We start from the raw sequence: 113,776 nt of genomic DNA, 5'->3' as shown, positions 1-113,776 counted from the left end.
AAAACTGATGCACGACTGGGGCTGGACCAGCTTCAAGTTCGATTGGCTGACCGATCCCGACATGGTGATCTACACCATCGTGATTGCCGCCGTGTGGCAGGCCTCCGGCTTCGTGATGGCGCTGTTCCTGGCGGGACTGCGGGGCATCGACGGCTCCATCATCAACGCCGCCCGGGTGGACGGCGCGAGCCTGCCGCGCATTTATCTGCGCATCGTGCTGCCGGCCATGCGCCCGGTTTTCTTCAGCTCGGTGATGGTGCTGGCGCACATCGCCATCAAGAGCTTCGACCTGGTTACGGCCATGACCGCAGGCGGCCCGGGCTATTCGTCCGACCTGCCGGCCCTGTTCATGTATGCCTTCACTTTCACCCGCGGTCAGATGGGCCTGGGTGCGGCCAGTGCGATGATGATGCTGGCTATGCTGCTCGCCATCCTGGTGCCGTACCTGTATTCGGAACTGAGGGGGCAGCGCAATGGCTAATTCAGTACGCAATTCCCTGAGCACCGGGCGTCTGTTGGTTTACGGTACGCTGTTGCTGGCCTGTATCGCCTACCTGATCCCGGTTTTCATCATGCTGGTGACCAGTTTCAAGACCACCGGCGACATCCGCACCGGCAATCTGATGAGCCTGCCGGAAACCTGGACGCTGGATGCCTGGGCCAAGGCCTGGTCCAGTGCCTGTACCGGCGTCGAGTGTAACGGCGTCCACGGTTTCTTCTGGAACTCCCTGAAGATGGCCGTTCCGGCCGTGATGATCTCCACCTTCCTGGGGGCGATCAACGGCTATGTGTTTTCCAAGTGGCGTTTTCGGGGCTCCGACATCTTCTTCAGCTTGCTGCTTTTCGGCTGCTTTCTGCCGTTCCAGGTGATCCTGCTGCCGATGGCCGGCGTTCTGGGCAAACTGGGACTGGCCAACACCACCCCGGGGCTGGTGCTGGTCCATGTGGTCTACGGCATTGCCTTTACCACACTGTTCTTCCGCAATTTCTATGTGGCCGTCCCGGACGCTCTGATCAAAGCCGCGCGACTGGATGGCGCCGGATTCGTGACCATTTTCGTCAAGATCCTGCTGCCCATGTCCGTACCGACGTTCATGGTGTGTTTCATCTGGCAGTTCACCCAGATCTGGAACGACTTCCTGTTCGGCGTGGTGTTCGCCAGCGGTGACAGCCAGCCGATTACGGTCGGCCTGAACAATCTGGTCAACACCAGCACTGGCGTGAAGGAGTACAACGTGGACATGGCCGCCGCCATGATCGCCGCGCTGCCCACGCTCGTCGTCTACGTGCTGGCCGGCAAGTATTTCATTCGCGGACTGACGTCCGGCGCTGTAAAAGGTTAGAGGTCCACAATGGCACAATTACAACTCAAGGGTATCCGCAAGACCTACGGCAACGCCGCCCAGGAAACCCTGAAAGGTATTGATATCGACATCGATTCCGGTGAATTCCTGATCCTGGTGGGGCCGTCCGGCTGCGGTAAGTCCACGCTGATGAACAGCATTGCCGGTCTGGAAACCGTCACCCAGGGCCACATCATGATCGATGGCAAGGACGTCACCCACGCCGAGCCCAAGGACCGGGACATCGCCATGGTGTTCCAGTCCTACGCGCTGTATCCCACCATGTCGGTGCGTGAGAACATTGCTTTCGGTCTGAAAATCCGTCGCATGCCCAAGGACGAGATCGACGCGGAAGTCCAGCGGGTCGCTACGCTGTTGCAGATCGAGAACCTGCTGGATCGCAAACCGTCGCAACTGTCCGGCGGCCAGCAGCAGCGGGTCGCGATGGGGCGGGCTCTGGCGCGTCGGCCCAAGATCTATCTGTTCGACGAACCCCTGTCGAACCTGGATGCCAAGCTGCGGGTGGAAATGCGCACCGAAATCAAGCGACTGCACCAGCGTCTGGGCACCACCATCGTCTACGTGACCCACGACCAGATCGAGGCCATGACCCTGGCCGACCGCATCGCGGTGATCAAGGACGGCGAACTGCTGCAGCTGGGCACGCCCAAGGAAATCTACGAGCAGCCCTCCTGCCGCTACGTGGCGAGCTTCATCGGCTCTCCGGCGATGAGCTTCATCCCGTTGCTGGTAGAGACCGAAAACGGCCGTCCGGTGGCCAGCCTGCGCAGTGTCGACGGCGATGAAACCCGGGTGCCACTGCCCGAGAAGCTGGCTGAGTACACCGGTCGTGAGATCCATCTGGGGATTCGCCCGGAGCACATCACCCAGCCGCTGGCGCACAAGGCGGACCAGGCGGCGACCACCTCCGGCCGTTTCCGGATCGAGGTTACCGAGCCGACCGGGCCCGATGTGATGGCGTTGATCCGCATGAACGACACCGAGGTGCACTGCCGGCTGGACCCGGATCACACCATCGAAACGGGCGAGCCCGCGGAACTGATGGTGGACCTGAGCCGGGCCATCTATTTCGAGGCCGGCGAGGAGACCCGCATCGACGTCTGAGCCCCGCCTTTTCCGGACCGAAGGCCCGCAGGCGCTCTTCGGTCCGGCTTTCCCTTTCTCGCATGTTTAACCGCTGGTCGATTTTTATCCTCTCGCTCATGGTCTAGGGTTATAGGACGACGATCCGAAAAGGAGGACGAGGTATGTCAGCTGATGCGAATACTTCCTATGATCCGGACAAGGGCTATGTCGCCTTGCTCGGTTGGAGTCTGAATGCGGTCGAGGCTGCGGATCAGTTTGACCGGCGCTATGTCGTGGTGGCGCCGGAATGGGCGGAGAGTTATTGCCAGGAGCACAACATTCCCTATGTGCCCTGGAATTTTGAGCGCCTGAACGATCGCTCCATGGAAATCGCCCAGACCCTCAAGGACATGGGAGTGAATGTGGCCATTCCGCTGTTCGAGGAAACCGTGGAGTGGGCCGGGGCCATCAACGCCGTCCTGTTGGACAAACCGAAACTGTTCGGTCAGGCCATGCTCCTGCGGGACAAGGCCCTGATGAAGCGTCGCGCCCAGCTGGGCGGGATTCGCGTGGGTATCTTCGAGGAAGCCCACGACCGGGACGACGTCATCCGCTTCCTGAAGCGCGTAAACCAGACGCTACTCAAGCTCGACGGCGACCCCAACGACCCGATCCACCTCAAAGCCTTCGACAAGGCCGGCTGCCTGGGGCACCGGGTGATCCGCACGCCGGACGAAGTGGATACCATTCCCGAAGAGGAATTCCCGGTCCTGATGGAATCCCACCTGGATGGCTGGGAATTTGCGGTGGAAGCCTGGATTCACAACGGCAAGATCCGCTTTCTGAATATTTCCGAGTACGTGACCCTGGGCTATTCGGTGTTCGTTCCGGCTTCGCCGGAGCTGGAAAAATACCGGCCCCAGATCCGGGAGCAGATCGAGAAGCTGATCAAAGCCTTCGATATCGAGTTCGGCTTTCTCCACCCGGAGTATTTCGTCACCAACGACAGCGAAATGTACTTTGGCGAGGTGGCCTATCGCCCGCCGGGCTTCAAGGTATTCGAGCTGCTGGAGCGGGTCTATGGCTTCAACGCCTACCAGGGCATGATCCTGGCCTTCGACCCCAAGACCACGGAAGAGGAAATCACCCGTTTCTTCCCCCGCGAAGTGGTCGATGCCTCGGGCTATGCGGGCTGTTTCGGCGTCTATCCGCGCCTGCGCGTAGTGAGCCGGCTGGAGATCCCGGAAGAAACCGAGGACCATCCGTATTACGAGTCCAACGACCTGGCACCGCCGATGCAGGATACCGTGACCAAACGGACCGCATTCGGAACCCACTGGGGGCTGCTCTACTTCAAGGGCGACGATCCCCACAAGCTGCGCGATTTGCTGAAACACCAGGAAGAGCTCGACTTTTACGTGTAGCCTATCGGCATTGCACGATCATGAGGATGTCGCGTGGACTATTCCAACGCCCAACAGGCCGCCCCCGGGAAGCTTGAGGGGCTGCTGGTCAAACTGGATGATGCAGTTGCCCAACTGGCCCGGGCCAAACCCTTTGCCAAGGTGGGTAAGGCGCATCTCGTTTTTGACCTGGCCCGTCGGGTCCTGATGCAGACGGGCGGGTGTGAGGCGATTGAAGAGCGAGCGCAGGAACTGGAGGAGAGCGGCGTTTTCCAGGGAACGGACTGGGCTCACCCCCAGATCCTGATCCCGACGCTGACCTCCCAGTCCCTGCGTAGCCCGTCGGCGGATACGGTCGCGCTCGAAGCGCTCAGTGAATTGCGGTTGCTGGCGGTTGCCACCGGCCGCTACTGCCATCCCTATGTCTCTTCGGAGCAGGCTCACCACTTTCTGGCCCAGGTGCTGGCGATCAACCTGGCGTTGCTGTTTGGCAGCGCCGGGGAGGCTGAGCGTGAAACCCAAGGGCGTCTGGCCGGGGTCTCGCGGGCGCTGGTCCAGCATCTGGCGGACCGGATCGGCTACGAGCATGTCATCGACCAGCTTATCGCCGAGATATGGCGCCTGCTCAATCAACGCCCCATCCAGACCGGGCCCGTCAAACAGATGATCACCCAGATCGCCATCTGCAGCAGCGACCCCGATATCGAACTGGGCGCCAGCGGGCAGGGCGCCTATCGGTTGATCAGCAGTCTGTTCGGGCCGACCGAGGCCAGTCGCGAGGACCCGGGGCTCAACGTCTATCACGAGCGGCTGGCGGCCATGGACCAGCGCGGCTTGCAGGCGGAAGCCATGGGCTGTGCCCGCGCCATGCACGATACCGGGCTGGTGTCCGCCTACCACGCCGAGCTGCTGCGTTTTCTCGTGGATCAGGGCGAGCAGCTGCTGTCGGAGGCTTTGGGGCTGTCGAGCACCGGCCGGGACTGCCTGCTGTGTTACACCGACCTGGTGCACGCGTTGATCCGGGAGGCAGTCACCCCCGAGACGCCGCAGTCGGTCTACGGACTGGCGCTGATGCTGGAACGGGGCATTCTTTACAACCCCGCCATGGGTCCGGCGCTCTGGCGTCAGGTCAACCTGCCTCTGTCTCGGCCGACTCGCGAGCAGCTGGCGCTGGTTTTCGGGGACTCGGCCTCACCGCGTACGCGGCTGCTGGAAGGCGTACTCTGTGTGATGGGAGCCCCGCTGGGCGTGGGGCAGGGTAATAACCCGACCTGTCAGTCGGCGCGGGCTATTTCCATGTGGGCCTACACGGACCCGGATTTCCTGTTGCAGCTGCTGGTCTGGGCCGCCCGCGACGACGAGATCATCATGCATTTCGAGGGCAAACCCGTGTCCTCGGTGGCCAGTGCCGGTGGCGTTGCCCGCGAGCTGCACCTGGACTTGGATGCGGTGTCGCTGATTCTGGTGCCGCACCTCGACCGCCTCTACGGGGAAATGGGGCGCCTGTGCGCGGATCGCGATGGCGACCCGCATCGTTGGATCAACCCTGAATTTCACGGTTGGTGGTGCGGGCGCGGTTTCAGCATCAATGTGGACGTGGCCACCGGTCGGTTGGTCGACCTGGACAATTTCCTGCGACATTTCTACGCCAGCTACCATCCCTTCTACAACGGCAACCAGCCGCTGATCCATCCCCAGCCGGCGGGTATCGCGGTTACCGATAGTGCGTCTCGGTTCATTGGCTGGCACGCCATCACCATCCTGCGTGTGGGGCTCGACCCCGAGCAGACCATGCGGGTGTACTTCTTCAACCCCAACAACGACAGTGCCCAGGACTGGGGCGATGGCATCAAGGTCAGTACTTCCGGGCACGACGAGCGCCACGGCGAGTCGTCGCTGCCGTTCGGAGAGTTCGCGTCACGGCTCTATATCTTCCATTACGATCCACTGGAACACGGCGCGCTGGCGGATGTGCGGCCGGAAGAACTGCAGGCGGTGATGGACCAGGTCCATCGCACCTGGGGGCAGGATCGCCTGCCCGCCGCGGAGTTGCAGGCCGACGAGGGACAATCCTCGACCGGCGAGTGACGATACCCGCCGGACGGGGCGGTTCAGCGCAGCTTGGTTTCGCGTAATTTGCGGATGAATTCCGGCGGCTCGAAGCTGTCCGCCCGGGAGGCGTCCCAGTACTTGGCGAACACGGTGTGTTCGGAAGAGCCCTTGAGCAGTTCGCCGGGCTCCAGGAAGCGGAACAGCTCCATGTAGGTCCGCACTTCGTTCTCGTCCACGCGTCGGATGATGTGCTCCGGCCCCAGCTCCCGCGGGTGCTTGAGCCCGGAGGCGCCCAGCAGGTTGGTCAGTGCCTGCATGGTGTTGCGGTGGAAGTGATAGACCCGCTGGCTCTTGTCCGCCACGTCCAGCTTGCTGCCCCGGCGCGGGTCCTGCGTGGCGACGCCGGAAGGGCACTTGTCACTGTGGCAGCTTTGCGCCTGAATACAGCCCAGGGAAAACATGAAACCGCGGGCCGCGTTGCACCAATCGGCGCCCAGGGCAAGCGTGCGCGCAATGTTGAAGGCCGAGGTGATCTTGCCGGCGGCCCCGATGGCGATTTCCTCGCGCAGATTCGCTCCGACCAGCGCATTGTGGACCAGTTGCAGCGCTTCGGTCATCGGCATGCCCAGGCGGTTGGTGAACTCCAGCGGCGCGGCGCCGGTGCCGCCCTCGCCACCGTCCACGACGATGAAATCCGGACGCTTGCCGCTTTCCAGCATGGCCTTGACCAGGCCGAACCATTCCCACGGATGCCCCAGGGCCAGCTTGAAACCCACCGGTTTGCCGCCGGACAGCTCGCGCAGCCGCTCGATGAAATCCATCAACTCCAGCGGGGTGCTGAAGGCACTGTGCTGGGCCGGGGATTCCACGTCTTCCCAGGGCGTGACGCCCCGGGCCTCGGCGATTTCCGGGGTGACCTTGGGGCCGGGCAGGATGCCGCCATGGCCCGGCTTGGCGCCCTGGGACAGTTTGATCTCGATCATCCGTACCTGGTCACGGGTGGCGTTCCGCACGAACAGCTCTTCGTTGAAGGAGCCGTCCCTGTTGCGGCAGCCGAAGTAACCGGAACCGATCTCCCAGACCAGGTCGCCGCCGTGTTTGGTGTGGTAGCGGGAAATCGAGCCTTCCCCGGTGTCGTGATAGAAATTACCCAGCTTCGCCCCCTGGTTGAGGGACTCGATGGCGTTGGCCGACAGGGAGCCGAAGCTCATGGCGGATATATTGAAGATGCTGGCGCTGTAGGGCTGCTTGCAGTGTTTGCCGATCAGGATACGAAAATCGTTGTCCTTGTGGTCCACCGGCGCCATGGAGTGGCTCATCCATTCGTAGCCTTCGGCGTAGGTGTCGTGCTGGGTGCCGAACGGGCGCTTGTCGAGTACATTCTTGGCGCGCTGGTAGACGATAGCGCGCTGTTCCCGGGAGAAGGGTACCTCCTCGGTATCCCGCTGGATGAAGTACTGGCGGATTTCCGGACCGATCGACTCCAGGAAGTAGCGGAAGTGGGCCAGGATCGGGTAGTTGCGGCTGACCGTGTGGCGGTGCTGGAGCAGGTCGTAGGTGCCCAGGATGGCCAGCAGGCCGAAGATCAGGGGCAGGAAAAAGGTGGACGGATAGAGCCAGGCCAGCGGTAACGTCAGCACCAGTCCAAGCAGCGATATCACATAGGCTGTATAGCGGGCTGGTATGGGCGACGACTTGTGCATGTACGAAAGGCTCCCTGTATTCGCGAATAGACTGTGACGGGCCTGCCGGGGGCAGGGGCCCGTATTGGAGCATAGCTGGTTCAGGCTGTCAGGCGCAGTACGTCGTCCGCCAGGGTTTGCACATCGTCTGTGTCATGGCTGACCAGCAGCAGAGTGGTTCCGGCGGCCTTGTGACGGTCCAGCAGGGCCAGCAGGGTGGCGCGGGTGTCCGGGTCGAGGCCGGTCAGGGGCTCGTCCAGCAGCAAGAGGGGCGAGCGGCGCAGCAGGGCGCGGGCGATGGCGATTCGCTGGCGCTGGCCGCCGGAGAGCGCGGTGGGCAAGCGCTGTTCCATGCCCGCCAGGCCGACATCCGCCAGCATCGACGACAGCGCTGTCTCGTCGGCGTCGCTCAGCTTGAGCCCCGGGTGGATGCCGATGGCCAGATTGTCGCGGACGCTGAGGTGGTCGAACAGGTTGTCCTCCTGGAACACCGAGGTGACCGGCCGCTCCCAGGGCGGCAGAGCGTCGATTTCACGGTCCTGCCAGCGGACGTGGCCGGATGTCGGCTCCAGGAAGCCGGCTACCAGATTGAGCAGCGTGCTCTTGCCGCAGCCGCTTGGGCCGGTGATGGCGAGGCAGGTGCCGGTGTCGACGCGGACACTGAAGGTCAGCGCCCGCTCGGCGCCGGGGTAACGGAAAGTCAGGCGGTCGATGTCAAGCATGGATCGGATACCGGCGTGATCGGAATGAACGTTGTTGCGGCTTGCGATGTGCGGCCCGCGATAGGCGGTTGAGCGCATGAAACACCAGCAGCAATAGCAGCAGCATCACCAGCGCCGTGGCCGAGGCGTTGGCCATCTGGTAACCGGCCAGTTGCTGGTACAGCAGCAGCGGCAGTGTCGGGTTGGCCGGGCTGCCGAACAGGGCCACCACGCTGAAGTCCCCCAGCGACAGGCCGGCCGCGTAGGCCAGGGCCAGCAGAATCGGGCGCCGCAGCAGCGGCAGGACGATCCAGCGCAGGCGGTAAAGCCCCCGCACGTCGAGTTGGTCCGCCAGACGGGAGGTCGCGGGCGACAACGTGGCCAGTGGCCCGCGCAGGACCTGCAGGACGAAGGGCAGCGCCATCAGTGCGTTAATCAGCGCCACCAGCGTCAGCCCCTGCGGGCCCTGGCCCAATTGCGGCCGCAGCAGGATGAAAAGCCCCGTGCCCAGCACCAGGGCCGGCACCAGCAGGGTCAGGTGGCCGCAGGCTTCGGTCAGCCGGGCGCGACGACCATGGCCCGCCTGACGTTCGTGCCGGCTGCACCCCAGGATGGCCAGCCCGAACCCCAGGCTCATTCCGGCCGCGGCCGTGGCGACCAGCACGCTGCGCAACAGACTGGACCAGAGCAGGGTGTTGCCGGCGCTGGTCCAGAGTCCGGGCAGCCCTTTCCAGACCACCGCCGCCAGCGGCAGCAGCAGGAACAGCAGGAACAGCGCCAGCAACGTGCGGTCACGCCAGCCCGCCAAGCCCCGGGCATCGCGGCGCAGGCCCGGTGACGTTTCCAACTGTCCCGGAACCAGTCCGGATGGGCCCCGATAGCGGGTGGCCAGCCACCACAGGCTGCCGCAGATCAGCAGTTGCACCAGTGCCAGCACCGCGGCACGGGCGAAGTCGAAGTCATAGCGCAGGGACTGGTAGATGGCCACCTCGATGGTGGTGGAGCGCGGGCCGCCGCCCAGGGTCATGACGATGGCGAAGCTGGTGAAGCAGAGGATGAAGATGAACACCGCCAGCCCCGGCAGGACCTGTCTCAGCGCGGGCCACTCCAGGCTGCGCCACAATGCGCGGCTGCCCAGGCCGTACTGGGCGGCCAGGCGCCACTGATTGGCGGGGATGCGTTCCAGCCCCTGCAGCAGGATGCGCGCCGCCAGGGGGGCGTTGAAGAAGACGTGGGCCAGCAGGATGCCCTGCAGGCCGTACAGCGTCCAGCCACCGAGGGCGTCGAACACCGGGCTGAGCCAGCCGCTGCGGCCGTAGACCGCGACCAGCCCGAAGGCCGCGACGATGCTGGGCAGCACCAGGCTGAGCTCGCTCAGGCGCAGGATCAGTCCGCGGCCGAACAGTCGTGGTTGGCGGTGCAGGGCGCGGGCGACAGGAATGGCCAGCAGCAGGCTCAGCAGTGTGGACAGGGCGGCCTGGTAGACGCTGAACCAGATCACCTGGCGCAGGTAGGCGGACTGCCACAGCTCGGTCAGCGCCGCCCCGCGCCACTCGCGCATCAGCCCGAAAAAGCCGGCGGCGACGATGCCCAGCAGGAGTAGCGCCACCAGGCGACCCGGCCAGATCTGCCAACGGGGATGGCTCAGCGGCGGTGTCATTGTGCGGTCGCGTTGAGCCACTCGTCGATCCAGGTCCGGCGGTTGTCCGCCACGGTTTGCGGTTCGAAGTAGAGGGTCTGTTCCGGCCGGATCAGGCGTTCAAAGACGTCCGGCAGCTCATCCCCCAGGTCGGTGGCCGGGTACATCACGTTCTTCAGCGGAATCTCGCTCTGGAACGCCGGTGACAGCATGAACGCCAGGAACCGTTGCGCCAGCTCGGGCTGGTCGCTGGTACGCACCCGGGCGCCAACTTCCACCTGCAGGTAATGCCCCTCGTCGAACGCCACCGCCTGGTAGCGATCGGTGTTATCCACCGCCATGTGGTAGGCCGGCGAGGTGCTGTAGGACAGCACCATCGGCGCCTCGCCGTTCATGAACAGGGAAAAGTAGGCGTCGCTCCAGCCCTTGGTCATAGTCAGGATGTGCGGCTGCAGGGCCTGCCATTTCTCGGCCGCCCGGTCGCCGTAGACTTTCTTCATCCACAGCAGGAAGCCCAGCCCCGGGGTGCTGGTTCGCGGATCCTGCAGGATAATCTTGAGGTCATCGGGGGCGTTGATCAGGGCGTCGAGGCTGGTCGGGGGATGCTCCAGCTGCTCGGTGTCGTAGACGAAGGCGAAGTAGCCCCAGTCGTAGGGCACGAAGGTATCGTCGTTCCAGGTAATGGGCAGGTTCAGAGCTGACAGCGAGGTGCCGTGTGGTGCCAGCAGTCCGGTCCTGCGGGCGTCTGCCATGATGCTGGCGTCCAGGCCGAGCACCACGTCGGCGGGGGTGGATTCGCCCTCCAGGCGCAGCCGGTGCAGGATGGCGACGCTGCTGTCGAGGGCTACGAAATCGAGGGTGCAATCGCAGCGGGCTTCGAAGCGTTCCTTGATGGCGGGTCCCGGTCCCCACTCGGACACGAAGGACGGGTAGGTGTAGACGGTCAGTGTGGGCGCGGCGAGGGCGTACTGGCTGCAGAAAACCAGGGCCGCCAGCAGTGCCCGGAAAGGTAATGCCATGTCAGGGTCCCGTTATCGGTCGGTGGAAACGGGGGCCGCAGAATAGGCGCAATGCCACTCAATCCCTGCGCCGGCATGATCCGGATCAGGTTCTGCGGGTTTGATCTCAGCCTGCCATTTCCAGCAGACACCCCGTTGAGAGGGTCTCATTCTAACAGAGACCTTCGCCTTCATGGAGTCGCTGGACATAGAGCCGCTGGAAGCGTGGCGGGCTATTTGCGGACGGTGACAACCATCTTTAGACCTGTAAGTAAATAGCGGGTCGGGCGTCTCACGTGACGCTGCGCATGTCGGTGCTTGGGAATGTCACTCTTCAGACGCCGAAAAGTCTTTCGGGCCGGCTTTATCCGGCTGTTCCGGCATATTATTGGGATTTTCCGTATTTTCCGGGAAGCGGCGGCCAATCTGGTCTACGTTGAGTGTATGGAGGCAGGCCGTCATTCGATTTTGATATTTTGTACTCAAATCAATAAACTTACACGCCTGTAATTTGAGTCCAAAACTATTGGGCCAGTAAATCCGTTCGAGGAGACTTGACGTGAGCGAAGTCCTTAAAGACGAGTACTCCACCGACTATCAAGCGGGTCAGGACAATGTAACCCCCCTGGGGCTCGACCTGCACAAGACGGTGTTCTTCATTACCGCTGCGTTGATTATCGTATTCGTGGTGGGAACCCTGCTGTTCCCGGACGTTTCGAAATCAATGCTTAACGGCGCCAAGACCGGGGCCATCAATAACTTTGACTGGCTGTTCCTGATCAGCGGTAATATCTTCGTGATTTTCTGCCTGGCACTGATCTTCATGCCGGTGGGCAAGATCCGCATCGGCGGCAAGGATGCGGTGCCGGAGTTCTCCACCCTGTCGTGGTTCGCAATGCTGTTCGCAGCCGGCATGGGTATCGGCCTGATGTTCTGGGGCGTGGCTGAGCCGGTGGCCTACTACACCGACTGGTATGGCACGCCGCTGAATGCAGCGCCCAATACGCCGGAAGGTGCCAGCATGGCACTGGGCGCCACCATGTACCACTGGGGCCTGCACCCGTGGGCGATCTACGCGGTGGTCGCGCTGTCCCTGTCGTTCTTCGCCTTCAACAAGGGCATGCCGCTGACCCTGCGTTCCGCGTTCTTCCCGATCTTCGGTGATCGCGTCTGGGGCTGGATCGGTGACATCATCGACATCCTGGCGGTGCTGGCCACCATCTTCGGTCTGGCAACATCTCTGGGTCTGGGGGCACAACAGGCGGCTTCCGGTCTGCAGTACCTGTTCGGCGTCGACGGCGGCATGGCAACCCAGATCGCCATCATCGTCGGTGTCACCTGCGTGGCGCTGGTATCCGTGGTGCGCGGCCTGGACGGTGGCGTCAAGATTCTCAGTAACATCAACATGGTCCTCGCAGCCCTGCTGTTGGCGTTCGTGATCTTCGCCGGCCACACGCTGGGCGTGTTCCAGGCCATGTGGACCACCGCCTCCTCCTACGTCGCCAACATCGTGCCGCTGAGCAACCCGTTCGGTCGCGAAGACGAGACCTGGTTCCACGGCTGGACCGTGTTCTACTGGGCCTGGTGGATCTCCTGGTCACCGTTCGTCGGCATGTTCATCGCCCGTGTTTCCAAAGGCCGCACCGTACGTGAGTTCGTCACCGCGGTACTGATTATCCCGACCGTGATCACGGTTGTCTGGATGAGTGCCTTCGGTGGCAGCGCGCTGGAGCAGATTCAGGCGGGCGTGGGCACCCTGGCGACCGATGGCCTGAGCGACGTTTCCCTGGCCATGTTCCAGATGTTCGAGAATATCCCGCTGACCGCGGTGATCTCCTTCATCGGTATCATCCTGGTGCTGGTGTTCTTCGTGACGTCTTCGGACTCCGGTTCGCTGGTCATCGACTCCATCACCGCCGGCGGTAAGCTGGATGCGCCGACCCAGCAGCGTGTTTTCTGGGCGGTTATGGAAGGCGCCATTGCAGCGGCCCTGATCTTCGGTGGCGGCTCTGAGGCCCTGACCACGCTCCAGGCGGGTGCAGTCAGTGTCGGCTTGCCGTTCACGCTGGTCTTGCTGGTCATGTGTTATGGCCTGTTCAAGGGGCTGAACAACGAGCGGGCGCTCATTGACGCCGGCATGAAGTAAGCCGAACCCCGGCTGAAATAAAAAACCCGCCTCGAATGAGGCGGGTTTTTTTATGTTCGCATTCCGGCTCGTAGTGATCCGGCCAGGGTAGGCGGCGCGCTCAGGCGCTGGCGTAGGCTCCGGGGCGAACGTCTCGCTTGGCCGGCGTCGACAGATTGCCGGCGTGGCTGAAGACCGACATCGCGTACTCCACCCGTGCTTCCGGTGTCAGGTGGGTGCGCTTGAGGCCCTCGATGTAGTGCAGGCGGGGCAGCAGCCCCTTGCCGTTGGCCATCTGGATGGCCAGGCCGGGGCGTGCGTTGAGTTCCAGCAGAGTGGGGCCGGTTTTCTGGTCCAGCACCAGGTCGGCGCCCATGTAGCCCAGGCCGGTGGCCTCGTAGCAGCGGGAGGCCATCACCAGCATGGTGTGCCACTCCTCGATGTGGATCTTGTCCAGCGCGTGACCGGTATCCGGATGGGTCTTGACCGGGCGGTTGAACTGCACCGCGTTGAGGCTTTGCCCCGTGGCGATGTCGATCCCCACGCCGATGGCGCCCTGGTGCAGGTTGGCTTTACCGTCCGATGCCTTGGTGGCCAGGCGCAGCATAGCCATCACCGGATAACCCCGGAACACGATGATGCGGATGTCCGGCACGCCCTGGAACGAAAAGTCGGTCAGCGACGTGCGGCACTGGATCAGGTCCTCGACAATCGCCACGTCAGGGGAGCCGCCCAGGGAGTAGAGCCCGGCCAGGACGTTGGACAGATGCCGCTCCAGGTGTGGCAGGGACACTTTGGCGCCGGACGCTTTGACGAACTGATCGTCCTCGCGCCCGGTGATCACCAGGATGCCCTTGCCGCCGGAGCCTTTGGCCGGTTTGATGGCGAAACCGTCCAGGTTGGGGATCATCTCGCGGAAGTGGGAGATCTCGTGCTGCTGGCTGACCACCTGACGCAGCTCCGGCGTCGCCACGTCGTACTCGGCGGCAATCAGCTTGGTCTTGAGCTTGTTGTCCACCAGCGGGTACGCGCTACGGTCGTTGTAGCGTGCAATGTAGTCCACGTTGCGGCGGTTCATGTTAAGCATGCCGCGGCGCGCCAGAGCGCCAGGGGAGATCCAGCGCATCAGTCGTATTCCTTCATCGGGTGGAAGCGCCGCAGTTCACTCAGCTTGTAGCCGGTGTACTGTCCCATCAGCAGGATCACCGCCAGCACCACCAGGTGCAGTTCCGGGAAGTTGAACGTCAGGTGTCCGGCCAGCGGCAGGCTCATCACCAGGTACGCCAGTATGGCCACCAGCAGGCTGCCGCCGCCCTGGACGAAGACCTCGTGGGGGCCTTCCTCTTCCCACAGGATCGACATCCGTTCGATGGTCCAGGCCAGGATCACCATGGGGAAGAAGGTGACCGTCATGCCTGTGTTAAAGCCCATCTGGTAGCCGACAATACTGATCGCCGTACTCATGAATATGACCAGTATGATCAGCGTGGCAATTCTCGATACCAGTAACAGGTTGAGATTGGACAGGTAGCCCCTGAGCAGCAGCCCCATGGCCACCACGCTGACGAAGGTCACCAGGCCGGGGCCGAGGGATGTCTGCAGGAAGGCCACGGCGATCAACACGGGCATGAAGGTACCGGACGTCCGGATGCCGACGATCACGCGCATGAACGCCACGACCATGGCCCCCAGCGGCAGCAGCAGGAGCATGCGGAACATGCTCTGCTCCTCGATGGGGAGCTGATAAAGGCTGAGGAAGCCCAGGCCGTTCTGCATGGATTCGGCGCGGGCCAGCTGCAGGGCCGGTACGGTCTGGCGCAGCATGGCAAAGCTGACCACCGACTGATTGCCGCCCATGACGTCCAGCAGCGAGTCGGTGTTGCGGCTCCACATCAGGACATTGTCCGGCAACCCCTGTTCGCCCGTTTGCGGGTCGAAAGTCAGCCAGTTCTCGCCATCGTAGATTTCCAGGAACGGGCGCAGGGGCTGGCGGCGGCGTGCGTCCTCGAGCTTGATGCCTTCTGAGATACGCGCCGGGATGTCGGCGTAGTTGAGGAGCTTGGACACCACCTCGACGTCGTTATTGCCCGCCAGCAGCAGTGCGGTGTTCTGGTTCGGGTCGGAGGACCGGACCAGCTTGATCACCTCCCGGGTCATGCTTTCCGGGGTGCTGGATTTCGCCGCCGCCAGGTCGAGCACTTCGTTCGCCGCTGTGGCCTGGGGCTCCTCCCAGAAAACGCTTTCCGGTACCGGTGGCGTATCCGGTGACTGGGCGCGGGCGTTGGTGTCCGGCACGAACTGGGCCTTGAAATACAGCGTCTGCGGACCGTTGGCCTCGCGGATCGACCACTCGCCGCGGCGATCGCCATTGTCGTCGACAATCGAGAAGCCGTAACCGGGCGAGGCGGCCTGCTCGGACAGCACGTGGAATCCGGGCGGATCGTCCGGCAGGTTCAGGCTCGCCAGCACCGGTTCGCCCTGTGCCTGGAAATCGACCCGCGCTTCCACCAGCCAGACCGGGCGCTCTTCGCCGGAAAGCCAGGGGATTCCCAGCTCAAAGTGACGCAACATGGACAGGCCCAGGCCGGCGAAAATGAGCAGGGCGATCGCCGTGTAGAAAGGATAGCGGGATTTCACTGGGCGTCAGCCTTACCGGCCTCGGCCGGGTGATTGCGGGTAAATTTCTCGGGCAGGGTAGTGGCGTGTTCCTTGCCGACATCGACCAGCATTACATCGCGCAGGATGTTGCGGCCAATCAGCACGGTGTGAGACAGGTTGGCCCGATTCGACAGGGTAAATTCGGCCTTCTGCACGTGATCACCAATGGCGAACTGCAACTCAACGACGGCCCGGCGCTCGCTTTCGTCCGCGGACGCCTGGATGATCCTGGCGTTACGGGACAGCGGGCGTTCCAGGGTTTTGAACTGATCCTCGGTGCCCTGTACCGGCACGTCGAAGCGGACCCAGTCTTCGCCGTTACGTTCGAAATAGGCGACGTTGCGGGCGTCCATGGAGGACGTTTCCGCGCCGCTGTCGACCCGCGCTTCGTAGGTGAACCCCGGCTCCAGGAAGTGGATGCTCTCCAGTTCGCCGACGATCAGCATGCCGTTAAGACGCTGGGAATCGGCGGTCATCCCCGTACTTGGCGCGGAGCAGACCGGCTGTGGCGTCTTGGGGCAGGATGGCGGTTTGATCTGTTCACGGATGGTTTCGATCAACGCACGAGTGTTCTCGTTGTTGTTGCGGACCATGCCGCGGTGATGGGCCTTGAGGTCTTCGCTCAGTTCATTCAGTTGTTGGGACTGGTCAGCCTCGGAACGCGTCAGTTGGTCAAGATCCTGCTCCTTGACCAGGACCGAGCCGGAACAGCCCGCGAGCAGGGTGCCGGTCAACAGCGTGATCAGTAGCGGGGGGAGCGTGCGAAGTGCGCGCGTGGGCATGGAAAAAACCTCTGTCCGTGAAAGCCTGTCGTTAGTCGTATCCGCCGCCTGTCCGGAGGATTTTCGAAAGCCCGGAGTATACAGGAATACGACATTACAAGGATTTACCGATATGTAACCCCAGTGGACAAACCCGTCATTATTCTGTCACACCCGGCGGCCGGTGAGCGCGAAGGTACTGATCAACATCCAGGATGTCGTTGGAGCGCAGATAGTCCTGAACCGCCGGCGGGCAATTGAGATACAGCAACAGGAGTTCGCGCTGGATGTCCTGGTCCTGGATGCGCGACGCGTAGTGGATGAGGCTGCGGATGGCCGCGTCGGAGTCGAGGCAGACGGGCTCGCTGTAACGCAGTCCGACGAGCGTGTGCAGCCTCTCCAGGTGATAGCGCCCGGTGTGGGTGAGGTGTTCGGTCAGGCTGACGTTGCCCGGGCCTTCGGCATGGGGTTCCGGGCGGTCGTGTTGCCCGGTGGTCCTGCGCCAGAATGCTTTCAGCATGGTTTTGTCTCGAAAAGTCCCTGTCCGGAGCCGGCTCGCGCGCATTGCCCGATCGGGGTCGCGCCCGGGCAGTCGCGTTTTTGTTATAGTGATATCCGTGTTGTAGCTCAGTTTACGAGCCGGTTCCATCCCTGGATGCAACCAACAGCACGGCGATCGCCTTTTTGCGAACCGGGTAGCGTGGGGAGCGCAACAGCGGCAACGCATGGGCATCGATAATCACAGGCGTTGCGCATGTCCCCGCGTGCTCGCATCCCGCGTCGCCTGGCGGCGCGGCGTCCCTCGGCCCGAATCAACTTCAGGAGTAAACTGTGCCCTTGTCCCTGTCCCGGGAAATGATCCCCGAACTCGCCCTCATTGCCCTGGCGACACTGGTGTTGACCGCCGCGGTCTGTGTCGTGATCGGCCAGCGCCGTCTGCGCCGTGAACGGGAGGCGGCCCGGGCGCAGATCGGCTCGCTGGAAGAACAACTGGAGTCGGCGGCCCTGGCCAGCCACGAGGCCACCAGTCAGGTGGCCCTGCTGCAGCAGGAGCGGGACCAGTTGCGGCAGCAGGAAGAGCGGGCCCGGCAGCAGGCCAGTGAGCTGGAGGCCAGCCGCGAATCCTGGCGCAACAAGACCAGCGAGCTGGACAACCGGCTGGCCTCGCTGGAGGCGGAGAAATCCGCCGCCCACCGGCGTGAGACGTCCCTGGAAACGCGCGTCAACGAACTGAACGGACAGCACGAAAAGATCAGTCGCGAACTCTCCGACGCCCGGGTGTCGATTCGCGAATACGAGGTCACGCTGGAAGAGGAGCGACGTGCCACCGCCGAGAAGCTGGAGCTGCTCGAGCGCAACCGGGACGCCCTCAAGCAGGAGTTCGAGAACCTGGCCAACCGCATCTTCGAGCAGAAGAGCGAGCGCTTTTCCCAGCAGACCCGCACCAGCCTGGACACGCTGCTCAACCCCTTCCGCGACCAGTTGCAGGATTTCCGCAAGCGGGTGGAAGACGTCTACACCACGGAGACCCGTGACCGCCAGGCCCTGCGCAGCGAGATCGACGCTCTGCAGAAGCTGAACCGCCAGATCACCGAGGAAGCGGCCAACCTGACCAAGGCGCTGAAAGGCGACAAGAAGGTGCAGGGCAACTGGGGCGAGCTGATCCTGGAACGGGTGCTGGAAAAATCCGGGCTGCGCAAGGGCGTCGAATACGAGACCCAGGGCAGCTACCGCGATGCCGACGGACAGCTGCTGCGTCCGGACGTGGTGATCCACCTGCCCGACGAACGCAACCTGATCGTGGATTCCAAAGTGTCGCTGCTGGCCTACCAGGAGTGGGTCACCGCCGACGAGGACAGCGAACGGGAAGCCGCCCTCAAGGCCCATGTGGACGCCGTGCGCCAGCACATCCGCGGCCTCAGCGAGAAGGATTACAGCCAGCTCCACGGATTGCATTCGCCGGATTTCGTGTTGCTGTTCATGCCTATCGAACCGGCGTTCGTGGCCGCTTTCCAGTACGACGAGAAGCTGTTCGCCGAGGCCTTCGAGCGCAAGATCATCGTGGTCACCCCCACCACTTTGCTGGCCACGCTGCGCACCATCGAGAACATCTGGCGTTACGAGCGCCAGAGCCAGAACGCCCGCCTGATCGCCGACCGGGCCGGCGCCGTCTACGACAAGCTGCGCGTGTTCGTGGAGTCCATGGAAAAACTGGGCGGCCAGTTGCAGACCGCCCAGGGCACCTACGACTCGGCCATGAATACGCTGACCCGGGGCAAGGGCAACCTGATTTCCCAGGCCAACCGCTTCGTCGAGCTGGGTGTACGGGTCAAGAAAGAACTGCCCAAAGCGGTGCGCGACCAGGCCGAGATCGGTGAGCGACCCGACGAGCCGCCGGTGCGCGCCGTCGGCAAGGATGATTGATTGCGGTGGGCCGCAGTTCACAGAGGGTGTCTGGCCGCTTCTCTAGAATGGCGGGATCATCCTTCAATCGCCGGGAGCCACCCGATGATCGACGCGCCGCACACCCCAGCCGGTTTTCGTGAGCCATCGCTTCCCGTTTCCAGCGGCCGCTGCGGCGGCGAAGACGACGAACACACCGATGGCACCGTGATTGTCGACTGATGCGCGACTGTTGCCAGATGAACGATTGTTGGACGAAGGGCGTGCGCACCACAGGCGTCAGGTTGAATCCTGGCGGTTTATGGCAGAAACTTTTGTAAAAATAGGCATTGAGACGATGTACTTGGAAACCGGGAGGAAGTCCGCCCTGGCGCGGTTCCTCGATACCCCGAAATACCGGGTGGTCCGGCGGGGTCCGTGGTTTCCAATCCAGTGATGTACCTGCGGAGAATTCAGGAATGAAAAGCATATGGATGGGTGTGGTTGTCAGTGGAATGCTGTTCGCCCAATTGGCTTACGCCTTGCCGCCCGAGCATGAAACCCGCCGCCTGATGATAGCGGTGGAGAAGGCGGTCGCCGACGAGAAGTGGGGCGAAGCCGGCGAATACCTCAATCGCCTGCAATCACTGGAAACGCCCAAACCCGCTGAATACGCCTTCTATCGCGGTCGGGTGATGTTCGAGGCGGGGCACCTGAACGAAGCCATGTCCGCACTGGAAACCTACGTCACCCAGGTTGGTGCCGAGGGCGAGCATTACACGGAGGCGCTGGAGCTGATTACCGCCGTCGAGCAGACCCGCAACGAGCAGGGCGATGTGGCGGCAGCCGCCCAGTCCCAGGGTGACCCGGTGGCAACCATTGAGCCGGCCGCTGGTGATGCTATCCGGGACCTGCAGCGTCTCTATCTGGCCGACACCCCGCAACAGGCCCTGGAGCGTCATGCCAACAGTCTGTTGTCCCAGAATGCATGGCGTAACAACAACGGCCGGGTGATTCGCGCCGACGAGTCGCCGGATGTGCAATATCGCGTTCAGGCGGGCAACGGCGAGCTGCAGGTGCAGGAAACCCGCCGCCTGGGGGATGGTCGCTCTGAAGTCATTTCCACCCGGCTGTCTGTATACGGCATTAACCCGCTGCTGCGCTGGGACTGCCCGGATGACGGTCGCACCTGCTGGATCTACGATCCGCGCGACGGCTCGCGCTGGCTCAAGCTGGGCGGTCAGCCGGACACCACCCAGGCCCTGGCGCGCACCCTGGGTGATCTGATTCGCCGTCTGCAGTCACCGTCCTGATTTTTCGGGCCCGGCATGCCGATGCGGTGCCGGGCTCAGTTCTCCTCTCCGCCGCCGTCCCGCCAGGCGCCCGGCGTCATGCCGGTCCATTTCTTGAACGCGCGATGAAAGGTCGATGGCTCGGTAAACCCGACGTCGTGGGCGATGTCGTTGATGGGGCGGTCGCCCCGGCTCAGGTAGTAGATCGCCAGATCCCGGCGCAGCAGGTCCTTGATCTCCTGGAATGAGGTGTTCTCCTGCTTCAGGCGTCGGCGCAGAGTCTGTGGGCTGACGTGCAGTTCCGAGGCAATCCACTCGAAATCCGGCAGGGCCCGGGAGAAATCCCGTCCGATCAGGGCGCGGATGCGGCCGGTGAAGCTGTGCCCCTCGTCCGGACGGGCCAAAAGGTCCGCCGGCGAGGTTTTCAGGAAACGGCGCAGCTCCGGCCGGTCGCGGATGATCGGCGCGGCCAGGAAGCGTCGGTCGAACAACAACTCGGTGCGCTCCGCATTGAACGTGAGCGGGCAGTGAAAGATGTGGCGGTACTCGTCGGCGTGGGTCGGTGGTGGGTAATCGAAGCGGGCACCGTCCAGCGTGATCGCCTGCCCGATGAGCCAACTGAACAAGCGGTGCCAGATGACCAGGATGCTCTCGCGCAGGAAGTACTGGGGATCGGCCAGCGTGCCGCTGGCCTCCAGCACCAGTGCGACCTGGCCACTGTCCTCCCGCTCTTCCAGGCGCATGCAGACGGTGCCGTCGAACAGTCGCGAGAACTGGTGGGCCCGCTGCAGACCGCCGCGCAGTGTTGAATGTCCGATCACCAGCGTGCACAGGGTGGCGAAGGTGCCCGGATGACAGCGTCGCGGTCCCAGGCCCATGAATTCGTCCGCCATGGTCTCCCAGATGACCTGCATCAGCCGGGTAAACTGGCCGCTACTGACCCGGGCGCCGGGCGCACGCAGCCGCTCCGGCGCGATGCCGGCGGTACGCAGCAGGGCATCGGTATCAAGAGCCTGTTGTTGGGCCCCGCCCAGGGCAGCGCGCACGAAGTGTCCGGAGACCGTCAGTTTTGCCATCCTGTGACCTGTATTCCAACGAAACATCGCTCATCATAAGAGGGTGCCGGGGCTTTGCAACCAACCTGGCTGGCCTGGTGGGCCAGTGAGTTGATCGTTCCGGCCAGTCGCTTTGGCGGATGAGGCTGTTGGCAGTCCGGCGCCGGGCGGGCAGTCTGAAGATCGAGTTCGCCGCGCTCGTCCAGGGCGTCGCGTTTTCTGGAACTCAAACGTTTGAAGGCAAGAGGAGGAGTGGTATGGCCGGACCCCTGCAAGGACTTCGTGTGCTCGATTTTACCACCTTGTTGCCTGGGCCCTACGCCACCATGATGCTGGCCGATATGGGGGCGGAAGTCCTTCGGGTAGAGGCGCCGGACCGGCTGGACCTGACCCGCGTCATGCCGCCACACGATGGCGGTACCAGCACCGCCCACGCCTACCTGAACCGGGGCAAGGCGTCCCTGGCGCTTGACCTGAAACGGCCGGACAGCGTGGCGGTGATCAAGCAATTGGTGGCGGATTACGACATTGTGATCGAGCAGTTTCGCCCCGGCGTCATGGACCGTCTCGGGATTGGCTACGATACGCTGCGGGGCATCAATCCGTCCCTGATCTACTGCGCCATCACCGGCTATGGTCAGACCGGCCCCTATCGCTACCGCGCCGGGCACGACATCAATTACCTCGCTCTGGCCGGTGTGAGCAGTCATTGTGGCCGACAGGCGTCCGGGCCGCCGCCGCTGGGTATTCAGGTGGCGGACGTGGCTGGCGGCTCGCACCATGCGGTCATGGGCATTCTGGCTGCGGTCATCCACCGTCAGCAAACGGGGGAGGGGCAATTGGTCGACGTGAGCATGACCGACGCGGCCTTTGCGCTCAACGGCATGGCCGGAGCAGCCTGCCTGGCGGGAGGTGAGGTTCCCGGGCCGGAGCGCTCACTGCTTAACGGCGGCTCGTTTTACGACTATTACGAGACTGCCGACGGGCGCTGGCTGTCGGTGGGCAGTCTGGAACCGGCGTTCATGGCCCGGCTGTGCGATGCGCTGGGCCTGTCGGAGCTGAAAGATCAGGGGCTGAGTCCGGACCCGGAGCGCCAGCGTGAACTCAAACAGGCGCTGAAAAGTGCCCTGGCCGAACGCACGCTGGATGAGTGGCAAGCGCTGTTCGCCGAGCTGGACGCATGCGTGGAGCCGGTACTCACCGTGGCCGAAGCGTCGGCGCACCCGCAACTGCGGGCCCGCGACATGGTGCTGGATGTACCGCGCCCTGAGGGCGGCACGCAGCCGCAACTGGGGCATCCCATCAAGTTCAGTGCCACACCCTGTCAGGCACGCCATACCGGCCGCTCCCTGGGCGCTGACAGCGACGCCGTGCTCGGATCACTGGCGCGAGCGAGGTAGTGTCCGGTCCGTTATAAAACGAATGGGGCACTAGTCCTGATGCTGGCGCCGGAAGTCGGTCGGCGTCTGGCCGGTACGCTGCCGGAACAGCCGGTGAAACGACGTGGCTTCAGCGAAACCCAGGCGGTCGGCGATGTCGGCAATGGCCAGGTCGGTATGGATCAGCAGGTCGGCGGCCAGCGACTGGCGCACCTCGTCGAGTAACGCCTGATAGCTGGCGCCCTCGCGATTGAGGCGGCGTTGCAGGGTGCGGCGGGTCATGTGCAGGTCGGCGGCAACCAGATCCTGGCGGCTGACACCCTGCAGCAGCTGATGGCGGATGGCTTCGCGCACCCGGGTGAGCAGGGCGGCATCGTCCTGGATGCTCGCCATCTGGTGTCGGGCATGGGCTTCCAGGGTGCGTCGCAGGCTTGGGTCCGGCTGGCGCAGCGGGATGTCCAGCAACCGCCGGGCGGCCACGACACGATTGTCGTCCGCGCCGAAAATCACTGGGCAGCCCCAGCGACCGGTGTACGCGGCCTCCAACGCTGCGCCCGGTGAAGGGCGCTCCAGGCGCACTTCGATGGGCGCGGTGTCCGTGTCGTCGCCGAGCCAGCGTGCGTACTGGATCCAGGAAGCGATGACGTTGTCGATCAGGTGAGGGCGGACCAGCGGATCGGTGTAGGCGCATTGCCAGGCCAGGTGCATGGTATCGCCCTGGAGGTCGAAGCGAGTGAGCCCCATGTCGCCCACCAGTTTCTCATAGGGAACGATCGCCTGGATGGCCTCGCCCAGGGTGGCGCAGCTCATGGTGATGTAGCCCAGCACGCTGTAGGAGCCGGGTTGCACGAAATCGCCTGTTTCCAGTCCGAGAATGGGGGTGTCCGCGGCTTCCACGAGCAGTCGGATGAAGTGCTGGAAGCGGGCGCCGTCGATGCGTTGATCATCCGGTGTCTGCGCCGTCAGTCCGATGCCGGCGGTGGCCAGAAGAGACGCGGTGGCAACGCCTTTGGCTTCGGCGGCGCGCAGGTATTGTCGTACGGCGGCCATGGACGCGGTGCCGAGGGAAGAAATCGTGGTCATGCCGGTTGTTGTCGTTGTTCCGATACGGCATTGATAACGGATCGGCGCTTTCGGATCAACGGCTGATGACCTGCGTGGAGACGCAAAGACCTGCTGGCGTGTTGAAATTAGGGGAACGATTGACGGCGGGGGAGGTTGCTGCGTTACCGGCGGGTTAAATAGCCGGCAATAAAAAAGCGGCCTGGATACCCAGTCCGCCTGGAAACATAAGGAAAGAACGAAAGTGCCTGAAAAATTCGTTAATCCGCTGGATGTGACCCCATTAACCGACGGAGGGACTTCTGACTCTCCAGACTGCATCCTTGGAGGACTGCTCACTCCTCCGTCGTGGGGGGATACTGCTTACATCCACGATTGAAATAGTAAGGCTGGCCCGCTCTGAAGTCTGTGTGTGAAGTGTGTACCGTTGTAACGAAATGTTCAGGCTATCTCCGGTACCCGGGCGCGAACTTCGGTGAACAGGCGGGTTTCGTGGGCGTTGGCCAGACCCTGGCTGGCGGCCTGCTGTACGGATTTGACGCCGGGGCCGGGAAGCTGTCCGTCGCAACGGCACAGGACCATGTCGGCCTCCAGCGAAATGTAGCCCACGGAGGTCTTCAGGGCCTGGTGGTTGATGCCGTCGTGAATGCGCCGGAAGGTGGCGGTGGTGCAATGTTCCGGGTTGTCGAAGTAGGCCACGATGGCGAACTGGTTGTCGGCGATCCGGCACAGGCTGTCCATCGGCCGAATCAGGTGCTCCAGGCGCTGGCCGATGGTGGTGGCCAGTTCCTTCATGGTAGACGGCAGGTACTGGGCCTTGAGGGTGTTCCAGTTGCGGATTCCTACCAGCAGGTAGGCGCAGGCGCCGCCCCGACTGTCCGCCTGGCGTAGGCAGCGCTCCAGTCGGTCGCCGGCGTAGTTGTTGTTATACAGGCCGGTTTCCACGTCCACGATGTTGCGGGCCTGCAGCTCCTGATTGCGCCGCTCCAGCAACGCGTTGTTGCTGAGCAGGGAGTTCTGGCGGTCGGTGATGCGGTCGGCGGCGAATACCCGCGGCAGGAGCTGGCGGTTCATCTCGGACTTGTAGACGAAGTCGTCGACGCCGCGGTCGAAGGCTTCGGCCAGGGCCTCGACGCTCTCCCGCGCCGTCAGCAGCATCACGTAGGTGTAGTGGTGTTCCTGTTCGTCGATCTGCCGCACCCGGTCGGTCAGCTCAAGGCCATCCATCTCGGGCATCAGCCAGTCGGCAATCAGCAGGCCTACGGGGCGCTGCTCCATCAGCTCCAGGGCCTGAGGCGCATTATGGGCGATGCGCACATCGTCGTAACCGGCTTTGGCAAGGGCGCGGCTGACCACCATGCTACTGAATTTGGCGTCGTCGACGACGAGGATGGGCAGGTCGAAATTGGGCATGTTGACTCACTACGTGTCACGGTCCGATCCATGGTGCGACCGCCAGAGCAAGTTGCTATCCTAGCGGCCGGTAGAAAAGCGCCGCTCCGTCCGATGGGCGTGTCGCTGTCCGAGTATTTCGCGGCCATTATAGCCACAATTTGTGACTGTGCTGCGGTCTGATTGGCAAACCTGCGAATTCATGGCTGATGAACCCGATACACCAGTCGGTTCGCACATCTGGAGCTGACATCATGCCGTCCTTTGATATTGTTTCCGAAATTGACATGCACGAAGTCACCAACGCGGTGGACCAGGCCCGGCGCGACCTGGGCAATCGCTGGGATTTCAAGAACGTGGAGGCGGGCTTCGAGCTGGACGACAACGGCATCACCGTCAGCGCCGAGCAGGATTTCCAGCTCGAGCAATTGATGGACATGCTGCGGATGGCGTTCGCCAAGCGTGGCGTCGATACCCGATCTCTGGTGGAAGGGGAGGACTCCCACTCTGGCAAGCTGATGCGCAAGCACTTCACCTTGCGCCAGGGCATTGAAACGCCGGACGCCAAGAAGATCGTCAAGCTGATCAAGGACGCCAAGATGAAAGTCCAGGCCAGCATTCAGGGCGACAAGGTGCGCGTTACCGGCAAGAAGCGCGACGACCTCCAGGGCGCGATTGCCCTGATCAAGGAATCGGAGCTGGAGCTGCCGCTGCAGTTCAACAATTTCCGCGACTGACGGAGCCTTTGCCATCACTCCCCACGCCCGGCGCGATGCCTTTTTCGAGGCCCTGAAGACGTTCACCCAGTGGCAGGTGGTGGCCATGCTGTTCCTGGGGTTCTCGGCCGGGCTGCCGTTCCTGCTGGTCTTCTCCACCTTGAACGCCCGTCTGGCGGACGTGGGTGTGGAAACCGCCACCATCGGTTTCTTCAGCTGGCTGGGGATCACCTATTCGGTCAAGGTGTTCTGGGCGCCGGTGGTGGACCGGGTGTCCCTGCCCGTGCTCGATCGACTGCTTGGCAAGCGCCGCAGCTGGATGCTGCTGGCCCAGTGCGGGATCGCCGTCGGGCTGTTCCTGATGGCGCGGATCGATCCGGTCGCCGCACCCACCCTGATGGCGCTCTGCGGGTTGCTGGTGGCGTTCTCTTCCGCCACCCAGGACGTTGCCATCGACGCGTACCGCATCGAGATCGCCGAACCCCGAATCCAGGCGGCCCTGGCGGCGGCCTACATCTTTGGCTATCGCGTGGCGCTTCTGGTGGCGGGGGCTGGAGCCCTGTATCTCGCGGAGTTCTGGTCCTGGCAGATCTCCTACGATGTGATGGCGCTGCTGGTAGGCGTCGGAATTGCTACCGTCCTTGTGGTGCGCGAGCCCAGGGTCAACCACCATGCGGCTGCGGCGGATCTGGCGCACCGGGTGGAGGAAGAGGTGATGCGCCGTGGGCATCTGTCGCCGCGAATGGCCCGGATGACCGGCTGGTTTTCCGCTGCTGTGGGCGGTCCCTTCCTGGACTTTTTCCGGCGCTATCGCGACCTGGCGCTGATGATCCTGCTGCTGGTGGCGGTCTACCGCATTTGTGACATCGCCATGGGCGTAATGGCCAACCCGTTCTATCTGAATTACATGGGCTTCTCGAAGACCGATGTCGCGGATGTCACCAAGGTGTTCGGGTTTTTCATGACCATCCTGGGGTCGGGGGTGGGGGGGCTGCTGGTGGCCCGCTACGGCATCCGTCCGATTCTTCTGATCGGCGCGATCCTGACCGCGGGCAGCAACCTGCTGTTCATGCTGATCGCCCAGTATCCGCCGGATATCTGGACCCTGGCGCTGGTGGTCAGCGCCGATAACCTCAGCGGCGGTATCGCCAACGTAGCCCTGATTGCCTGGCTTTCCAGTATGACTAGCGCTTCGTTTACCGCCACCCAGTACGCGCTGTTCAGCTCGCTGATGACCCTGCCGGGCAAGTTCATCGGCGGCTTCTCCGGTCTGGTGGTCGAGGGGTTCGATTACGGCGGGTTCTTCCTGATCTCGGCGGCAACCGGCCTGCCGGCCATTCTGCTGTGCCTGTACATGATGCGGCACGGCAAGCGGCTGGACGCGCTGGCGCCCGCCAAGGAAGCGGCGGAGGGCGATCAGGACGGGGCGGCCCAGCAGCGGCCAGCCTAGACCGACGGAGTCAGGGGCGGCGTCAGGGCTGCCAGCGGAACCGGGGCATCGAGACCTTGCCGTTGCGCACCAGCACACCTTCCTCGGTCAGCCGCCGACTCTGGAAATGGAAACGGTTGGAGTCCGGCGGGAAGGCGATGCGGCCGTCCTGCTTCAGCACCCGGTGCCAGGGCACGTCGGACCCTTCCGGCAGCTGTCCCATGGTGCGCCCCACGAAGCGCGCCAGCCCCTTGAAGCCAGCCAGCTCCGCCACCTGGCTGTAGCTTGCGACGCGGCCGGTCGGGATGGCGCAGACCACCTGCCAGATGATCTGCTCCCGGGTCATGCCGGCGTCGCCGGAATCAGAGCCGGAGGGCACCGTCCACCTCGATCATGCGTCCGGACAGGTAATCGTTCTCGAAGATGAAAGCGGCCGCCGAGGCGATCTCGTCCGGTGAGCCCATGCGCTTGAGCGGAATGCCGGCCGTCATCTTCTCCAGCGCCTCCGGTTTCATGGAGGCGGTCATCTCGGTTTCGATAAAGCCGGGCGCGATGCCCATGGCGCGGATGCCGTAACGCGCCAGTTCTTTGGCCCAGACCGGCACCAGCGCAGCGACGGCGGCCTTGGCGGCGGAGTAGTTGCTCTGACCCATGTTGCCGGCGCGGGAAATGCTGCTGATGTTGATGATCACGCCCGGGTCGCCGTTCTCGATCATCTTGCTGGCCGCTTCCCGGCCGCACAGGAACACGCCGGTGAGGTTCACGTCGATCACCGCCTGCCATTCGGCCAGGGACATGCGTTTGGCGATCTCCCCGTCCTTCGCCTTGACCATCAGCCCGTCACGCAGGATGCCGGCGTTGTTGATCAGCCCGTTGAGCTGTCCGAAATCGGCGACGATGGCGGCAAACGTGGTCTCAACGTCGTCCTCCTTCGCCACGTTGCAGGTGTAGGCGCGGGCGTCGCCACCCGCCGCCTGGCACGCGGCGACAGCGTCATCCAGCTTTTCCGGCAGCAGGTCGATCAGCGCCAGTCGGGCGCCCCGGGCGGCCAGGTACTCGGCCATGGCACGGCCCAGACCCTGGCCGCCACCGGTGATTGCAATCACGGAATCTTGAAGTTTCATGCTCTGCCCTAATTGTTTGTTGTGGGATGGTTATGCCGGCGCGTGCGCGTTAACCGGGCACATGACGAGCGGCAGTATATCAGAGGGGCTTTGGTGAGCATGGCCCCGTTTACACACAGCAATTGAGGAGCCTGACATGGGTTTCCTGTTTTTGGGATTCATTGCGCTGCCCATCGTCGAGATGGTGGTCCTGATCAAAGTGGGCGGCATTATCGGGGCGTTGAATACGGTGGGGCTGGTTCTGCTGACTGCCGTCATCGGTGCCGCTCTTTTGCGTCAACAGGGGCTGTCGACCTTGTTCCGGGCCAACCAGCGACTGAACAGCGGCGAGCTGCCCGCCCGCGAGGTGGCCGAAGGGCTGATCCTGGCGGTAGGCGGCGCGCTGCTGTTGACTCCCGGTTTCGTCACCGACACGGTTGGCTTCCTGTGCCTGCTGCCGTTCACCCGACAGTGGCTGGCTTCCAAGGCCCTCAAGCGGATGGTGGTGGCCGGGTCGTCGAGCAGTCAGTTCCATTTCCACATGGGCGGCCAGAATCCCTTCGACCAGGGGCGCCCGAAGGATGACGATATCATCGAGGGGGAGTACCGCCACGAGGACGACGGGAAGCCTTCGCAGGAGCGGGATTGGCTGGAAAAAAAGTGAAAAATTTTTCGCCACGGGGAGTTGAAATGTAGGTGCAAACCCCCACATAAGGATCACAAGTTTGCTGAGGGTCACGAAGATCCTGACAAAACAGGCGCTTACGAGCCCCAGCGTTTTGAGCAAACCTCATTGCCAATGACAATCTGACTATTTGGAGAAACCGAGCAATGAAAATTCGTCCGCTACACGATCGTGTTGTCGTACGCCGTAAGGAAGAGGAAGAGAAGACCGCTGGCGGTATCGTCCTGCCCGGCAACGCCAAGGAAAAGCCGTCCCAGGGCGAGGTGATCGCCGTTGGTAACGGTCGCGTTCTGGACAACGGCGAAACCCGTGCCCTGGCGGTCAACGTCGGTGATACGGTGGTGTTTGGTCAGTTCGCTGGTAACACCGTGAAGGTTGACGGCGAAGATCTGCTCATCATGAACGAGAGCGATATCTACGGCGTACTGGAAAGCTAAGTCCGGTTCCCACGTTTAACCCGATATTCGACGACTGGTTTAACGAATAAACGATCACAGGAAAGACAACTATGGCAGCTAAAGACGTTAAATTTGGCGATTCAGCCCGCAAGCGTATGGTTGCAGGCGTCAACATTCTGGCTGACGCGGTTAAAGTGACTCTGGGCCCGAAAGGCCGCAACGTGGTTCTGGACAAGTCCTTCGGCGCACCGACCGTCACCAAGGACGGCGTTTCCGTTGCCAAGGAAATCGAGCTGAAAGACAAGTTCGAGAACATGGGCGCCCAGATGGTCAAGGAAGTCGCTTCCCAGACCAACGATACGGCGGGCGACGGCACCACGACCGCGACCGTACTGGCCCAGTCCATCGTTAACGAAGGTCTGAAAGCGGTTGCCGCGGGCATGAACCCGATGGACCTCAAGCGTGGCATCGACAAGGCCACCACCGTTGCGGTCAAGTCCATCCGTGACATGGCCAAGCCCTGTGACGACAGCCGCAACATCGCCCAGGTCGGCACCATCTCTGCCAACGGCGACGAAACCATCGGCAAGATCATTGCCGACGCCATGGAGCGTGTTGGTAAGGAAGGCGTTATCACCGTCGAGGAAGGCCGTGGCCTGGAAGACGAGCTGGACGTGGTTGAAGGCATGCAGTTCGATCGCGGCTACCTGTCTCCGTACTTCGTCAACAACCAGGACAGCATGACCGCCGAGCTGGACGATCCGTACATCCTGCTGGTGGACAAGAAGATCTCCAACATCCGCGAACTGCTGCCGGTGCTGGAAAGCGTCGCCAAGGCAGGCAAGCCGCTGATGATCATCGCCGAAGACATCGAAGGCGAAGCGCTGGCGACCCTGGTCGTCAACAACATGCGCGGCATCGTCAAGGTTGCTGCTGTGAAGGCGCCTGGCTTCGGTGACCGTCGCAAGGAAATGCTGCAGGATATCGCCATCCTGTCCGGCGGTACCGTCATCTCCGAGGAAGTGGGTCTGACCCTGGAAAACGCTTCCCTGGATGATCTGGGTACTGCCAAGCGCGTCAACATCTCCAAGGAAAACACCACCATCATCGATGGCGCGGGTGCCGAGGCGGATATCGAAGCGCGCGTTGAGCAGATCCGCAAGCAGATCGAAGACAGCTCTTCCGACTACGACAAGGAAAAGCTGCAGGAGCGCGTTGCCAAGCTGGCTGGCGGTGTTGCCGTCATCAAGGTTGGCGCCGGTTCCGAAGTGGAAATGAAAGAGAAGAAGGCTCGCGTTGAAGACGCGCTGCACTCCACCCGCGCTGCCGTTGAAGAAGGCATCGTGGCCGGTGGTGGCGTGACGCTGATCCGTGCCCTGGCGGCTCTGGACAGTGTTGCGGCTGAAAACGAAGAGCAGAAAGCCGGCATCAACATCCTGCGTCGTGCGATGGAAGCGCCTCTGCGCCAGATCGTCACCAACGCTGGCGGTGAAGCCTCTGTGGTTGTCGACAAGGTCCGTCAGGGCGAAGGCAGCTACGGCTACAACGCGGCAACCGAAGGCTACGGCGACATGCTCGAGATGGGCATCCTCGACCCGGCCAAGGTGACCCGCTCCGCGCTGCAGGCAGCCGCTTCCGTTGCCGGTCTGATGATCACCACCGAAGCGATGGTGACTGACGAGCCGGAAGACGAGAAAGCTGGCGGCGCCATGCCGGACATGGGTGGCATGGGCGGAATGGGTGGTATGGGCGGCATGATGTAAGCCGGCCGTCACCTGACGCCTGACCGCTTAAGGTCGCAAAAGCCCCGCGTTTCGACGCGGGGCTTTTTTTTGCCGTTTTGTTTCATCTCAGCGTCATGACAATATGCTTTGATAACAAAGTATTGGCGATGTTTCAGGCGCCTTGCTGACCGCCGGTCCGGCCTGCTGGCGTCGATTGCCGGAATTGCATCGTCGTCCTGACTCATGGACGGGGTTATTGCGTGCGTCATGCACTTATATCAGGGGTCTGATAGACTCCAGAGCACTTGCGTGAGGACGCGTCGACTGATTGTACGAACCCTATGGCCGCACATCCCGAATCCCGATTTCTCCGCCCCGGCAAGGTGATTGCCCTGCTTGTACTGGCGTTGCTGGTCTACGCCGTGGCCCTGGTGGTGTGGGTGCCAGCCGGCTGGGCCTGGCACATGGGGCGCAGTGCGATTGAACTGCCGCCGGGCGTCCAGGTGGAGCGGGTCTCCGGCCAGCTCTGGAACGGGGCGATCCAGGGGCAGGTCATGGGGCATTCGGTCCAGGCCGGTTGGCAGCTCGAAGGTCTGTTTGCCGACGGTGGCTTCCTGCCCCTGTCCTGGCAGCTACAGACGCCGGCCTCCCGTCTGGAAGGGGCGCTTCTGGTGACCGGCCGGCAGTCGGGGGAAGTGTCGGCGCGAGGCCGTATCAATGTGGCGGAATTCAGCCGGGAAATCCGGCGCAGCGGCGGGGCCATGATCGACGGTGACATCTCCGTCGATCGTCTGAACGCGGCCCTGAAAGATGGGCGACTGACCGAGCTCGCCGGTCTGGCGACCTGGCCCGGCGGTGAGGTGTCATGGCCGCAAGGCGGTGGTCGTCAGTCGGCAACGCTGCCGCCGATGCAGGCCCGGCTGGTTCGGGACCCGGGGGCGGGGCAGGTGGATCTGCTGATTTCCAGCACAACCAGTCCGGACCCGGTGATCGCCGCCACGCTCCAGCCCGACGGCATGATGCGCATTGAGCTGTTCAAGCGCATGCTGGATATGGTGAACCAGCCCTGGTCGGGTAGCGCGTCGCCCGGGGACGTGGTGTTCAGTGTCCGTCAGCGCGTGCTGCCGGCAGGGTAGGGCTGATTCATGGCATCCATTCAGGGTATCGCATCGTTCAATGGGCTGCCGCGCTGGCTGGCCAATCTGCTGTTGATCGGCCTGGTCGTCTACGCCGCGTGGTTTGCCGGCCGTCTGACCTGGCTGGCGGTCTGGTCCGATCCGCTGGCGCCGGGGATTCGTGCGACGGCGTCCGCGATGGCCAGTGCCGCGCCCGGCTCGCGTACGCCACTGGCCGCCTATGATTTATTCGGGCGACCGGAGACCGGCACCCCGGTTGCTGCGGTGGTCAAACGCAGCGCTCCGGAGACGAACCTGCGAATGACGCTGGAAGGCGTCGTGGTGGCAACGCGTGGCGCCGACTCCGGTGCTATAGTTGCAGGAACTGACGGTACAACGGCGTACTATCACGTCGGTGACATCATGCCCGGTGATATCGAGCTGGTGGAGGTGGAATCCCACAGGATCCTGATCCGGCGTAATGGGCAGGTCGAGTCGCTGGCCTTTGAAGAGGACGGGACAGGCGGTATGGTGTCGCAGTCCACCGAAGCCGACTACGATTCGCCGGAAGCGTTCGTTGACGATGCGCGGGAGCAACTGGCCCGTGACGGCGATCAGGCGCTGGCGCGTTACGGTCTGCAGCCAGTGACGTCCGGTGCCGCCCAAGGGTACGTGTACGACGGCTCCAATCCCATGTTGTCGGCCCTGAACCTGCAGTCCGGCGACGTGATCACGGCGATCAATGGCCAGCCGTTAGGCGACATTGAGCAGGACCGGGCCCTGCTGGACGGCGGTTGGCGTGAGCAGGAGCAGATCCAGGTGGAGGTCATGCGCGACGGCACGAGCTTCACCGTGAATTATGCGCTGCCGCAATAATGACATCCGGCGCCGGTATAAAACGATTATAAGAAAGGGCGAACACGACGCTCGCCACAGATTCTCAGTTACAGGAAAACAGCACCGCATGACACATCTGAAGACGCCACTGATCCGGGTTCTGGTTCTGGTCCTGCTGCTGCCGCTCAGCGCGGCGGTACACAGCCAGGAAGGCACCTGGAAGCTTAACCTCAAGGACGCCGATATCCGCGCTTTCGTGACCCAGATCGCGGACATCACCGGTTACAGCTTCGTGGTGGACCCCCGGGTCAAGGGCAAGGTGACGGTGTTGTCCTCCGCGCCGATGAACAAGGCCGAGATCTACGACCTGTTCCTGGCGGTGCTCCAGGTGCACGGGTTCACCGCCATCCCGGGCGAGGAGGTCATCAAGATCGTCCAGCAGGTGGACGCCAAGCAGTCGGCCGAATCCCTCAAACGCTTCGAATCCCTACCCTCCGAGCAGCTGATCACCAAGGTTATCCAGGTCAACAACGCCAACGCTCTCGAACTGGTGCCAATTCTGCGCCCGCTGGTAGCCAAGTACGGTCACCTGGCCGGTGTTGCGGCGGCCAACGCCCTGATCGTCAGTGATCACAGCGCCAACGTTGATCGCATTGAAGGCATCGTTAAGGAGCTGGACAGTCCGTCCAAGTACGAAGTGGAAGTGATCCAGCTGGAGGAAGCCTGGGTGGGCGACATGGTGCGCCTGCTGCAGGAACTGGCACCGTCTGAGCTGGGCCAGAATGCCAACGAATCCGCCAACAAGTACAGCGTCACCGCCGACGAGCGCAGCAACCGGCTGATCCTGCGCGGTGATGAGAACTTCCGTGAGAAAATGCGCGAGCTGATCCGCAAACTGGATCAGCCTTCGGCCTCGGGCGGCACCACCAAGGTGATCCGTCTCAAGCACGCCGACGCCGAGTCCCTGGCCGAGCTGCTCAAGGGCGTCATGGGAGAGGTTGCCAAGGAAACCCAGCAGGGCCAGTCGTCCAGCGGCGGTGGTTCGGGTAACACCTCCGGCTTTGCCATCTTCGCTGACGAGGGTCTGAACGCCATCGTGGTGCGTGGTGAGCCGTCGATCATGCAGGAAGTGGATGCCGTGGTGGACGCGCTCGACGTACGCCGGGCCCAGGTCATGATCGAAGCGGCCATCGTCGAAATCAGCGACGAGGTAGGCAAGGACGTCGGGGTTCAGTTTGGTGCCGGCAGTGAGGATACCGGGGTGCTGGGCACCAACTTCGGCAATGTCGGCCTGAGCCTGGGAGAGGTCATCAGCTCCGTGGTATCGGACGAGTTTGTGGCACCCTCAACCGGAGGCGCGTCGATTGGGTTTGGCGACCAGAGCGACGGCGGCTTCACCTGGGGCGTGCTGATCCAGGCGCTGTCCAACTCCACCGCCGCCAACCTGCTGTCCACACCGAGCATCATCACCCTGGACAATCAGGAGTCGGAGATTGTGGTGGGTCAGAACGTACCGTTCGTCACCGGGTCGACCACCACCACCAGCGACGGGGTGTCGAACCCGTACCAGACCATTGAGCGGCGCGACGTCGGCTTGACCCTGAAAGTGACGCCGACCATCAGCGAGGACGATTCGGTCAAGCTGATTGTCGAGCAGACCACCGAAAACATTGCGGACAGCGTGGAATCCGCGTCCGACCTGGTTACCAACAAGCGCCAGATCAAGACCACCGTGCTGGCGGACGACGGCGAGACCATCGTCCTGGGTGGGTTGATCCGGGAAGACTACAGCGTCTCACGCAGCAAGGTTCCGCTGCTGGGCGATATTCCCTACCTGGGCGCCCTGTTCTCGTCCGAGTCGGAAACCAAGATCAAGCGCAACCTGCTGGTGTTCCTGCGGCCCAAGATCCTGCTGGAAAAGGCCGACACTGTGGCGGTGACCGACGACAAGTACCAGGGACTGTGGAACCTGCACCTGGGGATGCGCGAGAAAGGGACCGCCGAAGACATCGGCCCTCGTGAACGGCCGCCCATCGACGGCCTGTTTGAACGTAACCGGCTGCGTCCGCCCGAGCAGGACTGAGGGGCGACCCGCCGCTGAGCCGGTATCAGCCTGCCTGGCTGACCGGCAGCGGTGGCATGGGGCAGTCGAGCTGATCGGCGACCAGTCGCAGGATTTCATACTCCCGAACCACCACCTGACCATCCCGCAGGATGCAGTGCCCGCAGGCATCGATGATCGCCGGTTTGAGCATCGGCGACAGGCCCCGCAGCTGATTCAGCGCCTCCAGAAGTTCCCGCGAGCTGACCTTCTGTCGCAGCGGCCCCAGACTCACTGACTGACTCTCGAAGCCGGCGATAGCCTCCTGGTAGCAGGCTTCTGCCTCCTCCGCTGTCTCGGTGGCTGAGCGGGCTGCCAGGCTCAGCAGTGTGCCCAGACTCGCTGATACATCCGCGAAGCGACGGTAGCGCACCCGGTCCGGGCGACGGCCGGCGGGGGTCAGGTGACGCCGGATAAAGCTGAGTAGCGCAAACTCGAACAGGGTCACCCGGCCATCGGACCGGGCCAGACGTCCCATCACCGCTTCCAGCGTTTCCCGTTCCTGTGGATCGAGCTTGCGCAGAGCCGGCATTGCCAGCTCCAGGGCAGGCAGTCGGATGGCGTCGCCCAATGCCTCCAGGGTGGGATAGAAACGGGCCATCATATCCTGGTCGAGAGCCAGGGCCGCCTGCTCCGGCGAGTGTTGCAGCGCAGCGGTCCGTTCGGCGTCCGACATGTCGTGGAAGATCAGGCTGTAGCAGTACTGGATCGCCCCGGTGCGGGTGTAGAGCAGGGTGCGGACGTTGTCTGGCAGCTGGGTCAGCAGACGCTGGGCGTAGGCTTCGTTGGCCGGAGTCACCGCGCCAGCACTTTCCGACAGGCGCGTGCCGGAGGCGAGAGGTGAGGTGCGGGCGCCGATCACTGGCTCGGTCAGGGCGCTCAGACCCGCCTGGAGACTGGCTCCGCCTGTTGCCGTCGAGGATACGCCCGGCGATGGCTGCGTGGGTTTGATGTCGTCGCGGCGGCGGTTGCGAAAGCGTGCCAGCAGTGCCGGATCGATGGCGTTGATGCGTTCCTCCAGCGGCGGGTGGGACGCCAGCCAGCTTGCGAAGCGCATGCGCACGGTTTCGCTGAAGCACATGTGGTTCACGTCGCTGGCGTGGCTGGTGGTCTGGAAATAGCCGCTGGTCTGGCCGATGCGGTACAGCGCGCTGGCGATGCCTTCCGGGTTGCGGGTGAACTGCACCGAAGAGGCGTCGGCCAGCATTTCCCGCTGGCGCGAGATGGCCGACTGGATCAGGCGCCCGAAAAACAGGCCGATGTACCCCACCAGTATCAGCGCCAGGCCGATGGCGATCATGGCACCACGTCCCTTGTCGTCCCGGGAACTGGTGTAGCTGCGCCGGCCGGCACTGCCCAGCAGGAACTGGCCAATTTGCCCGATCATCAGGATGCCGGCGAGCAGCGCGATCAGCCGCACGTTGATGCGCATGTCCGAGTTGAGGATATGGCTGAACTCGTGGGCGACGACACCCTGGAGCTCGTCTCGCGAGAGTTGGGTGAGGGTGCCGTGGGTTACCACCATGACGGCCTCGCTGGCGCTGTAACCGGCGACAAAGGCGTTGATGGCGGTTTCGTTGTCCATCACGTACAGGTCCGGCACGGGCACGCCACTGGCGATGGCCATTTCTTCCACTACGTTGCGCAAACGCCGCTCGTCCGGATCCTGGCTGGACGGGTCCAGTTGGCGCGCCCCCACCATGCGGGCGACGCGATCGCCGCCGCCGGCGAGGTCGATCCAGCGGAACAGCGAGCCGAAGCCGACGACGGCCACCACGGCAATGGACGTGTAGATGCCCTGCTTGGAGATCAGCCAGGCGCCGAAATGCGGCACCGGTTCGATATCGCGGGTTGCCAGATAACCAATCAGGTCCACCACCAGGGTGATCAGGACCACGGCAACGGTGAACAGGAGGACCAGCAGCGATGTGTTGCGGCGGGCGCGCTCCTGCCGTTCAAAGAATCCCAGTTTCTGCATGCTCGATCAGACCTTTGGTCAGAAGCTGACTTTCGGCGCCTGACGGGCTTCCGGATTCTCCAGTTGCAGCTGCTCGCTGGGCTTGAAGGCAAAAAAGCCCGCGATCACGTTGTTGGGGAATTTCTCGCGGTAGGTGTTGTACACCATGACCTCGTCGTTATAGGCCTGACGGGCGAAGGCGACGCGGTTCTCGGTGCTGGAGAGCTCTTCCATCATTTGCTGGACCGTCTCGTTGGCCTTCAGCTCTGGATAGTTTTCGGCCACGGCGTAGAAGTTGGCCAGGGCACGGGACAGCATGTTCTCGGCGGACGACAGTTTCTGGATGCGCTGGCCGTCGGCCGGGTCGCCGGCGGCGTCTTTCTGGGCCGACACTGCCTGGTTGCGGGCTTCCATGACTTCGGTGAGGGTGTTGCGCTCATGAGCCATATACGCCTTGGTGGATTCCACCAGGTTGGGAATCAGGTCGTGGCGGCGCTGGAGCTGGACGTCGATCTGCGAGAAGCCGTTCTTGAAGCGGTTGCGCAGGGACACCAGCCGGTTGTAGATGGCGATAACAAAGATGACTACGGCGGCAATGACCGCCAAGCCGATGAGCGTCGTCGTCATGGAAATTCCTTGCTGTCAGTTTTCGGTTGAGTTGGCTGTGATTTTACGGTGAAACGAGGTGATGAAACTGGCGAAGTCGTCGGGTTTCAGAGGTTTGCTGAAATAGTAGCCCTGGGCGAGGTGGCAGCCGCGGTTGTGCAGGTAGAACTCCTGTTCCTCGGTTTCCACGCCTTCGGCGATGACGTCCAGGTTGAGGCTCTTGCCGAGGTCGATGATGGTATTGGCGATCCGGGTGTCTTCTTCGTTGACCAGCAAGTCGCAGACGAATTGCTTGTCGATCTTGAGATGCTGGACCGGCAGGCGCTTGAGGTAGGTCAGTGACGAGTAACCGGTGCCGAAGTCGTCCACGGCAATGTTGATGCCCTCGTTGCGCAGGCGCACCAGTTTTTCGATGGCGCTGTCCAGGTCCTCCATGAAGCCGGTTTCGGTCACTTCCAGCTCCAGCCGGCCCGGCGGGATGGCGTGCCGGCGCAGGGTGGTGAGCACCGAGTCCACCAAGTCGTCCTGGCGCAGCTGTACCGCCGACAGGTTGACCGCGATGCGGATCGGCATCCCCTGGCTGGCCCAGCGGGCGGCTTGGGCACAGGCTTCGTCCAGCACCCACTGGCCGATGTCGACGATGGAGCCGCTCAGTTCCGCCAGGGGAATGAACTGGTCGGGTGGAATCGGGCCGTGCTCGGGATGGTCCCAGCGCAGCAACGCCTCGGCGCCGATGATGCGCCGGCTGTCGAGATTGATCTGGGGCTGGTAGACGAGGTGGAACTCACCCTCGGCCAGGGCGCGATACAGGTCCCGTTCCAGCTGCTTGCGGTCGCGGATCTTCTGGTCGACGCTGGCGACGTAGAACTGGAACTGGTTGCTGCCGTTGGTTTTGGCCAGGGTCATGGTTTGCTCGGCCCGTTGCAGCAACTGCTCGCTGTGTTCGGCGTCGTCGGGGTACAGGGCGATGCCGATAGTGGCGGTCACCGCAATGTCCCGACCGGCAAGGCGCACCGGGCGGGCCACCTGACGCTGCAGCCACTCCGAGGTGGCGGCGCACTGGTAGCCATCCTTGAGGTGCTGCTCGACCACGACGAACTGGTCGCCCCCCAGGCGTGCCGCGACCAGCGGGCCATTGGGGCCGTCGCCGCTGAGCCGGTCAGCTATCGTCTGCAGCAGTTGGTCGCCCATGTGGTAGCCGTTCTGCTCGTTGATGCTCTTGAAGTCGTCGACGCCGAAGCAGAACGTGGCCAGGGTGTCGCCGCTGCGTCGGTGCTCTTCCAGGGCAGTGCCCAGCATGGCCAATAGCAGCTCCCGGTTGGGGAGACCGGTCAGTTTGTCGTAGCGGGACAGCCGGTTTACCCGGGCTTCCGCCTCGGCCTGCTTCTCCTGGTTCTCGGTGATGGTCACCAGCAGGTTGTTGGTGGCGTTCACCCACAGCCCCAGTTCGTCGTTGCGGTGACCCTGGGGCATCTCCAGCAGGGTGTCTCCGGGATGCTCCGGGTCCACCCGTGAAATGGAGTTGATGATCCGGAACAGGGGGCGGGTCAGCAGGATGTGGAAGACGAAGAACAGCACCAGGCCCAGCACGATGGCCCGGGCAATGCCGGAAAGGAAGGTGAGGGTGGCCCGCTCAAGCCAGGAGGCGGCGCTGTAGACGGTATCCACGCTGACTTCCAGGTAACCGTACACCACCGGTGATTCGGTGCCCCGGGTCAGCTCGACGCGGTAGTGCCGTTCCGGTCCGAAGATGGGGTCGGTAAGCGATCGATAGTCAGCCGGCAGGAGGATGCGGCTGTTCTGGGCCAGGATTTCGCCGTCGGGGTGTGTGATGCTGGCGGAACGGATGGCGGGCTGTTCGAAGAGACCGTCGACCACCTGCTGGGCCAGGTCCTCATCGATGCTGTAAACCGCCTGACTGGCGGCATCGCGGATCAGTGACAGGGTCTGGTTGGCCTGCCGGTCCAGGTCATCGGACACACGGTTGGCGTCGACAATGATCTGTGCGGTGCTCAGGACGATGCCGCTGAGCAGCGCGACCAGCAGAACCCAGCGGAGAATGCGATAGCCGAGGCGGTGTTCTATCTGAAACTTTTTGGTCATTATCCAGCGCTTAATGGTGTATCGGGCTGTTCCTTGCGGTCCCTACGTCAATGCCCACCGTTGGACGCTCTTTATGCAGGAAGCGACAAGCGCCGTATGGCCATCGCAACGCCGATGGCGCCAGGCGCGTCCGACTGTCTGGGGCGGGCGGATCCGTGGCGGAAACAGCCATTCCCTGCAACGCTCGGGGCAGGCTTGGGTCCCCGTTATTGAAAGGGCTGGATCGACGCTCCATTCCCGGCGATTACCAATCTGTAACCTGTTAAATAGCTGTATAAGCGGCCAAAGTCCAGTATTGGCCGGTAAAGGTTTGCAACAAAAAACGCCCGCTCCAGGGGAGCGGGCGTTCTTGTGCGTCAACAGGCCGGTCCCGCAGGACCGGCTTGAGACAGGGTCCGGTTAGCCGGCCAGGTTTTCGTTGACGAAATCCCAGTTGACCAGGTTCCAGAAGGCTTCCAGGTAGTTCGGGCGGGAGTTGCGGTAGTCGATGTAGTACGCGTGCTCCCAGACGTCGACCGTCAGCACCGGCTTGTCGTCACCGGCCACCGGAGTGTCGGCGTCGTCGGTGTTGACGATAGCAACGCTGCCGTCAGCCTTCTTGACCAGCCAGGTCCAGCCGGAGCCGAAGTTGCCGGCGGCTTTTTCGTTGAATTCCTTCTTGAACGCGTCGAAGGAACCGAAAGTCTTGCTGATGGCTTCGGCTGCGGCGCCTGTCGGCTCACCACCGCCGTTCGGGCTCAGGCAGTTCCAGTAAAACGTGTGGTTCCAGACCTGGGCGGCGTTGTTGAACAGGCCACCCGGACCGGCGCTCTTGATGATCTCTTCCAGAGACTTGTCCGCGTTCTCGGTGCCTTCAACCATCCCGTTCAGCTTGGTGACGTAGGTCTGATGGTGCTTACCGTAATGGTATTCCAGGGTTTCCTGAGAGATGTGCGGCTCAAGTGCGTTCTTTTCATACGGCAGTGCCGGAAGTTCAAATGCCATGAATAGGTCTCCCTCGTTTCTCTCAACAGTTATTTCACGATTTATTTCGAACGCAACGCGCGATACAGCCTGCGGCGTTGGCGTTCCGGTCGTTTCGTGGTTTGCAGAGCTTAACACCCTGGATGGGGCGAATCCACGTCCTAACATATTGGGGTCACGCGACTTTTTTCAAGGGGGCGATGTGCAGCCCGGGGCAGGGGGATGATCGGGAGCAAGGTGGTGGTGGCGAAGGTCACGCCGGCCGGGTTGCGGATGCGCCCCGGCCGGGTGATCGGATGTCTCAGGAGCGGGTCAGTGAACAGTCCAGCTCCGGCGTGCCGGGCAGGAAAGTGGCGCAGTTGCGGGCGCGCCAGACCAGTTCCTCGTAGCTGTCGGCCAACACGTTGACGTGGCCCAGTTTGCGGCCGGGGCGTTCCTGCTTGTTATACAGGTGCAGGTGAGTGTAGGGCAGCTTGAGGATATCGGCGATCGAACCGTGCTCGCCGATGATGTTGACCATGCAGCTGACACCGCGGGGGCTGGTGTCGCCCAGAGGCAGTCCGGAAACGGCGCGGATATGGTTCTCGAACTGGCTGGTGAAGGCGCCTTCCATGGTCCAGTGGCCGGAGTTGTGGACGCGTGGCGCCATCTCGTTGGCCACCAGGCCATCGGCGGTTTCGAACAGTTCCAGGGCCAGCACGCCGACGTAGTCCAGCTCGTTGAGTAGCGTGCGGATGTAGCGTTCGGCGTCTTCCCGGATGTCGGGGTTCAGGCGCGGTGCCGGGGCGATGGAATAGCGCAGAATGCCCTCGCTATGGACGTTTTCCGCCATGGGGTAGAACGCCAGTTCACCGTCGATGCCGCGTGCGGCAATGATGGACACCTCACGCTGGAAATCGACGAACTTCTCGACGATCAGCCGTTCGTGGCCGATGCTTTCCCAGGCTGCGGCGGCCTCGTCCGGGCTGCGCAGGACCGCCTGGCCCTTGCCGTCATAACCTTCGGTGTTGGACTTGGCGACCACCGGGCAGTCCAGTTCCTCGGCCGCCTTCTTCAGGGTCCCGGCGCTGTCGGCGATGCGCCATTCCGGAGTCGGGATGCCCAGGCTGCCGAACAGGGTCTTTTCCGCTTCCCGGTTCTGGCACACCTGAAGGGCGCGCGGTGACGGGTATACCGGCTTCTCCCGGGCGATGCTTTCGGCGACCTCCACCGGCAGATGCTCGAACTCGTACGTTACCCGGTCGACGCGGGACAGGAAGTCCTTGAGGTATTCATGATTGCGGTCGATGATGACCTCGCCAAGACCGGCACTGGGACTGCCGGACAGGTCGTAGAAGACAAACTCTTTGGCCAGGGGGTAACCGGAAAGGGCGAGCATGCGCCCGAGTTGTCCGGCGCCAAGTACACCAATACGCATGTGTTACTCCGGTAATGGTCGAGCCGGGACGGGCAGGCCGTCCCGGCTTCGGGTTGAATCGCTGCGCCGGGCCGTATTACTCGGCCCGGGGGTCCGGGTTGTCCAGTACAGCCTGGGTCTGGGTGCTCCGGAATTGTTCCACCGCATCGCGGATATCCGCATTATTGAGCCCCAGGATCTGGGCGGCAAGCAGGCCGGCATTGGTCGCGCCCGCCTTGCCGATGGCCAGGGTGCCGACAGCCACGCCGCCGGGCATCTGCGCGATGGACAGCAGGGAATCCAGACCGTTGAGTGCCTTGGACTGGACGGGAACGCCCAGTACCGGTAATGGCGTCTGGGAGGCGACCATGCCCGGCAGGTGCGCGGCGCCACCAGCGCCGGCAATGATTACCTGAATGCCGCGTTCAGCGGCGGTGCGGGCGTAGTCGAACAGCAGGTCCGGAGTGCGGTGGGCGGAAACCACCTTTGCTTCGTAGGTGACGCCAAGCTTCTCAAGCATGTTGGCGGCATGCTCCATGGTCGGCCAGTCCGACTTGGAGCCCATGATAAGACCAACTTGCGGCTGCATAAGCAAGGTCCCGGTGTGTTAAAAAGAAGCGATGCATTGTATGCACTGCCTACAGGCCTTGCAAATCGACGCAGGGCCCGGAACTTTGGCGCTCGGCGCGCTGAATCGATAAGATCACGACCAGATTGCAAGATGGTTAACGGATGCCTGGCAGCCTGGGTAGCCGGTGACAAGAATCTGTTTACAAGACAGTCAATTGGGGACACGTATGGAACCAATACGTCCTGAACGGGATGAAGTACGGGCGGGCAAGCCGCAGAAGCAGGAGCGAAAGGAAAAGAAGACGCCCTCGTCGAATTCGACGCCCGAGATAGCCGTTACGCGCGCTAATGGCAAAGGCGGCATGGCGCCGCTGCTGCTGATTCTTCTGATCCTGGCGATCGCCGCCGGTGGTTGGGGCTGGTACAGCCAGAAACAGCAGATCGACCAGCTTTCCGAGCGCCTGCAGGAGGCCGATTATTGGGCGCGGCAGAGCAAGCTGGCGCTGGCGCGCTTCGAAGGGCAGCTCAGTGAGACCGGCGAGAACCTGGAGCAGAAGGACTCCACGCTGGACGATCTGCGCAAGGAGGTGAAAACCGCCAACAGCGAGATCCGCAAACTGTGGGCGGTGGCCAACGAGCGTAACAAGGAAGCGATCAACGCCAACAAGGCGGCGCTGGCCTATCTGGAGGAAACCACCAGCAATCTGAAAAATGACCTGGGTGAGCAGGTGAAGTCGATGCAGGGGAACGTCGACGAACTGGCGTCCACCGTCGAGGCGCGCGCCGAAACGGTGGCCGGCTTGCAATCCCGGCTGGATGACCTGCAACCGCGCCTGACCGAGGTTGAGAAAACCGCCGAAGGCATGAGCGACACGGTGACCCGGCGCCTGGAACGCTTCGGCCGCGAGCAGGACCTGGCCCGGCAGGAGTTGGTGGCCCGCGTCGATAGCCTGGAGAACGGCAGCGGCAATATGGGCTCGCTGGAGAATCAGTTGTCGGCCACCCAACAGCGCCTGTCCGAGATCGAGAACGCCATCGATGCGATCGACGCGGCCAGGGCGCAACTCAACTCGCGTCTGATCCGCCTGGATGAGGCGGTCACCAGTCTGCGTCGCCAGGGCGGCTGATGCGGAAGGGCGTTATTGGTCCAATGTAACTTTTTGTAGTCATCCCTTGCGCCAGGTCTCGGTTTGCCGGGCCTGGCAGGTGCTACGATCCGGGCGTTACCGGGTCTCAGGGGGATGACTCACCATGCGCCACGCCGTACCGGCACCCGCCTTCTTTGCGTTACTGCTCGCCATTGGGCTCGGCGGGTGCTCCATTCACCAGTCCATCGGCAAGAGTACCGGGGCGTTCCTGCATCCGGTTTCTGGCCCTGATTTCGTCCATATCGCCAATGATCACTGGGATCGCCAGCACCACGCGCTGATCTATTTCTACCGCACCCATTCCCAATGGGCCGCGGATGAGATCGAGGCGCCCAGTGTCTATGTGGACGGCGAGCATTACTTCAATATCCGCAACGACAGCTACACCTGGCTGGAGGTGGCGCCGGGCACGCGCCATATTATTATCCGGCGACCGCTGCTGGGGCTGGAAGGCATTAACGATTTTGATCTGAGCCGTATTGCCGACGCGCAGCTGGATGTTGTGGCCGGGCGCGTCTACTACCTGCGCTACAACGAGCTGGAACCGCCCGACCGGTCGTTTCCCGATCTGGAGGCGGATCATCCATTGGCGTCCGGCCAGCTCCAGCGCGTGTCACGGGATTTCGCCATGAGCGAGCAGGAGCTGATGACCACCCAGTTCCTGGAGAGCGATCTGCTGGCACCCAACCACGCCGCGGTATCGATCGTCGAAGCCAACCAGGATATCGACTACGAGCGTCGCCGCGAGGCCCTGGAGGCCGCCCGGGAGGCGGAGATCGAAAGCCTGAAGGCCGCTGGCGCCTACGATGAGGCGCCCTGGTACTGGCCATTCGGCGGCGGTCCCACCCGGCCGCTGGAGAGCGACCGTCAGTTGGAGGCGCTCGAAAGCCACTACGCCGCCATCCTTGAGGAGCGTGAGGAGGCCGACGGCGGAAGCTGGTGGCCGTTCTAGAACGGCACGGCGATCGACTCGCGGTGTTGACGCCGGAGCGTTTTATTCATGCCAATGACGCGTCTTTGTCCGCCGCTAATCTGTGACAGCGCTTAAACACCCTTGGCGCGCTTTTCCGGCCTGTCTAGACTGGGAGGTAAGGCGTAGTGGTTTCAGGTGGTCACGGCTGACAATAACAACGGTGGAACGATGGCACTAAAGGACGCACTCGGCGCGCGTGTGGAGTGGGCACGACGTCGCCTCGAACGATTGGCCCCGTCTCTCAGGGAGCGGGTGGGGGAGCAGGTCCAGTCCCTGCAAACCCGACTCGATGATTTGAACCGGCGTCTCGCCGAAGAGGCCGTGCCGGAAGAGCGCAAGAGCAGCGTGGGCCGGCTGGCCCTGGAGCGCAAGGCTGCCTCGGCGGCGCGGCGGGCCAGCCAGATGGTTGGCGCGGGGCGGCGGGTCGCCGGCAAGGCCTCCGCCGGACGGAAGCGCTCTTCGGGCAAGACCCGCCAGACAGGGGACGATGCCGAGTCCTCCTGACAACGGGCTTTTTTCGACGCCCTTGAGCGCAATTTAACCAGTTGAGTTTGATTCAAAAAAATCCCGAAAAAGTATTTGACAGTCCCTCTGAAATGCTTAAAATGCGCGTCTCATCTGGATGACACAGCACACGCCGCAAGGCAAACGCTGTTCCATCCACGCTGGACTGGGTGGTTAGCTCAGCTGGGAGAGCATCGCCCTTACAAGGCGAGGGTCGCAGGTTCGATCCCTGCACCACCCACCAATTCAGCGCTTGATCGGCACCCCACCGATTGATGGATGATACGCGGAGCGGTAGTTCAGCTGGTTAGAATACCGGCCTGTCACGCCGGGGGTCGCGGGTTCGAGTCCCGTCCGCTCCGCCATTTTCTTTCCCCGGGTGGTTAGCTCAGCTGGGAGAGCATCGCCCTTACAAGGCGAGGGTCGCAGGTTCGATCCCTGCACCACCCACCATTTTCCTGTTCGTACGAGCTCTGCCTACAGCGTGTGAAAACGCCTGTTGGGCGGTTTTTCGTGTCTGTCGGAAAATCCCCGGCCGCAGCCAGGGATTATTCGGTCCTATTTGCCGATCAGCGACTGGCCGCACACCCGCACCACATTGCCGGTCACGCCGGACGACTGAGGGTGGCAGTACCAGCCGATGGTCTCGGCCACATCCACCGGGTGCCCGCCCTGGGACAGACTGTTCATGCGCCGGCCCGCCTCGCGCATGGTGAAGGGCATGGCCGCCGTCATTTGCGTCTCAATAAAACCGGGTGCCACGGCGTTGATGGTGATGCCGTTCTTCAGGCTCCGGGCCATGGACTCCACATAGCCGATCACGCCGGACTTCGAGGTCGCGTAATTGGTCTGGCCGAAATTCCCCGCGATACCGCTGATGGAGGAGACGCAGACGATCCGGCCGTTGTCGCGAATCAGCTTGCGCTTGAGCAGTTCCTCGTCGATCAGCTCCTCGGCGGTGAGGTTGACGGCGATGGCCATGTCCCAGAAATGCTCCGGCATGTTGCCCAGGGTCTTGTCCCGGGTAATGCCCGCGTTGTGCACCACCATGTCGATGCCGTTTTCCTGTTTTTCCATGAAGTTCGCGATCTGGGCCGGTGCGGCGGCGTCGGTGATGTCGCAGCTCAGCGGCTTGCCGCCGATGCGCTGGGCAACGGCGTTCAGGTCGTCTGCGGCGGCCGGGATATCCAGCACAACCACGTTGGCGCCATCCCGGGCCAGGGTCTCGGCGATGGCGGCGCCAATCCCGCGTGCCGCGCCGGTCACCAGGGCGGTCTTGCCGGCGAGGGGCGCGCTGCTCTTCGGAGCCTTGGTGTCGATATCCGACTTGCCGATTTTAACCACCTGGCCGTCCACGTAGGCCGATCGCGGCGACAGGAAGAAGCGCAGGCTGGAGTCGATGCGCTCCTCGGCGTTGGGGGCGATCCAGATCAGGTTGGCGGTGGCGCCCTTGCGGCCGACTTCTTTGCCCACGCTGCGCACGAAACCTTCCAGCGCCCGTTGCGAGGCCGCCTGGGCCGGCTTGCGGCACGTATCCGGATCCTGTCCGATGACCAGCACCCGGCCGTTGCCGGCCAGCTTGCGAATTACCGGATGAAAAAAGTCGTACAGCGCCCGCAGGTCGGCGGTATCCTTGATACCGCTGGCGTCAAATACCAGCGCGGAGAAACGTTGGTCGATGCTGCCATCGATCGCCAGTGGTCGGGCCTTGCTGCCAGCCTTGGCGGAATCGGCCAGTCGGTCGTTGCCGCTGGCGTGATAGACATTGGCGGGGCTGGTGGCCAGCACGCTGCCAACGACCCCGGCTGCACGAGGATTGGCCGCGGCGCCCACCAGCACGTCGCCCTCGATGAACGGCTGGTCGGTGCGCTGCCAGCGCTTGAGAACCACGGGGGAGGGTAATCCCAGCGTCGAGACGGTGGATTTGCCCACCGATGTGTTCACGAATTTGAGGTAGAGGTCGGACATAGCGATTTCCCTTTTTCTTTTACGTCTGATCGTCTGTGAGTGTCGGATGCGGTGTCGCGCCATGACCGGGTACGATGGTCCTGACGCGTCCCGGATGGAAATCATGGTAGGGGAATTGGCGATCCATGGATTGACTCAATGCGGTCCGGCCCTTGTCAGGCCTGCCAATGAGCGGTGAGCCGGTCCCGCTAGACTGCCACACAACACACCGACAGACAGGATAGTCCCATGGCACAGGCAAGTAACGCAGCGACCACGAAAAAGCGTTCCAGGGCGTCGTCTCCGGGCGTCCGGCGAGTGGCGGTCATTGGCGGCAATCGCATTCCGTTTGCCCGCTCCAACACCGCTTACAGCAAACTCAGCAACCAGGACATGCTGACCGCCACGCTGCGGGGGCTGGTGGATCGCTTCGGCCTGGACGGCATGCGCCTGGGCGAAGTGGCGGCCGGGGCGGTGATCAAGCATTCCCGGGACTTCAACCTGACGCGGGAATCGGTGCTCAGTTCCGGTCTGGCCCCCGAAACCCCGGCCTACGATGTGCAGCAGGCCTGCGGTACGGGGCTGGAAGCGGCCATCCTGGTGGCCAACAAGATCGCATTGGGGCAGATCGAGTGCGGTATCGCCGGCGGTACGGACACCACCTCGGACGCGCCCATTGGTGTCGGCGAAGGGCTGCGCAAGATCCTGCTCGACCTTAACCGCGCCAGGACCAACGGCGAGCGGCTGAAGATCCTGGGTCGTTTCCGGCCCGGCCACCTGATTCCGGAAATACCGGAAAATGGCGAACCCCGTACCGGTATGTCGATGGGGGATCACTGCCAGGTCACCGCCCACGAGTGGCAGATTCCCCGCGACGAGCAGGACCAGCTGGCCTACGAGAGTCACCAGAAGCTGGCGGCTGCCTATCAGGAAGGTTTTTTCGACGGCCTGATGACGCCGCTGGCGGGACTCGAGCAGGACAACATCCTGCGTCCGGACACGTCGCTGGAGAAACTGGCGAGTCTCAAGCCGTGCTTTGACCGCGAGAATGGCACCATGACCGCCGCCAACAGCACGGCCCTGACCGATGGCGCCTCCAGCGTGTTGCTGGCCAGCGAGGAATGGGCCAAGTCCCATAACCTGGAGGTGCAGGCCTATCTGACGTTCTCCGAAGTGGCGGCGGTGGATTTCGTCGACAAGAAAGAAGGCCTGCTGATGGCCCCGGCCTACGCCGTGCCCAGGCTGCTGGAACGGGCCGGCGTCACCCTGCAGGACTTCGACATCTACGAAATCCACGAGGCGTTCGCCGCCCAGGTGCTGTCCACGCTCAAGGCGTGGGAGGATCCGGCCTTCTGCAAGGACCGCCTGGGGCTGGCGCAGCCGCTGGGCTCGATCGATCGCGGTCGGCTCAATCCCAAGGGCAGCAGTCTGGCGACCGGGCATCCGTTCGCCGCCACCGGCGCACGGATCATCGCCACGCTGGCCAAGCAACTGGCGGAGAAGGGAAGCGGTCGCGGCCTGATTTCCATCTGTGCCGCCGGCGGTCAGGGGGTGACGGCGATTCTCGAGCGCTGAGGATCGGCGTTCAGAAGGTGTCGGGCGGCCGGAAGCCGGCCAGCCCGGCCTGTTCCATCAGCTCGGCGAAGCCGATGGTGGTCAGGTCCATGCCCGGCGCGCCGATCACCTGCACGTTGAACGGCAGGCCATCGCGGCTGCGCCCGACCGGTACCGACGTCGCCGGCAAGCCGAGGGTGGTGGCCAGGGCGATCCAGCAGAACTGGTCCAGGTAGGGGCGGGGCTGGCCGTTGACCTGGATGCGACGGCTATAGCTCTGACCCTGCTGGTCGTGCGCGATGGCGGTGGTGGGGGTGATCGGGGTCAGCAGCACGTCGTAGTCGGCGAACAGCGACTCTATCCGCGCCCGCATCTTCTCGCGTGTTTCGTTCCAGTGCAGCCACTGGTGATAAGGCTGGACGACGCCCCGGCTGAACTCGCCGACATGCTCGGTCATGGGCATGAACAGCCGCAGCCATTTTTCCAGGCGTCCGATCCAGGTGAGCTGGCGCCGCTGGCGTTGGGTCTGGGCGGCGCTGACCAGGCTGCCGAGCAGGTTGAAGTAGACCGGCAGGAGGTGGTGCAGGTCCAGCAATTCGTGCCTGGCGTCACTCACCAGGCATCCCTGGTCTGCCAGTGCGCTTCCCAATTGCCGATACGCCTGGGTCAGCTCGTTGTCCACCGGGCACACCGGGTCCTCCAGCCAGAGTCCGACCCGCGCCTGCGGCAGGCTCTCAAGGGCGCTGGGGCTCATCGCCAGGGACCAGCTGCGGGCATCCGGTTCACGGGGCCCGGCAATGACCTCCAGCAACAGCTGCAGATCTCCGGCATGGCGGGCCATGGGGCCGCCTTCCACCAGGTCCGGTTGGCTCATGGTGCCGGGCGGGCCCGGAATATGGCCGCGCATGGAGACCAGGTCGCGGCTGGGCTTGTGGCCGAATACGCCGCAGAAGTGGCACGGGGTGCGGATCGAGCCGGCCAGGTCGCTGCCCACTTCCAGTGGGGTGAATCCGGCCGCCAGTGAGGCCGCCGCGCCGCCGGAGGAACCGCCCGGCGTATGCAGGGGGTTGTAGGGATTGTAGGTGGTGCCGAATACCTTGTTGTAGCTCTGGATGTCCATCCCGAACAGCGGCACGTTGGTCTTGCCCAGAATGATGGCGCCGGCGTCGGTCAGACGCTGAACCAGGTCGGCATGCCGTTGCGGGACATAATCCTTCAGGGTGGGCGAGCCCGCCACGCAGGTCAGGCCTGCCACTTCCCAGGTGTCTTTGAGGGTCATGGGCAGGCCGTGCAGGGGGCCGAGCGATTCGCCACGGGCCTGGCGGGCATCGGCTTCGGCGGCCCGGGCCAGTGCGGCTTCGGGATACAGGGTCACCACCGCGTTGACGTCGGGGTTGCGGGCCTGGATGCGGTCGATCAATGCCCGCGTTAGCGCCACGCTGCTCACGGTGCCGGAACGCAGTTCCCCGATCAGGTCACGCGCACTGCGATAGTGAAGGTCGGTCATGCCCGGCATTGCCTCCTTTCGTACGGGTTCTTCCGCCGCTGGCACGGTTTCGGCACCAGCCTGTCCAGAGTTATAAAAGCGTTATGAAAGAGTCATGAAGATGCTTCATTAAAGACAAGAGCCTGCCCAGAGTAAAGCGTCTGCTTTAAAGGCGGTCAGGCTGATCGGGCCCCGATCGCGGGCCCGGCTTACAGCTCCTCGCGCCAGCGCTTGACGGCCAGCTGTTTCTTGAGGGCTTCGATGATCTCGTTGACCACCTGGATAATCTGGCGCTCGCTTTCGGTCACCTTGCCGTCCCGGACATCGGTTTCCTGCAGGAAGGTGCCGACGATGTCGTCGATGAAGTCATGGTTGCGGGCCGAGGCCAGGTCATCGAGGATCTGGTGGATCACCTGGGCGACGATATCACCCACCGCTTCTTCCAGTGTTTCGGTGATCTGTGGGCCCAGCATGGGCACCTGGCGCAGCCGGGACAGCTCGTGGTTCTGGCTCAGGGCCTGGTCCACGCAGGATTCCAGGTACTGGCGCAGGGCGCCGCGGTTGGGGATGTACCCGGTGGTGGCCGCCTCGGCCACTTTCTCCGACAGCCACTGGCTCAGCAGATCGCGGCGGGGCAGCAGGATTTCGTTCTGGATCCGGTGGATCAGCGGCGAACCGTGGGTCATCTCCGCCTGGGCGCCGGACAGAACCTTGATCACGATCCGGTCCGACAGCTCCTCCATGAACGCCTCGTAGTAGAACTTGAGGAATTGGTAGACCCGGGTCTTGGTGAAGTCGATGATCTGGTACTTGTGCAGGCGGTAGATGATCGAGATGACCCGCAGCACCCGCAGGAAGCGGTAAGAGCCGACCGGGATGCAGCCCAGCAGGTCGTACCAGTGCAGGAACGGATAGAAGTACCAGCGGTCGTAGAGTTTCGTACGGATGGCGTAGAGCCAGCGAATGACAAACTCGGTCAGGAAGATCCAGACAAAGATCAGGTCATAGAAGATGAAGTTGCGGTGGATCGGCCGATAGAACTCGGCGAACGGCGTGACGTACTCGAAAAGCAGGTCGCGCACCGCGTCCACGGCATAGAGCGCATCGAAGATGATCCAGGTGATGTTGAGGAACAGCAGTCCCAGCATCACAAAATCCACAACGAACCAGAACAGCTGGTGGCTGTTGCGGAGATTCTCTCGGTTGATCGTAAACATGCGCCTCGCCTGGCCGGTGAATCGGGACCCCGCCACAGCGCGGGGCCTGCAAAGCCTACCATCGGCCGGCGCTGCGGGAGAAACCGGACGTCCGCGACCGGCCGGGCCAGCGGCGACGTCGTTTCTGCCGAAGGTTGGCCGGGCAGGCATACGCCTGAAATCAGCCGCTTGCGTTCATTCTACTGTAGCCAAATCCCGGACGTGGCACCATGGTTCTGCCGCGGCGGACATAGGCTGTGTGTTTAACCACGATTGTTTCACACCTCTTGAAATCGGGTTGATTAAGCTTACAGTTGTAAGCTGAAATTCGGGACCACGGACACCTTGGAGGCCTTCTTGTCGACCGAACCCCACATCAACGCTGACGGCAGCGTGCAGGACTACCCGCCGATCGAGGAGTGGCTGAACTGGACGACCCACGGACTGGCGGCCCTGTTCAGTCTGGCCGGCATGGTGGTGCTCATCGTCCTGGCCAGCCTGGAAGCGGACCCCTGGAAAATCGTCAGTTTCAGCATCTACGGTGCCAGCATGATCCTGCTGTTCCTGGCGTCGACACTCTACCACCGCGCCCGATGCCCGGATCGGCGCCGGCTGTTCAAGATGCTCGACCACTGCGCCATCTTCCTGCTGATAGCCGGCACCTATACTCCTTTCCTGCTGGTGAACATGCGTGATGGGGCCGGCTGGCTGATGTTCGCCGTGATCTGGGGGTTGGCCGCCGCCGGCATCACGCTCAAGCTGGTGTTCGGCCATCGCTTCAAGCCCTTGCAGATCATCATCTACCTGCTGATGGGCTGGCTGATCGTGTTTGCTTCGTCGGAACTGGCCAGCAGCGTCAACGAGCTCGGGCTCTGGCTGGTGGTGGCCGGGGGCATCACCTATACGCTGGGCGTGGTGTTCTACCTGATCAAGCGGATCCCCTACAATCACGCCATCTGGCACCTGTTTGTCGTCGGCGGCGGAGCCTGCCATTTCTTTGCCATCTACTATGGTGTATTACAGGGCACTCTCTAATCGGAGACACCCTCTATAAATAGGAAACGTTGTTAGCCGGACCCGGTCCAAAGCGGACACGGGTCGGCCAACGCTGATCGGCAGTGGCAAATATTAATCTGCGAGGTCGGGCAGGGATGCCCGAATTTCGGTAGCATACGGCTGATCGAAGACGCCTGGGGACGGAGAAGTTTTTGACGGTCAGAGCAACAGGTCCGGCACGGGTTGCAGGGCTTCTAATGTCGTGCATGGTCTGGTCGACGTCCTCCCTTGCCGAAGGGCAGGTCGAGGTGCGCGTCGAAGGCGATTACCCCGCCCTGCAGGAGAACGCCACCAACTTCATCGGCACGGTGGAGGACCGGACGGCGGAAAACCTGCGTCGCTACGCCAACCACGCCGAGTCCCAGGTGCGCGAGGCGCTGCGGGCGCTGGGTTACTATGAGCCTCGTATCCGCTGGCGGGTCGAGGGTGATGATCCTCCGCGGCTGATTCTTGACGTGGTGCCCGGCGATCCTGTTCGCATTGCCAACCGTGACGTTCGGGTCGAAGGCGAAGCGTCCGCGGATCCGGCCTTCGAGATCGGCAACCTCTCCGCGATTGCTCCGGGCAGTATTCTCAATCACGGTGACTACGACGCCGTGCGCCAGCGCATCCTCAACCGCGCACGCAAACTCGGCTATTTCGATGGGAAGTTCACTGCCCGCTCCCTGAAAGTCGATCCCGACGCCGGCGAGGCAGACATCGAGCTGGTGTTCGCCAGTGGGCCCCGCTACGCCTTTGGGGAAGTAACGTTCGAGGACGACGGTACCTTCGAGCGCCCCCTGTTGAACCGGTTCGTCCAGATCCGGCCGGGTGAGCCCTACGACGCCGACCGGATCGCCGAGCTGGACAGCGATCTGTCCAACAGTGGCTATTTCGCCAGCGTGATTGTCAGCGCCCAGAGTGAAGAAGCCGAGGATCGTCGCGTGCCGGTCCAGGTGCGTCTGACCACCCGCGATCCCCGTTCCGTTGCGGCCGGTATCGGTTTCTCCACCGACGTGGGGCCGCGACTGCGGGGCACCTGGACCGAACACTGGATCAACCCCATGGGGCATCGCCGGGGGGCGGAGATGGAGCTGTCGGCACCGCGCCAGAACGTCAGCGCTTACTATGAGTTGCCGCTGGACCCGCCCATGACCGATGCCATCCGCTTTACCACCGGTTATCAGAAAGAAGATATCGAAGACGTGAACTCCGAGCGTCTGACGTTCGGCGAGCAATGGCGCCACGAGCTGGACAACGGCTGGATGCGGGTGCTGTCGCTGAACTGGGAAAAGGAACGCTACACCATCGGCGACAAGCCGGGCGATGTGGAACTGCTGCTGCCGGGGATCAGCTTTTCCAAACTGGTGGCCGACTCGCCCCTGGACCCGGCGCGGGGGTATCGTCTGCAACTGGACGTGTCCGGCGCCCATCGAAGCGTGCTGTCCGATGCCGATATCGCCCACGTGCTGGGCATTGCCAAGGGCCTGATCACCGTCGGCAACGGCCATCGCTTTCTGGGCCGGCTGCAGGCGGGGGCCGTGGCCACCAACGATTTCGACGACGTGCCGCCGTCGCTGCGTTTCTTCGCCGGCGGCGACCAGAGCGTTCGTGGTTATGGATACGAGACCCTCTCGCCGGAGGACAGCGACGGTGACAGCGTGGGTGGGCGCTACCTGTTGGTGGGCAGTGTCGAGTACCAGTACCCCCTGACCAATCAATGGCGTCTGGCGGCCTTCGTCGACAAGGGCAATGCCATCGACAATCTGACCGACCCGCTGGCGACCGGTGTCGGTCTCGGCATCCGCTGGGTCAGCCCCGTGGGCCCGCTGCGGCTGGACATTGCCCGGGGCCTGGATGAGGATCTCGGCGGCGGCTGGCGTCTGCACTTCTCGATGGGGCCGGAACTGTGAAGCGTGTGATCCTGTGGAGCCTGGGCAGTCTTCTGGCCCTGCTGTTGCTGATTCTGCTGACCGTGTTCCTGGTGCTGCGCTCGGAGGCGGGCACCGCCTGGTTGCTGGAACAGGTTCCGGGGCTCACCGTTGAGGGCGGCCGGGGCTCCGTATTGGGGCGCTGGCAGGCACAGCATGTGCGCTGGCAGGGCTTCGGCGTCACGGCCGACGTCGACCAGGTGTTCCTGGAGTGGTCGCCCGGCTGCCTGTTCACCGGCGTGCTCTGTGTCGATCGCCTGCTGGCTGAACGTATTGACCTGAAACTCGCGCCTTCCGAGCCGGAGCCGTCGTCTGAGCCCTTCACGCTGCCCAGCATCGAGCTGCCGCTGGGCGTCTCCGTCGGCGATGTGCGTCTGGGGCCGTTGTCAGTGGATGACGGCCGGATCTGGCGCTCCTTCACCCTGGCGGTGGAGGCATCCGGTACCGCCTGGAACCTGAACGACTTTCATCTGGTGACCGATGCCGTGGAAGTCAGTGCCGGTGGCCGCCTCAATACCCGCGATGACTGGCCGCTGGACCTGGACGTCAAGGTCGCCCTGCCGTCGCCACAGCCTGACAGCGAGTGGCATCTTGACCTCAACGCGGCCGGCAGCGCCCGGGACCTGCGCCTGACCGGACGCAGCCAGGGTTACCTGGAGGCGCGGCTAAGCGCCCGTGCGGCCCCGTTCGAGCCGGGTATCCCGGCTCGCGTCGAGTTGGAGAGCAAGCGTTTCCAGCCGTCTCCCGACCTGCCCGATACCCTGGTGCTGGAAAACTGGACCCTGACCCTGGATGGTGACATGGACCAGGGCTACGCGCTGCGGACCGACGCCAGCCTGCCAGGCAGTGCCGGTCCGGTGGTGCTTGCGGTCAGCGGCCAGGTGCTGACCGACCGGGTCGAGGATCTGGTGGTGCAACTGGATGGCGCACCGGTAACGGAGGGAGAGTCGGGGCGGGCCATCGTGCGCGGTCGGGTCCAATGGCTCGATGAATTGGCGGCCAGCGGCTCCTTGCAGTTCGACCGTTTTCCCTGGTACACGCTGCTGCCGGGTATGGCGGAACCGCCGGTGCGCCTGGAGACGGCCAATGTGACGTTTGACTATCGCGACGAACGTTACAGCGTCGAGGTCAAAGGAGAAGCGGGCGGCCCAGCCGGCCCCTCGCGATTCAGCGCCCGGGCTAAGGGCGACAGCGAGCGGGTGGCGGTCGAGAACGTGCGACTGGATACCGGTGCCGGTGGACTGGATGCCCAGGCGGATGTGGCGTTTGCCGGCGACCTGAGCTGGAAGGCGCGGGTGCAGCTGGATGCCTTTAACCCCGGCTACTGGGTGCCCGAGCTGAAAGGGGCACTTAACGGTGAAATCACCTCTGAGGGCGGTGTGCCGTCAAGCGGCCTGCAGGCTCAGGTCGACTGGGTGCTGGACGGGCAGTGGCGCGACAATGACCTGGACAGCCAGGGCCACCTCGATGGGCGCGAAGGCGACTGGCGCCTGGAATCCTTCGAGCTTGATGTGGGCGACAACACGGTGCAGGGGCAAGGGCGTCTGGCGGATCGTATCGAAGCCTCCCTGTCGCTGGACGCCCAACGTCTGTCCCAGTTCTGGCCGGACCTGTCGGGTCAGCTGAGTGGTCAGGTCTCGTTGGGCGGTACCCTCGAGAAACCATCCGGTCAGGCGCAGCTTGACGCTCGCAAACTGGCGTTCCAGACGCTGCAGGTGAGCGCCCTGGCCTTGCGGGCGCAGGTGAGCGACGGCGAGCAACTGCAGTCAAACCTGGACCTGAGCGGTGTCCGCAACGACGACCAACTGATCGGTGATCTGTCCGCGACGCTAAATGGCAGCATGGCGCAGCATCGCTTGACGCTGCAGCTGGATAACCCCGACGCAAACGTGCGAACCGTGTTTGCCGGCGGGCTCGCCAACATCTGGTCCGGGGCCCTGAGCGAAGGGCGTGTCGAGAGCGCCGGCCAGGTCTGGAACCTGGAGCAACCGGCCGCCATTGAATACACCGATGCGGGCCGGCTGACCCTGGGATCGCACTGCTGGCGCTGGCAGTCATCGAGTCTGTGCGCCGAGGACCAGCAGTTGTTGCCGACGCAGCGAATCCGTTACGCCCTGACCGATTTCCCCATGCAGAGCCTGGCGGCCTTGTGGCCGGACGGGTTCCGTTGGAAGGCCTCGCTAAACGGCAACGTGGACCTGACCCTGGATGACCAGGGGCCGCGAGGCACCGTCAATCTCGATCTTGGCCCGGGGGCGTTTGAGATCCTGCAGCACGAGGACTGGCAGTCCATTCAATACGACACGCTCAAGGCTGATGTGGCGTTGCAACCGGATGACGTGACGCTGGCCCTGGACTTCAGCGGTGATCAACTGGGCCAGCTCGACGTGGACCTGCAGGTTGATCCGACCCAGGAAGACCGGCCAATGGACGGCACCTATTCACTGTCCGGGCTGCAGTTGGCGGTGGTGGAACCGTTCGCCGGCCCGGAGTCCCTGAACGGTGACATCAGTGGCGATGGACGGCTGTCCGGACCGCTGACAGACCCGCAGGTTAACGGCAACCTGACGCTTTCCCAGGGGGAGTTGCTTGATCCGCTGGTGCCCATGCCCTTCCGGGATGTCAATCTCGAGCTGGCCTTCCAGGGCAATCGCGCCACCCTGAACGGTCGATGGCTCAGTGGTGAGCGTGGTGAAGGTCGTCTGGAAGGCCAGGTGGACTGGAGTGGAGCTCAGCCAGACGTCGACCTCAGCCTCTCCGGCGACCGCCTGTCGCTGGTCTATGAACCTTACGCCACACTGGAGCTATCGCCGGATCTGCAGTTGGCGCTCAAGGACAACAAAGTCAGTGTGAGCGGGCGTGTCGCCGTTCCCAAGGGCGACATCGAGGTACGCGAACTGCCGGCTTCGGCGGTGTCGGTCTCGGATGATGAAGTGATCGTTGGCGAAGAAAAGGCGTCGCCGGCGGTGGAGGCGCTGGCCATGGACGTGACCGTCGTAGTGGGCCAGGCGGAAGGCGAGGACAAAGTCTCTTTCGAGGGGTTCGGTGTGACCGGCAACCTGCAGGGAGAGTTGCGTATCGGCAACAATCTCGACACTCGCGGCACCCTGCAAATGGTGGACGGGCAGTACAAGGCCTATGGCCAGGAGCTGGAAATCCGCCGGGCCCGGCTGCTGTTCGTTGGCCCCATCAGCCAACCCTATATCGATATCGAGGCGGTTCGCACGGTGGATACCGTGGTGGCGGGGATTCGCCTGAGCGGGCCCGCAGACGAGCCGGAGGCGGAGGTTTTCTCTGAGCCTTCCATGCCGCAGTCCGAGGCGCTTTCCTACGTGATCCTGGGGCGACCACTCAACTCCAGCGGTGACCAGAACCAGGTGGGACGTGCCGCACTCAGCCTCGGTCTGGCGCAAACCAATGAGCTGACCCGGGGCATCGGTGAGGAACTGGGCATTCGCGACCTGACGCTGGAGGCCGAGGGATCGGGCGACGAAGCTGCCGTTGTGGCCAGCGGCTACATCACTGACGACCTGTCGCTGCGCTACGGCGTGGGCGTGTTCCAGCCCATTACCACGATTGCGTTGCGCTACGACCTGGGACGCTATTTCTACCTGGAGGCGGCCAGTGGTCTGGCCGCCTCGCTGGACCTGTTCTATACGCGGGACTTCTGATCGCCGTGCGAGCCGATCATCAGTCGATCTCGAAGGTCGCGCTGACCGACACGGCGATCTCGCGCTCGCCGACCTCGGTGACCGGGCCGTCACCCTTGGCGCGGGCTTCCATCATCATGACCTGCGGACGAGGGCTGCCGTGGGTGGACAGGGTTTTCACTTCGCCACAGCTCTGGCCCAGCCGCTGGGCAATGAACTGGCACTGGTCGCGGGCATCGTCGATGGCCTTGCCCAGAGCTTCGCGCTCCAGCCTGGCCTGGTTGGAATGGAAGAAACTGTTGTCGTTGACGTTGTACTCCAGGCCACTGTCCTGGGCCGCCTGGAGCACCGGGTTCAGGGAATCCAGTGCAGGCAGGGTGAAGCTGACTGACTGGGTGGCGACGCTGTGACGCTTGGGTGGTTCGTCGCTGTCCCGTTCCACCGGAAGCTGCCGGCTGTAGAGGTTCAGTGTGGCGGTGTCGTATTTGTCCAACTGGTTGCGGTAGGCGCTGATGTTGTTCTCCCAGGCGTCGATCTTGTCCTCCACGGTGTGGATGGCGGCCTGGGAATCGGCGCTCTCGCCGCGGGCGGTGAACTGCAGACGAACGCTGTCGGGCGTATACTGCACCTTGCCCTCGCCGGTAACGCTGACTTCTCCTGCGGCGGCCAGTGAGGGCAGCAGCACGGCGGCGAATGCCAGGGACTTGAGGCCCGTACGGGATGAACGGAGCGGGGTTATTGGCATGCTGGTCTTCCTTGTGGTTGTCGGTTGGTTTTCCCTTCGGGAATCATGGTGCTAACGGACACGGATATCGGGAGTAAGTTTCATGCTGGTCCATGAACAACAGGTCAGGTTGACGCCTCGCGAACAGCGCGTGCTGTGGGAATTGACCGGCGCCGATCCGTCGACGATCCGCACACGCGAGGATCTGCGCCAGTTCGTGGAGCGCCATCTTGACGGCAATGAGCAGGAGCCGGAACGCATGCGCCAGCTCAAAGCGGTCCTGGCCAAATACCTGGCGGCGATCTGACCAGGCGCTGATCGACACGGTGTTGCGGGTGCCGGCGACGTTCAGACCGGACGGCGAACGGAGCACTTGCTCACCAGGCCGCGTCACAGGGCGCTGCCTTCACTCTGTCCCAGGCGCCGCAGCTTCTGTTGCCGGGCCGCGTGCACGAAGCACTCGAAAATCCGCCGGTGCAACGGGTGATACAGCAGGTATTCCGGATGCCACTGGACACCCAGCAGCCATTGCCCTTCCTCGCTCTCCACCGCCTGCACAAAATAGTCGTTGTCGAGGGCGACCACCCGCAGACCGCGTCCCAGCCGCTTGATCGCCTGGCTGTGAATGCGGTTGGCTCCAATGGTGGGCCCCAGCATGATCTGGCCCAGCAGGCTGCCATGGACCAGGCGAACGGTCTGCAGCGGCAGCAGCAGCGGTCGGTGCCGGGTATTGACCCGCAGCGGCGTGACGTTCTGGCACAGGGAGCCGCCGCGGAACACGTTGATCAGCTGCGCCCCCCGGCAGATACCCAACACCGGCAGGTGCAGGCGCTCGGTTTCCGCCAGCAGGCGCCAGTCGGTCTCGTCCCGCAGTCGGTCGTATCGGGCTCGTACTTCGGGCGCCTGGCCGAACCGGTCGGGATGGACGTGGGTGCCGCCGGACAGGATCAGCCCGTCCAGCATGGACACGTCCACCCGCGAGCCCGGGCGAATGAACAGCGGGCGCGCACCGAACAGTCTCAGCCCCAGTCGCATCAGGCGATGGGGCAGGCGCTGTCGCGACGGGCCGCTGATGCCGATGGTCAAGCCAGGTTCTGAGCCAGCCATTCCTCGCAGCGGTCCTTCCAGCTAGTGGTCAGGTTGCGGAAGCTGAACTTGCGGCTTTCGCGGTAGGCGGCCATCAGGTCCTGCAGACGTTTTGCGTCCGCTGCCAGTTCCTCGACCACCACCCAGTCGTTCCACACGTCGGAGAAGTGCCAGCGCGGGTTGTCGATGTCGCAGTCAGGCAGGCGGTAGTGCAGGGTCGGGCGGGCCTTGATGCGTTCGTCGTCGACGTACTGCCGCAGCAGGCCGTCGTCGAGGTGGGAGAACAGCGGCAGCAAGTCGAGCGCGCGGTTGCGGGTCGGATTGTAGTGCAGGTAATCCTTCATCAGCGTGGCGCGGTCGGGCTGATAGTCCGGCTGCATGATCAGGTCCACGTAGTCCGTGTCCCAGGGTTCGATGTAGGTAGTGAACTTACGGCTGATATCCAGCTGATGACGCGATTTCAGCCACTCGTAGAGCGCCGCGAAAGCCCGCAGGTAGGCCAGCAGGGTGCCGCTTTCCAGGTTGGGCAGCTCCGGGTTCAGCTGCAGGCCGAAGGCGTAGATCAGCGCCTCGCGACTGCCTACGGCACCGGCGTCGCGCAGCTTGTTACAGAGTTCCTCCATGGTCTCCAGCTCCGACAGCGGCAGCGGCGGGCTGACGATTTCCAGCGGCACGATGCGTTCGGCCGCTGCGTCGATCACTTCCATGGCGTGGCCGCCGAGTTCGCGTATGGAGTCGGGCAGCCGGTCGTCCTGCAGGTCCAGGTCCTTGATCGGGTCGGAATCCAGCTCGATGGTGTATTCGCCCTGGGGCGTATCCAGGCGGGTGACGTAGCGGGATGTCAGGTGCGGCTCCCCCTTGAGCAGCTTGCCGCAGAGGCGGACGAGGCTGTCGTAGGAGAGCCCGGATATCTCGATCTCCACGCCGACGCGTCGTTCCTCGCCGTCCTGGTTTTTGAGGATGCTGGGCATCCGGCACGCCTGTTCCACTGTCATTTCGGCTCCTTGGTTGGGTTGGCCGCTGTGAGGTTCCTGTAGGCTTTGTCGCAGTTCGTTGTGGCCGCGTCAATCCCGGCGGTGATGTGGTTCAAGCAGGACCCGTGCCGGGACGATCCGGCCCGCCTGCCGAGGCGACGGCCGGATGCGCCATTCCACGCGCGTACTGTTACACTGATCGGCTCCATGCACCGGGATGGGAGCATCATGCTGGAACAAAGCCTGAAACAGCTGCTGGGGCAGTACCGGCCCGAATCGCTGCTGGTCGCGGGGGAAACCGCCCGACATATTGGCGATGTCTGGGCTGAATACGCCGGTATCGAACTGACGGATGTCTCCGAAGCGCCCCTGGCGGTCGTTGAGCACCAGGAGGCCGTGGCGGATCTGGCACTGGTTACTGAACTGATGGGCCGTCTGTCCCACGAAGAAGCCCGGCAGTTCCTGGGCTGGCTGCGCAATGCCGGGGCGCGTCGTGTCGCGGTCAGTCTGGCACCGGACGACGGCTGGACCTTCAGCGACATGGTCGCGCTTGCCTTCCATCGTCATGACCGTTTTGACGACGGTACCGAACTGTTCACCTATGACATCGAAACCTATAATCGCCCTCGGGAGTGGAACAACCCCCGGTATTGGGCCAACCCCGAGAATTGGGGGAAATACCGCTGGTAGCGGTACGCTTGCCGGCGCGATATTTTCAGCGACGTCGCGCCGGGTTAGGGTATCACCCACGAGGTCACAGATCAGAGTCTTTCCGGGAGGTTGCAATGGAAGAGCAATGTGTGAAAGCCCGAGTTTATGGACAGGTTCAGGGCGTTTTGTTTCGGGCCAGTACCCAGGAAAAGGCCAGGGCGCTGGGGCTGACCGGGTACGTGAAGAATCTGGAAGACGGCTCGGTCGAAGTCTTCGCCTGTGGCGATGAAGCGGCCGTAGAGTCCCTGGTTGAGTGGCTGCACAAGGGCCCCGACCGCGCCCGGGTGGACAAAGTGGACGTCGAGGGCATGGCCTACCGGCCCAGGAAGTCTTTCACGGTCAAGTAGTCGCGTGATGCAACGCCGTCCTGTCTCCAGTCTTTACACTGGATAAAATACTGTATATAGTCACTCGTACTGTATATAAAGACAGGTAAACGGCATGAAGCTGACACCGAGACAATCCCAGGTTCTGGACGTAATCCGCCGCTACGTGGACGACACGGGTTATCCCCCCACCCGGGCCGAAATCGCCAGGGAACTGGGGTTCAAGTCGGCCAACGCGGCTGAGGAACACTTGCGGGCGCTGGCCCGTAAAGGCGCAATCGAGATGGTGCCCGGCGCCAGCCGTGGCATCCGCCTGCCTGAAGCGGAAGAGGATCCCGGTTTGCCCATCGTGGGGCAGGTAGCCGCCGGTAGTCCGATCCTCGCGCAGGAACACATTGACGATTACTGTGCCCTGCAACCCACCTTCTTTTCCCCGTCTGCCGACTACCTGCTGCGCGTGCGCGGCATGAGCATGAAGGACATTGGCATTCTTGACGGCGACCTGCTGGCCGTCCACCGGACCCAGGACGTCCAGAACGGCCAGGTCGTCGTGGCCCGTGTGGGTGAGGAAGTGACCGTCAAGCGCTTCAAGCGTGAAGGGACCCACGTTTACCTGCTGCCGGAAAACGAGGAATTCCAGCCCATTGACGTTGATTTGACCGAGCAGGAACTGTTTATCGAAGGCTTGGGTGTCGGTGTGATCCGTCGGTCGGATATGCACTGATAGCCTGGCCCGTGCGACATTCGGAGGTGTCCCGTGGAGCAGCTCAGTTTTAACCAGACTCTTTCCCAGAATCCGGTGCCCGTGGCGCTGGCGGACCGATCGCTGAAGCGTCGGAGCCGTCTGGCCAGGCCGGTGGCGATCCACTCGCAGGAGCGCCCGCTTCGGGCTCCGGAAACGCCTGACGCTCCGGCTCGCGAGCCCCAGGGCAATGTGACCGAAATCATATTGCCGGAAGGTCAGGTCGAGAACATGCAGCTGCTGCTCCCCATGCTGACCCAGCTGAACCAGGAGCGTCGCTGGCTGGCCTGGATCGATCCTCCCCAGGCGTTGATGCAGAAGTGGCAGCAGACCCATGGCATTGTTGCCGGCGAGATTCTGGTCCTGCGCTCAAACGATCAGTTTGACGCCCAGGAATTGGCGGAGCGCGCGCTGCGGGCCGGTACCTGCCACGCGGTGGTGATGTGGACCGCAGGCACGCCGGGAACGGCCGCCATGGATCGCTTGCAGCAGGCCTCTGCCAAAGGGGAGAGCCACGGCGTTGTTCTGAGGCAGCGTTAGGCCGGGCGACTTTCCGGGTTTCATGTCCGGGTAAGGCATTCGGTGAGGCCGTGTCAGGGCAGGCTGCGCCCTGATGGTTCATGCTCGGACGAGTTGTAACGCAGGGTACGTCGTCGTTGGATGGTGGGCGTCTGGATGACGTAAACGGCGGTGTGGTTTCCGGCCCGGCAAGACCTACTGCGCGGGTTGGTTCGTATTCACAGGCCGTCGTGGCCTGTAGAGATTGCGCTGGTAAATGGATAACGCCGGCGGATAGCCACCCTGGCCGTGGTGGTTCGGTGTGCCGACGATGGGAATGGACGACCGCGCCCGACGGCTCTCCCGCAGCAGCGCACGCGGCGCTCGGAATGTCCCTCCCTTGATCATCATTCTTCGCCAAGCCATCCGGTGTTGCTCGGAACCCTTCAAGTTAAGGCATTCTGCGGATGGCCGGCTTCCGCCGCCATAGACCGTCCTGTCGCGTCCGGCCCCTGGCGTGGGTATACGGTGTGGTCGACTAGTGCAGCGTGCGGGACTGGGAGGGAGCGGGCAGCTCCGCATCCTCGTCTTCCCAATCGATGGCGTGGGCAATGTCGCCCACCGCTTCGATACCCGCTGTCATCATGGCCTTTGCCACGGACAGGTCGCGATCTTCCATCATGTCACGCGCTTCCTGGGAGAAGGAGATGCGGACCAGAGGCGCCGAATCGTCATCGACCCGCTGCAGGGCAAAATCGCCATCGGGGAGTTCTACGATTTCCAGAATGGATGTGGACATAAATACAGCCTTTATCGGAAGGCTTTCGGCCTTCTCAATTCGATTCATTTTGGCGTTTGATGCCGTCGGTCCTCGTCAGGATCGAAAGCCTACCACTCTTCGTGCCTTTCCAGCACGCCGTCGATGTAGCGGCGTATGGCTTCGGTCGTCTTGAGCAGTTCTGCCGGTGTACGGTCCGGTCCGGACTGGGCGGATACCGCGATCAGGTTGTCCTGGGCTTCCGCTTTCTTGCGGTCGACAGGGCGGCCCTGCTCGGCCAGTAGCCCATCAACATGTTGCCACCAGGATCCTGGCTCAGTGGCCAGCGCGCGCAACTCCTCTACCTCGCGACAGGTGTAGTCAATGGCCTCTGCCAAGGCGTCGATGCTGTTCCTAGATGCAGGACTCACCTGATACAGGTCGGCAATCAGGGAGAGCAGGGCGCTCCGGGTTTCGGAGAGCAGCGCAACTCCACCCTGCAAGCTCGCTTCGCGACGGGTTGCCTGATCCTGCTCCTCGGCCAGACGAAACAGTGTATTGGCCAGGAATAGCTTCTGCCTGGTGAATGTGGGCCACTGTGACGCCATGAACGACTCCGCGGATCCGGTGGTTGAGCTGATGAGCCAGTCTAACAGATTCCGGTTTCGCTTGCCGTGTCCGTGGATGTGCAGGCGGCGTTGCGACGGTCTCCGCCGGGAAGCACAGGGAGGCGTGGCGGATGGGCTCCAGGGCGGGGCGGCCATTTGGTGAGGATTAACAACTTCCTACAATTAAACACTTGTTTAATTTGCAACGATCAGGCAAAAAGTCGCCTGCGCTGAACATACACATCTGTTTGGAGGGGCGATATCCCCGGGTATCGGCTCCTGATGCGGGAGGACGATTTGTTGGAATGTAATCGCAAGGCGAAGCGCTCGGTCGCGACTTTGGGGCTGGTTTCCCTCCTTGGGCTGGCTGCCCCGTCCCTGGCCAGTGTCTCCGAGGACGAGGCCGCGCGCCTGGACCAGGATTTGACCCCGGTGGGGGCAGAGCGGGCCGGCAATGGCTCGGGTACGATCCCCGCGTGGGATGGCGGGCTCGCCGAACCACCGGCGACTTACCGGGAAGGCGAGATCGAAGCCGATCCGTTTCCGGACGACAAGCCGTTGTTCGTGATCACGGCCGAGAATGCTGCTCTCTATGGTGACAAGCTAACGGCCGGACACCGGAAGCTGCTGGAGCAGTATGGTCCCGAATACGTCATGCCGGTCTATCAGACGCGCCGCACGGCCGCCTATCCGGAGCGTATCTATGAGCGGCTCAGGGATAACGCGAGGCACGCCGAGCTACTCGATAACGGCAATGGCGTTCGCTCCACCATCGCCACCAGCCCGTTCCCGATTCCCCAGAGCGGGCTTGAGGTCATCTGGAACCACATCCTGCGTTTTCGCGGTGAAGAAGTGTCCTTCCGCTCGGCATTCGCCACGCCGACGGTGGACGGATCCTTCAACCCGGTGCTGACGGAATACGATTACTACTTTGCCTACAGTGAGCCGGGTGTCTCGCTGTCCGACATCGACAACAAGATCTTCTACCTGAAGACCCGGATCATGTCGCCCTCCAGTCTGGCCGGCACGCTCAATCTGGTGCACGAAACCCTGGACCAGGTCCGCTCGCCGCGTCTGGCGTGGCGGTACCAGTCGGGTGAGCGACGTCTGAGACGTTCGCCGAACCTGGCCTATACCACCGACCTGCCGAATAGCTCGTCCCTGCGCACGGTGGACCAGAAGGACATGTACAACGGCGCGCCCAACCAGTACGACTGGAGGCTCAAGGGCAAGCGCGAGATCTATGTGCCTTACAACGCCTACAGGCTGCACCAGCCGTCGGCATCGGCGGATGACATCATCCAGCCGCGCCACATCAATCAGCAACTGACCCGCTACGAGTTGCACCGGGTCTGGGTCGTGGAAGCGACGCTGCGTACCGGGCTCGATCACGTCTACCACCGCCGGGTGTTCTACATCGACGAGGACAGCTGGCAGATTCTGACGACTGAGGAATACGACAGCGACGGAAACCTCTGGCGGGTGTCCGAGGCCCACAACATCAGTTACTACACGGTGCCGGTGTTCTGGACCACGCTGGAGCTGACCTACGATCTGAAATCGGAGCGGTACTACGTCGATGGTCTGGACGACGGCCAGAAGCCCTATGATTTCGAACCGGGCTTTCGCGGCAACGAGTTTTCCGCCTCCGCTGTCCGCCGTTCTGCGCGCCGCTGAAGGCCCTGGCGCGGCGTTACCCGTTCTTGACATGGAGCCACCATGCCGGCGAACGGGCGTCTGGTTCAGAGCCTTCAGCGACGCGCAGTCGATTAGCGAATGAACCGGACGGAACACTGATCACTGAACTCCGGGCAGGGCAGCCTTGCCCGGGGTTCGGTAGACCGCGTGTGTCGGCGTATACTGCGTGGCAGACACCGACATCAGCCTGGAGTGCACCCTCATGAGTTCGGCCCTCGAATCCCTCGACACCCTCATCGACGAATTTCGTCACGCCCTGGCCCAGGAAGACTGGGACACATTGAACCGAGTTAATGAAACGGTGCAGCCGGCCATCGAGTCGGCGGTGGCCGAGATCCATAGCCGCGGCGACGATCCGGAGGTGTTGCGGGAGCGCCTGGCGGACCTGCAGAAATTGATGGCCGATGCCTCGAAAAACGCCGGAGAATCAAGGGATCAGGCGGCCAGGGAGCTGCGCGGGATGAGCCAGAACCGGCAGGCTGTCCAGGCCTATGCCAACGTCAGGACGGGCGGTCGTCGTTCCTGATCTGGATACAAATATTGGCAAAAAATTGCGTCATTAAATTGACTCTAACCTTTCCGAAGTCTTAAATACGCGTCAGAAAACAGGCAAAGAAAAATTGCTTTCGTATAGGGCTGAAGTAGTCGCAGGTGTTCCCGTCCCTCCGTGCTGGCGCAGGGCGGCTCGGCAGTATGCGTTCGGCCCGGTATTTACCTGACGAGCCGGAGAACGACCCGCATGTCCACGGATACCAACCGCATTCTGGTCCTGATCAGCGATGAGGCGATTCGACACGATCTGTCGACCATTCTGGAGTTCATCGGTGAGGAATCGGATGAGGTGTCGCCAGCGTCTGCGGGCAGTCTGAAGCCGGAACAACTGGCCACCGCCAACGCCGCGATTCTCGACGCCGGTGAGGCGGACCTGGCGGCTTTGATGGAGCAGCTCGATTCGCTGGACAAGGGCTTGCCCGTGCTGATGGTGGGGGAACCGGACCTGTCCGGTCTGCCTGATGAAATAGCCGCCCGCGTCATAGCGCGTATGGAATGGCCGCTCAACTACACCAAGTTCGTTGACTCCCTCTACCGTGCCCAGGTTTTCCGGGACCAGTACGCCCGTTCCCGGGAACGCGGCCAGCAGCGCGGCATCCAGTTGTTCCGCAGCCTGGTTGGTACCAGCCGGACGGTCCAGCATGTGCGCCAGTTGATGGCCCAGGTGGCGGATAAAGAGGTGAGTGTGCTGATCACCGGCGAGTCCGGCACCGGCAAGGAAGTGGTGGCCCGCAACCTGCACTACCATTCCCCGCGCCGCGACAAGCCGTTCGTACCGGTCAACTGCGGCGCCATTCCCGCCGAGTTGCTGGAAAGCGAGCTGTTCGGCCATGAAAAAGGCGCGTTTACCGGTGCGATCACCGCCCGCGTGGGTCGTTTCGAAATGGCCGAAGGCGGCACCCTGTTCCTGGACGAAATCGGCGACATGCCCCTGAACATGCAGGTCAAGATCCTGCGCGTGCTGCAGGAAAAGACCTTCGAGCGGGTGGGCAGTAACCGCACCCAATCGGCGGACGTGCGCGTCATCGCCGCCACACATAAGAACCTGGAAGACATGATCGAGGGTGGCGATTTCCGCGAGGACCTCTACTACCGTCTGAACGTTTTCCCCATCGAGATGCCGGCCCTGCGGGAGCGGGTGGAAGACATCCCGTTGCTGGTGAACGAGCTGATCGCGCGCATGGAGAAGGAAAAACGCGGTTCCCTGCGCCTGAATTCCGCCGCCATCATGAGCCTGTGCCGGCACGACTGGCCGGGCAACGTGCGCGAGTTGGCCAACCTGGTGGAGCGCCTGGCGATCATGCATCCCTACGGCGTGATCGGTGTCCAGGAGCTGCCCAAGAAGTTCCGCTACATTGATGACCTGGACGAGAACCGCCCCGTCGACGATCCGGGTATGCCCAGCGGTGTGCCGGGGCTCGTGGGACTGGATGCGCCGGCCTTGCTGCCGGTCAACGGTATCGATCTGAAGGATTACCTGGGTAACCTGGAGAAGCAGCTGATCCAGCAGGCGCTGGACGAAGCTGGCGGAGTGGTCGCCCGAGCCGCCGAAAAGCTCCGCATCCGCCGCACCACGCTGGTGGAGAAAGTGCGCAAGTACGGCTTGCGCGAAGAGGCGTCCGAGAACGCCTGACGAGATACTGGCTCGGGCGCCGAGATCAGGCGTCCGGGCATGCTGTCAGGTTCCATCCATACGCTTCAGCCTCCCGTCAAAATCCCGTAGCCCACCTTTCGTGCCTTTCTGATTGACGACAAATATCCGTCAACGGCGCTCGCCGGAAAATCTTAACTTTCTGAAAGTTAATAAAAAATAAAACTTGGCACAGCAATCGCTTGGATGCTCCCAACGTAAAAATCCAGACGGGCCGAAAGGGAAACCTGAGCCCGCGTCCGGGAGGTCTGGCATGAGCCAAGTGCAGTTTTCCAGTCAGTCAGCGGCATCGGCCCGTGGGGCGAATGCCGCCGCCGATGCCAACGAGAAGGTGACGGCCCTGTTCCCGCCCTCCGCCGAAGAGGCGGCCGTGGACTCGGCACTGGACCTGTTCAACCAGATGTCGCGCCAGATTACCGACTCCTATCGCACCCTGGAGTCCCGGGTGAATCAGCTGTCCGGCGAACTGTCGGCGGAAACCCGGCAGCGGCAGCAGGAACTGGAAGAGAAGGAGCGTCTGGCGGACCGTTTGTCCACGCTGCTCTCGGTCATGCCTGCCGGTGTGGTCGTCCTCGACAGCAAGGGGGTTGTCAGCCAGTGCAATCCGGCGGCGGTGGAACTGTTGGGCGAACCTCTTGAGGGCGAAGCCTGGCTCGACGTCATTCGCCGCTGCTTCGCGCCGCGTCGGGACGACGGTCACGAGGTGTCCCTGCGCGACGGTCGCCGGGTCAGCATCGAGATCCGTTCCATGGAGAACGAGCCCGGCCAGCTGATCCTGCTCAACGACCTCACCGAAACCCGTCGCCTCCAGGCCCAGCTGTCCCACGCACAGCGCCTCTCGGCCATGGGCAAGATGGTGGCCTCCCTGGCGCATCAGATTCGTACGCCGCTGTCGGCCGCGATCCTCTACGGGGGGCACCTGGCCCAGCCGGACCTGGAGCCGGAGCTGCGCCAACGCTGCGCCGACCGCCTGAACTCGCGCCTGACCCACCTGGAACAGCAGGTTCGGGACATGCTGATTTTCGCCCGCGGCGAGACCCGTCTCGCCGAGCACCTGACACTGGCGGCCCTGTCCGACAACCTGCAGTCGGCCGCTGAAGGCATCGCGCTTAAACCGGGTATTAGCCTCGACTGGGATCTGGATGCGACCAGCGGCGCGGTGCATTGCAACCGCGATGCGCTGGTCGGAGCCTGCATGAACCTGGTCAACAACAGCCTGGAAGCCGGCGCCACCCAGGTGACCGTGGGCCTGCAGGTGGTGAGCGGTGAGGTGGAAATCGCCGTACAGGACAACGGTCCCGGCTTTGCGCCGGAGCAGCGCGACCAGTTGCTGGAGGCCTTCTACACCACCAAGTCCCAGGGCACTGGTCTGGGACTGGCCGTGGTGCAGGCGGTCGTGAAGGCCCATGGCGGCCGTTTTGATCTGGCCGCGCCGGCAGTCGGCGGCGCCCGGGCAACACTGACCCTGCCGTTGGCGGCGAACAGCAACGCGTGACGTTCTAACCCGCGTTTGACCAGCACGATTGAGAAGAATTCAGAAGGAAGGCGGAGGCACTCATGGCCAAATCAACCGTTCTGATCGTCGAGGACGACCTGGACCTGCGCGAGGCGCTGGTCACCACCCTGGAATTGGCGAAGTTCAAGGTGCGTGAGGCGGACTCCGCTGAGCAGGCCATGCAGCGACTGGCGGACGGTCCGGTGGACATTGTTGTCAGCGACGTCAACATGCCCGGCAAATCCGGTCACGAGTTGCTGGCGGATGTGCAGCGGTTGTATCCCGGTCTGCCGATGATGCTGATTACGGCCTACGGCCAGATCAACGACGCCGTGGCCGCGATGCAGGCCGGTGCGACCGATTACATGGTCAAGCCGTTCGAGCCGCAGGTGTTGGTGGAGGCGGTTGGCCGCGTGGTTGGCGGTGACGGCCGCAGTCGCAAGGACGAGCCTGTGGCCGAGGATCCGGTCAGCCAGCGCATGTTCCAGCTGGCGCGCAAGGTGGCCGCATCCGACTCCACGGTGATGATTTCCGGCGAAAGCGGCACCGGCAAGGAAGTGCTGGCGCGCTACATCCATCAGCACTCCGCCCGCGCCGATCAGCCGTTCGTGGCGATCAACTGCGCCGCCATCCCCGAGAACATGCTGGAGGCGATCCTGTTCGGCCACGAGAAGGGCGCCTTTACCGGTGCCCACGCGGCCGCGCCGGGCAAGTTCGAGCAGGCCAACGGCGGCACCATCCTGCTGGACGAGATTTCGGAAATGGACCTGGGGCTGCAGTCCAAGCTGCTGCGGGTCCTGCAGGAACGCGAAGTGGAGCGGGTCGGCGGGCGCAAGCCGGTCCGGCTGGATGTTCGCGTGCTGGCCACCACCAACCGCAACCTGGCGGAATACGTGCGCGAAGGCAACTTCCGTGAGGACCTGTACTACCGGCTGAGCGTTTTTCCCATGCAGTGGCAGCCTCTGCGCGAGCGCCCGCGGGACATCATGCCGCTGGCCCGATACCTCCTGAAGAGCCACAGTCGCAAGATGAAGCTCAACGGTATCGGTTTCAGTGCTGACGCTGAGCAGGCTCTGCGCAACCACAGCTGGCCGGGCAACGTCCGTGAGCTGGACAACGCCATCCAGCGTGCCCTGGTGTTGCTGCAGGGGCAGGAAATCGTCGCCGACGACCTGTGCCTGGACATGGGGATCACCGGCCTGGCGCCCCAGCAGCCGGCTGTTCAGCCGGCGCCGGAACCGGTCACAGCCAGCGAGACTGAAGCGGAAGCCGCGACCGGACCGGAAGAGGCCGACGACAGCGCCTCCCTGGGCCGCGATCTGAAGCAGCGCGAGTTCCGCATCATTATCGATACCCTGCGCCGGGAGCGAGGGCGTCGTAACCGGGCGGCCGAGCAACTGGGCATCAGCCCGCGCACCCTGCGCTACAAACTGGCCCAGATGCGCGACTACGGCATCGACCTGGACGCGGAGCTGGCTACCGCCTGACCCGCAGTACGTTGTATTCCTTCGTTAACTCCTTCATGCGGCGCCTGTTCTGGCGCCGCTTTTTTTTGGTCTATTGCCTCATTGAGGCCCGAAGCAGCAGTCCCTGGCGATGAGCCCGGATCTCTCCGGGATGCAGCCTGAGGGTCTTGCCGCGCGCTTATCGCTCCGGGCCGTGTCCGTGTTGGCTGGAGTGATGGTGGACCGAAGGGTGCCAAAAGTTTGTCGTCAAGGCTGGGCGGTATTCTTAAAGTTTACTTAATGGCTTGTAATGAAAGGGAATTAAGAAAGTGGCTTAGTGTTTGCTTCAGTGGTTGGGTAATTGAATCATACTCGGTAGGTGCTCAACGGCATGACCGGGAGCCCGTCCTGAGGGGGAGACATGGTACAGCGCGCCGACATCAACAACGTACTCTCTGAAATTCGCAACATGCGTTCTCAGATGATGCAGAACCAGCAGGTGGAACAGGAGAACCGTCTCAAGGGTTCCCTGGACAGCATCGGCAAGCCCAACGGCGTTCGCGAGACCCAGGAAACGCCGGGCTTCGGCGACATGCTGAAACAGGCGGTGGATCAGGTGAACGATCTGCAGTCGGAATCCGGGGCGCTGAGAACGGCCTACGAGCAGGGTGACCCCAATGTCGACATCGCCCGGGTGATGATTGCCTCCCAGAAAGCTTCGGTGTCGTTCGAGGCGCTGACGCAGGTGCGTAACCGCGTCGTGCAGGCCTATGAAGACATCAAGAACATGCCGGTCTGATAGCGGAGCATAAGAATGGCCAGCGTACCCGCTGAAGCAACATCCAGTAACGCCCCAGCCACCACCGAGGGCGGTGACGAAGGTCGCAGCGATCTGCTGTTCGGTTTCAACCGGCTGACCCTGCTGCGCCAGATCGGCCTGATGGTCGGGCTCGCCGCCAGCGTCGCGCTGGGCGTGGCGGTGGTGCTCTGGGCCCAGGAGCCCAACTACCAGCCGGTACTGGGCGACCTGTCCAGCTACAACACCCAGGAAGTCACCGGCATCCTCGATCAGGCGGGTATCGAGTACCACATGGAACCGCGTTCGGGCGCGCTGCTGGTGGCGGCGGACGACGTCTACAACGCTCGCCTGAAACTGGCGGCCGCTGGCGTCACCGATGAGCAGACCGTGGGCTACGAGCTGCTCGACCAGGAGCGTGGCCTGGGTACGTCCCAGTTCATGGAAAACATCAGCTACCGGCGTGGGCTGGAAGGCGAACTGGCGCGCACCATCTCCAGCATGAAAAGCATTCACGCCGCGCGCGTGCATCTGGCCATTCCCAAGCGCTCGGTATTCGTGCGCGACGCCCGCGAGCCATCCGCCTCGGTGTTCCTCGATGTCTTCGGCGGGCGTCGTCCGTCCGAAGAGCAGATTTCCGCGATTGTGAACCTGGTGGCCGGCAGCGTGCCGGAAATGACCCGCGAGCAGGTCACCGTGGTGGACCAGAACGGCAACCTGCTGACCAACGGCGATGAGAAAAGCGGCGCCCAGCAGATGCAGGACCAGTACGAGTACGGCGAGCGCATCGAAGACAAGCTGAACAAGCGTGTGGCGAGTATTGTTTCGCCGATCGTGGGTGACGGTCGCTTCCGCGCGGAGGTGTCGGCCGACCTGGATTTCTCCGCGGTCGAGAAGGCGCAGGAGCTGTACAATCCCGAACAGCGGGCGATCCGCTCCGAGCGCGAAATGAGCGAACGCCGCGTGGCGGGCAGCGAAGGCGGCATCCCGGGTGCGCTGAGTAACCAGCCGCCGGGCGAGGCCACGGCGCCGGAAGTCGCCGCCAACGTCCAGGAACAGGGAAACGCCGACGGCGAAGGTGACGAAAACCAGCAGCCCGCGACGCCTTTCAACGTGCGCAGCGAGTCTACCCGCAACTACGAAATGGATCGCTCGGTCAGCTACATTCGTCAGGAGCAGGGCAAGATCCAGCGTCTCACGGTGGCCGTGGCGGTGGACGACCAGCGCATCGTGGATCCGCAGACCGGCGAAGTCAGCTTCCAGCCCTGGACCGAGCAGGAGCTGCAGCGCCTGACCTTGCTGATCCGCGACGCCGTGGGCTATTCAGCCGCCCGTGGCGACAGTGTTACGGTAATGAATACGGCCTTCGCGCCGGAACAGCAGGTGGCGTTCGAGGAACCGGGTTTCTGGGAACAGCCCTGGTTCTGGGACCTGATGAAGCAGGTTCTGGCCGGCCTGGTGGTACTGATCCTGGTACTGGGCCTGTTGCGCCCGACGCTCAAGAGTCTGTCTGGCGGCGGTCGCCAGGAGCGTGACCGGGAGCTGTCCGGCGGTGACGATTACGATGGCCTGCAAGGCATCGAGGGTGGAGACGCCCTGCGCGGTGCCATGGAACACAGTGACGACCTGCTTTTGCCGGGTGCCACAGACAGCTATGATAAGCAGCTCAATGCGCTCAAGGGCGTGATCGCCGAAGATCCAGCCCGTGTGGCCCAGGTCATGCGGCAGTGGGTAAACGTGGATGACTGACGAAAACGCACAGCCGAACCAGGCGGAACAGAGAAAGCCGCAGCGCAAGATCCCGCGGGTCGAGCAGGCTGCGATTCTGCTGATGTCCCTGGGCGAGGCGGACGCCGCCCAGATCCTCAAGCACATGGGCCCCAAAGAGGTCCAGCGTGTGGGCGTGGCCATGGCTCAGATGAAGGACGTGAGCCGCGAAGACGTCAAGTTCGTGCTCGATCAGTTTGTCGACGCCGTTGGCGCCCAGACCGGGCTCGGTGTCGGCAACGACGACTACATCCGCGCCATGCTCACCCAGGCGCTGGGGGACGACAAGGCCTCCAGCCTGATCGATCGTATCCTGATCGGTGGTAACACCACGGGCCTGGACACCCTCAAGTGGATGGAGCCCCGTGCGGTGGCGGATATCATCCGCTACGAACACCCCCAGATCCAGGCGATCGTCGTGTCCTACCTCGACCCGGATCAGGCCGCCGAGATTCTGGCGACCCTCGACAACAAGGTCCGCCTGGACGTGATGATGCGGGTGGCCTCGCTGGAAAGCATCCAGCCCCAGGCCCTGCAGGAGCTCAACGACATCCTCGAGAAACAGTTCTCGGGCGGTTCGGCGGCCCAGACCAGTCGTATCGGCGGGGTCAAGCGGGCGGCCGATATCATGAACTTCATGGATCGCAGTGTGGAAGGCGGCCTGATGGATTCCATCAAGGACATGGATCCGGATCTGGCCTCCACCATCGAGGACCTGATGTTCGTGTTCGACAACCTCAAGGACATCGACGACCGGGGCATTCAGGCGCTGCTGCGCGAAGTGTCGTCCGAAGTCCTGGTGGTCGCGCTCAAGGGCGCCGACGACGAGGTCAAGGACAAGATCTTCAAGAATATGTCCAAGCGCGCCTCCGAGCTGCTGGCGGACGACCTGGAGGCCAAGGGGCCGGTCCGTGTCAGCGAAGTCGAGACGGCGCAGAAGGACATCATCACCATTGCCCGGCGTATGGCCGAGGCCGGTGAGATCACCCTTGGCGGTTCCGGCGAAGAAATGATGTGATGAAAGACAAGGGCCACCGCGACCGCATTCCCTCCGAGGAACTCACTGCCTACGAACGCTGGGAGTTGCCGCTGCTCGATAAGAACGGCAACACCGTCGCCCATTCCCGGGAAGAAGAGCAGGACGTCAAACCCTTGACGGCCTCCGATCTTGAGGCGATCCGCAATGAAGCCTGGGAAGACGGTCGCCGGGAAGGCGCCGAAAACGGCCATGCGGAAGGGCTGGAAAGCGGCCGCGAAGCCGGACACAGGGAAGGGCTTCAACAGGGGCTGGAAGAAGGTCGCGAGCAGGGCCGGCAGGAGGCGCTGGAACAGACCCGCGAGGAGGTCAGCCAGAAGCTGTCGCAGCTGGAATCGATCATGGCCGAGCTGACCGATCCCATCCGCCGCCACGAAGACGAGCTGGAAACGGCGCTGTTCAACCTCAGTACGGTGTTGGCCCGGGCCGTGGTCTATCGCGAGCTGAAAACCGATTCCTCGCAGATCCGTAACGTGGTGCAGGAAGCCATGGCCAGCCTGCCATCAACCACCGACAACGTGCGCATCCGCGTCAATCCAGCGGATCTGGAGTGGGTGCGCGAAGTGGCGAATCGTCTGGAGGCGGAAGCCAGCCTGATCGAGGACGCCGCCATCCTGCCCGGCGGTTGCAAGGTGGAGACCCGTCACAGCCTGGTGGACTTCACCGTTGAGAAGCGATTCCAGAAAGCCGTGCAGCGCATGCTGGATCAGCAGCTGGACAGCGACGAGCCGGGCGACAGCGTCGAACTGGACGCCATGATGGGCGATCTCACCGATTTCCACCGCGATGTGCTGGAAACCCGTTCGCCCGACGAGGATTCCGGTGAATCCGGTGCCGCCGACCCCGGGCCATCGTCCGGGCCCGCGCCCGATCACCCACGCGACCCCGATGTCCCCCGCGAAGACGGAGATCCGGATGAGCCAGCTGGCTGACCGACTCAACCGCCTGCAGGATTATCTGCCGCCGCGCATCGAACCGGAGCTGTCCGGCCGCCTGACGCGCATGGTGGGCCTGACTCTGGAATGTGTTGGATGCCCCATGGTTGTGGGCGACCGTTGCCTGATCGAAGGGCAGGGGGCCAGCGTCGAAGCTGAAGTGGTGGGGTTTGAGGACGACAAGGTCTACCTGATGCCGCTCACCGCCATCGACGGCCTGCGCCCGGGCGCCCGGGTGGTGCCCCTGTCATCCGCCAGCCGCGTGGCGGTGGGACCGGAGCTGCTGGGGCGCGTGATCAACGGCTCCGGCACGCCGCTGGACGGTCACGGTCCGCTGCGGGCCGAGGCCCAGGTGGGGCTGGCGGGCGACATCATCAACCCGCTGCACCGGGCGCCCGTGCGCCAGAGCATGGACGTGGGCATCCGCGCCATCAATTCTCTGCTCACCGTCGGCCAGGGCCAGCGTCTGGGCCTGTTTGCCGGCAGTGGCGTGGGCAAGAGCATGCTGCTGGGGATGATGACCCGCTTTACCGACGCCGACATCACCATCGTCGGCCTGATCGGCGAGCGGGGCCGCGAGGTCAAGGAGTTCATCGAGGACATCCTTGGCGAGGAAGGCCTGGCCCGCTCGGTGGTCGTCGCGTCTCCCGCGGACGATTCCCCGCTGATGCGCCTGCGCGCCGCCATGCTGACCACCCGCATCGCCGAGTATTTCCGCGACAAGGGCAAGCGCGTGTTGCTGTTGATGGATTCCCTGACCCGCTACGCCCAGGCCCAGCGGGAAATCGCCCTGGCCGTCGGGGAACCGCCCGCGACCAAGGGGTACCCGCCGTCGGTGTTCGCCAAGCTGCCGCAGCTGGTGGAGCGCACGGGCAACGGTAAGCCCGGCGGCGGCTCCATCACCGCGTTCTACACCGTCCTGACCGAGGGCGATGATCAACAGGACCCCATCGCCGATTCGGCGCGGGCCATCCTCGACGGTCACATCGTCCTGTCCCGCAGCCTGGCGGAAGAAGGGCACTACCCCGCTATCGACGTGGAAGCCTCCGTCAGCCGGGTGATGCCGCAGGTGGCGAGCACTGAGCACTTCCGCAAGGCCCAGGAATTCAAGCAGGTCTTCGCGCGCTACCAGCAGGCGCGGGACCTGATCAGCGTCGGTGCCTACGTCAAGGGCTCCGACCCGGAAACCGACTACGCCATTGAACGCATCGACGCCATGCGCGGTTTCCTGCAGCAGAGCCTGAAGGAGAGCGCGCCCTACGACGCCAGCGTTGAACGGCTGATGGACGTGCTGCCGGATCGACCGGCCAGGCCGGACGCCGCAAAAGGTGACGCATGAAGCCAAAGTCGCAGCGACTGGAAGTGGTTTTGGCGCTCGAGCAACGGCGCGAGGACGAAGCCCTCGAGGCCATGAACCGGGCGCGGGAGCAATGGCGGCAACAGGAGCACCAGTTGGGTGAGCTGAAACGCTATCAGGCCGACTATCGGGAGCAGATGCGCCAGGGTCAGCAGGGCACGGTCTCGGTGGCCCGGTTACAGGGTTGGCAGGCGTTCATTGGCCAGCTTGACCAGGCCATCCAGGGGCAGGAGCAGCAGGCACGCCGTTCGGCGGAGGTTTTCGAACAGGCGCGTGAGCAGTGGCGCCAGGCCTACGAGCGCAAGAAGGGCATGGCCAAGCACATTGATGCCTGCCGGGCCGAGGAGCAGCGCGCCCGGGACCTGCGCGAGCAGAAACAGGCGGACGAAGCGGCCAACCGGATTCACGCGCGCAGGCGCTTCTGAGCAGCCTTGGGCGCGGCGGCAGTCAAAAATTCTGAATGCAATTCGCTGAGTTTTGGCTATCCTCAATCCCGTGGAAACATCAAAAAAATACAATGGACGAATGTAACGCTGGCCGGAAAACGGATCGGCGGCATTGTCCCTCGGCGTGACGGAACGACCCGGGAAAACAGACCTGCTGGCTGAAAATGGACGGAGGACACCGCATGGCAATACATACGCGGCGCAGCGATGATGGCCGCACCCTGGTGATCAGCATTGATGGTCGCTTTGACTTCAGCTCCCATCAGAGCTTTCGCGACGCCTACGAGCGCAGCGACCAGGACGTCAGCGACTACGTCATCGACATGTCCGACACCACCTACCTGGACAGTTCCGCCCTGGGCATGCTGCTCCTCTTGCGCGATTACGCCGGTGGCGACGCCGGTCGCGTTCGAATCGAAAACTGCAACAGCGACGTGCGGCGCATTCTCAGCATCTCGAATTTCGAGCAGCTGTTTTCCATCAACTAGTGCCGGGGCCGCGCCGGGTCGAAGCCGGTCCGCGGGCGATGCATACACCGTCCCGCTCCGCGCAACGCCGGCCGGGCGCCTGTCCACGGGATGCAGCAACAGAGGCAGACCCCATTGGAAAAGGCGGTTGCTGAAAAGGCGATGGAAAGCCAGTCGCTCCGGATCCTGATTGCGGACGACAGCGAAACCGACCGAATGATCCTCAGCACCATGGTGCGACGCCTGGGGCATGAGGTGATGACGGTCGCTGACGGGATGGAGGCGGTCGAGGCGTTTCGCACCTTCGAGCCTCAGATCGTCCTGCTGGACGTGATGATGCCGCGCATGGATGGCATGGAGGCGACCCGCCACATCAAGAGCCTGGCCGGCGAGGCCCTGGTGCCGATTATCTTTCTGACCTCCCTGTCCGACGCCGACGCCCTGGCGCGCTGCCTGGAAGCCGGCGGCGACGATTTCCTGTCCAAGCCCTACAACCGCATCATCATCGAAGCCAAGATCAACGCCTTCAACCGTATGCGGGTGATGCACAACACTCTGACCCAGCAACGCGACCTGATCCGCGCCCGCAACGAGCAGTTGATCAAGGAGCAGAACATCGCCCGGCGGGTTTTTGACAACGTCGCCCACACCGGCTGCCTGGACGCACCCAACATCCGTTACCACGCGTCGCCCATGTCCGTGTTCAACGGCGACATCCTGTTCGCCTGTCCGCGGCCGTCCGGTGGCATGAACGTGTTGATCGGCGACTTCACCGGGCATGGGCTGCCGGCGGCCATCGGCGCCATGCCCGTGGCCGAGATCTTCTACGGCATGACCAGCAAGGGCTTTGCCTGCGGTGACATCCTGCGGGAAATCAACCAGAAACTCTGGCGCATCCTGCCCACGGACATGTTCTGCTGCGCCGCGTTCATCGAGCTGGATGCCCACCTGGGTAACCTGACCATCTGGAACGGCGGTCTGCCTTGCGGCTTCCTGTTGCGGGGCGGGCGCACGGTGGAGCGTCTGCCGTCCAGTCATCTGCCGTTGGGGGTGGTGGCCGCCGAGCGCTTCAGCACCGAGGTCAGCCGGCTCAAGGTGGAAGTCGACGACACCATCTTCTTCACCACCGACGGCGTGCCCGAGTCGACCAACGGCGCCGGCGAGATGTTCGGCGAGGATCGCCTGCGCCAGGTGGTGGAACAGACGCCTCTGGAGACGCCGGTGTTGCAGACGGTGTTATCCGCCATCGGCGAGTTCACCGGCAGCGAGGCCGCGCCGGACGACCTGACCCTGGTATCGGTGGACGTCATCGAGGCCAGCCTCCTGGAGGAATTGCCGCTGCGGGTGACCCAGTCGGCCCTGAGCGGCCCGTCCAACTGGTCCTGCGAATATCGGGTCTGCGGGGACACCATGGCCCAGTTCAACCCGCTGCCCCTGCTGCTGCACATCTGCATGGAAGTGCCGGGCCTGAGGCGGCGCGGTGGCGAGGTATACACGATACTGGCGGAGCTCTACACCAATGCGTTGGAGCATGGCGTGCTGCAGTTGCCGTCGAGCTGGAAGAGCTCGCCGGAAGGTTTTGGCCGCTATTACGCTGAGCGGGCCCGCCGGCTGAAGACCGTGGTGGACGATGCCATCAGTTTCCGGTTATCCCATCGGATCGGCCGTAACGGCGGCCAGTTGACGGTGGTGTGCCAGGATAGCGGCGACGGCTTCAACTATAATGAGGGAAAACTGTCGACACTCGACCAGAAAGGCTATGCGGGCCGGGGGTTGGCCCTGCTGCGGGAACTCTGCGACTCGCTGACGCACCGGGGCAGCGGTAACGAGGTGGAAGCGATTTACAGCTGGACCTTTGACCCGGACGACCATGACTGACATCACAGGTTGATATCCACAAGGCTTCCGGGCACGGTATGCCCGAATTGGAGCCCGCGCGACGGCACGTCCACCGGCCCTGCCGCAGGCAGGAGGCGAAACCAGCCTGGCGGCGGGCGGTCGCAGTGCAAGGAGACGATCATGAACGACAAGCCGCATCTGGACGATGAAGCGCTTGCAGAGCTACGCGAAGTCATGGAAAGCGAGTTCGACGTGCTGATAACGACCTACCTGAACGACTCCCGCGAGCGCCTCGACACGCTGCGCTCGGCCCTGGGCAGTCGCAATACCGATGCCTTTACCAAGTCCGCGCACAGCTTCAAGGGCAGCTGCATCAACATTGGCGCTCCCCGGCTGGGAGCCCTGTGTGGCGATGCGGAGCTGGCCGGCAAGGAAGGACGACTGGATGCCGCGGCCGATGTGTTGACCGACATCGAGGACGAATTCTCGGTGGTCCGCGGTCTGCTGGAAAATACGCTGGCCCGCTGATTCAGGGAGCCCCGGGCGCAAACGGGGCCCGGCCGTCCTTTCCAGGAGGGGGCTTTACAGGGGCGCCCTTTCCAGGAAGGTCCTTTCCGGGGCGGCGCCTGGGCGATTGGCATCCTTGTTGCTGAGCTTCCTCCAAACCGTTTGATTTGTGCCAAAGCGGCAAGGGGTTGCCATGTCTGGATTGGTGTTGACACCCGTTTCGTCCACGTCCGGAAATTCGACTGAAAGCGTGAAGAATAATGCGGCTTCGGAGTCTTCCACCGAAGCCTTCAACGAGGTATCGGCGCGCGAGCAGTCGCGTCTTGAGGCTCGCGAGCAGCGGCAGCAACGTGCCGAACAGCGGGCCGAGGACCAGCGCCGCGCCGATCAGCGCCTGGAGGAAAAACAGGCGGAGGAACGGCGGCTGTCGGACCAGCGTGCGGAGGATCGCCAGCGCGCTGACCAGCAGGCGGAACGCCAAACCGAGAAGTCACGCGCTGAAGACGCTCGAGCTGAAGACCGCCGCAGCGCCGAACGCAGCGACAGGGCCGATAAAGCCCGCGACGATGAGGCGCTGACCGCGGATCGTTCCGACCGTGGGCGTGATGCCGATTCCGACAAGGCCCGGACGGCCGAACAGGTGAGTGACGAAAGCCGGCAGGAGAGCGACGACGATACCGAAATCACCGACAAGGCCAGTCTGCCCTTCCTGTTCAGTACGCCCACCGATGCCACGGCCCTGAAGGGCGCGCCGAGTGCCGCCACCGCGGTCCAGGGCTCGGCTGCCATCGGCGGCCAGCCGGGCACCCCCAAGCTGAGCCAGCTTCTGGACAAGGCGCTGGCGGCGGGCCAGGGAGCTTCTGACGCGGGAGCGCTCAAGGAAGGTCTGACCACAACGGCGAAGGGCGATCAGGCCGGCATCCTGCTGGGCAAGGCCGCGACCCCCGACGGCAAGGCGATTGATTTTTCCAGTCAACTGGCCCGTCTGCAGGGGGACAGCCAGTCCGGCAACCTGCAGAATAATGCCACCAGCCTGCAGCGCGGTCTGGAAGGGCGAGACGCCATGGCCGGACTGAAGAGCTATTCCACCAGCGTGGACCTGCCGGTGCAGCATGCCGAGTGGGGTGAGAAGGTCGCCGGCAAACTGGCGTGGTTGACCAGCCAGCGCATGTCCGCCGCCGAGATTCACATCACGCCGCCCGACCTGGGCCCGCTGGAGGTTCGCGTCCAGGTCCAGCAAGACCAGGCCCATGTCACCGTGCACGCCACCCATTCGGCGGTTCGTGACCAGCTCGAACTCAACGGCCATCGCCTGCGTGATATGCTGCAGGAGAACGGGCTGAACCTGGACCGGTTCGAGGTCTCGGCGGAGACACCGGACCAGCAGGGCGGGCAGCAGCAACTGGCCGGTGATGGCAGCGGAAGCGAATCCGGTGGATCCGGGCTTGCGTCCAGTGTTGAGGGGGAAGATGGCGAGCAGACCCTGGCCGGCGGCAGCCTCGATCTGAGCTGGCGTGGTGAGGTGGATCTGTACGCCTAGCCGGTGGTTCCACCAGGCTACGGTTTATGTCTTTCGACCCAGACGCTAAACTTCTGTTTTGTTTATGATATGGCGGCATTCCGGGAAAGGTTGGCTCACTTATTGCTGAAACCTCCGGGTAGCGGGTCGAAACGACAATAAACTGACTGTTGGACATCTATGGCGGAAAATGCGGAAAAGCCGGGCGGCAAGGGCAAACTGAAACTGATCATCCTGCTGGTTGTGGTGATCCTGCTGGCGGTGGGCCTGTCCGTCGCCGGCACCCTCTGGTTCCTGAAATCGGGTGACGACGGCGCCGAGGCGGACGCCGATAGCGAGGCGGAAACCGCCGAAGTGTTCGAGCCCAGCCACTACTATTCCATGAGCAAACCCTTTATCGTCACGCTTGCCAGCGAGGGCCGACAGCGCTACATGCAGATTTTCGTGGCCCTGCAGAGCCGCGACCAGGCCGCACTCGATGCCGCGCAAACGCATATGCCGCTGATTCGCAGCCGTCTGCTGACCCTGTTCGGGGCCCAGGATTTCCAGGCGATGCAAACGCCCGAGGGCAAGGAGGCGTTGCTGCAGAAAGGGGTGGAGACCGTCAATCAGGTCCTGGAGCAGGAAGGCGCTGAACCGGTTGACCACATCCTGTTCGAGAATTTTGTGCTGCAATAGTCGTCAGCCCGTTTGATCACAACAGACAGATCGAACCCGTGAGGTCGGATTAAAGGTATGCAGGACTTACTGTCACAAGACGAAATCGACGCGCTCCTGCACGGCGTTGACGATGGTGACATCGACACCTACGACGAGACGGACGACACCGGGGTCAAGTCCTACGACCTCTCCAGTCAGGACCGTATCGTCCGTGGGCGCATGCCCACCCTGGAGATGATCAACGAGCGTTTTGCCCGCTACACCCGGATCAGTCTCTTCAACCTGCTGCGCCGCAACGCCGACGTCTCCACCGGTGGTGTCCAGATCATGAAGTTTGGTGAGTACATACACACGCTGTACGTCCCCACCAGTCTCAACCTGGTCAAGATGCGGCCGCTGCGTGGCACCGGGCTGTTCATCCTCGATGCAAAGCTGGTGTTCAAGCTGGTGGATAATTTCTTCGGCGGGGAAGGGCGCCACGCCAAGATCGAGGGGCGTGAATTTACCCCCACCGAGACCCGCATCGTACAGATGATGCTGGACATGGTGTTCAAGGACATGCGCGAAGCCTGGAACGCCGTGCTCAAGATCGACTACGAGTACCTCAGTTCCGAGGTCAATCCGGCTATGGCCAACATTGTCAGCCCCAGCGAAGTGGTGGTGGTCAGCACCTTCCACATCGAACTGGACGGCGGCGGTGGCGAGCTGCACATGGCGCTGCCGTACTCGATGATCGAGCCCATCCGCGACGTGCTGGATGCCGGCGTCCAGAGCGACATCGACGAAGTCGACGAACGCTGGGTGAATGCCCTGCAGGAAGACATCAAGGCGGTCAACGTGCCGGTCAACGCCACCGTTTGCCGGCGCCGGCTGAGCCTGCGTGATATCGCCAAACTCAAGGCCGGGGACGTGATTCCGGTGGAGCTGGAAAACGATCTGACGGTGACCGCCAATGGCATTCCCATCTATAAGGCCCAGCTCGGGACCCGGGACGGCAACCTGGCACTGCGCGTGACCGATCGCACGGCACGACCCAAAGTGAAGAAACAATTGAAGGTGAACAGGCATGGCTGACGACGATCAGAAAAAAGACCCGCAGGAGATGAGCGAAGACGAAAAGCTCGCCGCCGAATGGGAGGCTGCCATGTCCGAGTCCGGTGATGACGCTGGCGAGGACCAGGACGGTGACCGTGACGACGAGTGGGCAGCGGCCATGGCCGAGGCGGGCGAGGGCGAATCCGAGACCGCCGACGATGTGAAGGCGGCGCCCATGGAAGAGTTCGGCATGGACGGTGGCGTCCAGCAGGGCGACGGCCTGGCGCCGGACCTCGACGTGATCCTCGACATCCCGGTGACCATCTCCATGGAAGTCGGCAACACCCAGATTCCCATTCGCAACCTGCTGCAACTCAACCAGGGCTCGGTCATTGAGCTGGACCGTCTGGCCGGCGAGCCGCTGGACGTACTGGTCAATGGCACCCTGATCGCCCATGGCGAGGTGGTTATGGTGAACGAGAAGTTCGGCATTCGGCTGACCGATGTGATTAGCCCGGGCGAACGCATCAAGCGGCTCTCCAAGTAGCCTGTATTTCCGGAACCCGGCCGCCGTCGGGGTTCCGTCGAGGTGGAGGAAAGACCTTGCAACGTATCCTGTTCAGCGGATGGTGCCTGCTGGCCAGCCCGGTCCTCTGGGCCCAGAGCCAGCCCGCCGCTGAGGCCGCCACCAGCAACGGCCCGGACAGCCTTGGCTCGCTGCTGACGCTGGCGCTCGGCCTGCTGGCGGTGATTGCACTGATCTTCGGCTGCGCCTGGCTGGTCAAACGCATGAACGGCCTGTCCGGCATGAACAGCCAGGCCATCAAGATCGTCAGCGTCATGTCCGTCGGCGCGCGCGAGCGCATCGTCCTGATTGAAGTGGGCGGCACCCAGATTCTCGTCGGCATCACGGCCAACACCATTCGCACCCTGCATGTTTTCGATGAGCCGGTGGTGGACGGCAAGGCGGGCAACGACAGCGAGTTTGCCAAGCGCCTGCAGGCCATGATCGGTCGCAACTGGAGCGGGCCGTCGTCCACCTCCCGTCGCGACGGCGGAGGTGACGCGTGACGCGCCTGTCCGGCTGGCTGGCGTTACTGATCCGGGCCCTGCCGCTGCTGTTGCTGGCGTGGCCGGCGCATGCCGACCTGCCGGGCATCCCGGCCGTCACCGTGACGCCGTCCGAGGACGGCGGCGGCGAGGAGTACTCGGTCACGCTGCAGGTCCTGGCGCTGATGACGGCGCTGACGTTCCTGCCCGCCATGCTGATGATGATGACGTCCTTCACCCGCATCATCATCGTTTTCGCCATCCTGCGGCAGGCTCTGGGCCTGCAATCGACACCATCCAACCAGATCCTGATCGGCCTGACCCTGTTTCTGACCATCTTCATCATGCGCCCGGTACTCGAACAGGTGAACGAAGACGCGCTGCAGCCCTACATGGCGGAGGAGATTGCGCCGCTGGAGGCGGTTCAGCGGGCGTCCCAGCCGTTCCGTGAGTTCATGCTGGCGCAGACCCGGGAAGACGATCTGGGGCTGTTCATGCGCATCGCCGACGAGCAGGCCGCGACGCCCCAGGACGTGTCCTTCTGGGTGTTGATGCCGGCGTTCGTGACCAGCGAACTGAAAACCGCGTTCCAGATCGGCTTCATCCTGTTCATCCCGTTCCTGATCATCGACATGGTAGTGGCCAGCGTGCTGATGGCCATGGGGATGATGATGCTGTCGCCGATCATCATTTCGTTGCCGTTCAAGATCATGCTGTTCGTGCTGGTGGACGGCTGGGCCCTGATCATGGGCACCCTGGCATCGAGTTTCGGGATATAGGGGAGGTCGTTCATGACGCCGGAAACCGTCATCGACATCATGCGTGAAGCCCTCTGGATGATCGTGCTGTTGTCCGCCATGATCATCGGGCCCGGCCTGGTGGTGGGGCTGATTGTCAGTACCTTCCAGGCGGCGACCCAGATCAACGAACAGACCTTGAGCTTCCTGCCGCGACTGCTGGTCACGCTGATTACGATCATCGCCTTCGGCCCCTGGATGCTGACGCAACTGACCGATCACGCGGAACGGCTGATTTCCAACATTCCCTACCTGATCGGTTGAGCATGGCGCTGGAGATCGCGGCCGACGGCATCGGTCAATGGGTCGGGCAGCATCTCTGGCCGCTGTTCCGCATCGCCAGCTTCATGATGACCATCCCGTTCGTCGGCGCGGGCCTGGTGCCGGCGCGCATCCGCCTGGGGCTGGCGCTACTGATGACCATCCTGGTGGTGCCCCTGATTGGCGACGTGCCGCGGGTGGACGCGCTGTCGGGCGATGCCGTGGTGATTACTATCCATCAGGTGATGATCGGTGCCGGCCTGGGGTTCGTGCTCACCGCGCTGTTCCAGCTTTTCGTGATCGCCGGGCAGATGATCGCCATGCAGATGGGGCTGGGTTTCGCCTCCATGGTGGATCCGTCCAACGGCGTTAACGTACCGGTGCTGTCGCAGATCTACACCATTACCGTGACCCTGTTGTTCCTGGCCATGAACGGCCATCTGGTGGCCTTCGAGATCTTCCTCGAGAGTTTCCGTACGCTGCCCATCGGGCAGGGTGGTCTGGGCCCCGATGCATACTGGGAGCTGGCCCATCGCATCAGCTGGATGTTCGTTTCCGCCATGATGTTGGCGCTTCCGGCCGTGACGGCGGTGCTGATCGTCAACATTTCATTCGGCGTGATGACCCGCGCGGCGCCGCAGATGAACATCTTCTCCCTCGGTTTTCCGATTGGCCTGATTTTTGGATTGTTTGCGATCTGGGTGCTGCACGGCGATTTTCTGCCGCATTTCGACCAGTACACCCGGGAGACCTTTGAATTCATGCGCTCGCTGGAGCGTCTTCCCTGACGCAACGGCGGGAATTGGGTTGCCATCATGGCTGAAGAAAACGAAAACAGTCAGGAAAAGACCGAAGAGGCCACCCCCCGAAGGCTTGAGAAGGCCCGGGAGGAGGGCCAGACCGCGCGCTCCCGTGAACTGGCGACCATGGCGGTGCTGTTGGCCGGCGCCAGCGGCCTGCTGATGTTCGGCTCCAGCCTCGGCGCCTCGCTGGAAGGCATCATGCGTCACAGTTTTTCGTTCGACCGCATGAGCGCCTTCGACACCAACCAGATGGCGATCATTCTGGGTGCGGCGGCCGAGGATGCCGCCATTGCGCTGTCGCCGATCCTGCTGATGCTGCTGGTGGCGGCGATCGCCGGGCCCATCGGCATCGGCGGTCTGCTGTTCAGCGGCAAGGCCATTGCCCCCAAGCTCAGTCGCATGGACCCGCTCAAGGGCCTCAAGCGCATGTTTTCCATGCGTTCACTGATCGAGCTGGTCAAGGCCGTCGCCAAGGTGGCGCTGGTGATGGTGATCGCGGTGGTGATCCTGGATTTGCGCACCGAGGACTTGCTGTCCATCGCCGAGGAAGCGCCGGTGCCGGCCATGGAGCATGTGGTCTGGACGCTGGGCTGGAGCTTTTTCCTGCTGTCCTGCGCCACCATCATCATCGCCGCCATCGACGTGCCCTTCCAGATCTATGACCACCAGAAAAAGCTGCGCATGACCAAGCAGGAGGTCAAGGACGAGTTCAAGGACACCGAAGGCAAGCCGGAAGTCAAAAGCAAGATTCGCCAGCTGCAGCGGGAAATGGCCCAGCGCCGCATGATGCAGGATGTGCCGACCGCCGACGTGGTCATCACCAACCCGACCCATTACGCGGTGGCGCTGAAGTACGACCAGAAAAAAATGGCGGCGCCGATTGTGGTCGCCAAGGGCGCGGACCAGGTGGCCTTCAAGATCATGGAAATCGCCCGCGAGCACAAGGTCGACGTGCTGCGCACCCCGCCGCTGACCCGGGCGGTCTATCACAACACCGATGTGGGCGGCGAAATCCCCCACGGGCTCTATGTGGCCATCGCCCAGGTGCTGGCCTACCTGTTCCAGTTGCGGCGCTATCGTCGCGGTCAGGGCGAGCGCCCGGGCATGCCGGACTTCCCGATTCCCGGCGATCTGCGGCGGGACAGCTAGTGTCCCTTAACACAAGGCTGGGCTGGCAACATTCCGGGGGCTTGGCGTTTTTATCGGCAGCCTGCCGGCTGCTCCGAAGCTGAAGCTCCGGCTACATTGGTAGCAACTGCTCGGGCATGCAGCGGACGCTTGAGCTTCTGAGGCACCGCGGGTGCCCGGGCCGGTTCCTCCTTTGCATCGACCGACTCAACTCCTCGCATCCAGCACCCGCACCAGTGGCGTCCCCCGACTTTCCGGAATCGGCAGCCGCCCGTAGTAAGCCTCCGGATCAATCGCCTGCACACCATCAAAGCCGAGCCCGGCCAGGTGCCGGGCGGCCGAGGCACCGTCGTGAAAGTGAAAGCTCACGTCGGCCCGGGTCATTCGACCCAATGCACCGCGCAGCAGATCTAGCCCGCGACCGAGTAGTTTGCCATCCGGCTGCAGGTAGGTTTCCGTCAGGTAGGCCGAGCCCGGCCGTTGTGCCAGGCAGCGCGCCAGGCGACGCCAGAACCGGCTGATGTCGTCGAGGGAAAAATAGCTGGTGAGACCCTCGGTGACCACCAGCAGCGGCCGTCCCGCGTCAAACTGGTCCTCGATCACCCGTTCCAGGGCCAGGGGGCCGCCGTCGGCGAAGATATCGATGGGGCGGACCTGGTGATGCTCGCCCAGAAAACCGTGGGTGGCGAGATAGGCCGCCTTGCGGGTGGCCATGGCGGGCAGGTCGGTTTCCAGCACCTGCAAGTGAGGATAGCGCCGGCGCAGCCGGATACCACGAGGTGACAGGCCGCAGGCGATCTCCAGTACCTGGCCGATGCCACGATGCTCGATGGCGTCGTGAATCAACTGGTCGATGATCAGGTGGCGTTGCAGCAGGAACGTGCGGATGTTGCCGCCGGTGACCAGGCGGCTCAGGCCCTCGAAGGGCGTCATGAGGTTGTACAGGGTATGGCCGGCGGGCGGGGTGAGCCCGTCTTCCGAGAGGCCGTTGTGCTGCCAGACGGCGCCGGTGTAGAGGGCGGTGAAACTGATGCCGGAACTGTCGAGCGGGCGTGTCATGGTCGCTCCTTGGTTATCAGGGCTGATCCCCTGAAAACCGCGCGCCGCCGGCTGGCGGCGCGCTGCTCAAGGGCCCGGTTATTCTGCCGCCGGAGTATCGCCCTTGGATGCGGCCGAGGCGCCCCAGGCCGCCTGGCTGCCGGGTAATGCCAGGTTCAGGCCGATGGCGACCAGACCGCACAGGGCGATGCCCTCGATGTGGCCCAGGGCCATGCCGCCAATGCCGAACACCAGCGTCACGCCGACGATGACCAGGTTGCGGGCTTCGGCCAGATCCACCTGGTGACGGATCAGGGTGTTCAGCCCCACCACGGCGATGGAGCCGAACAGCAGGCACAGGATGCCGCCCATCACTGGCACCGGGATGGTCTGCAGGGCGGCGCCGAACTTGCCGATGAAGGCCAGGACCACGGCGACGATGGCCGCCCAGATCATCACCCGCGGGTTGAAGTTGCGGGTCAGCATGACCGCGCCGGTCACCTCGGAATAGGTGGTGTTGGGCGGGCCGCCGAGGAAAGCCGCGGTGCTGGTGGCGACACCGTCACCCAGCAGAGTGCGGTGCAGGCCCGGCTTGTTCAGGTAGTCCTTGCGGGTCACCGTGCCGATGGCCAGGATGTCGCCGATGTGCTCGATGGCCGGGGCGATGGCCACCGGGATCATGAACAGGATGGCGCCCCAGCTGAATTCCGGTGTGACGAAGTTCGGTAGCCCAAACCAGGCCGCTTCCCGTATCGGCGTCAGGTCGACGATGCCGACGATCGCCGACAGCACGTAGCCGACCAGTACGCCGAACAGGATCGGGATCAGCCGGAACATGCCGCGGCCAAAGACCGAGAACAGGATGGTGGTGACCAGCGAAATCATGGCGATCCAGATGGCGGTGTCGTAGGGCACCAACTGGGCGCTGCCGTCGCCGGCCTTGCCCATGGCCATGTTGACCGCGGTCGGCGCCAGGCCCAGACCAATCACCATGATCACCGGGCCGATCACCACGGGCGGCAGCAGGCGGTTGAGGAAACCGGTGCCGCGCAGCTTCACCACGCCACTGAGGAGCATGTAAAGGAGGCCGGCGGCGGCCAGGCCGCCCAGGGTTTCCTCCATGCCGAACTTGGCCTTGGCGGACAGGATCGGGGCAATGAAGGCAAAGGAAGAGGCCAGGAAGATCGGGATCTGGCCGCCGGTGATGATCTGGAACATCAGCGTGCCCACGCCCGCCGTGAAGAGCGCGACGTTCGGATCCATGCCCGTGATCAGGGGCATCAGTACCAGTGCGCCGAAGGCGACCAGCAACATCTGTGCGCCGGCGACGGCCTGGCGCCATACCGGTTCGTTCGGGGTAGCTGGCATGCTCAGTTATCCTTTTGCTTGGTGCCGAAGATCTTGTCGCCGGCATCGCCCAGGCCAGGCAGGATGTAGCCTTTCTCGTTGAGGCGATCGTCGATCGAGGCGGTGTAGATGGACACGTCCGGATGGGCCTCCAGCACTTTCTCGATGCCTTCCGGCGCGGCCACCAGAACCAGGGCTCGAATCTCGGTGCTGCCCGCTTTCTTGAGCAGGTCGATGGTGGAGATCAGCGAGCCGCCGGTCGCCAGCATGGGGTCGACGATCATCGCCAGACGCTGGTCCAGTTCGCCCACCAGCTTCTCCAGGTAGGTGCTCGCTTCCAGGGTTTCCTCGTCGCGGACCTGGCCGACCACGCTCACGCGGGCGCCGGGGATCAGGGTGAGGACGCCTTCGAGCATGCCCATGCCGGCACGCAGGATGGGGACGATCGTCACTTTCTTGCCGCTGAGGCGATCCACTTCGACCGGGCCGGCCCAGCCTTCGATGGTCTGTTTTTCCAGATGGAAATCCTGGGTGGCTTCGTAGGTCAGCAGGGCGGTGACCTCCTGTGCCAGCTCACGGAAGTTCTTGGTGCTGATGTCCGCCCGGCGCATGAGGCCGAGTTTATGGCGGATCAGGGGGTGCTTTACCTCAAGGACGGGCATGGCTCACCTTCTTTTCAGAATAGGAACATAAAATCTCACCAAGGATACCTCACTTGCCCGGTCCAGTCAGTCAGGGGTGCCCCGGATAAAGCTTCTTGCGGCGATTGGTATGGATATTGCGAAAACCCCTCCAGATGCGGTCGTGCCGTCAAAAAAACGACATCGCGGCACAGACAAACGTTGATCGAGCTGGAGAGTTTCGGGCTGTGGACAGAGCGCTGGTCCTGAATAACGTCAAATCCCTGACAAACGGCAATCTCGGGATCCCGATCCTGCTGATGGCGCTGCTGGGCATGATGATACTGCCCATGCCGGTGTTCCTGCTGGACGTGCTGTTTACGTTCAACATCACCCTGTCCATCGTCATCCTGCTGGTGTGTGTCTACGCGCTGCGGCCGATGGAGTTCGCCGCCTTCCCGACGGTGCTGCTGGTGGCCACGCTGCTGCGCCTGGCGCTGAACGTGGCCTCGACCCGGATCGTCCTGCTCAACGGTCACGAAGGCGGCGACGCCGCCGGTAAGGTGATCGAATCGTTCGGCGCGGTGCTGATCGGTGGTAACTACGCCGTCGGCCTGGTGGTCTTCGCCATCCTGGTGATCATCAACTTCATGGTCGTGACCAAAGGTGCCGGCCGGGTGTCGGAAGTCAGCGCCCGCTTCACCCTGGATGCCATGCCCGGCAAGCAGATGGCGATCGACGCGGACCTCAACGCCGGCCTGATCAACCAGGACGAAGCCAAGGCCCGCCGCTCCGAGATTGCCCAGGAAGCCGACTTCTACGGCTCCATGGACGGTGCCAGCAAATTCGTGAAGGGCGATGCCATCGCCGGCCTGCTGATCCTGTTCATCAACATCGCCGGCGGCGTGGTCATCGGCATGCTGCAGCACGCCCTGTCCTTCGGCGATGCCATGCGCAGCTACGCGTTGCTGACCATCGGTGACGGCCTGGTCGCCCAGATCCCGTCGCTGCTGCTGTCCACCTCCGCCGCCATTATGGTGACGCGGGTGACCTCCAGCCAGGACATGGGCCAGCAGATCCTGTCGCAGATGTTCACCGCGCCGCGGGTGTTGGCGATTGCCGCCGCGATCCTGATCATCCTGGGCATCATCCCCGGCATGCCGCACGTGGCGTTTATCGGGCTGGGCCTGATTGCCGGTGCGGGTGCCTACTACATCTGGAAACGCCAGCAGCAGGCGGTTGAGGAAGACGACAGCGTCTTCCCGGCGCGGGGTGGTGGCGTTCCTCGCACCGCGCAGCCGGCCGGTCCGCAGGGTGGTGAAGGCGGCGGTCAGGGGCAGGCGCTGCCGGGGCCGGCGGAATCCAAAGAGTTGGGTTGGGACGACGTGTCCACCGTCGACATCGTCGGCCTGGAAGTGGGCTACCGCCTGATTCCGCTGGTGGACAAGTCCCAGGGCGGGCAACTGCTGACCCGGATCAAGGGCGTGCGCAAGAAGCTGTCCCAGGATCTCGGTTTCCTGATGCCGTCGGTCCATATCCGCGACAACCTGGACCTAATGCCCAATGTGTACCGCATCACCCTGATGGGCGTGACCATCGCCGAGGCGGAGATCCATCCGGACCGGGAGCTGGCCATCGACCCGGGGCAGGTGTTCGGCAAGATCGAGGGTATCGAGGGCAAAGACCCGGCGTTTGGCCTGGATGCCAGCTGGATCGAGCCCGACAAGAAGGATCAGGCCCAGACCCTCGGCTATACCGTCGTCGATGCCAGTACCGTGGTGGCCACCCACCTCAACCAGATCCTGCAGAAGCACGCCCACGAGCTGCTGGGGCACGAAGAGGTCCAGAAGTGGCTGGAACAGCTGGAGAAGGTTTCGCCCAAGCTGGCCGAGGAGTTGGTGCCCAACACCGTCTCCATCAGTCTGCTGCTGAAAGTCCTGCAGAGCCTGCTCCAGGAAGAGGTGCCGATCCGCGACATGCGCTCGATCGCCGAGGCCATCGTCAACGTCCAGCCCAAAACCCAGGACGCTCGCGTGCTGACCACGGCGGCCCGGCAATCGCTGCGGCGAATGATCGTCCAGAGCATCTGCGGCGGCGATCACGAAATCCCGGTGATCACCCTGGATCCGGAGTTGGAACAGATGTTGCTAAAGTCCATGCAGCAGAGTCAACAATCCGGCGGTCAGGACGATATCGGCCTGGTGCTCGAACCCAACATGGTCGAGCGACTGCAGCGTTCCCTGCGCGACGCCGCCCAGCGTCAGGAGATGATGGGCAAACCGGCGATCCTGCTGGTGTCCGGGCCGTTGAGGCCGGTCATGGCCCGTTTTGTCAGCTATGGCGTAGAGCGCTTGCACGTCCTGTCCTATCAGGAAGTGCCGGATAACAAACAGATCACGATTGTGGCATCGGTGGGCCAGCAGTAAGGCAAGGCCGGCCCGCAGAGCAGGGCGCCGCTGACGGCGGCGCCGACGGAGGAAAGTCATCATGAAGGTAAAACGGTTTTTTGCGCCAACCATGGCCGAAGCGCTGAAGATGGTTCGCCTGGAAATGGGCGAGGACGCGGTCATCCTGTCCAACCGACGGGTGGATGGCGGTGTCGAAATCGTGACGGCCCTTGATTATGACGAGAATCTGGCGCGCCAGCGTCTGGGCAACGCCGCGGTGGATGCCACCAACGGTGCGCGCCTGGCCGAAATGCAGGCGGAACAGCATCGCCGCCTGGAGGAAGAACTCGGCCGTTCCCGCGACCGCATTCGTGAAATCCGCGAAAAGCGCCAGCCGCGCGAGCCGGACGTATTCGCCGAGGTAGCGGAAAATGCCGAGCCCCAGAGCGAGGCGCCGGATACCACGCAGGCGGCTCTGGAAGCCATGCGTGCCGAAATTCATTCGCTGCGGGACATGGTCAACGAGCGTCGTGAGCGGACTCCAGGCAAAGCCCAGCCCGCGGAACCGGCCGTCGCCAGCCAGCAGCGTCTGGCGGAGCGCCTGGAGGAGTTTGGTCTGTCCAGCCAGCTGGCCGGATCACTGGCCCGTAACCAGGGCCACTGCCGCCTTGAAGAAGGCTGGAAGAAGGCGCTGCGGACCCTCGCCGCGGGGGTTCGGACCCAGGATAAAGAGATTGTCGAACAGGGCGGTATCGTCGCGCTGGTCGGCCCCACCGGCTCCGGCAAGACCACGACCATCGGCAAGATGGCGGCGCGCTATGTGCTTGAGCATGGTCCGGATTCCCTGGCGCTGGTCACCACCGACCGCTACCGGGTGGCGGCCCATGAGCAGCTGTTCGTCTTCGGCCGCATCCTCAATGTGCCGGTACGCGTGGTCGACGAGAGCCATTCCCTCGACCGGATTCTGGACGACCTGTCCGACAAGCGTCTGGTGCTGATCGACACCGCGGGCCTGACCCACGCCGATCGCGGCCACCAGGAGCAGCTGGAAGAGCTGGCGTCGAGCGATCACCCGGTCAAGCCCTACCTCGTGTTGTCGGCCACCAGTCAGCCGCGGATCATGAAATCCACGTGGCATTGCTATAAGATGGCGAATCCTGCCGGGTGTATCATGACCAAGCTGGATGAAGCCCTGACGCTCGGCGAGGTACTCGGGTTCGCCATGGAAACCGGACTTCGGGTGGCCTACTACACCGATGGCCAGCGCATTCCCGAAGATATCCATCCCGCGCAGTCCGCACCGCTGGTCCGCCTGGGTGTGGAACGCCTGCGCCAGATGCGGGAGACGTCCATGGTCGCAGCGGGTGCCTGAATACGGGAAGGTTGCCGGAGCCGCCGATCGTTCTGGAGCCGTCCATACACAGAGCCGGTCGGAACCGGCCGAGAGAATCACAACCTGTCGTGAGAGACTGTACCCGGCATGAGTAGACCAAACCCGGTTCAGGTGATCGCCGTATCCGGCGGCAAAGGTGGCGTTGGCAAGAGCAACGTTTCGGTCAATCTGGCCATTGCCCTGGCTCAGATGGGGCGTCGTGTGGTGGTCCTGGACGCTGATCTGGGACTGGCCAACATCGACGTGCTGCTGGGCATCACCGCCCAGCACAACCTGTCCGACGTGCTGAACGGTCAGTGCGACCTGCGCGACGTCCTGGTGGACGGGCCGGGCGGCATCAAGATCGTTCCGGCGTCCTCCGGCACCCAGCGCATGACTCAACTGACGCCGATGGAACACGCCGGACTGATCAACGCGTTCAGCGAACTGGGCGACCAGATCGACGTGCTCATCGTGGACACCGCCGCCGGCATCTCCGAATCCGTGGTCAGCTTCCTGCGAGCGTCCCAGGAGCTGCTGCTGGTGGTCTGCGACGAGCCCACCTCCATCACTGACGCCTACGCCCTGATCAAGCTGATGAACCGTGATTACGGCACTAACCGTTTCCGCATCCTGGCCAACCAGGTACGCAACGACCAGGAAGGCAAGCACCTGTTCGGCAAGTTGACCCGGGTGACCGAGAGATTCCTGGATGTTGCACTACAATATGAGGGCATCGTCCCGTTCGACGAGGCGGTCAAGAAAGCGGTACAACGTCAGCGTGCAGTGCTCGAAGCCTATCCCCGCGCCAAGGCGTCGCTGGCCATCAATGCCCTGGCCCAGAAAGTCGACAACTGGCCATTGCCGTCGTCGCCGCGGGGGCACCTGGAATTTTTCGTAGAGCGTCTGGTTGACGCCTGATGCAGTACGCCGGCCGACAGGGCAGGTGGTATGGCGGTCAAACGGGCTGTTTGGGTAATCCGGATTGATGACGTTGGCAAAAGGCCTTGGAATCTACCAACAAAGCAGTGAGCGGAGTGCGGCCCGGCAACTGGTCGAGGATCACGCGCCGCTGGTGAAGAAGATCGCGCTGCACATGATGGCGCGGCTGCCCGCCTCTGTGCAGTTGGAAGACCTGATGCAGGCCGGCATGATCGGCCTGCTGGAGGCCGCGCAAAAATACGAAGCCAATAAAGGCGCTTCCTTCGAAACCTACGCCGGTATCCGTATCCGTGGCGCGATCGTTGACGAGATCCGCCGGGGTGACTGGGTGCCGCGCTCCGTCCATCGCAACACCCGTCGCATCGCGCAGGCCATCAAGGCCGTCGAGGCCCGTACCGGCGAGGAAGCCAGGGATGCGGACGTCGCCGCCGAGCTGGAAATGACGCTCAACGAATACCACGCCTGCCTCGCCGACTCGAGCGGCGGACGACTTTTTAGCCTCGATGAGCTAAATGAATCCGGCGAGGTGCCGATAGACAATGAAGATGCGGTATCTGACGCCCCCTATGCGGAGTTGTCCGAAGCCGGTTTTCGGCACAGTCTGGCTCAGGCCATTGACGGGCTGCCGGAGCGCGAAAAGCTGGTCCTGAGTCTGTATTACCAGGAAGAGCTTAACCTCAAGGAAATCGGCGCGGTCATCGGCGTCAGCGAGAGTCGCGTCAGCCAGATCCACAGTCAGGCGGCACTGCGTCTGAAAGCGCGCCTGAGCGACTGGCAACCGGGCTGATTCGACACTAGAGAACGGTACAAACTGTAGTTTTTGGTAACGGGTGCTTTACAGCGTCCGTGGACTGGACAGAATAGGCGGTGCCTTTTGATCCCGCCGGCACGGTGTGGCCGGTCAGAAGGAGGCGGGCCGGCACGATTGGTATCCCGGGTTGTAACGATTGGAGGTCCCATTGGACAAGAACATGAAAATTCTGATCGTGGATGATTTCTCCACGATGCGGCGCATCATCAAGAACCTGCTGCGCGACCTCGGTTTCACCAATACCGACGAGGCCGACGACGGCAACACAGCGCTGCCCATGCTCAAGAGCGGCAAGTACGACTTCCTCGTCACCGACTGGAACATGCCGGGCATGTCCGGCTTCGAGCTGTTGCAGGCCTGTCGTGCCGACGACACGCTCAAGGACCTGCCCATCCTGATGGTCACGGCCGAAGCCAAGCGCGACCAGATCGTGGCCGCCGCCCAGGCCGGCGTCAATGGCTACGTGGTGAAACCGTTCACGGCAGCGGTCCTCAAGGAAAAGATTGAGAAGATCTTCGAACGCATCCAGTCCTGAATATCAGAGCGCCAATCATGGGCAATCCAAAAGACGACAATGCGGGGAAGCTCGACCCTGAAGTCACCGAAAAGCTGAAGCAGCAGGCGACTGACCTCAAGGCGCAGGTGGATGCCGGGGATTACGCGGCGGCGATGCGTCTGATCAACGAGCTCAACGACGTGCGGGACCAGAGCCTGTACCACGAGGTTGGCCGTTTGACGCGCAGCCTCCACGAAGCGATTCGCAATTTCCAGATCGATCCGCAGAACGCCGAACAGCGCGAAGCGCTGTCCAAGATGACCGATGCCTCGGACCGGCTGGCCTACGTTGTGGAAATGACCGGCAGCGCCGCCAACCGCACCATGGATCTGGTCGAGGAGGCCATGCCCAAGGCCAGCGCCATGCGCGAGGAAGCCCTGGCACTGCGCGACGACTGGAAAAAACTGCGTCGTCGCGAAATCGGTGCCGGTGAGTTCCGCGAGCTGTACCACCGCATCGATCGCTTCTTCGACCAGACCGCGAATGACACGGAAATCCTGTACTCACACCTGTCGGAAATACTTCTGGCGCAGGACTTCCAGGATCTGACCGGGCAGGTCATCCAGAAGGTCACCGCCCTGGTCAAGGAAGTGGAAGAGCACCTCCTGAGCCTGGTGGTCATGGCCAGCCATGTTGACCAGATTACCGGCACCGTCCATGAACTGGGCGAAGAACCGGCCCGGGCGATCGAGAAAGGGGAAGGTCCGCAGATGCACGCCGATGAGCGTGAGGATGTCGTATCCGGCCAGGATGATGTCGATGACCTCCTGTCCAGCCTTGGTTTTTAAGTGAGGACATTGCATGGCGTTAGATGCTGACGAAGAGATTCTCCAGGATTTCCTGATCGAGGCTGGAGAAATTCTCGAAAAACTGTCGGAGCAGTTGGTCGACCTGGAGCAGCAGCCGGATAACAGCGACCTGCTGAATGCCATTTTCCGCGGTTTCCATACCGTCAAGGGCGGCGCCGGCTTCCTCCAGTTGGAGGCGCTCGTCAACTGCTGCCATTCCGCCGAGAATGTCTTCGACACCCTGCGCAACCACAAGCGCCAGGTGACGTCCGACCTGATGGACGTGGTGCTCGAAGCGCTGGATAACGTCAACGCCATGTTCGACCAGGTGCGCAACCGGGAAGAGCCAACGCCGGCCGACCCTGCGTTGATCGCAGCCCTCGACGCGCTGGCCGAGCCGGAAGGTGCGGCGCCCAAAGCCGCCGAACCGCCGGCGGAGGACCGTCAGCCAGCCCCGACTGAAAGCGATCCCGCCGGTGGCGCCGACCAGGGCGACATCACCGACGACGAGTTCGAACAGTTGCTCGACGCCCTGGAGGGTGAGAAGAGCGAGTCCGGCGACGCCGACCAGGACGACGAGATCTCCGACGACGAATTCGAGAATCTGCTGGACGAGCTGCACGGCAAGGGCAAGCACGGCGGCACGCCGGCGGATGCCGCCAAGAGCAACGAAAGCGCCGCGGCCGCCGACGACGAAATCTCCGACGACGAATTCGAAAATCTGCTCGACGAGCTGCACGGTAAGGGCCAGTTCAAGGGCGCCGCCGGTGCCAGCCCCGACACGCCGGCCGGCAAGGCGCCGGAGGCCGCTGCCGGCGGTGACGACAAGATCACCGACGACGAGTTTGAGAGCCTGCTGGACGAGCTCCACGGCAAGGGCAAGGGCCCGGCCACCGGCCCGGCGCAGAAGCCCGCCGCTGCCAGCACTCAGGGTGCAGGCGACAACAAGCCAGCGGCTGACGACAAGAAAGCACCGGCCTCGCCGGCGGTACCCCAGCGCGACGCCCAGCCGACGGCCGAGGCCTCGGTGCGGGTTGATACCAAACGCCTGGACGACATCATGAACATGGTGGGCGAGCTGGTGCTGGTGCGGAACCGCCTGCAACGCCTGGGCGACCAGAGCGAGAACACCGAAATGCACAAGGCCGTGTCCAACCTGGATGTGGTCACGGCGGATCTGCAGTCGGCGGTGATGGCCACCCGCATGCAGCCGATCAAGAAAGTCTTCGGTCGCTTCCCGCGGGTGGTGCGCGACCTGGCCCGGAGCCTCAAGAAGGAAATCGACCTCGTAATGCACGGCGAGGACACCGACCTGGACAAAAACCTGGTCGAGGCGCTGGCGGACCCGTTGGTGCACCTGGTGCGCAACTCCGTCGACCACGGCATTGAAGCGCCGGATGTGCGTGAGAATGCCGGCAAACCGCGCAAGGGCAAGGTGACCCTGTCCGCCGAGCAGGAAGGCGACCACATCCTGCTGGTGATCGAGGACGACGGCGCCGGCATGGATCCCGACAAGCTGCGCCAGAAAGCGGTGGAGAAGGGCATCTACGAACAGGAAGCCGCCGACCGTCTGACCAACAGCGAATGCTACAACCTGATCTTCGCACCGGGCTTTTCCACCAAGGACCAGATTTCCGACGTGTCCGGCCGCGGCGTCGGGATGGACGTGGTCAAGACCAAGATCAGCCAGCTCAACGGCACCATCGGTATCGAGTCGGAGCTGGGTAAGGGGTCGCGGATCATTATCAAGGTGCCGCTGACCCTGGCCATCATGCCCACGCTGATGATCATGCTGGGAGATCAGTCGTTCGCCTTGCCACTGGTCAACGTGGTGGAGATTTTCCATCTGGATCTGACCAAGAAAAACATCGTCGATGGCCGAGAATGCATCGTGGTGCGGGACAAGGTGTTCCCGCTCTATAAGATCAAGAACTGGCTGGTTCACGGCGCTGCCGGCGAACCCGAGCCGGAGAACGCACACGTGGTGATCGTGGCCATGGGCACCCGGCAGGTGGGCTTTGTGGTCGACCAGTTGATCGGCCAGGAAGAGGTGGTGATCAAGCCGCTCGGTCGCATGCTGCACGGCACACCCGGCATGGCCGGAGCCACCATCACCGGGGACGGTCGGATCGCCCTGATTATCGATGTGCCCAGCTTGCTGCAGCATTACGGATAACAGGGAGGCGCGCATGTCGGTATCCGTCCTGGTGGTCGACGATTCCGGATTCTTCCGGAAACGGCTGACCGAGATCCTCAACGCCTCCGGCAACATTCGCGTGGTGGGCACCGCCACCAACGGTCGCGAGGCCGTGGAACAGGCGGAGAAGCTGCGTCCTGACGTCATCACCATGGACTACGAGATGCCGATCATGGACGGCATCACCGCGGTCCGCGAAATCATGAAGCGCCGGCCGGTGCCGGTGCTGATGTTCTCGTCCCTGACCTACGAGGGCGCCCGGGTCACCCTGGACGCGCTGGAGGCCGGCGCGGTCGACTTCCTGCCCAAGAATTTCGAGGAGATCGCGCGGGACAACAGCGAGCTGCAGCGCATCCTGCGCGAACGCATCCTCGACGTGGCCCGCAGTCGCCCCGGCTCCCGGCCGGCGCCGGTGGCGCCGTCGGTGCCCGAATCCCGCTCCACGCCGGTTCGGCCCCAGGCCCGACCCTCGGCGCCGCGCCGCGATACCGAGTCGGAAACGGAAGCTCCGCGCCCGTCGCGCAAGGCCTCGCCACGCAGTTTCAGCGTGGTGGGCATCGGCACCTCCACGGGCGGCCCGATTGCGCTGCAGCGGGTGCTGACCGGCCTGCCGGCCCGGTTCCCGTCGCCGATCGTCCTGATCCAGCACATGCCCGCCAGTTTCACGCCCGCTTTCGCCGATCGCCTCAACAAGCTGTGTCAGATCGAGGTGCGCCAGGCGGAGGACGGCGACATGCTGCGCCCGGGGCTCGCGCTGCTGGCGCCGGGTGGCAAGCAGATGATGATCGAGAACAAGGGGCCGCATGGGCGGGTACGTATCCTCGAGAGCGATGCGCGCCTGACCTACAAGCCCTGTGTCGACGTGACCTTCGGCTCGCTGGCGCGCAGCTTTCCGGGCAAGACCCTGGGCATCATCCTTACCGGCATGGGTGCGGACGGTCGCGAGGGCTGCCGCATGATGAAGCAGTCCGGCAGTGTGATCTGGTCCCAGGATGAAAAATCGTCGGTGATCTATGGCATGCCCATGGCAGTGGCCAAGGCCGGCCTGAGTGACGAGGTCCTGGCGCTGGAAGATGTGGGAGCTCGCCTGGTCGAAGGGGTTCGCTGATGGATCTGCTGAGTCTGCTGGGCATTGTCCTGGCCTTTGCAGCCATCCTCGGCGGAAATCTCCTTGAAGGCGGCGCCCTAGGCTCGCTGTTCAACGCACCGGCCGGGCTGATCGTCATCGGCGGCACCCTGGCGGCCACCGTCCTGCAGACCTCCTGGCCGGTTATCAAACGCGCGATGGTGCAGGTTCGCTGGGTGTTTATCCCGCCCTATATCGGCCTGGAAGACGGCATCGACAAGGTCATCAACTGGAGCGTGCGCGCCCGCAAGCAGGGCCTGCTGGGCCTTGAGAACATGGCGGAGAAAGAACCGGAACGCTTTGCCCGCAAGGGGCTGCAACTGCTGGTCGACGGTGCTGAAACCGAAACCATCCGCAGCATCATGGAAGTGGAACTGGACGCCCGGGAACAGAGTGACATGGAGGCGGCGCGGGTGTTCGAGGCCATGGGCGGCTATGCACCGACCATCGGGATCATCGGCGCCGTGATGGGTCTGATCCAGGTGATGACCAACCTTGAGGATCCCAGCACCCTGGGCGCCGGTATCGCGACGGCGTTCGTCGCGACGATCTACGGTGTGGCCCTGGCCAACCTGCTGTTCTTCCCGGTGGCCAACAAGCTTCGTGGTATCGCGCGCCAGCGTTCGCGCTACGAAGACATGATGATTGACGGCATCATTGCGATTGCCGAAGGCGAGAACCCACGATCCATCGAGCTGCGCCTCAAGGGCTTCATTCAATAGACGGCCAGCAGGCCCGACAGGCAATAGAACGGACGGAGCGATGCGGCGTCGGCGAGCGACAGAGGACGACCAACACAACCGCGAACGCTGGCTGATCTCCTACGCGGATTTCATCACGCTGCTGTTCGGCTTCTTCGTGGTGATGTATTCGGTTTCGTCGGTCAACGAAGGCAAGTACAAGGTCCTCTCGGAAACCCTGACCGGCGTTTTCAACGCCCCGCAGCGCTCGGTGGAGCCGATCACCGTCGGCGACCGTATTTCCCGTCCCGAACCGCCGGCCCAGGACCAGGTGATTGCGCCGCCCGTGGCCACGGCCCCGGCCAACGACGCCGACGAGGAAGAGGGGCGCAGCCGCGAACTGAAAAGCATCGCCAACCAGTTGCAGGATCAGTTCCAGACGCTCATCAACCAGGGGCTGATCACCGTCGAGACCAGCGACGAGTGGATCGAGCTGAGCCTGCAGAACAGCCTGCTGTTCAGCTCCGGCGCCGCCGAACCCCATTACGACGCCTTCCCGGTCGTGGAATCCATCGCCGGCATCCTGCACGGGCATGACAATGCCATCCGGGTTGAGGGATTTACCGACAACCGTCCGATCAGTACCGACGCCTACCCCTCGAACTGGGAGCTTTCCGCCGCCCGGGCGGCAGCGGTTGTCCGCCTGCTGGCGGCAAACCAGGTGGATCCCCGGCGCATGGCCGCCATTGGTTACGGTCAGTTTCAGCCTGTCGCACGCAACGACACCCGTGAGGGACGCAGCCGCAACCGGCGGGTGGTGCTGCTGATCTCGCGGGATGCCAGCATCCGTGGCGCTGTGCGCTAGCGGATCGGCTCGCCGGCACCTGGATCCTCGCCTTTCACGGACTTCTGGCACGTTTCCTGAATTGTCTTCATGAGCCGCGCCGGGGCAGGCAAATCCTTGCCAGTCTCTGCAATTCCGGCTCAAGTTTTCCAGTCACCTGTCGATACAAAAATAAATGTCATGGCTCGGGCGAGTGCGCTCTAATCGGAACCCGCCGGCCGGGGTATGGCACCACTGCCGTAGTACGGCGTGAGCGTCGTATATGGCAAAACGTGGTATGGCACAACAAGGGGAGAGTTACCGCGTGCGAATCTGGGCAGTCGCCAACCAGAAAGGGGGCGTGGGCAAGACCACGACCGTCGTGACATTGGGTGGTTTGCTGGCGCAATCCGGCAAACGCGTTCTGGTGGCCGACCTTGATCCCCACGGATCCCTGACCAGTTGGTTCGGCTACGATCCGGACCGTCTGGCTCACAGCGCCTTCGATCTTTTCCAGCACCAGGGCAAGGTGCCCGAGGGGCTGCCGGCCCAGTTGCTGCAGGAAACCGGCTGCCCCGGGCTGTCGTTGATGCCGGCCAGCTCGGCATTGGCGACGCTTGAGCGCAAGATGGTGGGCGTAGAGGGCATGGGGCTGATCATCTCCCGCGCCCTGGCGCAGCTCTGGGACGATTTCGATTACGTGCTGCTCGACAACACGCCGTCGCTGGGCGTGCTCATGGTCAACGCCCTGGCGGCGTCCCAACGCCTGATCGTTCCGGTGCAGACTGAATTCCTGGCCATGAAGGGCCTGGAGCGGATGATCAACACGCTGATGATGATCATGCGTTCGCGCAATTCGCCGTTGCCTTATACCATTGTGCCAACGCTGTTCGATCGTCGGACCCAGGCATCGGTGCATAGCCTCAACGCGCTGCGCAAGCAATACCCGGAGGAGATCTGGCGCTTTGCCATCCCGGTCGACACTAAGTTCCGGGACGCCAGTGAGTCCGGCCAGGTGCCGTCGGCCTACTCGACGGACACCCATGGGGTGCGGGCGTATCGCCGTTTGCTGGACGACCTGCTGAGTGCCGGCCAGGAGTCCTGAATGGGTTTTTTGACACGCCGTCAGTTTGTTGACGCCGGAGTGGGTGCATGTTGAAAAAGAGACAGGAAGAAGCCTATGCGGACCCCACCGCGGCTCTGTCCCATTATCTGGACGATCTGCTGCATGTCGCCACCAGCACCGCCGAGGACGTTGAAGCCCCGGCTGAAACCTCGGTTGAAACCCAGGTTGAGACGGCCGTCGACACCCTGACCCGGGTGGACACCGCGGTGCGTGAGGTGACCCCGCCTCCGGTGGAATCGACGGCGGTTCAGGTGGCCGAGGAAAGCGCGGACAAAACAGCCGAAAAGCAGGCTGAACGGGAAGCCCGTCGGGCTCGTGTCCGCGCCCAGGTCGAGCGTATCAGGGCGCGTCGGGCCGAGGCGGAGCAACTCAAGCAGGCGGAAGCGGAACGTGTCGCCGAGCAGGTTGCCTACGAGGCCCGGGAGCAGGCTCGGCTCGAGGCTGAGCAGGCGCAGCCGGAAGTGCAGCCCGAACCGGCACCGGCGGGTCGCCCGGACTGGGCGGACAGCGCTTTTGAATGCCTGATCTTCAAGGTGGCCGGGCTGCAACTGGCGGTGCCGCTGGTGCTGCTCGGTGCCATCCACCGAATCGAGTCTGACCTGCACCAGATTCCGGGGCGTCCACGCTGGTTCATGGGGATGCTGCCATCCGGCGACCACAACCTGCGGGTGGTGGATACGGCGGAGTGGGTCATGAGCGGTCGCGTGCCAGAAGGTGCCCGCGACGGCTACAAGTTTGTGATACGCCTGGACCAGAGCGAATGGGGCCTGGCCTGCGATGAGGTGGCCCAGTCGTTCACCCTCAGGCCGGACGACGTGCGCTGGCGCTCCGAGCGCAGCCGTCGCCCCTGGTTGGCCGGCACGGTAGTGGATCACATGTGCGCACTGCTGGACGTGCAGGCGATGACCCAATTGCTGTCCCGGGCGGAACAGCAGCAACGGCTGGACCTGAGTTAACCCAGCCTGCAAAAGATTGAAAAAAGGCAGATGGTGCCGGCTGGCACGGTTTGTGCCCTGTTCTATAGTAAGGGGCCACCGTGCTGGAATTTTGACAGCGTTAGTGCGGTGCCCCTGAATGGGGGCGCCATCGGATCGAAGAGAGGACATTATGGCATCCCCAAGCGGACAGCAGATTCAGGGCTCCGAAGATCAGGTCCTGCAGTACGTGACCTTCAGGCTCGACGACGAGACTTACGGCATCGATGTAATGCAGATCCAGGAAGTGCTGCGTTACACCGAAATCGCGCCGGTACCGGGTGCGCCGGACTACGTGCTGGGCATCATCAACCTGCGCGGCAACGTGGTTACGGTGATCGACACCCGCCGCCGTTTTGGCCTGATGGATGCCGAGGTGACCGACGCCACGCGCATCGTGGTGATGGAATCCTCGCAGCAGGTGATGGGCATCCTGGTGGATTCGGTGGCCGAAGTCGTCTATCTGAAGTCCAGCGAGATCGAGACCGCACCCAACGTGGGGAACGAGGAAAGCGCCAAGTTCATCCAGGGGGTGTGTAACAAGAACGGCGAGCTCATCATCCTGGTTGAGTTCGACAAGATGCTGGCAGAGCACGAGTGGGCGGAGATCGCTGCGCTCTGATCCCCTCCTGAGGGGATACCGGCCTGAACAGGGCGCGGGCTGTCAGCTGGGAGCAAGGTAATGGCAGACTGGCAAGCTATCGCACCCTGGGCACTCACCGCCGGCACGTTCGTGCTGCTCTGTGTCCAGGCCATTTTTAACCGGCGTCGCATCCAGCATCTGGAGAACCGTTTCCGGGATCGGCTGGAGACCATGGGGCGCGAACTGCACGCCACCAGCAGCGGCAGCATGGGGGTGGGGCAGCGGGTGATTGCCTGCGAGCGCAACCTGCACGAGCTGCGTATGGCGGTCGATGAGATGCGCCAGAACGATCCGCTGCGCATTTCCTACGATGAAGCGTCTCGCCTGGTGGACCTCGGGGCCGACATCGACGACCTGATGAACACCTGCGGCATTTCCCGTCCGGAAGCGGAGCTGGTCTCCGCGCTGCGGCGCCGCCAGGTCGCCTGACCGGCGCGGGTCTATCAGTCGGCCGGCCTGGCGTCGTCCGGCGTCTTGCCGCGCAGGTGGAAGGCGAACGACAGGATTTCGGCGATCACCCGGTAGAGCGTCTCGGGGATTTCCTCATCCAGATCCAGGCGCGCGAGGATGCCCGCCAGTTCCGCGTTCTCGTACAGTGGTACGCCGTTCTCCCGGGCAATGCGGATGATTTCCCGGGCCAGCTCGTCGGTGCCGGTGGCGGCCACGGTCGGGGCCCGCTCGCCGTCGTATTTGAGGGCGACGGCGGCGTCCCGGTTGATGCCTGCGCCCCGTTCCTGCGTCATGCCTTTACGTCCACCAGTCGATGATCCAGTTGCGTGCGTGCGCCGCGCGGCTGACCCCGGCGGCACTCCATTTCCACCACGTCCAGCCCCAGGTCTCCCAGCCGTTGGCGGAACCAGGGCAGGTCTTCGTTGGCCTGCTTCAGCGTAGCGGCTTTCTCCGCCCAGATCAGGGCCGACACCTGCTGATTCTGTAACCCCAGCTCAAATGTCACCTGTCCGGCTTCGTCCAGGTCCATGGCCAGGGTCAATCGCCACTGGGCCACGCGGCGTCGCGGCCGGTCGCTGCCGTCCTCCTCGTCACCATGGCGTTCCAGCCGGAGCTGCGCGGTGCGTGGCTGATTGTTGGTATCGAGCCAGGGCAGCTCCAGCAGCCAGGTGGGCGTGGCCACCGGCGCGTCCACCGTCGTCCGTGTGGTCAGCGTCTGGCTATGCAGCTGGTTGACCGTGATCCGGTTGAGCATGCCCGCCAGCAGTCGCAGCATCTGGCCGGTGGACAGGTTGTCCTGGGCCGGCGGAGGTGTCAGCGGCGCCTGTTGGGCCTGGGGAAACTGCAGCGGCGCCTGCACCAGATCCGGGCTGGTGAGCGGGGTATAGCGGTTGAGGGCCTGCGGGTTGTCTCCCTGCTGGCCGAGCAGCGCGCTCACGATGCGGTTGAGTGCCAGTTTGAGATCCGCCGGCACACTGGCCGGCGACTGGGCAAGCTGGCGCTCGGCGAACAGGCCGCTGCTGCTGATCCACTCCTGGATGGCCCGCCCCGGGTTGTCGCCTTGCGCCGCGCCGGCCAGTCGGCCGGCCTGGGGAAGCTGGGCGGCCAGGGTGCGGACCGCCTCGCGAACGGGTTCGGGGATGCCCTGGCCCTGTGTCGATGGCGTGCCGGCCGCCGGCTGCGCCAGACGGGCCAACTGCGCCAGTCCCTGATCGAGCCGGTGCTGCCACGGCAGGTGTTGGGCCAGCTGTTGGGCGACCCGTGACTGGGGCGTGCCTTCCGACGACATCTGCGCCATCAGGCGCAGCTCATTGCCGGCCCGCATGATCCGGACCCAGTCGCCGGGCTGCATTCGGGTGTCGCTGTTGACCACCAGGGATTTGCCGCGCACGTCGAGCAACAGCTGCTCGGGGGCCGTAGCGGTTTTCTCGAGCACTCGCGAAACCCGGGCCATGACCTGTTGGTGCTGGCGCAGCTCTAGCTGGTCCAGGAGTTGCCGGGCGCTCTGGGCGGGATTCGGCGTGGCCCCGGTCGATGCGCCCGGTGTCGTGCCAGTGGTCTGGCCGGCCGGTTGCGAGCGACCGCTGTTGTCGGCTTGTGGGGGCGTCTGGCCGGGAACGGGGATCTTCATGGTTGGCCCGTAGGTCGCATTCAATTTCGTCCTTGGAAGCATTGCCTCCCGAACGGCATCACTCTATGCTGTCCAGATTACGCCATTTCAGTACCTTGTGTGTACTTATTGGCTGTTTCTGATTGATTTTGAAGCACCCATACATTGAACAGTGCGAGGCGACCGGCGGCGGCTGATCGACTTCAAAGCACGAAAAAAGAACGGTGGTCGCGCGGACGGTCGGCCTTTTCCGCCAGGGCGGTGTTCGAACGTGCATCCGTTGACGCATGAGGACACCGCACGCGGGCTGGCATCGATTCCTCACGCCGACCTGGGCTCCTGATGGCTTTACCTTTCCTGACAGCAACCGGCCTCGCCTGCGAGCGCGATGAACGCCTCCTGTTCAGCGGCCTCGACCTGGCGATCGCACCGGGCCAGATGGTGCGCATTGCCGGGCCCAACGGCGCCGGCAAAACCACCCTGTTGCGAATCCTGGCGGGGTTGCACGCCGGTTTCGACGGCGAGATCCACTGGTGCGGCGAGCCGCGGCACCGGGTTCGCGAGCACTTCCTGCGCAACCTGCTCTACATCGGACACCGCCCCGGCATCAAACCGCTGCTCACACCGCTGGAGAACCTGCGAGCCCAGACCGCCGCCGAACCGGACATCGGCGCCGAGCAACGTGAGCAGGCACTGGACGCGGTGGGTCTGTTCGCTTTCAGTCACGTGCCCTGTCACCATCTTTCCGCCGGGCAGCAGCGTCGGGTGGCGCTGGCGCGACTGTACCTGTCCAACGCTCCCCTGTGGATTCTGGACGAGGCCTTTACCGCGATCGATCGTGACGGCGTCGCTGCCCTTGAAAAACTGCTTGCCAGGCGCGCCGCCGCCGGTGGCGCTATCGTATTGACCACCCATCACGAGCCGGACCTGGCCGACATGCGCACCCTGGACCTGCGGGACTATGCCGGCGAAGAGGTGCTGTCGTGACAGCCATGCAGCGACTGCCCAGGCTGGCGCCGTCCCAGGCCGGCGTTCCCGTGCTGCCGGCCTGTCTGGCGTTGATCCGCCGCGACCTGCTGGCCAGCCTGCGCCAGCGGCAGGACCTGTTCAACCCGCTGCTTTTCTTCCTGATGGTGGTGTCGCTGTTTCCCCTGGGCGTGAGTCCCGAGCGCAGCTTCCTGCAGGAGGCCGGCGGCGGCATCCTCTGGGTGGCGGCGTTGCTGGCGACGCTGCTGTCGCTGGATCACCTGTTCCGGCATGACTTCGAGGAGGGCGTGCTGGAACAGATGCTGCTGCAGCCTCAGCCCCTCTACCTGCTGGTGCTGGCCAAGGTGTTCGCTCACTGGCTGGTCACCGGGCTGCCGTTGCTCCTGATGGCGCCGCTGCTGGGCCTGATGCTGCAACTGGACGGGAACTCGATCGGCGTGCTTTGTCTAACCCTGCTGGTCGGCACACCCGTGCTCAGTTTCGTCGGGGCCATCGGCGCGGCACTGACCCTGGGCCTGCGATCGGCCGGAATACTCCTGTCGCTGTTGATCATCCCCCTTTACATTCCCGTGCTGATCTTCGGAACCGGTGCCGTGATGGCGGCACGCGACGGGATGCCGGTGACCCCGCACCTGGCCTTGCTGGGCGCGATGCTGGTGCTGGCTCTGACCTGCGCGCCTTTCGCCACGGCGGCGGCGCTGCGAATCAGTGTTTCTAACGGTTGAGCGGAGGCGTCATCGATGTGGCAGTGGTTTCATAAGCTCGGGTCGCCCAAATGGTTTTACGGCATCGCCGGGCGCCTGATGCCGTGGTTCCTGGTGAGCGGGCTGGCGTTGATGGCCACCGGTATCGTGTGGGGGCTGGGGTTTGCACCGGCGGATTACCTGCAGGGCAACAGCTACCGCATCATTTTTATTCACGTGCCGACCGCCTTCCTGGCCCAGGCCGCCTACGTCATGATGGCGGTGGCCGCGCTGGTCACGCTGGTGTGGCGTATGAAACTGGCGGACGTGTTCGTCAGGGCGGTGGCGCCGGTGGGGGCCGTTATCACCTTCCTGGCGCTGTTTACCGGCGCTGTCTGGGGCAAGCCCACCTGGGGCACCTGGTGGATCTGGGACGCCCGCCTGACGTCCATGCTGATCCTGCTGTTCCTGTATTTCGGTGTGATCGCCCTGGGCAACGCCATCGCCGATGAGAAATCGTCTGCGCGGGCGGTCGCGGTGCTGGTGTTGGTGGGGGTGGTGAACATTCCCATCATCAAGTATTCGGTGGAATGGTGGAACACGCTGCACCAGCCGGCCACCCTGAAGCTGACCGAGAAACCCAGCATGCCGCCGGAAATGTGGGTGCCGCTGGTGTTGTCCATCCTGGGCCTGTACCTGCTGTTTGGCTGGCTGGCCTGCTACCGGATGAAAACCGAGATTCTGTTCCGCGAGCGCCGATCGCGCTGGGTACAGGCTCTGGTGCAGAGCGACGTGTGAGGTAGGAGACGATGGCGTTTGATTCCTGGCAGGCATTCTGGAGCATGGGCGGGCACGGCCCTTACGTGTGGACGTGCTATGGCGTGTTCCTGCTGGCTCTGGTGGTGCTGGTGTCGGCCTCGGTGGGCCAGCGGCGGCGGGTCATTCAGCGCCAGCGCTGGCAACAGCGTCTGGCCCGGCGTCAGGGGCCTGGCAAAGATCTGAGCCCTGCCGATAGAGAGAACGGTGTAAATCGTGGATCCGAGAAGAGTACTGCCTGATGCATCCTGTCCGTAAACGACGCCTGACCATTGTGGTGTTCCTGCTGGTTGGCCTGGGCGTGGCGGTGGGGCTGACCACCTACGCGTTCCGCCAGAACATCAACCTGTTCTACGACCCCAGCCAGATTGCCGCCGGCGAGGCGCCGGTCGATGTCAGTATCCGGGCCGGCGGTATGGTGGAGAAGGGCAGTGTGCAGCGGGACCTGGACAGTCTGCGGGTCCGTTTCCGGGTCACGGATTTCCAGTCCTCCGTGCCCATGGAGTACACCGGCATCCTGCCGGATCTGTTCGGCGAGGAGCAGGGCGTGGTGGCTACCGGCCGCATGCGCAACGATGGCGTGTTTGTCGCCGACGAGGTGCTGGCCAAGCACGACGAGAATTACATGCCCCCGGAAGTCGCCCGCTCCATGAAAGAGAAGGGGGGTGAACGGGTCACGGTGGAGTCCCCGGACACCGCCGATGGCGTTAACTGATCGCGATTGGAGAGGTTGATGGTTCCCGAGTTTGGACATTTCGCCCTGATTCTGGCGTTGATGCTCTCGCTGTTGCTGGCCGTGGTGCCGATTGTGGGTTCGCTCACCGGGCGCGCGTCCCTGCAGGCGTTTGCGCGTCCGTTGGCCAGCGGTCAGTTCGTCTTCGTGGCCATCGCCTTTGCGGCACTGACCTACGCCTTTGTCACCGACGATTTCTCCGTGGCCTACGTGGCCAACAACAGCAACAGCCTGCTGCCCTGGTACTTCAAGTTCAGTGCCGTGTGGGGCAGCCACGAGGGCTCGTTGCTGCTGTGGATCCTGATCCTTGCTGGCTGGACGGTCGCGGTCGCGGCCTTCAGCCGTCGCCTGCCCAGCGATCTGGTGGCCCAGGTGCTGTCGATCATGGGCATCGTCAGCGTCGCCTTCCTGCTGTTTATCCTGCTGACGTCGAATCCGTTCGAGCGCCTGTTGCCGAACGTGCCGGCGGACGGCGCCGATCTCAATCCGCTGCTGCAGGATTTTGGCCTGGTGGTGCACCCGCCCATGCTGTACATGGGCTACGTGGGCTTCTCGGTGGCTTTCGCCTTCTCCATCGCCGCGCTGATCAATGGCCGGATGGACGCCGCCTGGGCGCGCTGGTCAAGACCCTGGACCACCGTCGCCTGGTGCTTCCTGTCCATCGGCATCGCCCTGGGCAGTTGGTGGGCCTATTACGAACTGGGCTGGGGCGGCTGGTGGTTCTGGGATCCGGTGGAAAACGCCTCTTTGCTGCCGTGGCTGGCGGGCACCGCGCTGATGCACTCGCTGGCAGTGACGGAAAAACGCGGCGTGTTCAAGAGCTGGACCGTGTTGCTGGCCATTATTACGTTTGCGCTGAGTCTGCTGGGGGCTTTCCTGGTTCGCTCCGGTGTGCTCACGTCGGTCCACGCCTTTGCGTCGGACCCGGCGCGCGGCCAGTTCCTGATCGGTCTGCTGGCGGTGACCGTCATCGGTTCGCTGACCCTCTACGCGTTCCGCGCGCCCGTGGTGCACAGCCGGGTGCGCTACGGCTCCCTGTCGCGGGAGATCTTCCTGCTGCTCAACAACGTTCTGCTGATGGCGGCGATGCTGCTGGTGCTGGTCGGTACCCTGTATCCGCTGGTGCTGGACTACCTGGGCGCCGGGACCCTGTCGGTGGGCAAACCCTTCTTCGACCTGACCTTCAGTCCGGTGGCCATCGCCGTGGCCCTGTTGCTGGGCGCGGGAATCTTCTCCCGCTGGAAGAAAACCGACGGCGGGTGGCTGGGGCGTCAGTTGCTGTGGCCGGCGGCGGTGAGTCTGCTGCTGGCGGTGATCGTGCCGCTCTGGTTGGGTGGCCTGGAGCCCTGGGCTTTCGCCGGCTGCTTTGCCGCCGCCTGGGTGGCGGTGGCGACCCTGCGCGACCTGTGGAGCCGCGCGGCATCCCGCAAGGGGCGTCTGCACGGCCTGAGGCGACTGACCCGCAGCTACTACGGCATGGTGCTCGGGCATCTGGGCATGGCCATTATCCTGGCCGGCGCGACGGTGGTGACCAACTACGGCGTCGAGCGGGACGTGCGCATGGAGCCCGGCGACACCCTGACCATGGGGAGCCTGGTGTACCGCTTCGACAGCCTGTCCCATCACGAAGGTCCCAACTACAGCGCCGAGCGCGGGCGCTTCGAGATTACCCGCGACGGTGACCCGGTCGCGACGCTGTACCCGGAGAAGCGGATGTACAAGGTCCAGCGCAACGTCATGACCGAGGCCGGCATCGACGCCGGCCTGTTCCGTGACTTGTTCGTGGCCCTGGGCGAGCCGGTGGGCGAGCGGGCCTGGGCCGTGCGCGTCCAGTACAAGCCGCTGGTGCGCTGGGTCTGGCTGGGGGCGATTTTCATGGCCCTCGGCGGTGCCCTGGCCATAGCCGACCGGCGTTACCGGATTCCGGTCAAGCGGCCATCGAAAGCGCCGACGCCGGACGCCCACAAGCCCGTTACCGAGAATCCCGCGGAGAGTGCATCGTGAAGCGTCTGTTGCTGTTCATCCCGTTACTCCTGGCGGTGGCCCTCGGGGTGGTGCTGTTCTCCGGCATTGGCAAGGACAACAGCACCCTGGCGTCCGCTCTGATCGGCAAGCCGGTGCCGGCGTTTGACCTGGCATCCCTGCAGGATCCGGACACCCACTACCAGGGTGACGTGTTCCGTGAGGGGGTGGTCCTGCTCAATGTGTGGGGCACCTGGTGTCCGTCCTGCCGGGTGGAGCATCCGGAGCTGGTCCGGCTGGCCCGGGAGGAGGGCGTGACCATCCTCGGTCTGAACTACAAGGACAACCGGGACGCGGCCATCGACTGGCTGCAGAAACTCGGCAACCCTTACGAGCGGATCCTGTTCGATCCCCAGGGCAAGTTCGGCTTCGACCTGGGCGTCTATGGCGCGCCGGAAACCTACGTCATCGACGGCGACGGTATCGTGCGTTACCGCCATGTGGGCGTGGTGGACGACAAGGTCTGGCGCGAAGAGTTGAAGCCGTTGGTCGACCAGTATCGGAAGGAGGGTTGAGTGCGCGCGCTGTTGCTACTGAGTCTTATCGGCTGCCTGGTGGGCTTCTCGGCCGCCGTCCAGGCCGCCGATGACACCTACCCGCTGGATTCCGCCCAGGATCGCCAGCGTTTCGAAACCCTGACCCGCGAACTGCGTTGCCCCAAGTGCCAGAACCAGAGCATCGCCGATTCCAACGCGCCGATCGCTTCGGACATGCGCGCCGAGGTGCACCGGTTGGTGCAGGCCGGCGAGAGCAACGAGGCCATCATGGAGGCCATGACCGGCCGCTTCGGCGAATTTGTCCGCTATCGGCCCGAATTCGAACCGCGCACGGTGCTGCTCTGGCTGACACCGCTGATTGTGGTGCTGATCGGTCTGCTGGCGGTGTTCCTCGTGGTGCGCCGGTCACGTTCGGCAGGCCCTGGACGCGACTCGCCGATCAGCGAGCAGGAGCGGGCGCGTCTGGACGCCTGGCTGGACGAAGACAGTGACACCGACTCGCCGCGTCAGCCGCGTTAGCGATTCCGGCCTGATGGATACTCTTTACGACATGGTTCCAACCCTATGACAATGCCTTTCTGGCTGACCCTGGCGACCCTGATCGGGCTGGCCCTGGTGTTCGTGCTCTACCCTCTGTTTTTTCACCGACCGGATCGTGATGACGTCAACGATATCCGCCACCAGAACCTGATGGCCTACCGCTCCCGCCTGGCGGAGCTTGAAGCCGAAAGGGACGCCGGCG

General features: G+C 63.4%; 107 protein-coding genes, 3 tRNA genes and 1 riboswitch (2 of these 111 only partly in view). Of the genes, 78 read left to right on the top strand and 32 right to left on the bottom strand.

All coding sequences use genetic code 11. The features are described 5' to 3' along the window. The 5 genes from DKK67_RS17425 to DKK67_RS17405 form a co-directional block, all read left to right on the top strand. Positions 1-481 carry the 3' portion of a carbohydrate ABC transporter permease gene (locus tag DKK67_RS17425; protein ID WP_111497788.1) on the top strand. The gene continues 449 nt to the left of window position 1, outside the view, so the window shows 481 of its 930 coding nt (coding positions 450-930); its start codon lies beyond the left edge, outside the window; it ends in the stop codon at positions 479-481. Beyond that, a complete protein-coding gene (locus DKK67_RS17420; protein ID WP_111497787.1) occupies positions 474-1,343 on the top strand; it encodes a carbohydrate ABC transporter permease in 870 nt (289 codons plus the stop codon). The genes DKK67_RS17425 and DKK67_RS17420 overlap by 8 nt, the downstream gene beginning before the upstream one ends. A 9-nt stretch (positions 1,344-1,352) precedes the next feature. Continuing rightward, entirely contained in the window at positions 1,353-2,468 is a 1,116-nt protein-coding gene (locus DKK67_RS17415; protein WP_111497786.1) for an ABC transporter ATP-binding protein, read from the top strand. A 143-nt stretch (positions 2,469-2,611) separates the two neighbouring features. Then, on the top strand, positions 2,612-3,853 hold the full coding sequence (locus DKK67_RS17410; RefSeq protein ID WP_111497785.1) for an ATP-grasp domain-containing protein: 1,242 nt from the start codon (positions 2,612-2,614) through the stop codon (positions 3,851-3,853). 33 nt (positions 3,854-3,886) lie between these two features. Next, positions 3,887-5,920, top strand: coding sequence for a hypothetical protein (locus DKK67_RS17405; protein ID WP_111497784.1), 2,034 nt, complete (start codon positions 3,887-3,889; stop codon positions 5,918-5,920). Between the two features lie 23 nt (positions 5,921-5,943). Here DKK67_RS17405 and DKK67_RS17400 read toward each other — a convergent pair whose 3' ends face one another. The 4 genes from DKK67_RS17400 to thiB form a co-directional block, all read right to left on the bottom strand. Next, the gene (locus DKK67_RS17400; protein ID WP_111497783.1) at positions 5,944-7,587 is read right to left on the bottom strand and encodes an FMN-binding glutamate synthase family protein; all 1,644 of its coding nucleotides are present in this window, start codon (positions 7,585-7,587) and stop codon (positions 5,944-5,946) included. Positions 7,588-7,667: 80 nt separating this feature from the next. Then, complete coding sequence (locus tag DKK67_RS17395; RefSeq protein ID WP_111497782.1) at positions 7,668-8,288, bottom strand: ATP-binding cassette domain-containing protein; 621 nt, start codon at positions 8,286-8,288, stop codon at positions 7,668-7,670. Further along, positions 8,281-9,948 carry a thiamine/thiamine pyrophosphate ABC transporter permease gene (gene thiP / locus DKK67_RS17390; RefSeq protein ID WP_228160689.1) on the bottom strand — a complete coding sequence of 556 codons (1,668 nt, stop codon included), beginning with the start codon at positions 9,946-9,948 and terminating at the stop codon, positions 8,281-8,283. Before thiP ends, DKK67_RS17395 begins: the two co-directional genes overlap by 8 nt. Continuing rightward, positions 9,924-10,925, bottom strand: a complete 1,002-nt coding sequence (thiB, locus tag DKK67_RS17385; RefSeq protein ID WP_111497780.1) for a thiamine ABC transporter substrate binding subunit — start codon at positions 10,923-10,925, stop codon at positions 9,924-9,926. Before thiB ends, thiP begins: the two co-directional genes overlap by 25 nt. A 45-nt stretch (positions 10,926-10,970) precedes the next feature. Next, positions 10,971-11,070, bottom strand: a riboswitch (TPP riboswitch). 393 nt (positions 11,071-11,463) lie between these two features. Between thiB and DKK67_RS17380 the strand changes: the two genes are divergently transcribed. Beyond that, entirely contained in the window at positions 11,464-13,050 is a 1,587-nt protein-coding gene (locus tag DKK67_RS17380; RefSeq protein ID WP_111497779.1) for a BCCT family transporter, read from the top strand. Positions 13,051-13,150: 100 nt separating this feature from the next. Here DKK67_RS17380 and DKK67_RS17375 read toward each other — a convergent pair whose 3' ends face one another. From DKK67_RS17375 to DKK67_RS17360, 4 genes are all read right to left on the bottom strand, one after another. Beyond that, positions 13,151-14,155 carry an alpha-L-glutamate ligase-like protein gene (locus tag DKK67_RS17375; RefSeq protein ID WP_111497778.1) on the bottom strand — a complete coding sequence of 335 codons (1,005 nt, stop codon included), beginning with the start codon at positions 14,153-14,155 and terminating at the stop codon, positions 13,151-13,153. After that, positions 14,155-15,666 carry an inactive transglutaminase family protein gene (locus DKK67_RS17370; RefSeq protein ID WP_111497777.1) on the bottom strand — a complete coding sequence of 504 codons (1,512 nt, stop codon included), beginning with the start codon at positions 15,664-15,666 and terminating at the stop codon, positions 14,155-14,157. Before DKK67_RS17370 ends, DKK67_RS17375 begins: the two co-directional genes overlap by 1 nt. Next, a complete protein-coding gene (locus DKK67_RS17365) occupies positions 15,663-16,469 on the bottom strand; it encodes an ATP-dependent zinc protease family protein (RefSeq protein ID WP_111497776.1) in 807 nt (268 codons plus the stop codon). The genes DKK67_RS17370 and DKK67_RS17365 overlap by 4 nt, the downstream gene beginning before the upstream one ends. Before the next feature lie 139 nt (positions 16,470-16,608). Then, positions 16,609-16,968 (bottom strand): hypothetical protein, encoded by a 360-nt coding sequence (locus tag DKK67_RS17360; RefSeq protein ID WP_111497775.1) that lies wholly within the window; start codon positions 16,966-16,968, stop codon positions 16,609-16,611. Positions 16,969-17,303: 335 nt separating this feature from the next. On the opposite strand from DKK67_RS17360, the gene rmuC reads away from it, so the two are divergent. Beyond that, positions 17,304-18,872 carry a DNA recombination protein RmuC gene (gene rmuC, locus DKK67_RS17355; RefSeq protein ID WP_228160703.1) on the top strand — a complete coding sequence of 523 codons (1,569 nt, stop codon included), beginning with the start codon at positions 17,304-17,306 and terminating at the stop codon, positions 18,870-18,872. A 437-nt stretch (positions 18,873-19,309) separates the two neighbouring features. Next, entirely contained in the window at positions 19,310-20,143 is an 834-nt protein-coding gene (locus DKK67_RS17350) for a hypothetical protein (RefSeq protein ID WP_111497774.1), read from the top strand. A gap of 35 nt (positions 20,144-20,178) precedes the next feature. Here the strand turns inward: DKK67_RS17350 and DKK67_RS17345 are convergent, their stop codons facing one another. Next, the gene (locus DKK67_RS17345) at positions 20,179-21,198 is read right to left on the bottom strand and encodes an AraC family transcriptional regulator (RefSeq protein ID WP_111497773.1); all 1,020 of its coding nucleotides are present in this window, start codon (positions 21,196-21,198) and stop codon (positions 20,179-20,181) included. Positions 21,199-21,434: 236 nt separating this feature from the next. Between DKK67_RS17345 and DKK67_RS17340 the strand changes: the two genes are divergently transcribed. After that, positions 21,435-22,577 carry a CaiB/BaiF CoA transferase family protein gene (locus DKK67_RS17340; RefSeq protein WP_111497772.1) on the top strand — a complete coding sequence of 381 codons (1,143 nt, stop codon included), beginning with the start codon at positions 21,435-21,437 and terminating at the stop codon, positions 22,575-22,577. A 30-nt stretch (positions 22,578-22,607) separates the two neighbouring features. On the opposite strand, the gene DKK67_RS17335 is transcribed toward DKK67_RS17340, so the two are convergent. After that, positions 22,608-23,639, bottom strand: a complete 1,032-nt coding sequence (locus tag DKK67_RS17335; RefSeq protein WP_228160688.1) for an AraC family transcriptional regulator — start codon at positions 23,637-23,639, stop codon at positions 22,608-22,610. A 420-nt stretch (positions 23,640-24,059) separates the two neighbouring features. Then, positions 24,060-25,031 carry a GGDEF domain-containing response regulator gene (locus tag DKK67_RS17330; protein ID WP_111497771.1) on the bottom strand — a complete coding sequence of 324 codons (972 nt, stop codon included), beginning with the start codon at positions 25,029-25,031 and terminating at the stop codon, positions 24,060-24,062. Between the two features lie 233 nt (positions 25,032-25,264). Between DKK67_RS17330 and DKK67_RS17325 the strand changes: the two genes are divergently transcribed. After that, complete coding sequence (locus DKK67_RS17325) at positions 25,265-25,747, top strand: YajQ family cyclic di-GMP-binding protein (RefSeq protein WP_111497770.1); 483 nt, start codon at positions 25,265-25,267, stop codon at positions 25,745-25,747. A gap of 76 nt (positions 25,748-25,823) precedes the next feature. After that, a complete protein-coding gene (locus DKK67_RS17320; RefSeq protein WP_228160687.1) occupies positions 25,824-27,176 on the top strand; it encodes an AmpG family muropeptide MFS transporter in 1,353 nt (450 codons plus the stop codon). A 22-nt stretch (positions 27,177-27,198) separates the two neighbouring features. On the opposite strand, the gene DKK67_RS17315 is transcribed toward DKK67_RS17320, so the two are convergent. Beyond that, positions 27,199-27,501 (bottom strand): MGMT family protein, encoded by a 303-nt coding sequence (locus DKK67_RS17315; RefSeq protein WP_111497933.1) that lies wholly within the window; start codon positions 27,499-27,501, stop codon positions 27,199-27,201. Between the two features lie 16 nt (positions 27,502-27,517). Continuing rightward, complete coding sequence (locus DKK67_RS17310) at positions 27,518-28,279, bottom strand: SDR family oxidoreductase (RefSeq protein WP_111497768.1); 762 nt, start codon at positions 28,277-28,279, stop codon at positions 27,518-27,520. 136 nt (positions 28,280-28,415) lie between these two features. Between DKK67_RS17310 and DKK67_RS17305 the strand changes: the two genes are divergently transcribed. The 6 genes from DKK67_RS17305 to gspD all read left to right on the top strand — a co-directional run bounded on the left by DKK67_RS17305 (position 28,416) and on the right by gspD (position 35,100). Beyond that, on the top strand, positions 28,416-28,922 hold the full coding sequence (locus tag DKK67_RS17305) for an FxsA family protein (protein ID WP_111497767.1): 507 nt from the start codon (positions 28,416-28,418) through the stop codon (positions 28,920-28,922). A gap of 167 nt (positions 28,923-29,089) precedes the next feature. Continuing rightward, the gene (gene groES, locus DKK67_RS17300) at positions 29,090-29,380 is read left to right on the top strand and encodes a co-chaperone GroES (protein WP_111497766.1); all 291 of its coding nucleotides are present in this window, start codon (positions 29,090-29,092) and stop codon (positions 29,378-29,380) included. Positions 29,381-29,451: 71 nt separating this feature from the next. Beyond that, the gene (gene groL / locus DKK67_RS17295) at positions 29,452-31,104 is read left to right on the top strand and encodes a chaperonin GroEL (protein WP_111497765.1); all 1,653 of its coding nucleotides are present in this window, start codon (positions 29,452-29,454) and stop codon (positions 31,102-31,104) included. Between the two features lie 302 nt (positions 31,105-31,406). Then, a complete protein-coding gene (locus DKK67_RS17290; RefSeq protein WP_111497764.1) occupies positions 31,407-32,201 on the top strand; it encodes a type II secretion system protein N in 795 nt (264 codons plus the stop codon). 9 nt (positions 32,202-32,210) lie between these two features. Further along, on the top strand, positions 32,211-33,056 hold the full coding sequence (locus DKK67_RS17285) for a type II secretion system protein N (RefSeq protein WP_111497763.1): 846 nt from the start codon (positions 32,211-32,213) through the stop codon (positions 33,054-33,056). An 88-nt stretch (positions 33,057-33,144) separates the two neighbouring features. Next, positions 33,145-35,100 (top strand): type II secretion system secretin GspD, encoded by a 1,956-nt coding sequence (gspD, locus tag DKK67_RS17280; protein WP_111497762.1) that lies wholly within the window; start codon positions 33,145-33,147, stop codon positions 35,098-35,100. Positions 35,101-35,125: 25 nt separating this feature from the next. Here the strand turns inward: gspD and DKK67_RS17275 are convergent, their stop codons facing one another. The 6 genes from DKK67_RS17275 to purE form a co-directional block, all read right to left on the bottom strand. Further along, positions 35,126-37,096, bottom strand: a complete 1,971-nt coding sequence (locus DKK67_RS17275; RefSeq protein WP_111497761.1) for a M48 family metallopeptidase — start codon at positions 37,094-37,096, stop codon at positions 35,126-35,128. 18 nt (positions 37,097-37,114) lie between these two features. Then, on the bottom strand, positions 37,115-37,702 hold the full coding sequence (locus DKK67_RS17270; protein ID WP_111497760.1) for a LemA family protein: 588 nt from the start codon (positions 37,700-37,702) through the stop codon (positions 37,115-37,117). 15 nt (positions 37,703-37,717) lie between these two features. After that, positions 37,718-39,784 (bottom strand): putative bifunctional diguanylate cyclase/phosphodiesterase, encoded by a 2,067-nt coding sequence (locus DKK67_RS17265; RefSeq protein WP_111497759.1) that lies wholly within the window; start codon positions 39,782-39,784, stop codon positions 37,718-37,720. A gap of 399 nt (positions 39,785-40,183) precedes the next feature. Continuing rightward, positions 40,184-40,768 (bottom strand): superoxide dismutase, encoded by a 585-nt coding sequence (locus DKK67_RS17260; RefSeq protein WP_111497758.1) that lies wholly within the window; start codon positions 40,766-40,768, stop codon positions 40,184-40,186. A 280-nt stretch (positions 40,769-41,048) separates the two neighbouring features. Continuing rightward, positions 41,049-42,164 (bottom strand): 5-(carboxyamino)imidazole ribonucleotide synthase, encoded by a 1,116-nt coding sequence (locus DKK67_RS17255; RefSeq protein ID WP_111497757.1) that lies wholly within the window; start codon positions 42,162-42,164, stop codon positions 41,049-41,051. Between the two features lie 76 nt (positions 42,165-42,240). After that, complete coding sequence (purE, locus tag DKK67_RS17250; RefSeq protein WP_111497756.1) at positions 42,241-42,732, bottom strand: 5-(carboxyamino)imidazole ribonucleotide mutase; 492 nt, start codon at positions 42,730-42,732, stop codon at positions 42,241-42,243. A gap of 208 nt (positions 42,733-42,940) precedes the next feature. Here purE and DKK67_RS17245 point away from each other — a divergent pair, with 208 nt between their 5' ends. The 6 genes from DKK67_RS17245 to DKK67_RS17220 all read left to right on the top strand — a co-directional run bounded on the left by DKK67_RS17245 (position 42,941) and on the right by DKK67_RS17220 (position 45,791). Beyond that, entirely contained in the window at positions 42,941-43,840 is a 900-nt protein-coding gene (locus DKK67_RS17245) for a hypothetical protein (protein WP_162628865.1), read from the top strand. A gap of 124 nt (positions 43,841-43,964) precedes the next feature. After that, positions 43,965-44,813, top strand: coding sequence for a DUF2846 domain-containing protein (locus DKK67_RS17240; protein ID WP_111497754.1), 849 nt, complete (start codon positions 43,965-43,967; stop codon positions 44,811-44,813). Positions 44,814-45,002: 189 nt separating this feature from the next. After that, positions 45,003-45,338: a hypothetical protein gene (locus tag DKK67_RS17235; protein WP_162628864.1), complete on the top strand. Its 336-nt coding sequence runs from the start codon at positions 45,003-45,005 to the stop codon at positions 45,336-45,338. 168 nt (positions 45,339-45,506) lie between these two features. Beyond that, positions 45,507-45,582 (top strand) — tRNA-Val (locus DKK67_RS17230). A 44-nt stretch (positions 45,583-45,626) separates the two neighbouring features. After that, positions 45,627-45,703: transfer RNA gene (locus tag DKK67_RS17225), tRNA-Asp, on the top strand. A gap of 12 nt (positions 45,704-45,715) precedes the next feature. Further along, positions 45,716-45,791 (top strand) — tRNA-Val (locus tag DKK67_RS17220). Between the two features lie 105 nt (positions 45,792-45,896). On the opposite strand, the gene DKK67_RS17215 is transcribed toward DKK67_RS17220, so the two are convergent. Beyond that, entirely contained in the window at positions 45,897-47,306 is a 1,410-nt protein-coding gene (locus tag DKK67_RS17215) for a 3-oxoacyl-ACP reductase (RefSeq protein ID WP_111497752.1), read from the bottom strand. 228 nt (positions 47,307-47,534) lie between these two features. Here DKK67_RS17215 and DKK67_RS17210 point away from each other — a divergent pair, with 228 nt between their 5' ends. Next, complete coding sequence (locus DKK67_RS17210) at positions 47,535-48,860, top strand: acetyl-CoA C-acetyltransferase (RefSeq protein ID WP_111497751.1); 1,326 nt, start codon at positions 47,535-47,537, stop codon at positions 48,858-48,860. 10 nt (positions 48,861-48,870) lie between these two features. Here DKK67_RS17210 and DKK67_RS17205 read toward each other — a convergent pair whose 3' ends face one another. Further along, a complete protein-coding gene (locus DKK67_RS17205) occupies positions 48,871-50,346 on the bottom strand; it encodes an amidase (protein WP_111497932.1) in 1,476 nt (491 codons plus the stop codon). Positions 50,347-50,534: 188 nt separating this feature from the next. Next, positions 50,535-51,542: a hypothetical protein gene (locus tag DKK67_RS17200; RefSeq protein ID WP_111497750.1), complete on the bottom strand. Its 1,008-nt coding sequence runs from the start codon at positions 51,540-51,542 to the stop codon at positions 50,535-50,537. A gap of 336 nt (positions 51,543-51,878) precedes the next feature. Here DKK67_RS17200 and trhA point away from each other — a divergent pair, with 336 nt between their 5' ends. The 3 genes from trhA (at position 51,879) to DKK67_RS17185 (ending at position 58,158) form a co-directional block, all read left to right on the top strand. Beyond that, positions 51,879-52,556 (top strand): PAQR family membrane homeostasis protein TrhA, encoded by a 678-nt coding sequence (gene trhA / locus DKK67_RS17195; protein WP_111497931.1) that lies wholly within the window; start codon positions 51,879-51,881, stop codon positions 52,554-52,556. Between the two features lie 218 nt (positions 52,557-52,774). Continuing rightward, positions 52,775-54,469: an autotransporter assembly complex protein TamA gene (locus DKK67_RS17190; RefSeq protein WP_111497749.1), complete on the top strand. Its 1,695-nt coding sequence runs from the start codon at positions 52,775-52,777 to the stop codon at positions 54,467-54,469. Then, positions 54,466-58,158: a translocation/assembly module TamB domain-containing protein gene (locus DKK67_RS17185; protein ID WP_111497748.1), complete on the top strand. Its 3,693-nt coding sequence runs from the start codon at positions 54,466-54,468 to the stop codon at positions 58,156-58,158. Before DKK67_RS17190 ends, DKK67_RS17185 begins: the two co-directional genes overlap by 4 nt. A gap of 19 nt (positions 58,159-58,177) precedes the next feature. Here the strand turns inward: DKK67_RS17185 and DKK67_RS17180 are convergent, their stop codons facing one another. After that, complete coding sequence (locus DKK67_RS17180) at positions 58,178-58,882, bottom strand: SIMPL domain-containing protein (protein ID WP_111497747.1); 705 nt, start codon at positions 58,880-58,882, stop codon at positions 58,178-58,180. 82 nt (positions 58,883-58,964) lie between these two features. Here DKK67_RS17180 and DKK67_RS17175 point away from each other — a divergent pair, with 82 nt between their 5' ends. Further along, positions 58,965-59,168, top strand: coding sequence for a hypothetical protein (locus DKK67_RS17175; protein ID WP_111497746.1), 204 nt, complete (start codon positions 58,965-58,967; stop codon positions 59,166-59,168). 83 nt (positions 59,169-59,251) lie between these two features. Here DKK67_RS17175 and DKK67_RS17170 read toward each other — a convergent pair whose 3' ends face one another. Together DKK67_RS17170 and DKK67_RS17165 are read right to left on the bottom strand one after the other, a co-directional pair. Next, the gene (locus DKK67_RS17170) at positions 59,252-59,968 is read right to left on the bottom strand and encodes a gamma-glutamyl-gamma-aminobutyrate hydrolase family protein (RefSeq protein WP_111497745.1); all 717 of its coding nucleotides are present in this window, start codon (positions 59,966-59,968) and stop codon (positions 59,252-59,254) included. Next, on the bottom strand, positions 59,944-60,942 hold the full coding sequence (locus tag DKK67_RS17165; RefSeq protein WP_111497744.1) for an amidoligase family protein: 999 nt from the start codon (positions 60,940-60,942) through the stop codon (positions 59,944-59,946). Before DKK67_RS17165 ends, DKK67_RS17170 begins: the two co-directional genes overlap by 25 nt. A gap of 45 nt (positions 60,943-60,987) precedes the next feature. On the opposite strand from DKK67_RS17165, the gene DKK67_RS17160 reads away from it, so the two are divergent. From DKK67_RS17160 to DKK67_RS17145, 4 genes are all read left to right on the top strand, one after another. Beyond that, the gene (locus DKK67_RS17160; RefSeq protein WP_162628863.1) at positions 60,988-61,611 is read left to right on the top strand and encodes a DUF6231 family protein; all 624 of its coding nucleotides are present in this window, start codon (positions 60,988-60,990) and stop codon (positions 61,609-61,611) included. A gap of 95 nt (positions 61,612-61,706) precedes the next feature. Then, positions 61,707-61,979, top strand: a complete 273-nt coding sequence (gene yccX, locus DKK67_RS17155) for an acylphosphatase (protein WP_111497742.1) — start codon at positions 61,707-61,709, stop codon at positions 61,977-61,979. A 94-nt stretch (positions 61,980-62,073) separates the two neighbouring features. After that, positions 62,074-62,682: a transcriptional repressor LexA gene (gene lexA / locus DKK67_RS17150; protein ID WP_111497741.1), complete on the top strand. Its 609-nt coding sequence runs from the start codon at positions 62,074-62,076 to the stop codon at positions 62,680-62,682. A 33-nt stretch (positions 62,683-62,715) separates the two neighbouring features. Continuing rightward, a complete protein-coding gene (locus tag DKK67_RS17145) occupies positions 62,716-63,240 on the top strand; it encodes a cell division inhibitor SulA (protein ID WP_111497740.1) in 525 nt (174 codons plus the stop codon). 496 nt (positions 63,241-63,736) lie between these two features. Here DKK67_RS17145 and DKK67_RS17140 read toward each other — a convergent pair whose 3' ends face one another. Together DKK67_RS17140 and DKK67_RS17135 are read right to left on the bottom strand one after the other, a co-directional pair. Then, positions 63,737-63,997, bottom strand: coding sequence for a hypothetical protein (locus DKK67_RS17140; protein WP_111497739.1), 261 nt, complete (start codon positions 63,995-63,997; stop codon positions 63,737-63,739). 89 nt (positions 63,998-64,086) lie between these two features. Next, positions 64,087-64,563 carry a DUF6586 family protein gene (locus DKK67_RS17135; RefSeq protein WP_111497738.1) on the bottom strand — a complete coding sequence of 159 codons (477 nt, stop codon included), beginning with the start codon at positions 64,561-64,563 and terminating at the stop codon, positions 64,087-64,089. A gap of 339 nt (positions 64,564-64,902) precedes the next feature. Between DKK67_RS17135 and DKK67_RS17130 the strand changes: the two genes are divergently transcribed. From DKK67_RS17130 to flhB, 23 genes are all read left to right on the top strand, one after another. Beyond that, a complete protein-coding gene (locus tag DKK67_RS17130; RefSeq protein ID WP_407657880.1) occupies positions 64,903-66,240 on the top strand; it encodes a DUF1329 domain-containing protein in 1,338 nt (445 codons plus the stop codon). 187 nt (positions 66,241-66,427) lie between these two features. Further along, positions 66,428-66,787, top strand: a complete 360-nt coding sequence (locus tag DKK67_RS17125; RefSeq protein WP_162628862.1) for an SOS cell division inhibitor — start codon at positions 66,428-66,430, stop codon at positions 66,785-66,787. A gap of 213 nt (positions 66,788-67,000) precedes the next feature. Continuing rightward, positions 67,001-68,446: a sigma-54 dependent transcriptional regulator gene (locus DKK67_RS17120; RefSeq protein ID WP_111497735.1), complete on the top strand. Its 1,446-nt coding sequence runs from the start codon at positions 67,001-67,003 to the stop codon at positions 68,444-68,446. 271 nt (positions 68,447-68,717) lie between these two features. Next, positions 68,718-69,959 (top strand): sensor histidine kinase, encoded by a 1,242-nt coding sequence (locus tag DKK67_RS17115; protein WP_111497734.1) that lies wholly within the window; start codon positions 68,718-68,720, stop codon positions 69,957-69,959. A 62-nt stretch (positions 69,960-70,021) separates the two neighbouring features. Beyond that, positions 70,022-71,446 (top strand): sigma-54-dependent transcriptional regulator, encoded by a 1,425-nt coding sequence (locus tag DKK67_RS17110; RefSeq protein ID WP_111497733.1) that lies wholly within the window; start codon positions 70,022-70,024, stop codon positions 71,444-71,446. Between the two features lie 379 nt (positions 71,447-71,825). Continuing rightward, on the top strand, positions 71,826-72,203 hold the full coding sequence (gene fliE / locus DKK67_RS17105; protein WP_111497732.1) for a flagellar hook-basal body complex protein FliE: 378 nt from the start codon (positions 71,826-71,828) through the stop codon (positions 72,201-72,203). A gap of 15 nt (positions 72,204-72,218) precedes the next feature. Next, entirely contained in the window at positions 72,219-73,949 is a 1,731-nt protein-coding gene (gene fliF, locus DKK67_RS17100; RefSeq protein ID WP_111497731.1) for a flagellar basal-body MS-ring/collar protein FliF, read from the top strand. Further along, positions 73,942-74,985 carry a flagellar motor switch protein FliG gene (fliG, locus tag DKK67_RS17095; RefSeq protein ID WP_111497730.1) on the top strand — a complete coding sequence of 348 codons (1,044 nt, stop codon included), beginning with the start codon at positions 73,942-73,944 and terminating at the stop codon, positions 74,983-74,985. Before fliF ends, fliG begins: the two co-directional genes overlap by 8 nt. Then, complete coding sequence (locus DKK67_RS17090) at positions 74,985-75,935, top strand: flagellar assembly protein FliH (RefSeq protein ID WP_111497729.1); 951 nt, start codon at positions 74,985-74,987, stop codon at positions 75,933-75,935. Before fliG ends, DKK67_RS17090 begins: the two co-directional genes overlap by 1 nt. Further along, entirely contained in the window at positions 75,919-77,277 is a 1,359-nt protein-coding gene (gene fliI, locus DKK67_RS17085; RefSeq protein ID WP_111497728.1) for a flagellar protein export ATPase FliI, read from the top strand. Before DKK67_RS17090 ends, fliI begins: the two co-directional genes overlap by 17 nt. Further along, complete coding sequence (fliJ, locus tag DKK67_RS17080; protein WP_111497727.1) at positions 77,274-77,720, top strand: flagellar export protein FliJ; 447 nt, start codon at positions 77,274-77,276, stop codon at positions 77,718-77,720. Before fliI ends, fliJ begins: the two co-directional genes overlap by 4 nt. Before the next feature lie 203 nt (positions 77,721-77,923). Continuing rightward, positions 77,924-78,229 carry an STAS domain-containing protein gene (locus tag DKK67_RS17075; protein WP_111497726.1) on the top strand — a complete coding sequence of 102 codons (306 nt, stop codon included), beginning with the start codon at positions 77,924-77,926 and terminating at the stop codon, positions 78,227-78,229. Positions 78,230-78,370: 141 nt separating this feature from the next. Then, complete coding sequence (locus tag DKK67_RS17070; RefSeq protein WP_228160685.1) at positions 78,371-80,086, top strand: ATP-binding SpoIIE family protein phosphatase; 1,716 nt, start codon at positions 78,371-78,373, stop codon at positions 80,084-80,086. A gap of 141 nt (positions 80,087-80,227) precedes the next feature. After that, entirely contained in the window at positions 80,228-80,575 is a 348-nt protein-coding gene (locus DKK67_RS17065; protein ID WP_111497724.1) for an Hpt domain-containing protein, read from the top strand. A 229-nt stretch (positions 80,576-80,804) separates the two neighbouring features. Next, entirely contained in the window at positions 80,805-82,094 is a 1,290-nt protein-coding gene (locus DKK67_RS17060) for a flagellar hook-length control protein FliK (RefSeq protein WP_111497723.1), read from the top strand. Positions 82,095-82,253: 159 nt separating this feature from the next. After that, positions 82,254-82,751 (top strand): flagellar basal body-associated FliL family protein, encoded by a 498-nt coding sequence (locus DKK67_RS17055; RefSeq protein ID WP_111497722.1) that lies wholly within the window; start codon positions 82,254-82,256, stop codon positions 82,749-82,751. Positions 82,752-82,808: 57 nt separating this feature from the next. After that, positions 82,809-83,807 carry a flagellar motor switch protein FliM gene (gene fliM / locus DKK67_RS17050; RefSeq protein WP_111497721.1) on the top strand — a complete coding sequence of 333 codons (999 nt, stop codon included), beginning with the start codon at positions 82,809-82,811 and terminating at the stop codon, positions 83,805-83,807. Next, entirely contained in the window at positions 83,800-84,315 is a 516-nt protein-coding gene (gene fliN / locus DKK67_RS17045; RefSeq protein WP_111497720.1) for a flagellar motor switch protein FliN, read from the top strand. Before fliM ends, fliN begins: the two co-directional genes overlap by 8 nt. 56 nt (positions 84,316-84,371) lie before the next feature. Next, on the top strand, positions 84,372-84,839 hold the full coding sequence (gene fliO, locus DKK67_RS17040; RefSeq protein ID WP_111497719.1) for a flagellar biosynthetic protein FliO: 468 nt from the start codon (positions 84,372-84,374) through the stop codon (positions 84,837-84,839). 5 nt (positions 84,840-84,844) lie between these two features. Continuing rightward, positions 84,845-85,597: a flagellar type III secretion system pore protein FliP gene (fliP, locus tag DKK67_RS17035; RefSeq protein ID WP_204355871.1), complete on the top strand. Its 753-nt coding sequence runs from the start codon at positions 84,845-84,847 to the stop codon at positions 85,595-85,597. Positions 85,598-85,609: 12 nt separating this feature from the next. Further along, positions 85,610-85,879: a flagellar biosynthesis protein FliQ gene (gene fliQ / locus DKK67_RS17030; RefSeq protein WP_111497718.1), complete on the top strand. Its 270-nt coding sequence runs from the start codon at positions 85,610-85,612 to the stop codon at positions 85,877-85,879. 2 nt (positions 85,880-85,881) lie between these two features. Next, positions 85,882-86,664: a flagellar biosynthetic protein FliR gene (gene fliR / locus DKK67_RS17025; protein ID WP_111497717.1), complete on the top strand. Its 783-nt coding sequence runs from the start codon at positions 85,882-85,884 to the stop codon at positions 86,662-86,664. Between the two features lie 27 nt (positions 86,665-86,691). Next, complete coding sequence (gene flhB, locus DKK67_RS17020) at positions 86,692-87,828, top strand: flagellar biosynthesis protein FlhB (RefSeq protein WP_111497716.1); 1,137 nt, start codon at positions 86,692-86,694, stop codon at positions 87,826-87,828. A 186-nt stretch (positions 87,829-88,014) separates the two neighbouring features. Here the strand turns inward: flhB and DKK67_RS17015 are convergent, their stop codons facing one another. The 3 genes from DKK67_RS17015 to upp all read right to left on the bottom strand — a co-directional run bounded on the left by DKK67_RS17015 (position 88,015) and on the right by upp (position 90,854). Continuing rightward, the gene (locus tag DKK67_RS17015) at positions 88,015-88,866 is read right to left on the bottom strand and encodes a class I SAM-dependent methyltransferase (RefSeq protein WP_111497715.1); all 852 of its coding nucleotides are present in this window, start codon (positions 88,864-88,866) and stop codon (positions 88,015-88,017) included. Positions 88,867-88,944: 78 nt separating this feature from the next. Then, on the bottom strand, positions 88,945-90,213 hold the full coding sequence (locus DKK67_RS17010) for a uracil-xanthine permease family protein (protein WP_111497714.1): 1,269 nt from the start codon (positions 90,211-90,213) through the stop codon (positions 88,945-88,947). A 2-nt stretch (positions 90,214-90,215) separates the two neighbouring features. Further along, positions 90,216-90,854 carry a uracil phosphoribosyltransferase gene (gene upp / locus DKK67_RS17005; protein WP_111497713.1) on the bottom strand — a complete coding sequence of 213 codons (639 nt, stop codon included), beginning with the start codon at positions 90,852-90,854 and terminating at the stop codon, positions 90,216-90,218. A 206-nt stretch (positions 90,855-91,060) separates the two neighbouring features. On the opposite strand from upp, the gene flhA reads away from it, so the two are divergent. The 14 genes from flhA to DKK67_RS16935 all read left to right on the top strand — a co-directional run bounded on the left by flhA (position 91,061) and on the right by DKK67_RS16935 (position 105,666). Next, the gene (gene flhA / locus DKK67_RS17000; protein ID WP_111497712.1) at positions 91,061-93,238 is read left to right on the top strand and encodes a flagellar biosynthesis protein FlhA; all 2,178 of its coding nucleotides are present in this window, start codon (positions 91,061-91,063) and stop codon (positions 93,236-93,238) included. A 61-nt stretch (positions 93,239-93,299) separates the two neighbouring features. Further along, positions 93,300-94,571: a flagellar biosynthesis protein FlhF gene (gene flhF / locus DKK67_RS16995; RefSeq protein ID WP_111497711.1), complete on the top strand. Its 1,272-nt coding sequence runs from the start codon at positions 93,300-93,302 to the stop codon at positions 94,569-94,571. Positions 94,572-94,679: 108 nt separating this feature from the next. Then, the gene (locus DKK67_RS16990) at positions 94,680-95,492 is read left to right on the top strand and encodes a MinD/ParA family protein (RefSeq protein WP_111497710.1); all 813 of its coding nucleotides are present in this window, start codon (positions 94,680-94,682) and stop codon (positions 95,490-95,492) included. Positions 95,493-95,559: 67 nt separating this feature from the next. After that, complete coding sequence (locus DKK67_RS16985; RefSeq protein WP_111497709.1) at positions 95,560-96,300, top strand: RNA polymerase sigma factor FliA; 741 nt, start codon at positions 95,560-95,562, stop codon at positions 96,298-96,300. 172 nt (positions 96,301-96,472) lie between these two features. Then, entirely contained in the window at positions 96,473-96,859 is a 387-nt protein-coding gene (gene cheY, locus DKK67_RS16980; protein ID WP_111497708.1) for a chemotaxis response regulator CheY, read from the top strand. Positions 96,860-96,876: 17 nt separating this feature from the next. Next, positions 96,877-97,668, top strand: a complete 792-nt coding sequence (locus DKK67_RS16975) for a protein phosphatase CheZ (protein WP_111497707.1) — start codon at positions 96,877-96,879, stop codon at positions 97,666-97,668. 13 nt (positions 97,669-97,681) lie between these two features. After that, positions 97,682-99,844, top strand: coding sequence for a chemotaxis protein CheA (locus DKK67_RS16970; protein ID WP_111497706.1), 2,163 nt, complete (start codon positions 97,682-97,684; stop codon positions 99,842-99,844). A gap of 13 nt (positions 99,845-99,857) precedes the next feature. After that, positions 99,858-100,973, top strand: a complete 1,116-nt coding sequence (locus DKK67_RS16965; RefSeq protein ID WP_111497705.1) for a protein-glutamate methylesterase/protein-glutamine glutaminase — start codon at positions 99,858-99,860, stop codon at positions 100,971-100,973. Then, positions 100,973-101,713, top strand: a complete 741-nt coding sequence (locus DKK67_RS16960; protein WP_111497704.1) for a flagellar motor protein — start codon at positions 100,973-100,975, stop codon at positions 101,711-101,713. The genes DKK67_RS16965 and DKK67_RS16960 overlap by 1 nt, the downstream gene beginning before the upstream one ends. 40 nt (positions 101,714-101,753) lie before the next feature. Next, a complete protein-coding gene (gene motD, locus DKK67_RS16955; protein WP_111497703.1) occupies positions 101,754-102,536 on the top strand; it encodes a flagellar motor protein MotD in 783 nt (260 codons plus the stop codon). 283 nt (positions 102,537-102,819) lie between these two features. After that, on the top strand, positions 102,820-103,599 hold the full coding sequence (locus tag DKK67_RS16950; protein ID WP_111497702.1) for a ParA family protein: 780 nt from the start codon (positions 102,820-102,822) through the stop codon (positions 103,597-103,599). A gap of 47 nt (positions 103,600-103,646) precedes the next feature. Next, on the top strand, positions 103,647-104,576 hold the full coding sequence (locus DKK67_RS16945) for a chemotaxis protein CheW (RefSeq protein ID WP_111497701.1): 930 nt from the start codon (positions 103,647-103,649) through the stop codon (positions 104,574-104,576). 151 nt (positions 104,577-104,727) lie between these two features. Then, complete coding sequence (locus DKK67_RS16940) at positions 104,728-105,216, top strand: chemotaxis protein CheW (RefSeq protein ID WP_111497700.1); 489 nt, start codon at positions 104,728-104,730, stop codon at positions 105,214-105,216. A 60-nt stretch (positions 105,217-105,276) separates the two neighbouring features. Next, positions 105,277-105,666 (top strand): DUF2802 domain-containing protein, encoded by a 390-nt coding sequence (locus DKK67_RS16935; protein WP_111497699.1) that lies wholly within the window; start codon positions 105,277-105,279, stop codon positions 105,664-105,666. A 14-nt stretch (positions 105,667-105,680) separates the two neighbouring features. On the opposite strand, the gene DKK67_RS16930 is transcribed toward DKK67_RS16935, so the two are convergent. Both DKK67_RS16930 and DKK67_RS16925 read right to left on the bottom strand, forming a co-directional pair. Continuing rightward, positions 105,681-105,980 (bottom strand): EscU/YscU/HrcU family type III secretion system export apparatus switch protein, encoded by a 300-nt coding sequence (locus DKK67_RS16930; protein WP_111497698.1) that lies wholly within the window; start codon positions 105,978-105,980, stop codon positions 105,681-105,683. Further along, entirely contained in the window at positions 105,977-107,317 is a 1,341-nt protein-coding gene (locus DKK67_RS16925; RefSeq protein ID WP_111497697.1) for a flagellar hook-length control protein FliK, read from the bottom strand. The genes DKK67_RS16930 and DKK67_RS16925 overlap by 4 nt, the downstream gene beginning before the upstream one ends. A 321-nt stretch (positions 107,318-107,638) precedes the next feature. Here DKK67_RS16925 and ccmA point away from each other — a divergent pair, with 321 nt between their 5' ends. The 9 genes in view from ccmA to ccmI are tightly spaced (at most 45 nt apart) and all read left to right on the top strand, a layout consistent with a single transcriptional unit that may run on beyond the window. Continuing rightward, positions 107,639-108,283, top strand: coding sequence for a cytochrome c biogenesis heme-transporting ATPase CcmA (ccmA, locus tag DKK67_RS16920; protein ID WP_111497696.1), 645 nt, complete (start codon positions 107,639-107,641; stop codon positions 108,281-108,283). 5 nt (positions 108,284-108,288) lie between these two features. Continuing rightward, a complete protein-coding gene (ccmB, locus tag DKK67_RS16915) occupies positions 108,289-109,008 on the top strand; it encodes a heme exporter protein CcmB (protein WP_111497695.1) in 720 nt (239 codons plus the stop codon). 15 nt (positions 109,009-109,023) lie between these two features. Then, positions 109,024-109,764 carry a heme ABC transporter permease CcmC gene (gene ccmC, locus DKK67_RS16910; RefSeq protein WP_111497694.1) on the top strand — a complete coding sequence of 247 codons (741 nt, stop codon included), beginning with the start codon at positions 109,024-109,026 and terminating at the stop codon, positions 109,762-109,764. Positions 109,765-109,775: 11 nt separating this feature from the next. Then, complete coding sequence (gene ccmD / locus DKK67_RS16905) at positions 109,776-110,024, top strand: heme exporter protein CcmD (RefSeq protein ID WP_111497693.1); 249 nt, start codon at positions 109,776-109,778, stop codon at positions 110,022-110,024. Continuing rightward, the gene (ccmE, locus tag DKK67_RS16900; protein WP_111497692.1) at positions 110,024-110,497 is read left to right on the top strand and encodes a cytochrome c maturation protein CcmE; all 474 of its coding nucleotides are present in this window, start codon (positions 110,024-110,026) and stop codon (positions 110,495-110,497) included. Before ccmD ends, ccmE begins: the two co-directional genes overlap by 1 nt. A gap of 18 nt (positions 110,498-110,515) precedes the next feature. Beyond that, entirely contained in the window at positions 110,516-112,519 is a 2,004-nt protein-coding gene (locus DKK67_RS16895) for a heme lyase CcmF/NrfE family subunit (protein WP_111497691.1), read from the top strand. Beyond that, positions 112,516-113,052: a DsbE family thiol:disulfide interchange protein gene (locus DKK67_RS16890; RefSeq protein ID WP_111497690.1), complete on the top strand. Its 537-nt coding sequence runs from the start codon at positions 112,516-112,518 to the stop codon at positions 113,050-113,052. Before DKK67_RS16895 ends, DKK67_RS16890 begins: the two co-directional genes overlap by 4 nt. After that, complete coding sequence (locus DKK67_RS16885) at positions 113,053-113,553, top strand: cytochrome c-type biogenesis protein (RefSeq protein ID WP_111497689.1); 501 nt, start codon at positions 113,053-113,055, stop codon at positions 113,551-113,553. A 45-nt stretch (positions 113,554-113,598) separates the two neighbouring features. Further along, a protein-coding gene (ccmI, locus tag DKK67_RS16880; protein WP_111497688.1) for a c-type cytochrome biogenesis protein CcmI crosses the window boundary here: on the top strand, positions 113,599-113,776 show its start. 1,073 nt of this gene lie beyond the right edge of the window; only the first 178 of its 1,251 coding nucleotides appear in the window; it begins with the start codon at positions 113,599-113,601; its stop codon lies beyond the right edge, outside the window.

The organism is Marinobacter bohaiensis (assembly GCF_003258515.1).
GTDB lineage: Bacteria > Pseudomonadota > Gammaproteobacteria > Pseudomonadales > Oleiphilaceae > Marinobacter_A > Marinobacter_A bohaiensis.
The sequence above is the reverse complement of the archived record's forward strand: the minus strand, read 5'-3'. Positions and strand labels throughout refer to the sequence as shown.

Excerpts from the sequence above, each read along its gene's own strand:
- DKK67_RS17420 (WP_111497787.1), top strand. The coding sequence starts at position 474 with ATGGCTAATTCAGTACGCAATTCCCTGAGCACCGGGCGTCTGTTGGTT.
- DKK67_RS17415 (WP_111497786.1), top strand. The coding sequence starts at position 1,353 with ATGGCACAATTACAACTCAAGGGTATCCGCAAGACCTACGGCAACGCC.
- DKK67_RS17410 (WP_111497785.1), top strand. The coding sequence starts at position 2,612 with ATGTCAGCTGATGCGAATACTTCCTATGATCCGGACAAGGGCTATGTC.
- DKK67_RS17400 (WP_111497783.1), bottom strand. The coding sequence starts at position 7,587 with ATGCACAAGTCGTCGCCCATACCAGCCCGCTATACAGCCTATGTGATA.
- DKK67_RS17395 (WP_111497782.1), bottom strand. The coding sequence starts at position 8,288 with ATGCTTGACATCGACCGCCTGACTTTCCGTTACCCCGGCGCCGAGCGG.
- thiB (WP_111497780.1), bottom strand. The coding sequence starts at position 10,925 with ATGGCATTACCTTTCCGGGCACTGCTGGCGGCCCTGGTTTTCTGCAGC.
- DKK67_RS17375 (WP_111497778.1), bottom strand. The coding sequence starts at position 14,155 with ATGCGCTGGATCTCCCCTGGCGCTCTGGCGCGCCGCGGCATGCTTAAC.
- DKK67_RS17365 (WP_111497776.1), bottom strand. The coding sequence starts at position 16,469 with ATGCCCACGCGCGCACTTCGCACGCTCCCCCCGCTACTGATCACGCTG.
- DKK67_RS17360 (WP_111497775.1), bottom strand. The coding sequence starts at position 16,968 with ATGCTGAAAGCATTCTGGCGCAGGACCACCGGGCAACACGACCGCCCG.
- rmuC (WP_228160703.1), top strand. The coding sequence starts at position 17,304 with ATGATCCCCGAACTCGCCCTCATTGCCCTGGCGACACTGGTGTTGACC.
- DKK67_RS17350 (WP_111497774.1), top strand. The coding sequence starts at position 19,310 with ATGAAAAGCATATGGATGGGTGTGGTTGTCAGTGGAATGCTGTTCGCC.
- DKK67_RS17345 (WP_111497773.1), bottom strand. The coding sequence starts at position 21,198 with ATGGCAAAACTGACGGTCTCCGGACACTTCGTGCGCGCTGCCCTGGGC.
- DKK67_RS17340 (WP_111497772.1), top strand. The coding sequence starts at position 21,435 with ATGGCCGGACCCCTGCAAGGACTTCGTGTGCTCGATTTTACCACCTTG.
- DKK67_RS17335 (WP_228160688.1), bottom strand. The coding sequence starts at position 23,639 with ATGACCACGATTTCTTCCCTCGGCACCGCGTCCATGGCCGCCGTACGA.
- DKK67_RS17330 (WP_111497771.1), bottom strand. The coding sequence starts at position 25,031 with ATGCCCAATTTCGACCTGCCCATCCTCGTCGTCGACGACGCCAAATTC.
- DKK67_RS17325 (WP_111497770.1), top strand. The coding sequence starts at position 25,265 with ATGCCGTCCTTTGATATTGTTTCCGAAATTGACATGCACGAAGTCACC.
- DKK67_RS17315 (WP_111497933.1), bottom strand. The coding sequence starts at position 27,501 with ATGACCCGGGAGCAGATCATCTGGCAGGTGGTCTGCGCCATCCCGACC.
- DKK67_RS17310 (WP_111497768.1), bottom strand. The coding sequence starts at position 28,279 with ATGAAACTTCAAGATTCCGTGATTGCAATCACCGGTGGCGGCCAGGGT.
- DKK67_RS17305 (WP_111497767.1), top strand. The coding sequence starts at position 28,416 with ATGGGTTTCCTGTTTTTGGGATTCATTGCGCTGCCCATCGTCGAGATG.
- groES (WP_111497766.1), top strand. The coding sequence starts at position 29,090 with ATGAAAATTCGTCCGCTACACGATCGTGTTGTCGTACGCCGTAAGGAA.
- groL (WP_111497765.1), top strand. The coding sequence starts at position 29,452 with ATGGCAGCTAAAGACGTTAAATTTGGCGATTCAGCCCGCAAGCGTATG.
- DKK67_RS17290 (WP_111497764.1), top strand. The coding sequence starts at position 31,407 with ATGGCCGCACATCCCGAATCCCGATTTCTCCGCCCCGGCAAGGTGATT.
- DKK67_RS17285 (WP_111497763.1), top strand. The coding sequence starts at position 32,211 with ATGGCATCCATTCAGGGTATCGCATCGTTCAATGGGCTGCCGCGCTGG.
- gspD (WP_111497762.1), top strand. The coding sequence starts at position 33,145 with ATGACACATCTGAAGACGCCACTGATCCGGGTTCTGGTTCTGGTCCTG.
- DKK67_RS17275 (WP_111497761.1), bottom strand. The coding sequence starts at position 37,096 with ATGCAGAAACTGGGATTCTTTGAACGGCAGGAGCGCGCCCGCCGCAAC.
- DKK67_RS17270 (WP_111497760.1), bottom strand. The coding sequence starts at position 37,702 with ATGACGACGACGCTCATCGGCTTGGCGGTCATTGCCGCCGTAGTCATC.
- DKK67_RS17265 (WP_111497759.1), bottom strand. The coding sequence starts at position 39,784 with ATGACCAAAAAGTTTCAGATAGAACACCGCCTCGGCTATCGCATTCTC.
- DKK67_RS17260 (WP_111497758.1), bottom strand. The coding sequence starts at position 40,768 with ATGGCATTTGAACTTCCGGCACTGCCGTATGAAAAGAACGCACTTGAG.
- DKK67_RS17255 (WP_111497757.1), bottom strand. The coding sequence starts at position 42,164 with ATGCGTATTGGTGTACTTGGCGCCGGACAACTCGGGCGCATGCTCGCC.
- purE (WP_111497756.1), bottom strand. The coding sequence starts at position 42,732 with ATGCAGCCGCAAGTTGGTCTTATCATGGGCTCCAAGTCGGACTGGCCG.
- DKK67_RS17245 (WP_162628865.1), top strand. The coding sequence starts at position 42,941 with ATGGAACCAATACGTCCTGAACGGGATGAAGTACGGGCGGGCAAGCCG.
- DKK67_RS17240 (WP_111497754.1), top strand. The coding sequence starts at position 43,965 with ATGCGCCACGCCGTACCGGCACCCGCCTTCTTTGCGTTACTGCTCGCC.
- DKK67_RS17235 (WP_162628864.1), top strand. The coding sequence starts at position 45,003 with ATGGCACTAAAGGACGCACTCGGCGCGCGTGTGGAGTGGGCACGACGT.
- DKK67_RS17215 (WP_111497752.1), bottom strand. The coding sequence starts at position 47,306 with ATGTCCGACCTCTACCTCAAATTCGTGAACACATCGGTGGGCAAATCC.
- DKK67_RS17210 (WP_111497751.1), top strand. The coding sequence starts at position 47,535 with ATGGCACAGGCAAGTAACGCAGCGACCACGAAAAAGCGTTCCAGGGCG.
- DKK67_RS17205 (WP_111497932.1), bottom strand. The coding sequence starts at position 50,346 with ATGACCGACCTTCACTATCGCAGTGCGCGTGACCTGATCGGGGAACTG.
- DKK67_RS17200 (WP_111497750.1), bottom strand. The coding sequence starts at position 51,542 with ATGTTTACGATCAACCGAGAGAATCTCCGCAACAGCCACCAGCTGTTC.
- DKK67_RS17190 (WP_111497749.1), top strand. The coding sequence starts at position 52,775 with ATGTCGTGCATGGTCTGGTCGACGTCCTCCCTTGCCGAAGGGCAGGTC.
- DKK67_RS17180 (WP_111497747.1), bottom strand. The coding sequence starts at position 58,882 with ATGCCAATAACCCCGCTCCGTTCATCCCGTACGGGCCTCAAGTCCCTG.
- DKK67_RS17175 (WP_111497746.1), top strand. The coding sequence starts at position 58,965 with ATGCTGGTCCATGAACAACAGGTCAGGTTGACGCCTCGCGAACAGCGC.
- DKK67_RS17170 (WP_111497745.1), bottom strand. The coding sequence starts at position 59,968 with ATGGCTGGCTCAGAACCTGGCTTGACCATCGGCATCAGCGGCCCGTCG.
- DKK67_RS17165 (WP_111497744.1), bottom strand. The coding sequence starts at position 60,942 with ATGACAGTGGAACAGGCGTGCCGGATGCCCAGCATCCTCAAAAACCAG.
- yccX (WP_111497742.1), top strand. The coding sequence starts at position 61,707 with ATGGAAGAGCAATGTGTGAAAGCCCGAGTTTATGGACAGGTTCAGGGC.
- lexA (WP_111497741.1), top strand. The coding sequence starts at position 62,074 with ATGAAGCTGACACCGAGACAATCCCAGGTTCTGGACGTAATCCGCCGC.
- DKK67_RS17140 (WP_111497739.1), bottom strand. The coding sequence starts at position 63,997 with ATGTCCACATCCATTCTGGAAATCGTAGAACTCCCCGATGGCGATTTT.
- DKK67_RS17135 (WP_111497738.1), bottom strand. The coding sequence starts at position 64,563 with ATGGCGTCACAGTGGCCCACATTCACCAGGCAGAAGCTATTCCTGGCC.
- DKK67_RS17120 (WP_111497735.1), top strand. The coding sequence starts at position 67,001 with ATGTCCACGGATACCAACCGCATTCTGGTCCTGATCAGCGATGAGGCG.
- DKK67_RS17115 (WP_111497734.1), top strand. The coding sequence starts at position 68,718 with ATGAGCCAAGTGCAGTTTTCCAGTCAGTCAGCGGCATCGGCCCGTGGG.
- DKK67_RS17110 (WP_111497733.1), top strand. The coding sequence starts at position 70,022 with ATGGCCAAATCAACCGTTCTGATCGTCGAGGACGACCTGGACCTGCGC.
- fliE (WP_111497732.1), top strand. The coding sequence starts at position 71,826 with ATGGTACAGCGCGCCGACATCAACAACGTACTCTCTGAAATTCGCAAC.
- fliF (WP_111497731.1), top strand. The coding sequence starts at position 72,219 with ATGGCCAGCGTACCCGCTGAAGCAACATCCAGTAACGCCCCAGCCACC.
- fliG (WP_111497730.1), top strand. The coding sequence starts at position 73,942 with ATGACTGACGAAAACGCACAGCCGAACCAGGCGGAACAGAGAAAGCCG.
- DKK67_RS17090 (WP_111497729.1), top strand. The coding sequence starts at position 74,985 with ATGAAAGACAAGGGCCACCGCGACCGCATTCCCTCCGAGGAACTCACT.
- fliI (WP_111497728.1), top strand. The coding sequence starts at position 75,919 with ATGAGCCAGCTGGCTGACCGACTCAACCGCCTGCAGGATTATCTGCCG.
- fliJ (WP_111497727.1), top strand. The coding sequence starts at position 77,274 with ATGAAGCCAAAGTCGCAGCGACTGGAAGTGGTTTTGGCGCTCGAGCAA.
- DKK67_RS17075 (WP_111497726.1), top strand. The coding sequence starts at position 77,924 with ATGGCAATACATACGCGGCGCAGCGATGATGGCCGCACCCTGGTGATC.
- DKK67_RS17070 (WP_228160685.1), top strand. The coding sequence starts at position 78,371 with ATGGAAAGCCAGTCGCTCCGGATCCTGATTGCGGACGACAGCGAAACC.
- DKK67_RS17065 (WP_111497724.1), top strand. The coding sequence starts at position 80,228 with ATGAACGACAAGCCGCATCTGGACGATGAAGCGCTTGCAGAGCTACGC.
- DKK67_RS17055 (WP_111497722.1), top strand. The coding sequence starts at position 82,254 with ATGGCGGAAAATGCGGAAAAGCCGGGCGGCAAGGGCAAACTGAAACTG.
- fliM (WP_111497721.1), top strand. The coding sequence starts at position 82,809 with ATGCAGGACTTACTGTCACAAGACGAAATCGACGCGCTCCTGCACGGC.
- fliN (WP_111497720.1), top strand. The coding sequence starts at position 83,800 with ATGGCTGACGACGATCAGAAAAAAGACCCGCAGGAGATGAGCGAAGAC.
- fliQ (WP_111497718.1), top strand. The coding sequence starts at position 85,610 with ATGACGCCGGAAACCGTCATCGACATCATGCGTGAAGCCCTCTGGATG.
- fliR (WP_111497717.1), top strand. The coding sequence starts at position 85,882 with ATGGCGCTGGAGATCGCGGCCGACGGCATCGGTCAATGGGTCGGGCAG.
- flhB (WP_111497716.1), top strand. The coding sequence starts at position 86,692 with ATGGCTGAAGAAAACGAAAACAGTCAGGAAAAGACCGAAGAGGCCACC.
- DKK67_RS17015 (WP_111497715.1), bottom strand. The coding sequence starts at position 88,866 with ATGACACGCCCGCTCGACAGTTCCGGCATCAGTTTCACCGCCCTCTAC.
- DKK67_RS17010 (WP_111497714.1), bottom strand. The coding sequence starts at position 90,213 with ATGCCAGCTACCCCGAACGAACCGGTATGGCGCCAGGCCGTCGCCGGC.
- upp (WP_111497713.1), bottom strand. The coding sequence starts at position 90,854 with ATGCCCGTCCTTGAGGTAAAGCACCCCCTGATCCGCCATAAACTCGGC.
- flhF (WP_111497711.1), top strand. The coding sequence starts at position 93,300 with ATGAAGGTAAAACGGTTTTTTGCGCCAACCATGGCCGAAGCGCTGAAG.
- DKK67_RS16990 (WP_111497710.1), top strand. The coding sequence starts at position 94,680 with ATGAGTAGACCAAACCCGGTTCAGGTGATCGCCGTATCCGGCGGCAAA.
- DKK67_RS16985 (WP_111497709.1), top strand. The coding sequence starts at position 95,560 with ATGACGTTGGCAAAAGGCCTTGGAATCTACCAACAAAGCAGTGAGCGG.
- DKK67_RS16975 (WP_111497707.1), top strand. The coding sequence starts at position 96,877 with ATGGGCAATCCAAAAGACGACAATGCGGGGAAGCTCGACCCTGAAGTC.
- DKK67_RS16970 (WP_111497706.1), top strand. The coding sequence starts at position 97,682 with ATGGCGTTAGATGCTGACGAAGAGATTCTCCAGGATTTCCTGATCGAG.
- DKK67_RS16965 (WP_111497705.1), top strand. The coding sequence starts at position 99,858 with ATGTCGGTATCCGTCCTGGTGGTCGACGATTCCGGATTCTTCCGGAAA.
- DKK67_RS16960 (WP_111497704.1), top strand. The coding sequence starts at position 100,973 with ATGGATCTGCTGAGTCTGCTGGGCATTGTCCTGGCCTTTGCAGCCATC.
- motD (WP_111497703.1), top strand. The coding sequence starts at position 101,754 with ATGCGGCGTCGGCGAGCGACAGAGGACGACCAACACAACCGCGAACGC.
- DKK67_RS16945 (WP_111497701.1), top strand. The coding sequence starts at position 103,647 with ATGTTGAAAAAGAGACAGGAAGAAGCCTATGCGGACCCCACCGCGGCT.
- DKK67_RS16940 (WP_111497700.1), top strand. The coding sequence starts at position 104,728 with ATGGCATCCCCAAGCGGACAGCAGATTCAGGGCTCCGAAGATCAGGTC.
- DKK67_RS16935 (WP_111497699.1), top strand. The coding sequence starts at position 105,277 with ATGGCAGACTGGCAAGCTATCGCACCCTGGGCACTCACCGCCGGCACG.
- DKK67_RS16930 (WP_111497698.1), bottom strand. The coding sequence starts at position 105,980 with ATGACGCAGGAACGGGGCGCAGGCATCAACCGGGACGCCGCCGTCGCC.
- DKK67_RS16925 (WP_111497697.1), bottom strand. The coding sequence starts at position 107,317 with ATGAAGATCCCCGTTCCCGGCCAGACGCCCCCACAAGCCGACAACAGC.
- ccmA (WP_111497696.1), top strand. The coding sequence starts at position 107,639 with ATGGCTTTACCTTTCCTGACAGCAACCGGCCTCGCCTGCGAGCGCGAT.
- ccmB (WP_111497695.1), top strand. The coding sequence starts at position 108,289 with ATGCAGCGACTGCCCAGGCTGGCGCCGTCCCAGGCCGGCGTTCCCGTG.
- ccmC (WP_111497694.1), top strand. The coding sequence starts at position 109,024 with ATGTGGCAGTGGTTTCATAAGCTCGGGTCGCCCAAATGGTTTTACGGC.
- ccmD (WP_111497693.1), top strand. The coding sequence starts at position 109,776 with ATGGCGTTTGATTCCTGGCAGGCATTCTGGAGCATGGGCGGGCACGGC.
- ccmE (WP_111497692.1), top strand. The coding sequence starts at position 110,024 with ATGCATCCTGTCCGTAAACGACGCCTGACCATTGTGGTGTTCCTGCTG.
- DKK67_RS16895 (WP_111497691.1), top strand. The coding sequence starts at position 110,516 with ATGGTTCCCGAGTTTGGACATTTCGCCCTGATTCTGGCGTTGATGCTC.